Genomic DNA, 113,181 nt, shown 5'->3' with positions numbered 1-113,181 from the left:
GGGCGCGATGGCAAGGCTTTCGGCCCGCACCGCATTCCTGTCCACATCACATCATGATCCGCACCATCACCCTGCATACCCCACACGGCCCGCTGCATGCCCAGCTCGACCGTCCCGACAGCCCGCGCGGTCTTGTCCTGCTCGCCCGCGCCCATCACGCAGCGGTCGACAGCTTCATCACGGCCAATCTTGCGGCGCGCGGCTACGCCATCCTGAGTGTCGAACTGCTCTCGACGCAGGAGGCGCATTTCAGTGACGCAACGCAAAACGTGCCGCGCCTCGCGCAGCGCCTGATCGACTTCCTCGACCTGATCCGCCACGATGGCGATATGGAAGACCTGCCGCTCGCCGTCTTCGCCAGTGGCGACACGACACCGGCGGCGATCCGCGCCGCCGCCCAGCGCGACACGCAGATCAAGGTGCTCGCCTGCCACGGCGGCATTGCCGACCGCGCCGGCCTGCAATCGCTGCAACTGCTCAGCGCACCGCTGCTGATGCTGTTCGACGCCGACGACAGCCTGGGCCGCACCGCTTTCCAGCGCGCCGCCGCCCACCTCGGCTGCAGCCACGAGACGCATGTCCTCGGTACCGGCGAAGACCCGGTGCTGCGCGTCGCCGCCTGGCTGTCGGCCTACCTCGGACGCTGACACCAACTTGCTTTCCCGCATCCCGGATATGTGATTTCCCGTATGGGAGAGAAGACGCGAATCGAATAAGCTTCGCAAATTGCCATTCGTCCGCGAGGAAGTCCCATGCCGGTCATTGAAGTCCGTCACCCCCTGGTCAAACACAAGATCGGCCTGATGCGCGAAGGCGACATCAGCACCAAGAAATTCCGCGAGCTGGCGGCCGAACTGGCCCGCCTGCTGACTTACGAGGCCTGCGCCGATTTCGAGCTCGAAACGGTCAGCATCGAAGGCTGGGCCGGGCCGGTCGACATCGACCAGATCAAGGGCAAGAAGGTCACCGTGGTGCCCATCCTGCGCGCCGGCATCGGCATGCTGGACGGCGTGCTCGACCTGATCCCGAACGCCAAGGTCAGCGTCGTCGGCATCGCCCGCAACCACGAGACGCTGATGCCCGAACCCTATTTCGAACGCTTCGTCGGCCAGCTCGACGAGCGTCTGGCGCTGATCATCGACCCGATGCTGGCCACCGGCGGCTCGCTGATCGCCACCATCGACATGCTCAAACGCAAGGGCTGCCAGCACGTCAAGGCACTCGTCCTGGTCGCCGCGCCGGAAGGCATCGCGGCACTGCAGGCGGCGCATCCCGAGGTCCAGTGCTACACCGCCGCCGTCGACAGCCATCTCAACGAACTCGGCTACATCATTCCCGGCCTCGGTGATGCCGGCGACAAGATTTTCGGGACCAAGGAAGCATGAACCCACAACAAGACCCCACCTGGCGCACCGCCCTCGCCGGCGCGCAAATCCTCTTCGTCGCCTTCGGCGCCACCGTGCTGGTGCCGCTGCTCACCGGCCTCAATCCCAGCCTGGCGCTGCTCGGCGCCGGCATCGGCACGCTGATCTTCCAGGTCTGCACCAAGCGTCAGGTGCCAATCTATCTCGGCTCCAGCTTTGCCTTCATCGCGCCGGTCATCTACTCGGTACAGACCTGGGGCATGCCGGCGACGCTCGGCGCCCTCGCCTGCGCCAGCTTTTTCTACTACGTCGCGGCCGGCCTGGTGAAATGGCGCGGCGTCGGCTTCATCCACAAGCTGCTGCCGCCGGTCGTGATCGGCCCGGTGGTCATGGTGATCGGCCTCGGCCTGGCCCAGGTCGCGGTCGGCATGGCGACCGGCAAGGCCGGCAGCGCGCAGGTCGTGCCCTACGGCACAGCGATCGCGATCGCCGGCATTTCGCTGCTCGCGACGATGTTGACCGCCATCCGCGCACGCGGCCTGTTGAAGCTGGTGCCCATCCTGGTCGGCGTTGCCGTCGGCTATGTCGTTTCGCTGTTCGCCGGCATCGTCGATTTCGCCAAAGTCAGCGATGCCGCCTGGCTTGCCCTGCCCGAGTTCGGCCATCCGGAGTTCAACCCGGCGGCCATCCTGTTCATGATCCCGGTCGCGATTGCCCCCATCGTCGAGCACGTCGGCGGCATCCTCGCCATCGGCTCGGTGAGCGGCAAGGACTACACCGAAAATCCCGGCCTGCATCGCACGCTGCTCGGCGACGGCCTGGCGGTCAATGTCGTCGGCCTGTTCGGCGGCCCGCCGGTGACCACCTACGGCGAAGTGACCGGCGCCGTCATGCTGACCAGGAACTACAACCCGGTGGTGATGACCTGGGCGGCCGGCTTCGCCATCCTGATGGCCTTCGTCGGCAAGTTCGGCGCCCTGCTGCAGACCATCCCGCTGCCGGTCATGGGCGGCATCATGGTGCTGCTCTTCGGCTCGATCGCCGGCATCGGCCTGAAAACGCTGATGGATGCCAGGGTCAATCTGGCCAATGCGCGCAACCTGTGCATCGTCTCGGTGACGCTGGTCACCGGCATCGGCGGCCTCGCCGTGCAGATCGGCAGTTTCTCGCTGCAGGGCATCAGCCTGTGCGGCGTGCTTGCCGTGCTGCTCAACCTGCTCCTGCCGCAGGAGCCGGAAGGCAACTGAGTCACCCAGCCCCGGCCGCGACCGGGGCTTTTTTTTGCCACTCGATTGATGCGCCGGCGGGGCAAGCATTTTTACCCTTTTTTACCGGTCGACCGTGCCAACAATGGCAATTCGAGTCGCTTAAACATTCTTCACAACTACGTGCGTGACATATGGGCAATGCGGGTGTATTTTGCGCCCCGGTGACGTTTCCATAAAAAGCCGCAAAGGCAGCGCCAATGACGAACAACTCAGGGGATACCAGCACAATGCAGGAACAGCACAGCCCGTTGGGCGGACAGGACAAAAGAGCCGGTCGCGACCGGCGCAGCAGCAATGGCCACAGCGCCTACACCGGCCCGGAACGGCGTTGCATGGCCGATCGTCGCCAGACGCGCATTGCCGAGATCACCTATTTCGAATGGGCCTCGCATTTCGTCCGCTTCCACGAACTGAAGCAGCCGACCTGAAGCCTCACCGCCGCGCCCATGTCCCGGTTGTCCCGGGCGGGCTGCCGGCACCAGCCAAATCCATGTTCAAAAAATTCCGCATCCTGCTCCTGCTGCTCGTCCTGGCCACGGTCGGCCTCGGCGCCTGGCGCGCCAATGCCCGGCTGACCGCGTGGGAACACACCGTGCACGTCGCCATCTACCCGGTGGCGGCGGATGACTCGCCGACCACGGCACGTTTTGTCAGCGAACTCAATGCCGAACAATTCGCCGAAATTGCGCAGTGGCTGCAAAGCGAAAGCGACCGTTACGGCCGCAGCGTGCTGCAACCGGTCGGCCTCAACCTGGCGCCGGCCATTGCAGCCAAGCCGCCACTGCCGCCAAGCCACGGCAGCACGCTGGACATCATGTTGTGGAGCCTGAAATTGCGCTGGTGGGCGGCGCAGAATGACAAGATCAGCGGCCCGAAACCGCAGGTCCGGCTCTACGTGCTTTTCCACGACCCCGAGCGCGGCAATGTCCTGCCCCACTCGACCGGCCTGAGCAAGGGCCAGGTCGGCATCATCCACGCCTTCGCCCATCGCCTGCAGCGGCGCCAGAACAACGTGGTGATCGCGCACGAACTGCTGCACACCTTCGGCGCTACCGACAAGTACGACCTCGCCACGCAGCAACCGATCTATCCGCAGGGTTATGCCGAGCCGGAACGCCAGCCGCGCCTGCCGCAACAACTCACGGAAATCATGGGCGGCCGCCGCCCCATCGACGAAAACCATGCCGAGATTCCGGCCGGCCTCGCCGCAACGCTGATCGGCCCGGAAACCGCACAGGAAATCGGTCTGCAGCGGTCGACGCGCTAAAAAGGCCTTATTTCGGGCGCCGCGTCAGCAGCAACCCGCACTCCAGGTGATGGGTGTAGGGAAACTGGTCGAATACCGCAGCAGCGCTGATCGCATGCGTCGCCTGCAAGGCGGCGACATTTTCCTGCAGGGTCAGCGGATTGCAGGAAATGTAGAGAATATTGTCGAAGCCTGCAGCCAGTTCGAGCGTCTCCGGATCGAGGCCGCTGCGCGGCGGATCGACGAAGATGGTCGAGAACGCATACTGCGCCAGGTCGATGTCCTGCATGCGCTGAAAGACTTCGCGCCCGGCCAGCGCCGCGCTGATTTCGTCACTGGACATGCGTACCATGGCGACGTTTTCGATGCCATTGCCTTCGAGGTTGAACTGTGCGGCATGCACCGACGACTTGCTGACCTCGGTCGCCAGCACGCGCCCGAACAAGGGCGCCAGCGCCACCGTGAAATTGCCGTTGCCGCAATAGAGTTCGAGCAGGTCGCCGCCCAGCCCGGCCGATTGCGCACAGGCCCAGCCCAGCATCTTGCGATTGACGCCGCCGTTGGGCTGGCTGAAGCTGCCTTCGATTTGCTTGTAGCGCAGTTGGCGGCCGTTGAGTTCGAATTCCTCGAGCAGCCAGTCGCGGCCGAGCACGATCTTCTGGCCGCGACTGCGTCCGATCAGCTGGATGCCGAGTTCGTCGGCCAGCTCGCGCGCGGCAGCTTCCCAGGCTGCATCGAGCCGGCGGTGATAGATCAGCGTAACCAGCAGCTCGCCACTCAGGGTTGCCAGGAAATCCACCTGGAACAGCCGGTGGCGCAACGCCTCGCTGGCTTGCAGGCGTTCGCGCAGACGCGGCATGGCGTCGGCGATGGTCGGATCGGCAATCGGGAAAGCCTCGATGGTCACCGGCACCTTGGGATTGGCGGCATTGAACATCGCGTAGTCGAGTGCGTCATCCTGATGCCAGATGCGGAACTCGGCACGCATCCGATAGTTCAGCGGCGCCGAGGCAAACACCTCGGGCTCGGGCAGCCCGAACTGGGCGAAATCGAGCTTGAACTGGGCGAGCTTGTCGGCAAGCAGCGACGAATACTGGGCGGGATCGATACGGGATAGCGGCATGGTGTCAGCGACGTTCTGATCATTCCGGTACGGCACCGGAATGCATGATGGAAAAGCGGCGATTGGCCGAGGGCGGAATATACGCCTCCCGACCGGCCTCAAGATCACCGGCGGGCGAAAATTGGGGGTAAATTCGCGTCGACCGCTAAAACCTTTTCACGGATTGCGGATCTGAGCATTCAAGCTCAAGAAAACGAGATAACACATTAATATTTATTGCATTTGTTGTTTTTGACAAATAATATATGCCATAAACCTTATCAGGAAGTTGCATGGAAACTCGCCTGCGTTACTTGCCGATCACCGATGCTGCCGAAGGCATGACCCTCGGCGCTCCAGTCGTTCTCTCCAAACAGGGTATCAACAACTTCAAGCTGCCCGCTGGCCACACCCTGACCGAGACCAACATTCACCAGATGGCACTGCGCCACGCCGAATTCGTCTGCATCGAAGTACCCGACGAGCGCAGCCAGGAAGAGCGCGAAGCGGAATGGGCGGTCGAGGAAATGCGCATCAGCCATATTTTCCGCGCCGCCGATCTCGCCGACCCGATGATGGCCCGCCTGCACGCCGCCGTCCTCAACTTCCGGAGAAGCTGATGCCGATCCAGCTGAGCGAAACAGAAATTTCCAGCCGGGCAATCAGCCTGCCCGCCTTCCCGAAAATCGTAAATGAGATCATCCAGACGCTGGATGACGACAACGCCACGCTTGGCGCCCTGGCCCATCTGGTCGAAACCGACCCGGTCCTGACCGCCCGCATCGTCTCGATTGCCAATTCAGCCGCCATGGGCGGACGCAATGCCGGCGGCCTGCGCAATGTGCATGCCGCCATCTCGCTGATCGGTCTCGCCCGCGTACGCGAACTCGCGCTCGCGGTCAGCCTCGCCGAGTTCGCCAAGAAGAGCCAGATGTCGGCCTATTTCTGGGAACACAGCGTCGCGGTCGCGATCACCGCCCAGGAACTCGGCCGCTTCACGCACGTCGCATCCGACCATGCCCTGGTTGCCGGTCTGCTGCACGACATCGGCCAGCTCTGGATGGCCCGCTTCTACCCGCTCGAATTCCAGATGGTGCGCACCGCCCGCGACACTGGCAACGAGAACATCATCGATATCGAACGGCACCACTTCGGCCTCGATCACTGCCAGATTGGCGCCGTTCTCGCCCGCCAATGGTGGCTGCCGGAAAGCGTGATCGCTGCCATCGCCGGCCACCACGACCCCAGCCAGGCGATGCATGAGCGCCTGGTACCGCTGATCCACGTTGCCGAGATGTTTTCCAACGCGCTCGACCTGACCAGCCGCCAGGACAACCAGGTCGCCCGCCTGTCCGAAGCCGCCTGCGCGGCCATCGGCTTCGACTGGGAACAGGATCTCAACAGACTGTTCGGCAAGATCGAGGCACGTACCGAATACGCCTGCCGGGTTTTCCGCTGATACGATCGATGACGGCCGGCCTTTTGTCCAGCGGCAAAGCCGGCCGGTAAAAAAACGCCCCGGGACGAAGGGGCTATAATTCCGTCCCCACAACGCTGCACCTGTTGCCCCTCCGTGTCCGCCCCCAAAAAGCTGCTTGCCCTTCCCGCCCTGCCCAAGCCCGGCGCCCGCATCGATCTGCCCTTGCTCGCCGGCTCTGCCGACGCCCTGGCGCTGGCCGAACTGGCCGCCCAGGCCAAGGGCCGGCTGCTCGCCGTGATCACCGCCAGCGCGGCCGATGCGCAGCGCCTGCTGGAAGAAATCCCGTGGTTTGCGCCAGACCTCAAGGTGCGCCTGCTGCCGGACTGGGAAACCCTGCCCTACGATCACTTCTCGCCGCACCAGGACCTCGTTTCCGAACGTCTGGCGACCTTGTGGGCGGCCTTGCAGGGTGAAGTGGAAATCCTGCTCGTGCCGGCGTCGACCGCTGTGAACCGCCTGGCGCCGCCGGAATTCATGGCCGCCTACACCTTCGAGTTCAAGAAGGGCCAGAAACTCGACGCCGAGAAATTCCGCAGCCAGGTCACGCTGGCCGGCTACGCGCACGTCACGCAGGTTGTCACGCCCGGCGAATACTCGATCCGCGGCGGCCTGATCGACCTCTTCCCGATGGGCTCGCAACTGCCCTACCGGCTCGACCTGTTCGACGACGAGATCGAAAGCATCAAGACCTTCGACGTCGACACCCAGCGCACTGTCTATCCGGTGCCGGAAGTCCGCCTGCTGCCGGCGCGCGAATTCCCGATGGACGACAAGGGGCGCACGCATTTCCGCCAGAGCTTCCGTGAGCGCTTCGACGGCGATCCGGCCAAATCCGGCATCTACAAGGACATCTCGACCGGCATCGCCAGCGCCGGCATCGAGTACTACCTGCCGCTGTTCTTCGATGAAACAGCAAGCATCTTCGCCTACCTGCCCAAGGATGCGGTTTTCGTCACGCACGGCGATGCGCCGGCCGCGATTGCCGCCTTCTGGGCCGACACCAAGTCGCGCTACAACCTGTTGCAGGGCGACAAGGGACGGCCGCTGCTGGCGCCGGAAGAACTCTTCCTGACCGACGAAGCCTTCTTCACGGCGGCCAAGGCTTACGGTCGACTGGCGCTGGAAGGCAAAAATGCCGAGAACGGAAAACTGCCTGGCGTGGCCGTCGACCGGCGCAGCGACGAGCCGCTCGGTGCGCTGAAGAATCATCTCGCCACTTTCAAGGGGCGCGTCCTGCTTGTTGCCGAAACCGCCGGCCGGCGCGAAACGCTGGCCGCGATGTTCGCCGAGCACGATCTCAAGCCCGCCGCCAGCGCCGACCTCGCCGGTTTCCTGGCGAGCGACGCCAAATTGGCGCTGGGCATCGGCCCGCTGCAGGCCGGCTTCACGCTCGACAACGTCGCCTTCATCACCGAGACCGAGCTGTTCGCCGGCAGCCCGCGCCGCACCCGGCGCGAAGCGGCCAAGAAGGCGACCTTCGACAACTGGCTGAAGGACCTCACCGAACTCAAGGTCGGCGACCCGGTGGTGCATGAAAGCCACGGCATCGGCCGCTACCAGGGCCTGGTGCGCATGGATCTCGGCCTTGGCGAGCAGGAATTCCTCGAACTGCATTACGCCAACGATGCCAAGCTCTTCGTGCCGGTGTCGCAGTTGCAGGTCATCTCGCGCTACTCGGGCAGCGATCCGGAAAGCGCGCCGCTGCACACGCTCGGCTCCGGCCAGTGGGAAAAGGCAAAGCGCAAGGCGGCCGAGCAGGCGCACGACACCGCCGCCGAACTGCTCGCGCTGTACGCCGCACGCGCCGCGCGGCAGGGCCACGCCTTCGCCTTCAAGGAAACCGACTACGAGGCCTTCGCCGACGGCTTCGGCTTCGAAGAAACCAACGACCAGGCGCAGGCGATCGCTGCCGTCATCGAAGACATGCGCTCGGGCAAACCGATGGACCGCCTGGTCTGCGGCGACGTCGGCTTCGGCAAGACCGAAGTCGCGCTGCGCGCCGCCTTCTGCGCGGTGGCCGGCGGCAAGCAGGTAGCGGTACTGTGCCCGACCACGCTGCTCTGCGAACAGCATTACCAGACCTTCGCCGATCGCTTTGCCGACTGGCCGGTCAAGATCGCCGAAATCTCGCGCTTCAAGACCGCCAAGGAAACGACGCAGGCCCTGCAGGAACTGGCCGAAGGCAAGATCGACATCATCATCGGCACGCACAAGCTGATCGGCAAGGACGTCAAGTTCAAGCAGCTCGGCCTGGTCGTCATCGACGAGGAACACCGTTTCGGCGTGCGCCAGAAGGAAACCCTGAAGGCGATGCGGGCCGAGGTCGACGTGCTGACCCTGACCGCAACGCCGATCCCGCGCACGCTGGCGATGAGCATGGAAGGCCTGCGCGACTTCTCGGTGATCGCCACCGCGCCGCAGAAGCGCCTGGCGATCAAGACCTTCGTGTCCCGTTTCTCCGACGGCATCATCCGCGAGGCCGTCCTGCGCGAACTCAAGCGCGGCGGCCAGGTGTATTTCCTGCACAACGAAGTCGACACCATAGCGAACATGCAGGAAAAGCTGGCCAAGCTCGTGCCGGAAGCACGCATCGTGATCGGCCACGGCCAGATGAACGAGCGCGAACTGGAACGAGTCATGCGCGACTTCACCGGCCAGCGCGCCAACGTACTACTGTGCACGACCATCATCGAAACCGGCATCGACAACCCGCACGCCAACACCATCCTGATCAACCGTGCCGAGAAGTTCGGCCTTGCCCAGTTGCACCAGTTGCGCGGCCGGGTCGGCCGTTCGCACCACCAGGCCTACGCCTACCTGCTCGTGCAGGACGAGAAGGCACTGACCAAGCAGGCGAAGATGCGCCTCGAAGCCATCCAGGCCATGGAGGAACTCGGTTCCGGCTTCTTCCTCGCCATGCACGACCTGGAAATCCGCGGCGCCGGCGAAGTGCTCGGCGACAACCAGTCGGGCGAAATGCAGGAAGTCGGCTTCAACATGTACACCGACATGCTCAACCGCGCCGTCGCCGCGCTCAAGCAGGGCAAGCACCTGGCGGCGGTCGACCTGACGCAACCGCTCGGTATCGGCACCGAAATCAACCTGCGCACACCGGCCCTGCTCCCCGACGGCTACTGCCCGGACGTGCATGAGCGCCTGACGCTGTACAAGCGCCTGGCCAACTGCGAGACCGCAGAAGACATCGATGCCCTGCAGGAAGAACTGATCGACCGCTTCGGCGAACTGCCGATCCAGGGCCAGTCGCTGCTCGCGACGCACCGCCTGCGCCTGCTCGTCAAACCGCTGCTGATCCAGAAGCTGGACGCCACCAACGACCAGGTCACCATCCAGTTCAGCCCGGAATTCTCGAAGAGTCCGCCTATCGAGCCGATCAAGATCATCAATTTGATCCAGAAGAACCGCAGCTATAAGCTGGCGGGACAGGATAAAATTTCCCTTTTGCGCCACTGCCCGACGCTCAACGACAAGGTCGCCGCAGTGAAAGACATGATTCGACAGCTAATAAACTAATTATGACGACCCCAGACATCGACAACGTAAACGTGACCGCCTTCGACACCATGCCGACGCCGGCCGAGATCCAGGCCCGCCGGCCGCTCACCGCCAAGGCCGCAAAGACCGTCACGCACGGCCGCAACCTGCTGCGCAAGATCATCGACCGCAAGGATCATCGCCTGTTCGTCGTGGTCGGCCCCTGCTCCATCCACGACCCGGTCGCCGGCATGGACTACGCGCGCCGCCTGAAGAAACTGGCCGACGACGTCGGCGACACGCTGCAGATCATCATGCGCGTCTATTTCGAGAAGCCGCGCACCACGGTCGGCTGGAAGGGCTACATCAACGATCCGTTCATGGACGACTCCTTCCAGGTCAATGTCGGCATGGAAAAGGCCCGCCAGTTCCTGCTCGACGTCAACGAACTCGGCCTGCCCGCCGGCACCGAGGCGCTCGACCCCTACGGCCCGCAATACTACGGCGACCTGATCACCTGGACCGCCATCGGCGCCCGTACCACCGAATCGCAGACGCACCGCGAGATGTCCTCCGGGCTGTCCACGCCGGTCGGCTTCAAGAACGCGACCAGTGGCGACCTGACGGTGGCGACCAACGCCATTCTCTCGGCCTCCAACCCGCACTCCTTCCTCGGTCTGAACAGCGAAGGCCGCGTCGCCATCGTGCGCACCAAGGGCAATGCCTACGGCCACGTGGTTTTGCGCGGCGGCGACGGCAAGCCGAACTACGACACCGTCTCGGTCGCGGTCGCCGAACAGGCCATGGCCAAGGCCAAGCTGCCGGCCAACATCGTCGTCGACTGCTCGCATGCCAACAGCTCGAAAAAACCGGAACTGCAACCGCTGGTCATGGCCGACATCGTCAACCAGATCCGCAATGGCAACAAATCACTGCTCGGCGTGATGATCGAATCCAACCTCGAAGCCGGCAACCAGTCCATCCCGAGCGATCTGTCGCAACTCAAGTACGGCTGTTCGGTGACCGATGGCTGCGTCGATTGGGAAGCCACCGAGAAGATGATCCGCGATGCGGCCGTGCTGCTGCGGGATATTTTGCCGGAACGCCTGGCCTGAGGAAATGCGACGATGCCGACCATCAGCCAGTTCTTCGGCATCGTCATCCAGATGTTCTGGCAGGAACATGCACCTCCGCACTTTCATGCGCTGTATGCGGAACATGAAGCCCTGATCGATATTCGAACGCTGGAAGTCATTCGCGGCAGCCTGCCCAGGCGAGCATTGAATCTGACGATAGAATGGGCCATCGAACACCGGCCAGAACTGATGGAGGATTGGGAACTATGCCAAGCCAGACAGAAACCCAGGAAAATTCAGCCGCTGGAGTAGTTCCAGCGGCGCCATGGCGCATTCAGGCCATTTCTGTATTGCCTGATTTTCGACTTGCCCTGACCTTCCGCGATGGCTTGACCGGCATTGCCGACTTCTCGGCGATCAAAACGACACCCAACCCCGGCATCTACGCCCCATTGGCCGACACCGATTTCTTCGCTCAGGTACAGATCGAACTTGGCGTACCCACCTGGCCGAATGGCGCGGACTTCGATCCGGCGTGGTTACATGAGAATTTATCTGCAGGAAAACTGTGGTCTGTCCCCTATTGACGGTCCCCTATTGACGGTCCCCTATTGATGCAGCTCGATTGATGCGGCTGACGACTTCAGGTTCTACGACAAACCCTGGGTCGTCGGCGAACCTTGCTCGACGACATTCATCACACCAACCCCGCCCCGAGATACCCGACTTGCTCTCTCCCTACCTCGCCCCCGGCAAACACGTCGACTTCGAGCATCCGCTCGTCGCCGCCAAGGCGGCCGAACTGGCCGCCGGTGCTGCCGATGAAGTCACCCTTGCCCGCCGCTGCTTCGAATTCGTGCGCGACGAGATCGAGCACAGTGTCGATTTTTGGCGCAACCCAGTGACCTGCAAGGCCTCCGACGTGCTGCGCCACGGCACCGGCTATTGCTATGCCAAGAGTCACCTGCTCGCCGCCCTGCTGCGCGCCAACGGCATTCCCGCCGCGCTCTGCTACCAGCGCCTGTCGGTCGGCGAGCGCGGCGCGCCCTATTGCCTGCACGGCCTGAATGCCGTGTTCCTCAAGGACTACGGCTGGTATCGCATCGACGCACGCGGCAACAAGCCGGGCGTCGCCGCCGACTTCTGCCCGCCGCGCGAGGTGCTCGCCTTCGCCATCAAGGCGGACGACGAGCTCGATCTCCCGGGTATTCATGCCGCACCGCTCGCCGTCGTTACCGACGTGCTGGAGCGCTATGCGGACGTCGGCGAAGTCTATGCCCATCTGCCCGATCTCGAACCATCCACTGCCCCCGAACAAGCATGAAGAGCCGCAAACCCCGCCGCATCCCGCCCGACAGCGACAAAGGCATGCCGCTTGATTCCTTCTGCGCAATGGATGGCGATACGCTGGTGCTCAACGTGCTCGGCACGCCAAGTGCCGGCTGCGATGCGATCGGCCAGCCCAAGGGCAAGCAGTTGCGGATCAGCGTCACGGCGACGCCGGTGGCCGGGCGGGCGACCGATCACATGGTGCGCTACCTGGCCGGCGAGTTCGGTGTCACGCCGGACGCCATCGAAGTGGTGTTCGGCCGGTACAATATCAACAAACAGCTGCGCATCCGCGCCCCGCAAGCATTGCCGGCGGTCATCGCAAGGCATCTGGCACAAGACAAACTGACACTCGATTTCTGAACCCGACACCATGAACCTGATCATCCAGGGCGGCGCACTGCCCACCTTCCTGCTCGAACGCATTTTGGCCGCTACCGGCACGTCGACCGTTGAGCCGCGCCCGCCGCAGGTCGTCTGCATCAGGAACGCTACGCGCACGGCCGAGTTCGATGCGCTGATCCCGCTGATCGAAGCGGAAAAGCTCGACTGGGCCTTCATCCCGGCCGGCAGGAAGCTCTCCGATTACAAGCTGATCTGTTTCGACATGGATTCGACGCTGATCACTATCGAGTGCATCGACGAACTGGCCGACTTTGCCGGCAAGAAGGACGAAGTGTCGGCAGTGACCGAGGCGGCCATGCGCGGCGAGATCGATTACCGCGAAAGCCTGCGCCGCCGCCTGGCACTGCTCGCCGGTCTCGATGCGCGCGTGCTGGCGCGCGTTTTCGGCGAACGCCTGCTGCTCTCGCCGGGCACCCGCGAACTGCTCGAAGCGGCACAGAACGCCGGCCTGCGTACCGCCATCCTGTCCGGCGGCTTCACCTATTTCACCGAGCGCCTGCGCATCGAACTGGGCTTCGACTTCGCGACCTCGAACGAGCTGGAAATCTCCGGCGGCAAGCTGACCGGCCGCGTCGTCGGCGATATCGTCGATGCCGCCGCCAAGGCGCATCACACGACCCGCCTGACCGACGAGCTGGGCTTGCGCAAGGAACAGGTCATCGCCGTCGGCGATGGCGCAAACGACCTGCTGATGATGGCCCAGGCCGGCCTGTCGGTCGCCTTCCGCGCCAAGCCGGCAACGCGCGCCAAGGCCGACGTGGCGATCAATTTCGGTGGCCTCGACGCGTTGCTCAAGCTGTTCGACTAAGCCGGAGCAGCAGAAAGAAGCAACGAAAGAGCGCGTCGGCGCTAGACTGCACCACCCCACTCCGCCGCCCCGGCAGAAAGCTTTCATGCAAGCCACACCTGCCAGCGCCGGCACCTGCCCTGCGTCCACCGTCCGTCCTGACGGACATCGCTCTTGAAGACCCCGGCCCGGATCGAGCCGCTGGTGGTCGATGGCCTGGTCGACTCGGTCGTCCGCCAGTTGATGAGCGGCAAGGAAGCCATGGTCTATGTCGTGCAGTGCGGCGACGAGTTCCGTTGCGCCAAGGTGTACAAGGAAGCCAACAAGCGCAGTTTCCGCCAGGCGGTCGACTACACCGAAGGCCGCAAAATCAAGAACAGCCGGCAGGCCCGCGCCATGCAGAAGGGGTCGCGCTACGGTCGCCAGGAGCAGGAAGCGGCCTGGCAGCATGCCGAGGTCGATGCACTGTACCGGCTGGCTGCCGCCGGCGTACGCGTGCCGACGCCGTACAACTTCCACGAAGGCGTGCTGCTCATGGAGCTGGTCGCCGACGAGGACGGCGAACCGGCGCCCCGCCTCAACGATGTCCAGTTGAGCCCCGAAATCGCCCGCGAATACCACGCCATGCTCGTCCGCCAGGTCGTGCGCATGCTCTGTGCCGGCATCGTGCATGGCGATCTTTCCGAATACAACGTGCTGGTCGACAGCGCCGGCCCGGTCATCATCGACCTGCCGCAGGCGATCGATGCGGCCGCCAACAACAACGCCAGCCGCATGCTGGAACGCGACGTGGACAACCTCGCCACCTATTTTGGCCAGTTTGCCCCGGAACTGCGCCAGACCAGCTACGGCAAGGAAATCTGGGCGCTTTATGAAAGCGGCAAGCTGCAGCCGGAAAGCGAGTTGACCGGCATCTTCACGCCGCCGGAAACCGTAGCTGACCTCGATGAAATCATGCAGGTCATCGACGCGGCCGCTGCGGCCGATGCCGACCGCCGGGCACGCAAGGCAGCGCTGGAGCAGGGCCTGGCCAGCCAGGATGAATTCTGAGGGCGGTTCAGCCGCATCCGAAGCACCGCGCGGCAACAGGCGGCGTCGTCATGTACCGTGCGTCGCCTCGCCGCGGCAGCAAGGCCCGGGGCACGGGCTATTTACATTTCCACCGACTGTGACTTAGGCTCTCGACGGCGTCCATCGCGAGCCCATTTCATCGACGGGCGCGCGTCATCGTCAGATTGTCATTGCCGCCCGGCCTGGCCGGGATTTACTTCGCTGGTTTAAGGAGCCGCTGTGTTGCGTAAAGCCCTGCTTTTGTTCATTGCCATGCATGTGTCGTTGGCGCATGCCGAAACATTCAAATGTTCCAAGGCCGGAGGCACCAGCTATTACTCGGACACCCCCTGCGGCACGGACAAGACGGTTCGCGTCGAACAAACCCTGGCAACATCGGCAAACGGCCAGATCAGTCAGAAACTGCTCGGGAAGATGCACGACCTGTGCAAGGATTCGGTCAAGGACTGGATTCCCTACAGTGATCCGAGAAATTTCACCTATCGCGATGGAAGCCGGCTGATCGGCAAGAATGTCGTGATGAAATCCCCAAAGGGTGGCTCGCAGCCGGCCGTCCGCTTCAATCTGGAAGCAAGCAGCAGATCATCTTCCAACCGCTACGGCGGCATGGAGACCTACTATTGCTACGTCACCCCCAGTGACATGCCCTCGGTGATCGGCATTTATACCCAGTTGATGGAATAGGAAATAGCGGCGACTTGCATTGCTCAATTGCATGCGAATTTAGTAGTATCCGGCGCTGCATTTCCAGAACAGTGGCGCGATGAAACACGAAACTTATTACGACTTGCTGGAGGTATCGCCGGACGCTGACCTGGCCGAGATAAGCCAGGCCTATTTGCGGATTTCAAAGCAGCAGGCCGCCGACAAAAGCTCCATGGAAGCCGCGCTGCGCAAAGAACTCGTCGACCGGGCCTACGAGACCCTTTCCAGTCCGACCCGACGCAACGATTACGATGCCGGACTGTCGCAGAATCAACTGATGCCCAATGCCGGCGAACGGCCGCTTTATATTGAAGTCGGACTCGAGCCGAACAAGGCAAGCCCGATCCGGCGCCTGCTCACGGTGATTGCCAGCGTGATGGTGATCGGCCTGGTCATCCAGGCGGTTGTGATCTTCATGTCCTACCAGCGCGCCAAGGTAATCATGGAAGAGAACGGTCCCTCACCGGCCGCGGAAAAGGTATACCTGCAGGAGTTCTACCAGACCTATGGCATCCGTGCCGCCAGTCGGGGAGAAGCGGAATTGCTGCTGGCCGACATGAAAAAGAAGGAACAGCAGACGCGCGACGAAGCCCAGAACAAGCAGCTCATGGAAAATGAAGCGCGCAAGCAAAAGCAGTTCGAGGAAGAGTCACGCCGCATTGGCGCCGAGGTGTCGGCGAATATCCAGCAAGCCGAACAGGAAGCCGCCCGCCAGAAGGAAGCCGAATTGCGCCAGAAGGAAGAACGGGAACGGGCCGAAAAAGCCGAAGAGCGCGCCCGCCTCGATAACGAGATGAATCGCCTGCGCGCGCGCCGATACTCGGAATAATCCGACAGGACGATGGCGAACCTCTTCTCGGGAAAACTCTTCAAAATTGCCGCCTTGCTCATCGCAGGCATGCTGATTTATTTGCTGATCGCCGGCAAGAAATTCAGCGAACGCGACTTCGTTGGCAAATGGCAATCTTCCCGGACATTCACCCCGCTCGTCATTGCCGCCAACGGCGAATGGGAAATCAGGACCGCTGAAGGCAGTGTCCTGCAATACGGTATCTGGCGTTTGGAGAACGACAAGATCATCTGGACCATCAAGCAGGGCGGCCGGATCACCGATGACGCCAACCCGGTGCTGTCAGCCAGCGCCAGGGAATTCCGGGTCCGCGAACAGGACGGCAGCACGACCGTCTTCAAGCGGATCGATTAAGCGCGCAACCAGCAAGGCAGCCTAAATTTCCGGGCACCAGACCTCGGCCGGCGCCAGCTTTGCGTAGGCGGCATTGGCCGAGAGGAAGACCTCACCGGTCAACGCATTCCAGAAGGCCGATTTCATCAGGCGGTCCTGCACCGGCCCCTTGACCTCGGCGAGGTGCAGCCTGATGCCGCGCGCCGCGAGGTCCTGGTTGAGTTCGGCAAAAACCTCGACCGCCGTGGTGTCCATCAGATTGACGCCACTCATCACCAGCACCAGGTCGTGCGGCGCTTCAATCAGCGCCAGTTCCTGCTCCAGACGTTGCTCGACCGCCCCGAGATTGCCGAAGAACAAACGCTCGTCGATGCGCACGAAGAGCACGCCGGGCAGCGTTTCGACTTCATAACGCGCCACGTTGCGGAAATGCTCGGTGCCCGGCACCCGGCCGACGACGGCGATGTGCGGCGTACTGACGCGCAGCAGCAGCGTCGCCATCGACAGCACGATGCCCAGACCGATCCCGGCCTCCAGCCCGAAGAGCAGCACGCCGCCGGCGGTGCACAGCAGCGCCAGCGCGTCGGCACGGTCGTAAGCCCAGGCCTGGCGCAGGGCGCGCAGATCGATCATCGACAAGGCGGCGACGATGATGCTCGCCGCCAGCACGGCGAGCGGCAGGCGCTCGAACCATTGCGCCGCACCGAGCACGACGCCGACCATGGCGAGCGCCGACAGGATGCTGGCGAGCGGCGTCTGCGCCCCGGCAGCGACATTGATCGCCGAACGCGAGGTACCGCCGCCGACCGGCATGCCGCCAGAGAAGGCGGCGACAACGTTGGCAGCGCCAAGACCGACCAGTTCGGCATTGGCGTCGATGCGTTCGCGCCGCTTGATGGCCAGCGCCTGCGCCATGGTGATGCCTTGCACCATGCCGATCAGCGCCATGACGAAAGCCGGACGCAGCAATTGCTGCACGGTATCAAGACCGGGCAGGAAAAAATTGAATTCGGGCAGGCCGGCGACCACGCCACCGACGACATCGACGCCGTTGAGACGGTCGAGATCGAAGGCGACTACCGCCCCCAAGCCGGCCAGCACGATCAGCAACGGCATCAGGCGCACGACGAAGGCGGCGCGGCCGGCGCTCAGGCCGGCACGCACCAACCAGCCAGCCAGCGCCGAACGAACAACGAGGAGCAGGACGAGCGCTGTCAGGCCGATCGCCAGCGTCGGCAGATGGCTCTCGCCGAGGCGGGTCAGCAGGTCGAGCAGCACGTCGCCGCTGCTCTCGCCCTGCGGCGCGATGCCGAGCAGGTACTTGAGCTGGCTGACCACGATCAGTACCGCCGAACCGGAAATAAAGCCGCTGATTACCGGTCGACTGAGCAATTGCGACAAAAATCCCAGACGCAACAGGCCGCAGGCGAGCAGCATCAGGCCGGAAAGCAGGGACAACGCCGCGGCCAGCATGATGTAGCCGGGGGTGGTCGGCGTCGCCAGCGGGCTGAGCACCGAGTAAGTCATGATCGCGGTGATCGCCACCGGCCCGACTGCCTGCACCATGCTGCTGCCGAGCAGCGCGTAGGCAATCACCGGCAGGATGCTGACGTAGAGCCCGAGCTGCGGCGGCAGGCCGGCGAGCAGTGCGTAGGCAAGGCTCTGCGGAATGACCAGGATGGTGACGATAAGGCCGGCCGCGACATCGGCCCCGAGTTTTTCCTTCGGGTAATGCTGCAGCCAGGCGGGGATCAGCCGGGACATCGCGCGTTCAGGTCTTTTTGACCAGTTGTTTGGCGAAGGCCGCATCGTTCTTGGTGACGCGCGGCACGACCTGCGGCCCGAGCGCATTGACCGCCTTGACGAAGTCATCGAGCGGCAAGGCGGCGACGCTTTCCTGGACGCCCTCGACGGTACGTTCGCGCAACACGAACAGGCCGTCGCCGGTCATCACCATCAGGAAATGCCGGCCGGCGCAGCGCTCGTTGAGACGGGCGACGGCGGCGGTGGCGCGGGTCGAGCGGCGGGCGGTCACTTGTATTTCTTGAAAACGGCCTTGGCGTCGAGATAGGCGCGATCCAGCGTGCAGATCGATTCATCGTCGTCGTGGCCGGAAAAGAAGTCGTCGGCCTGGGCACGCATCACCATGGCGATGGCGGCCTGGTCGGCGACGTCGTATTTCTCGGTGATCAGGGTGGTTACTTCGTCGAGGTGTTCTTCGTAGGTCATGGCGTTTCGTATTTCATGTCGAGGTAAAGCGCTTCCACCTTGGCCCGCGCCCAGGGCGTGCGGCGCAGGAACTTGAGGCTGGAGGCGATGCTGGGGTCGAGGATGAAGCAGCGGATTTCGATCTGGCGCCCCATTTCTTCCCAGCCGTAACGGTCGACCAGTTCCAGGAGCATTTTTTCCAGGGTGACCCCGTGCAGGGGATTGTTCGGCTGCTTGTTCGTGGTTGGGTCGGTCATGGCTTATCCGGCACAGGCGCCCGCCGGGCGCATGAAATAGAGTGTGCGCTGCTCGAGGCAATCGCGGTCGCCCATTTCGAAAGCACGGCAGATGTCGGGACGCAGTTCATAGATCGTGCAGCGCATCGTGTCGCGATCGAGCGCCGCACACCAGCCGTCGTCAAGGCGGCGCATCACCGCCCCGCCCCAGTCGTTTTCGTCGGTGAAGCGGGCCGGCACGCCGGCATCGCCGATCAGCATGACTTCAAGCTGGCAGCAGCAGGCCGCGCAATTGCTGCAGGCTACGGCCGGGCTGTCGTCAGGAAGGCTGGGGGCGGTCATGGCGCGCATTGTCCCATGCCGGCCGGGGCGAGGTCCATGCACCGCCGGCGGCGAGCGGTCGACTGTGTGAAAAAGGCCATTTTCCCAGCGTCGACCGCTACGGCACCAGTTGGGTGCAGGCGCCTTGCCGTGGTGCCGAAAAAGCCATGAAAAAGTGCCGAAATGGCGCCCGCAGAAGCTTTTTCACGGGCATGTCGCTTGCTTCTATGCAGACATCTGTCGGCAGCTGGAGATGGGCGTGGCGAAATACAAGGGAATCGAAGTCAGGGACAACGTGCGGCAACTGCTGCCCCACATGCCGCTGATCGAGGAATACCGCGAAATGCTGCAGTCGCTGCAGGCGGTCTGGGACAATCTCAACCTGCTCGGCCAGATGTCAGGCACCACCGCCGAGATCGGTCAGACCCGCGAAGCCTTCGCCAGCCTGACCGGCGAACTGCTCAACAACCTCGCCGAACAGACGCTGGCCAAGCGTGAACAGGAAATGAAGGCGCGCTCGCAGGTGGTGATCGACATCCTGATCCGCAACCTGTTCGAGCGCACCGCCGACATCGGCTTTCTGTCCACCGACGACGCGATCCGCCAGTTTGCTGCCAACCCCGGCGAGCCCTGGGCGCTGCAACAGCGCTTCCGGGAATATGTCCGCAAGTATTCGGTGTACGAAGATGTCGTGCTGCTCGACCGCAACGGCCGCATTCTAGCCCGCCTCAAACCGGACGAGCGGATCACCGGTATCCACGATGACTGGGTACGTGCCGCTGCAACAACCAGTGCGCCCTATGTCGAGGCCTACGGCCCTTCCGAACTCTTCCCCGGCCAGGCGCAATCGCTGATCTACGCCTACAAGATCACTTCCGGGCTGGGCGATACGCTGGCCGTGCTCGCCCTGTGCTTTCGCTTCGGCGACGAGATGACGCGCATCTTCCAGGGCCTGGCCCAGGCCGACGATGCCGGCGTGATGGCGCTGCTCGATGCCGGCGGCCAGGTCATCGCCAGCAGCGACCGCTGGCAGGTGCCGCTCGGCGCCGAACTGCAGGTCGCCTCGGGCAGCCTGCAGCGCCTGCGCTTCGCCGGCCGCAGCTATCTCGCCTTCGCCAGCGACACCAAGGGCTACCAGGGCTACATGGGGCCAGGCTGGCGTGGCCTGGTGCTGATGCCGGTCGATCACGCCTTCGAGATTCACGACGACCACCAGCTCGATGCCATCGAACCCGCCCTGCTCGCCTCGGTGATGGCGGGCGGACGCGCTTTTTCCGAGGCCCTGCGCGCCATTCCGCAGCAGGCCGAAGGCATCCAGCGCGACCTCAGCCGCGCCGTCTGGAACGGCACGGTACGCCAGGGCAGCTCGGCGGCAGCGGTCAACAGCGCTTTTTCGAAGATTTTGCTGCGCGAGATCAGCCGCATCGGCATGAGCATGCGCGAAGTCTTCTCGCGCTCGATCGGCAACCTGCAGGCGACGGTGCTCTCCTCGCTGCTCGCCGACAGCCAGTTCTTCGCGGCGCTGGCGATCGACATCATGGACCGCAATCTCTACGAGCGCGCCAACGACTGCCGCTGGTGGGCGCTCGACGGCAACATCCGCGCCCAGCTCGCCAACCCGGACAACAAGAACCGCCAGGCGGAGATGGAAAAGATCATCGCCTACATCAACAGCCTGTACACGGTCTACGACAACATCCTGCTCTTCGATGACGAAGGTTGCGTCCAAGCCGTTGCCAACCCGAACTACGCCAGCCTGGTCGGCAAGACGCTGGACGCGCCCTGGGTGGCCGACTGCCTGGCCCTGCCCGACAGCCAGTCCTACACGGTATCGGAGTTCGGACGCAGCCCGCTCTATGCCTCGCGCCCGACCTACATCTACCTGGCCGCGCTGCGCGCCCCGGACGACAGCCGGGTCACCGGCGGCATCGCCATCGTCTTCGACAGCGAACCGCAGTTCAGCGCCATGCTCAACGATTCCCTGCCGCGCGAAGCCTCCGGCGAGCCGGTCGCCGGCAGCTTTGCCGTCTTCGTCGATGACGCCGCGCGCATTATCGCCTCGACCGACAGCAACTACCGGATCGGCGAAACCCTGACCTTACCGGACGAGCTTCTCAAGCCGGCAGCGTCAGGCTGTTCCCGGCTGATTGCGCTGGACGGCCAGGTGATGGCGGTCGGCGCCCGGCCGTCCACCGGCTACCGCGAATACAAGGGCAAGGAAGACAGTTATCGCAATGCGCTCAGCGCGCTGGTCTTCATCCCGCTCGGCGCCTACGACGCCCAGGCCCGCCTCGGCAATGACAGCGGTGAAGTTGTTGCGCGCCGTGCCAGTCCGGCGGCCGACGTCGCCATCCGCGAAATCGCCACCTTCCATCTCGGCGGCCACTGGCTGGGCCTGCCGGTCAGTGCGGTGGTCGAGGCGATCGAGTTGAATGGCGCGGCCTGCCTGGCCAATGCACCGAAACAAGTCTACGGCGCGCTGATCTACCGCAATGAGGCCCTGCCCATCTACAACCTGCACGCCGCGCTCGGTCTCGACGAAAGTGACGAAGCCGGTGTCGGCCAGCAGGTGGTCGTGGTGCGCGGCGAAAATGGCAAGCTGTTCGGCATCCTGGTCGACCAGCTGGGCGAAGTCATGGAAACGCCGCTCAGCGATATCGAAGACCTGGCGAACATCTATGTCGGCATTGCCTCGGTGCTGGCTTCCGTCGTCAAGACCGCACCCGGCACCAATGCGCCGATGCTGGTCCTGCTGTCGGTGGCGAGCATGAGCGAACAATTGCGCGGCCGCAGCGAGGCGGCGACCCAGCCAGCCTGATCAGTGCAGGTCGACGGCGTGCTGCTTGAGCGCGGCCAGCGGCACGATTTCCAGTGCCGCCTGGTTGGTCGAATTGAGCGACACCTGCGGTGCCTTGCCGGCCCGGTAAGCCTGCAACCAGCGCGCGGCGCACAAGCACCAGCGCTGACCGGGCTGCAGGCCGGGAAAATCGAATTCCGGGCGCGGCGTGGACAGGTCGTTGCCGGCGGCTTTCGAGAATTCGAGGAATTCGGCGGTCAGCACGACGCAGATCGTGTGGCTGCCGAGATCATCCTCTGAGGTATTGCAGCATCCGTCGCGGAAGAAGCCGGTCATTGGCCGCTCGTTACAGGGCAGCAAGGGCCCGCCCAGCACATTGAGCTGATTGCCACGCCCGGGAAAATCGCGGGTTTTCACTGGCTGCTCAGGCGACTTCGTCGATCCAGGCCTGCTGGATGGCTTCGAGGATCTTTTCGCCGCAGCGGTTGGGATCGTCGTTGAAGTCCGGCAGGGCCATGACCCAATTGCGCAGATCGACGAAATTGATCTTCAGCGGATCGATGGCGGGATGGGCATCGCTCAGTTCAATGGCGATGTCGTTGATGTCGGTCCATTTCATTTGCGGTGTCCTTCCTTGGCCATGTTCAGGCTGTATTTCGGAATTTCGACGACCAGCGGCGTCTTGCCGACGATGGCCTGACAGCCCAGGCGCGAATTCGGCTCCAGGCCCCAGGCCTTGTCGAGCAGGTCTTCCTCTTCTTCCTCGGCCGGGGTCAGCGAGTTGAAGCCTTCACGCACGATGACGTGACAGGTCGTGCAAGCGCAGGACATTTCGCAGGCGTGGTCGAGTTCGACGCCGTTTTCGAGCAGGGTTTCGCAGATCGACTTGCCCTCTTCCGCCTCGATGACGGCGCCTTCCGGACAATTCTCGACGTGCGGCAGAACGATGATCTGGGTCATGCCGTTTCTCCTTCGTTGCCCACCTTGATGTCGTCGACATTGCGACCGGAGAGCACTTTCTTGATGCTTTGATCCATGCGGCGATGCGCGAATTCCTGCGTCTCGAAACCGAGATCGTCCATGGCGATGTTGATCAGGCGGCGGTTCTCGCCGGCCATGGTGTCGCGCAGCTTGGCGATGGTCGCGCTGATCTTGGCGGTTTCGGCCGCGTTGAGCAGGTGCGGATCTTCCTTCATCGCCGCCTCGGTTGCCTCGATCATGCGCTGCGCTTCGACCTGGGCTTCCTTGAGGGCGCGGCTCATCGCGTCGTCCTTGGCGTGCTCCATCGAATCCTTGAGCATGCCGGCAATCTCGTCGTCGGAGAGGCCGTAGGACGGCTTGACGGTGACGCTGGCTTCGACGCCGGTCGTCTGCTCACGCGCTGCTACCGACAGCAAACCGTCGGCATCGACCTGGAAGGTGACGCGGATGCGCGCCGCGCCGGCCACCATCGGCGGAATGCCGCGCAGCTCGAAACGGGCCAGCGAACGGCAGTCGGCAACCAACTCGCGTTCGCCCTGGACGACGTGGATGGCCATCGCCGTCTGGCCGTCCTTGAAAGTGGTGAATTCCTGGGCACGTGCCGTCGGGATCGTGGAATTGCGCGGAATGACCTTCTCGGTCAGGCCGCCCATGGTTTCCAGGCCGAGCGACAGCGGCGTGACGTCGAGCAGCAGCCAGTCGTCGGTGCCGGTCTTGTTGCCGACCAGCAGGTTGGCCTGGGTCGCGGCACCAAGCGCGACGACCTTGTCGGGATCGAGATTGGTCAGCGGTTCCTGGCGGAAAAAGTCGCCGACCGCCTTCTGCACCTGCGGCATGCGCGTCGAGCCGCCGACCATAACCACGCCCTTGACGTCTTCGGCACGCAGGCCGGCATCGCGCAGCGCCTTCTTGACCGGCTGCATGGTTTTCGAGATCAAGGTCTGGGCAATTTCAGCGAAGGTTGCGACATCGAGCTTGATGTCGACTACGTCGCCGCTGCTCAGGCGCACGGTGATTTGCGCTTCCGGATGGTTGGTCAGATATTCCTTGGCTTCGCGGCAGCGCATCATCAGCAGGCGCCCGTCTTCCGGCGACAGCGGCTGCAGCTTGGCCTGCTCGATGACCCAGCAGAAAATGCGATGGTCGAAATCGTCGCCGCCGAGCGCCGAATCGCCGCCGGTGGACATCACTTCGAAAACGCCCTTGGTCAGCTTCAGGATGGAGATGTCGAAAGTGCCGCCGCCCAGATCGTAGACCGCGTAGACGCCCTCCGCAGCGTTATCCAGCCCGTAGGCGATGGCGGCGGCGGTCGGCTCGTTCAGCAGGCGCAGGACGTTGAGACCGGCCAGCTTGGCCGCATCCTTGGTCGCCTGGCGCTGTGCGTCGTCGAAATAGGCCGGCACGGTGATCACGGCACCGACCAGTTCGCCGGCCAGCGCGCTTTCGGCGCGTTCCTTGAGGCTTTTCAGGATTTCGGCCGAAACCTCGACCGGGCTCTTGATGCCGGCGATGGTCCTGACCTTGACCATGCCCGGCGCCTCGATGAAGTCGTAGGGCATGGATTCGACATGAGCGATGTCCTTGAGGCCGCGCCCCATGAAACGCTTGACGGAAACGATGGTATTTCTCGGGTCGACCGCCTGGCGCTTCTGCGCGTCGTAGCCGACTTCCGTGCTGAGGTCGGCGTGATAGCGCACGACCGAGGGCAGCAAGGGGCGGCCCTGCTCGTCGTTGAGGCAGACGGCAATGCCGCTGCGCACGGTGGCGACCAGCGAATTGGTGGTACCGAGGTCGATGCCGATGGCGAGCTTGTGCTCGTGCGGGGCAGCCGACTCACCGGGCTCGGCGATTTGAAACAGGGCCATAGATTATTCTTCCAGCGACGCCAGCGCGTCGTCGATTTCGTAAAGGAGTTTTTCCAGGAACATCAGGCGCCGCACCAGCTCGGTGGCGGCGCTGTGATCGTCCTGATCGAACAGTTCGGCGAGCTCGTCATAGTGCGCGTTGATGTCGCCGCGCAGACGGTTGTGCAGGTGTTCCAGCTCGTGGTGATCGCCACCGCTGCGCGCATCCATGACCGCCTCGCGCCATTCCATCTGTTCCATCAGGAAGTCGACCGGCATCGCGGTATTGTTTTCCGCCTGGATGTCGTGCCCGGCCTGATGCAGCAGATACTTGGCGCGCTCGAGCGGCTTTTTCAGTGTCTGGTAAGCCTCGTTGGCATGCGTCGCCCACTGCATGGACAAGCGCCGCTCGGCATCGCCGGCACTGACGAAACGATCCGGATGCACCTGCGCCTGGATGTCGCGGTAACGCGAATCCAGCTCGGACAGGCTGATCCGGAAGTTTTTCGGCAGTTCGAACAGGGAAAAGAAATCGGCGGTCAGATCCACCACAAACCTCGCAATAGCCGCCTTTTACAGCCGCTCAAAATGAGACAAACCGCAAGGCGAAGGCAGGGCTAGGCGCCACGCACGCAGACAGTACGCTAGTACGGCAAGTGCGGGGTAACGACGCCCTGCCGAGCATTAGACGTTGAAGGATTCGCCGCAGCCGCATTGGTCCTTGACATTGGGGTTGTTAAATTTGAACCCCTCGTTCAGACCTTCGCGCGCAAAATCCAGCTCCATCCCTTCGAGATACGGCATGCTCCTGGCGTCAACAAACACCTTGACGCCATTGCTCTCAAAAACCATATCCTCGGGATCAACCTCGTCGACAAATTCCAGCTTGTAGGCCATGCCGGAACAGCCGCTGGTCCGCACGCCGAGGCGCAGGCCGACGCCCTTGCCCCGCTTGGTCAGGTAATTGGCGACATGTTTTGCCGCCTTGTCGGTCAAGGTCACAGCCATGCTTATTCTCCGTGCTTTTTCTTGTAATCCGCCACGGCTGCCTTGATGGCATCCTCGGCCAGGATCGAACAATGAATTTTAACCGGCGGCAGGGCCAGTTCTTCAGCAATTTCGGTGTTTTTGATGGCCAGGGCCTGGTCGACCGTCTTGCCCTTGACCCATTCAGTCACCAGCGAAGACGAGGCGATGGCCGAGCCGCAACCGTAGGTCTTGAACTTGGCATCTTCGATGACGCCGGACTTGTTGACCTTGATCTGCAGCTTCATGACGTCGCCGCAGGCCGGCGCGCCGACCATGCCGGTGCCGACGCCGTCGTCTTCCTTGCCGAAGGAACCGACGTTGCGGGGATTTTCGTAGTGATCGATGACTTTGACGCTATAGCTCATGTTGTTGCTCCTTATAGTCGCGCTGCTAGCTGTTAGGATCGAGTTGCCTAGGAAAACCGGCTCGATCCTGGATCCTAATAACTAACAACTAATTAGTGTGCGGCCCACTGAACGGTGCTCAGATCGATGCCTTCCTTGTACATATCCCACAGCGGCGACAGATCGCGCAGCTTGCCGACCTTGGTGTGCAGCAACTGGATGGCGTAGTCGATTTCCTCTTCGGTCGTGAAGCGGCCGATCGAGAAGCGGATCGAGCTGTGTGCCAGTTCGTCGTCGCGACCCAGGGCGCGCAGCACGTAGGACGGTTCCAGGCTGGCCGAGGTGCAGGCCGAACCGGACGAAACAGCCAGATCCTTGATCGCCATGATCATCGACTCGCCTTCGACATAGGCAAAGCTGATGTTCAGGTTGTGCGCCACGCGCTGCGTCAGGTCGCCGTTGACGAAGGTTGCCTCGATATCCTGCAGGCCCTTCAACAGCTTGTCGCGCAGCTTGCCGACGCGCAGGTTTTCTTCGGCCATTTCTTCCTTGGCCAGACGGAAACACTCGCCCATGCCGACGATCTGGTGCGTCGCCAGCGTGCCGGAGCGGAAACCACGCTCGTGACCGCCGCCGTGCATCTGGGCTTCGAGACGGACGCGCGGCTTGCGACGGACATAGAGTGCGCCGATACCTTTCGGGCCGTAGGTCTTGTGCGCCGAGAAGCTCATCAGGTCGACCTTGAGCTTGCTCAAGTCGATGTCGACCTTGCCGGTCGCTTGCGCGGCATCGACGTGGAAGATGACGCCTTTCTCGCGGCAGATTTCGCCGAGTTCGGCGATCGGCTGGATGACGCCGACTTCGTTATTGACGAACATCACCGAGGCCAGCACGGTGTCCGGGCGGATGGCGGCCTTGAAGACTTCCAGATCGAGCAGGCCGTCTTCCTTGACGTCGAGATAAGTGGCTTCGAAGCCCTGGCGTTCGAGTTCGCGCACGGTGTCGAGCACGGCCTTGTGCTCGGTCTTCACCGTGATGATGTGCTTGCCCTTGGTGCCGGCGTAAAAATTGGCGGCGCCCTTGATGGCGAGATTGTTAGATTCGGTGGCACCGGAGGTCCAGACGATTTCCTTGGGATCAGCCCCGACCAGCGCGGCGACCTGTTCGCGCGCTTCTTCGACGGCCGCATCGGCGACCCAGCCGAAGCTGTGCGAACGCGAGGCCGGATTGCCGAAGTGCTCGCACAGGTAAGGAATCATTTTTTCCGCGACGCGCGGGTCGACCGGCGTGGTGGCCGAGTAATCCAGGTAGATCGGAAGTTTCATCGTCATTCTCGCTATGTCGGATTGTTCAAACGGCAACTGCCGTCAGTCCCTGCAGGCGTCCGACTGTGACCTGCAAGGCGTTGATCAACTGGTCGATATCGACCTCTGTATTGTCTGCACCCAGGCTGACCCGCACTGCACCGCGGGCGATTTCCGGCGCCACGCCCATCGCCCGCAGCACATGCGAGGGTTCCGGGTTGGCGCTGGAACAAGCGGCACCACTGGCCACCGCAAAACCTTCGCGATCCAGCTTGCCGACCAGGGTTTCGCCATCGATATCGGCGAAGGCGAAGTAACTGGTATTGGGCAATCTGGGCGCGTCGACCGCAAAAACCGTGGCGCCAAGCGCCTGCAATCCTTTTTCCAGCCTGCCCTGCAACACTTTCATACGCATCGGCAGTTCGGCAACGCGTTGCGCCGCAAGTTCCGCCGCAATGCCAAATCCGACGATGGCCGGCACGTTTTCGGTGCCCGAACGCAGGCCGCGCTCGTGGCCGCCGCCGGCGATCAGGGGCTGCAACTCGACGCGCTTGTCGAGCACCAGCGCCGCCGCACCTTTCGGGCCGTTCGCCTTGTGCGCCGACAGGGTCAGTGCATGCACACCGGCCGCATTGAGCACCCGGAAATCGAGCGGCAGCTTGCCCAGCACCTGTACCGCATCGCTGTGGAACCAGGCGCCGCTGGCGCGGGCCGCCGTCGCCAGCGCCGCAACATCCTGCAGGACGCCGGTTTCATTGTTGGCGCTCATCACCGAAATCAGTTTCGGTTTACCTGCCAGCACCTCGGCGTAATCCGTCAAATCGACCCGTCCGGCGGCGTCGACCGCTATCTGTCGCACTGCCCAGCCCTGCCGCGCCAATTGAGCGGCCGGCTTGAGCACACAGGGGTGTTCAACGGCACTGACCGCGAGCAGGCCCGGCTTCAGGGAAGCGGCGGCGCCTTTCAGGAACAGGTTGTTGCTTTCGCTGCCACCACTGGTGAACACGACCTCGGTCGGGTGGGCATTGACTGCCGCCGCGACGCGCTGGCGCGCTTCATCGATCGCCTGGCGTGCCCGCCGCCCATATTCGTGCCGGCTTGAGGCATTGCCACACAGGCTTTCCAGCCAGGGCAGCATGCCCGCCAGCACGGCCGGAGCGAGCGGCGTCGTGGCGTTGTGATCGAGGTAGCGCGGTTGAAACATGGAACGCTCAGGCCGCTACAGCTGCCTTGTCGCGACTGGCGCGTACACGCGGCGCCGGGCGCTTGTCGGCCAGCACAACCGGCTTGCCGGCCAGTTTTTGGCGCTGGCGCTCGACCAGATCGGCGAGCGACACCGAGGCCAGGTATTCGTACATCTTGCTGTTGAGCGTGGACCACAGGTCATGCGTCATGCAGCGATGCTCGTCGTGGCAGTTCTCGTGGCCGCCACACTGCGTTGCGTCGAGTTGCTCATCGACAGCGCGGATGATGTCGGCGACCGCCACCTGATCAAGCGGCCGCGCAATGCAGTAGCCGCCGCCGGGGCCGCGCACGCTGTCCACCAGCTTGTGGCGACGCAGCTTGCCGAACAATTGCTCGAGATAGGACAGGGAAATCTTCTGGCGCTCGCTGACGCTGGCCAGCGCGACAGGACCGTCCTCGCCGCGCAGGGCAAGATCGATCATGGCCGTGACGGCAAAACGTCCTTTGGTGGTCAAACGCATTTCCGGTCTCCCGTTAATAACCTAGTGTTGCGGTCAACTATACATAAACCAGACAAAATCAGTCAACTATTTTGCCCAGGTATTTGGGATCGAAAGCGTCAGCCGCCTGCACTTCCGCATCGCACTTGACACCCTGGGCATCAAGCTCCTTGATCAGGGAGGCAAAGCGACGGTCGGTCTCGGCTGCATGGTCAAGCAAACCGTGAATGGCCTTGGCCAGCGGATCATCCTGATCGCGCCCGACCGCGTAAGCGGAGAAACCCATCTTCTCGGCCTGCGCTTCGCGCTGCTTGCTCTGTTCGGAACGATCAAGAATGCGCGCCGGATTGCCGACCGCCGTGGCACCGGCCGGCACCTCCTTGGTGACCACGGCATTCGAACCGACCCGCGCCCCGGCTGAAATGGTGATCGGCCCGAGCACCTTGGCGCCGGCACCAATGACCACGCCGTCCTCCAGCGTCGGATGGCGCTTGCCCTTGTTCCATGAGGTACCGCCCAGGGTAACGCCGTGGTAGAGCGTGACGTCGTTGCCGATCAGCGCGGTTTCACCGATCACGACACCCATGCCGTGGTCGATGAAGAAGCGGCGGCCGATGGTGGCACCGGGGTGAATTTCAATGCCGGTGAAAAAACGTGAAAGGTGCGCAGTGAACCGGGCCAGCCAGCGCAAACGGTGGCCCCACAACCAGTGTGCGAGGCGATGCAGGAACAGGGCGTGGATGCCGGGATAGCAGGTCAGCACCTCCCAGAACGAGCGGGCTGCCGGATCGCGGTCAAAAACCGCACGGATATCCTCACGCAAATGGCGAAACATGAAGCCAGATCTCCCTTTTCAGACAAGGGAGAATTTTAAAATACTCGACTGAATTTGTCAGCTATTTTGCCCGGGAATGCCGTAGGTATCTGATTTATAATCCCGCCCTGTTTTTACATTTCACTACAAGCTCCCCATGCGCAGCCCTCTGCTCCCCCTGGCCCTCAGCTTCACGCTCCTGCTTGGCGCCTGCGCCACGCCGGCGCCGGTGGTCAAGCAGCAGATACGCGGCGACTACCGCTTTACGGAAAAATACCTTTCCTGGCTGGTCGACCGTGAAATGTCGGACAACGACATTACCGGCCTGAGCATTGCGCTGGTCGACGACCAGCAGGTGATCTGGCAAAAGGGCTTCGGCCACGCCGATCTGGAAAACGGTGTTCCGGCCACACCGGAAACCATTTACCGTGCCGGCTCGATCGCCAAGATATTCACCGCCGCCGCCACCATGCAGCTGGCCGAACAGGGCAAGCTCGACATCGACCAGCCGCTGACCGCCGCCCTGCCCGAGTTCGCGATCAGGACACGCTTTCCGAAAGCCGCTCCGGTGACGCCGCGCAATGTCATGTCGCACCATTCCGGCCTGCCTTCGAACTTCCTGCGCGGCATGTATGTGCGCGATCCGGGGCGTTTCGAAAGCGTCGTCGACGGCCTGCACGACGAATACCTGACCTTCCCGCCCAATTACGTTTTTTCCTATTCCAACGTCGGCATGGCCCTGCTCGGTGCCACCGTGCAAAAAGTCAGCGGCGAGCCGTTCAACGACTACATGGAGCGCCACTTCTTCCAGCCGATGGGCATGACGCAGAGCAGCTTCGCCTCGCGCGCCGTCACCAAGGCTTACGACAAGAACAAGGAAATCGAGGTTTTTTCACTGCGCGACATGCCGGCCGCCAACCTGCTCAGCAACGTGGTCGACCTCAGCCAGTTCATGAAAATGCAGTTTGCCGACGGCAGGTCGGGCCAGAACCGGATTCTCTCCGCCGCCACGGCGCGTGAAATGGTGCGGGTGCAGAATGCCGACTTTCCGCTCACCTTCAACGCCTATGTCGGCCTGGGCTGGATGATGCACGGCATCGAGATCCCCGGCGGCGGCCAGGTCGCCAGTCACGGCGGTTCGCTGCCCGACTCGCACAGCATGATGGCCATTCTGCCCGAGCACAAACTGGGCGTCGTCGTCCTCTCCAATTCCGCCACCTCACACACCTCGGTAACCAAGATTGCCAGCGAAGCCCTGCGCCTGATGCTGGAAGCCAAGACCGGCATCCGCCAGGCAGCGGAGCCGGTGGTGCGCGCCAAGGAACGCGAACCGACCCGTGCCGAACTGCAGCAATTCGATGGCAATTTCGACACCTTGGTCGGGCTGGCCAAGGTCTCGACCAAGTCGGGCAAGATCGACGTCGAGGCGGTCGGCCAGCACTTCCGCCTGGTGCCGCACGAAGACGGCCTGCTCAGCGTCAAGTACAAGGTGCTCGGCCTGGTACCGGTGCATGTCGGCGCCTTCGACGACATCCGTCTCTCGATTGTCAGCGTCGACGGACGGCAGATCATCGTCGGGCGGATCGGCGGCGAATCGCTGATGTTCGGCGAAAAGCTCAAGCCGTCGAGCATTCCGGAGAAATTCCTCGAACGTATCGGGCAATACGAAATCATCGGCAAGATCGACGGCCCCTCGCCCGAGCACATCGCCCTCAGCGAAGACAACGGCATCCTGGTCGGTGAGGTACGCTTCGCCGAGAAGCCGGAGCTGCTTCTGCGCATCGGCTTCCAGGCAGTGTCCGACAACGAAGCCGTGACCGCCGGTCTGGGCAGCGGTCGCGGTGATACGCTACGCCTGTTTGAAGAAGACAATGAACAACGGCTGGGCTTTTCCGGCTACCAGCTCCGCAAGAAACTGAACTGAACCATGCAAACACTGCACCGCGAACTCAAGCAATTCATCATCGAGACGATGAATCTCGAAGACATCACGCCGGACGAAATCGGCGACGACACCCTGCTTTTTGCCGATGACGGCCTCGGCCTCGACTCGATCGACGCCCTCGAACTGGTGCTGGCACTGAAGAAAAAATACGGCATCGTGCTCGAAGCCAACGACGAAAAAAGTCGCGAACACCTGCGCTCGGTCGCCACGCTGGCGACGCTGGTCGAAAGCAACCGCCCGGCGTGAGCGGCACTTCACGGGGACAGCATCGATGACCCCGAACAGCCGGAAAATCCGCTTCCTGCGCCGGCACATTCCCGAATTTGCCTGCATTCCCGGCTGCCACGATTGCTGCGGCCCGATCACCGCGTCCAGCGAAGAAATGGCGCGCCTGCCGGAAATCGACGAAAACCAGCGGTCGACCGCCCTGGCGGCCTGGAATTGCCCGCAACTGGGCGCGCAGGGCTGCCAGGCCTACAGCGAACGACCGCTGATCTGCCGCCTGTTCGGCACCACCACCAGACTGCCCTGCCCGCACGGCCGCCGGCCGGAAAGCATGATCGAAGCGGACATCGAGCACCAAATCGAAGCCTGGTTCGCCAGTACGCCGCACCGCCTGCTCTGAGCTAATGAAAGTCGCGGCTGTGCGTTTCCAGGCGCCCCAGCCAGGGCGACAGATCGACCAGGCGCTTGGCGAGCAGATGAATGACCTCGCCTTCCTTCTGCAAAACCCCATAGACGCCGAGCAGCGTCGCGCCGAGCAGTTCGCGCCGCTGCTTTTCGACCAGTTGCGGCTGGACGACGACATTGGTCAGCCCGGTTTCATCCTCCAGCGTGACGAAGACGATGCCGGTCGCCGTGCCCGGCCGCTGCCGTCCGACAACGATGCCGGCGACGCGGATTGCGGCGCGATGACCAGACAATTTCAGGTCGCTGGCTGTGACGAAACGCCGCTCGGCCAGCGCCTGGCGCAACAGCGTCAAGGGATGCTGGCGCAGGCTCAAACCCAGGCTGCGGTAATCGGCGACCAGGTTTTCACCCGTGCCCGGCGCCGGCAAATCCGGCACCGCTTCGGCCAGCACCTGACCAGAAAAAAGGTCACCCTGCACGACTGCCGGCGCTTTTTCCACGCTGGCCGCCCAGGCCGCCTGGCGACGATGTCCGGCCAGCGAGGCGAGCGCATCGGCGGCGGCGAGCAGGTCGAGATCGCGGCGCTGCAGCCCGGCGCGGGCCGCCAGGTCGGCGACATCGGAAAACGGCTTTTCCTGGCGGTCGACCGCTGAAAAAGCGGCATTTTCCCGCGCCGCGGCAATCCGCTCGCCGACCGCCGGCGACAAACCGCCAATCTCGCGCAAACCGAGGCGTACCGCGCCGTTCTCGTCGATGCGGCTGTCCCGGTCGCTGGCCATGACATCCGGCGGCAAGACCTTGACGCCATGCCGGCGCGCATCCTGGATCAGCATCGATGGCGAGTAGAAACCCATCGGCTGGCTGTTGAGCAGGCCGCACAAAAACGCGGCCGGATGGTGGCGCTTCAGCCAGGCCGAGGCATAGACGAGCAGCGCGAAACTGGCCGCGTGCGACTCAGGAAAGCCGTATTCGCCGAAGCCGCGGATCTGCGCGATGATGCGCTCGGCGAAAGCTTCCGGCAGGCCGTTGGCAGCCATGCCGGCGCGCAGTTTCTGTTCGAAGGGCTCAAGCCCGCCCTTGCGCTTCCAGGCCGCCATTGCCCGGCGCAACTGGTCGGCCTCGCCGGGCGTGAAATTGGCGGCGACGACGGCCAGTTGCATGACCTGCTCCTGGAAGATCGGCACGCCGAAGGTCCGTGCCAGCACGGCATCGACGGCCGGCGAAATTTTTTCGATATCTTCCTTGCCCTGCCGCCGTTTCAGGTAGGGATGCACCATGTCGCCCTGGATCGGCCCGGGCCGGACCAGCGCCACCTCGACGACGAGATCGTAGAAACCGCGCGGCTTGAGACGCGGCAACATGGCCATCTGGGCCCGCGACTCGACCTGGAAGACGCCCATGCTGTCGGCCTTGCACAGCATGGCGTAGGTCGCCGCATCCTCGGCCGGAATATCCTGCATTTTGAGCGGTCGACCGCTCTGAAGCGAAACCGTCTGCAACATCCGGCGGATCGCCGAGAGCATGCCGAGGGCCAGGATATCGACCTTCATCAGGCCCATCGCGTCGAGATCGTCCTTGTCCCACTGGATGACGCTGCGCTCGGCCATCGCGGCATTCTCGACCGGCACCAGCCGGGCGAGCGGCCCGCGCGAAATCACGAAGCCGCCGACATGCTGCGTCAGATGGCGCGGAAAGCCGCGCAGCGCTTCGGCGATGGCCAGCCACTTTTCGACGCGCGGCGAGTCCGGGGCCAGGCCCAGCTCGGCGAAGCGCTCGGGCAATTGCTCGCGCTTGTCCCACCAGGCTAGCGAGGCAGTCAGCGCATTGATGCGGGCAACGTCGAAACCGAGCGCCCTGCCCGCATCGCGCAGCGCGCCCTTGGTCCGGTAGGTGATCACGGCGGCGGCCAGCGCCGCGCGCTCGCGCCCGTATTTCGTATAGATGTACTGGATGACCTCCTCGCGCCGCTCGTGCTCGAAATCGACGTCGATATCCGGCGGCTCGCCGCGCTCCTTCGAAACAAAGCGCTCGAAGAGCAAGGCCGAGCGCGCCGGATCGACCTCGGTCACGCCGAGCGCGTAGCACACCGCGGAATTGGCCGCCGAGCCGCGCCCCTGGCAGAGAATCTCCTGACTACGCGCGAAGCAGACGATGTCGTACACGGTCAAAAAATAGGCCTCGTAGGCCATCTCGGCGATCAGGGTCAGTTCATGCTCGACGCGCTGTCGGACGCTGGCCGGCACGCCGGCAGGATAACGGACTTGCAGGCCGCGCTCGGTTTCGGCGCGCAGCCACGACGCCGGCGTTTCACCGGCCGGGACGATTTCCTCGGGATATTCGTAGCGCAACTCGTCGAGCGAAAAGTCGCAGCGCGCCGCGATATTCAGCGTCTCGGCCAGCATCTGCGGCGGGTACAGGCGGCTCAAACGTAGGCGCGAACGCAGATGGCGCTCGCCGTTCGGAAACAGCGCATGTCCGGCCGCAAAGACCGAGGTTTTCAGGCGCAGCGCGGTCAGCACGTCCTGCAACGGCCGCCGGGCGCGCACATGCATATGCACGTCGCCGGCCGCCACCAGCGGCAAGCCGCAGGCGGCACCGAGCGCGACCAGCAGGTCGAGCCGCGCTTCGTCGTCGGGCCCGGCGTGCAGTTCGACGCCAATCCAGACCCGACCGGGAAAACGCGCCGCCAGCCAGCGCCCATCCTCGACGGTGGGCGCCTCACCCGGCACCCAGAGCACCAGACAGTCGGGCAGCGCACCGTTCGGCGAAATGGCTTCCAGATCGTTACGCCGCAGGCGATAACTACCCTTGTCTGCGCGCCGCCGGGCAAGCGTGATGAGCGCCGACAAATTGCCGTAGCCGTGCCGGTTGCAGGCCAAAAAGACCAGTTTCAGGCCGTCGACCGTTACGGGCGACGCCGCGTCCGGCGCGATGCGCATTTCGCTGCCGACGATGAATTTCAGTCCGGCCGCCTGTGCCGCCTTGTGCGCCCGCACGACGCCGGCCAGCGAGCATTCGTCGGTCAGCGCCAGCGCCGCGTAGCCCTGGGCCTGCGCCCGTTCGACCAGTTCCTCCGGGTGCGAGGCGCCGCGCAGGAAGCTGAAATTGGACAGGCAATGCAGCTCGGCGTAGCCGGCCGGCCCGGCTTCAGGCGAAGAGGCCATGCAGGAACCAGCCGTCGCGATCGCGGAAGATCCAGGCCCACTGACCCTGCGGGTTGCGGGCGACGAAATAGTCGCGGCGCAGGTCGCCTGCCGCGCCGGCCTCGCCTTCGTCCCACCAGCCGCTTTCCAGTCGCTCGGCACGCGATTGCAGACTGAGTGGCCCTTGCCAGAACGGCCGGCCGCGCTCCTCGCTCAGCGCCTGCGGCGCCGGCAACAGCCAGAGCGGCCGCGGCGGCGCCAGCCCAACGGTCGACGCCGCAGAAACCGGCAAATCCAGATCCGGCTCGCGCCAGCCCGTCGCGCATTCCGGCCGGTGATCGGCCTGCCCGGCGAGCCCCCGTACAGCACCGGCACCAAGCCGGGCCTGCAGGCGTTCCAGGCACAGGGCCAGGCCTTCGCCGGCCACCGCCTGTTCGAACAAGCCGGCGCTGGCACCGGGTCGGGCCGTGACTTCCTCGGCCTGCAGACAGAGCGCCTCGACCGGCGCGCGCAGTTGCAGACGGCCGAGATGCTCGCGCAACAGACGGGCAAAGCGCGCCTCGTCGGCGGCCGGCTCGGCAAAGCGCAGCGGCAGTTCGCTCGTCGAACGATCGTCGTGCGTCAGATGCAGGACACAGGAACGCACCAGCAACTGGCGCACCTGCAGCCAGCCGGTCAAGGCCGAAAACAGGCGCTGACCGGCAAAAGCCAGGGCTTCGGCATGTTCGACGCGGGCCGGCAACTCGATGGCCAGGCGAAAGCTTTCCGGAAAGACGAAGGCCAACTGCGGATGCGGAATTTCGCCCCAGGCCCGCGCCAGGTCATCGAGCGGCGCGTTGCCGATGCGCCGACGCAGACCGGCCGCCGGCTGCCGGCGCAAGTCACCGAGGCGGCGCAAGCCGAAAGCATCGAGCCGCTCGACAACATCCGCCGGCCAGTCTGGCAAGGTACAGGGCAAGTCGGCCAAAGCCGCCTGCATGGCATTCACCTCGGGATGAACCGCCGCCCGCCCGGCCCGCGCCAGCCACAGCGCGCCAAGCGGTGTCGGCGCCGCCGCCCAGGTCAGCGAGTAGGACTGCTCGCGGCAACCCGCTTCGACGGCGGCAACAATGGCTTCAGCGCCGCCGAACAAACGCAGGCAACCGCCGATTTCGAGCAGCAGCGCGTCCGGGGCAGCGAGACTGACGGTCGGCGTGAAACGCCCGGCCCAGCAGGCCAGGCTGGCAAGCGCCGCCGCTTCGCGCCCTGCGTCGCGTTCGAACACGGCCAGAGCGGGCGCCAGACCGAGCGCTGTCGACAGTTTCTGGCCACGCCCGACACCGGCCTCGGCCGCCGCCCGATCGACGCAGCACACCCGCCCGCGACTGACCAGCGCGCTAGGCGACTGCCGCAAGGGCAGCGCTTCGAGCGGCAACAACGGAAAGTGAAGGGCCAACCAGAGCACGCGACGATCTCCCGGGACGGGGAATGGACAGATGAAGCGGCCGTGCCGCCGGTCGGCCGCGCCGCTTGAGAATATGTACGGTCAGGCCGCTCGCCTCACCCGCCAGCACCAGGCGCAGGGGCGCCGGCGACGGCAGGCTGGCCACAGCAGTCGGCCGCCACAGGCAGGCCAGGGTCGGCCGACCTTCGACCGCGACCTGCAAGCGGCGCAGGGCCCTCGCATCGACACCCACTGCAGGCCAGGCCAGCACGCCGGCAAAACCGCCGCTCGCCAGCAATTGCTCACAGCACCAGGCCGCATCGCGCCCGGCGCGGATCACCAGCAAACGCTCCGGCACCACGCCGGCGGCGGCCCAGGCCGGTGCATGCGGCTGCCAGGGCGGATCGATCAGGGCCAGCCAGCCGCCGGCCTGCGACAAGCTGGCCAGCGCCGGCAGCAGCAGGCTCATTTCACCCTGGCCGCAGCGATCGACGAGGATTTCGCTGAGATTTCCGCGCGGCCAGCCGCCGCCCGGCAATTCGGCATCAAGTTCGGCATGACCGCTGGCAATGGCGTTTTCCGGCAGGCCGGGCAGCGCGTCGCCGCGCCAGATGTCACCTCTGGCCAGCACTTCCGCCAGGGGCAACGGCACGGCGCTCATGAGAAGCTGCTGACCGCCCCGCGAATCAGGCCGACGGCAATGCCTTCGATGGCAAAATCGATTTCGGCGGGATTGACGATGATGGGTTGAAAATCGGGATTCTCGGCAATCAGCTCGATGAAACCGCTGCGTCGTTGCAGGCGCTTGACGGTGACTTCCTCGTCGAGGCGGGCAACGACAATCTGGCCGTCGCGTGCCTGGTTGGTCTTGTGCACGGCGAGCAAATCGCCGTCGAAGATGCCGGCATCGATCATCGACAGGCCGCGCACCTTGAGCAGGTAGTCGGCACGCGGGCTGAACAACTGGGCATCGAGCGCATAGCGCCCCTGCACGTTTTCAACGGCGAGAATCGGCGAACCGGCGGCAACGCTACCGATCAGCGGCAGGCCGAGCTGTTCGATCAGGCGAATGCCGCGCGCCGAGCCGGCTTCGAGCACGATGGCACCCTTCTTGGCGAGCGCCTTGAGGTGGTCTTCGGCGGCATTGGGCGAGGCGAAACCAAAAGCATGCGCGATTTCCATGCGTGTCGGCGGCGCACCGAGCACTTCCAGGGTGTTACGGATGAAATCGAGAATTTCCTGCTGACGCGGCGTGAGTTTCATGGCCTGCTCCACTAAAAACCAATGACTGTATTTTTATACAGCATTTGTTTTTTGGCAAGCGGAGAACTGCTAAGATCGCGCCCGTTCCCAGGAAAAACCCACATGAAACTGCAAGACATCCCGCCCGGCGGCCGTTTCGAATACGACGGCAAGATTTTCACCAAGACCGGCCCGCTCACTGCCAGCAGCGATGAAGGCAAGGGCCAGACGATGATTCCGCGCTACGCCAACCTGCGCCCGCTCGACCTGCCGACCCAGGAAGATCGCCAGCCGGGCATGCAACGCCGGCTGGAAGCGGCCGCCGTCAAGAAGGCTATCGACGAGTTCTACCGCAGTGCCGCCGAACTACTCGACGAATCAGCCCTGCCCGCGCTGACCGAAGCCCGCCAGCGCTGCCTGGACAAGCTCAAGCTGCGCTGACCCGAATCAAGTCGGCAGGTCGAAGCCTTTGAGCTTGCGATACATGTCGACCGCGTAGGAGTCAGTCATCCCGGCCACGAAATCGGCGACGCGCAGCAGGCGGAGATAGGGATCGGCATCCGGCTCGCCGCCGTGCCCGAGAAACTGCACCGGCAGCAATTTGAGCAGCATGCGCTCGCGCGTCGTGAAGCGCGTTCCCGGCGCACCGGCCCGCGCCTCGACGGCATTGGTGAACAGACCAAGCAGCGCCCCGAGCACCTCGAAACCGGCAGTTTCGATTTCCAGCGCCGGGCGCGCCGTGTAGATGGTTTCCTTGGCCAGCTTGAGAATGGCCTGCAGCGGATGCGCAATCGGCGACTGCTCGAGCAGTTCGTCGTCAAACGAACCATCGAGGATGGCCTCCTCGTTTTCCAGAAAGACCGCCGCCGCACTTTCGAGCAGCCGACCGATCGCCTTGGCGCGCAGGTATTCCAGGCGCTCCTTCGGGTCATGCAGGCGATCCAGGCGACTGCCGTTGATCGTATTGCCGGCCAGGTCGGCAAGCAGGCATTCGGCGTCGCGATACGGCACGAAGCCAAGTTTGGCCGCATCTTCAAGATCGACGATCAGGTAGCAAGTGTCGTCAGCCACCTCGACCAGGAAAGCCAGCGGATGACGCCGCCAGGCGGTATCCGGAATTCGCTCGATCAGACCGGTCGACCGTGCGACATGGCGGAAGGCTTCGGCATCCTGCTGGAAGAAGCCGAATTTCTTGCCGCTGCGGCCATCCAGCTCGGTATCCAGATGCGACGGGCGCGGATACTTGGTAAAGGTCGCGAGCACCGCGCTGGTCAATTGCAGGCCGGGATTGGCTGGACTTTGCAGCCGGGTGACGATGCGAAAACCCTGGGCATTGCCCTCGTAGCGCTCAAAGTCGGCGCGCTGGGCGGGCGTGAACGGATGCCGGTCAAGCAAACCCGAATTGCGGAACCACTCGCGGATGGCATCCTCGCCGGCATGGCCGAACGGCGGATTGCCGATGTCGTGCGCCAGGCAGGCGGCAGCCACAATCGCGCCGAAATCGCCGGACTCGACATCGCGCAAACCATGCCGGGCGATGATCTCGCGGCCAACCACGGCCCCGAGCGAACGCCCGACACAGCTGACTTCCAGGCTGTGGGTCAGGCGGGTGCGTACGTAATCGCTCTTCGAGAGCGGAAAGACCTGCGTCTTGTCCTTCATGCGCCGGAAGGCGGAAGTGAACACGATGCGGTCGTAATCCTGCTGGAAGGCCGTCCGCTCGGGCGTCCCCGGCCCCTTGCCGGCGCCAAGGCGCTCGGCCGACAACAGCTTTTCCCAGATTTTGCGCTTGCCCATGGCTATTGAGTATCGTCGATGCAATGGGCTGCGAGTTTACTCCGCTTCGAGCGCTGCCCGAACATGATCCGGCAAGGGCACCGACTTTCCCGTCTGCGTATCCATCCACACCACCTTGGCCGCACCTTCGGCGTAGATGCGCTCGTCGCCTTCGATGCGCATCTCGACATAAGTCTGCACGCTGGAACGCCCCGGCACGCCAACATAGGTCCGCACCTCGACATTGCCCGGATAGGTCAGCGGAATAAGGAAGGTGCAACTGGCGTTGATGATGACCGGCCCGGCACCACCCGGCCGAACGACGACCTGCATGTCCTCGATCCATTCGACACGCGCCTGCTCCATATAGCGGAAATAGACCGTGTTATTGACGTGCCCGTAGGCGTCCATGTCACCCCAGCGAATGGGCATTTTCGTGACGTGAATCAGCTTCTTTTTATGTTCCATGACTTTGCGCTTTAGAAGGGATTGATCTATATCTTTCCATACTGTACCGTATTGCGAAGCAGTTCACAACAAACCAAAAATCGAGGAGACATCATGGAACGCGAAGCCATGGAATTCGACGTCGTCATCGTTGGCGGCGGCCCGGCCGGTCTGGCGGCGGCAATCCGGCTGAAACAGCAGGCGGCAGAGAAAGGCAGCGAAATCAATGTCTGCCTGATTGAAAAAGGTGCCGAAATCGGCGCCCATATTCTTTCCGGCGCGGTCATGGATCCGCGTGCCCTCGATGAACTGTTGCCCAACTGGCAAGCCGATGGCGCTCCGCTCAATGCACCGGTCTGCGAAGACCGCTTTCTGATCCTCAGCGAAAACGGTGCCATGAAGGTGCCCAACAGCCTGCTGCCGAAATGCTTTCACAACGAAGGCAATTACGTCATCTCGCTCGGCAATGTCTGCCGCTGGCTCGGCGAACAGGCCGAAGCGCTCGGCGTCGAGATCTATCCCGGTTTTGCCGGCGCCGAAGTGCTCTTCGACGAAAACGGTGCCGTCAAGGGCGTCGCCACCGGCGACATGGGGCGTCTGCGCGATGGCAGCGAAGGTCCGAACTTTCAGCCAGGCATGGAACTGCACGGCAAATACACCTTCTTCGCCGAAGGCTGCCGCGGCCATCTCGGCAAGCAACTGCAGGAACACTTCAATCTGAACGACGGCACCGATCCGCAAACCTACGGCATCGGCCTCAAGGAACTCTGGGAAATCACACCCGAACAACACCAGGCCGGCCTCGTCATCCACAGCGGCGGCTGGCCAATGCAGCCCGACACCTACGGCGGCGGCTTCCTCTATCACCTGGAAAACAACCAGGTCGCCGTCGGCTTCGTGGTTGGTCTCGGCTACAGCAATCCGCACCTGTCGCCCTTCGAGGAATTCCAGCGTTTCAAGACGCATCCGGAAATCCGCAAATTCCTGACTGGTGGCAAACGCATTTCCTATGGTGCGCGAGCGTTGACCGCTGGCGGCCTGCAATCCCTGCCCAAACTCGTATTCCCGGGCGGCGTTCTGGTCGGCGACGATGCCGGCTTCCTCAATGCGGCCCGCATCAAGGGCTCGCACTGCGCCATCAAGTCCGGCGCCCTGGCCGCCGAAGCCTGCTTCGCTGCACTGAGCGCCGATCGCCAGCACGACGAATTGGACAGTTACCCAGAAGCCTTCAAGCAAAGCTGGCTGCACCAGGAACTGCACCAGGCACGCAACTTCAAACCCTGGATGAACAAGGGGCTGAAACTTGGCTCCATCATGTTCGGCATCGACCAGATCGTTTTTGGCGGCAAGGCCCCGTGGACCCTGCACAACACCAAAGCCGACCACGCCAAGCTGAAACCCGCCGCAGAGTGCCCGGTCATTACCTACCCGAAGCCCGATGGCGTGATCACCTTCGACCGGCTTTCATCCGTCTTCCTCTCCAGCACCAATCACGAAGAAGACCAGCCTTGCCACCTGCATCTGAAGGACAACGGCGCGCCGATCGCCATCAATCTGGCGCAGTACGATGCGCCGGAACAGCGCTTCTGCCCGGCTGGCGTCTATGAAATCCTGCGCGACGAGAGCGGCAACAATCCTCGCCTGCAGATCAATGCGCAGAACTGCGTGCACTGCAAGACCTGCGACATCAAGGATCCGACTCAAAATATCAACTGGGTCGTGCCACAAGGCGGCGAAGGACCAACCTATCCGAACATGTGATGCTTTATAATCTCGGGGCTAAACCCCTTAGGGAGAACAACACATGGGCTTTCTCGCCGACAAGAAGATTCTGATTACCGGACTGCTGTCCAAGCATTCCATCGCCTATGGCATTGCCAAGGCCTGCCACCGTGAAGGCGCTCAACTCGCCTTCTCGTACCAGAACGAACGCTTTCTCGACCGCATCAACAAATTTGCGGCCGAATTCGACAGCACCCTCGTTTTCCCGCTCGATGTTGGCAGCGACGAACAGATCGACAATCTGTTCGTCGAACTGGGCAAACACTGGGATGGACTGGATGGCCTCGTGCACTCCATCGCCTATGCCCCGACCGAAGCGATCGAAGGCGACTTCCTGAACGGCATCACGCGTGACGCCTTCCGTATCGCCCACGAAATCTCGTCCTACAGCTATCCGGCACTGGTCAAGGCCGCGCGTCCGATGATGCAGGGCCGCAAGAGCGCCGCACTAGCCCTCTCCTACCTCGGCGCCGAGCGCACCATGCCGAACTACAACACCATGGGCCTGGCCAAGGCCAGCCTGGAAGCGGCTACCCGTTACCTGGCCTTCTGCCTCGGCCCTGAAGGCATCCGTGCCAACGCCATCTCGGCCGGCCCGATCAAGACCCTGGCCGCCTCCGGCATTGGCAACTTCGGCAAACTGCTCGCCTACAACTCGCACAATGCCCCGCTGCGTCGCAACGTGACCATCGAAGAAGTCGGCAACGCCGCCGCCTTCATGCTCTCCGACCTGGCCAGCGGCATTACCGGCGAAATCATGTATGTCGATGGCGGCATGAACACGGTAGCCCTGGGTAACGCAGAACCATTGCCTGCCTGAACCACAGTCCGCTCCAATCAAAAAGCCGCTCGGCAAACCTGAGCGGCTTTTTTACGTCTGGAGAAACAACAACCAGCAGACGCATGCCTTGCAATGGGCGAACGGGCTGAACCAGCCCTCTCCCTGAAAAACTCTTTAGCAGCACGAAAGTTTGCCGGTAAAAGCGTCGAGGTCTTTTCGCGCCCTCGTTTGATTCTCTCGATATTTTGAGTGTTGTAGACGCACAAAAGCCCCGCTAGCGAGAGCTAGAGGGGCTTTTGAAATGGGAGCCTGGCGGTGACCTACTTTCGCGAGCGAAATACTCACTATCATCGGCGCTTTGCTGTTTCACGGTCCTGTTCGGGAAGGGAAGGGGTGGGTCCAGCAGGCTATTGCCGCCAAGCGTAACTTGTGTGCCTGCCGCGGATTGCGTCAGGCCAAATTGGGATAGAAGGTTGATTGTTGTGACTGCTTTATGAGTATTGCTTGCAGTGTATTACAAGGTTATAGGATCAAGCCGTACGGGCAATTAGTATCAGTTAGCTTAACGCATTACTGCGCTTCCACACCTGACCTATCAACGTCGTGGTCTTCGACGACCCTTTAAGGAGTTCAAGACTCCGGGAAATCTCATCTTAAGGCGAGTTTCACGCTTAGATGCTTTCAGCGTTTATCTCTTCCGAACATAGCTACCCGGCGATACGACTGGCGTCATAACCGGTACACCAGAGGTTCGTCCACTCCGGTCCTCTCGTACTAGGAGCAGCCCCCTTCAAATTTCCAGCGCCCACGGCAGATAGGGACCAAACTGTCTCACGACGTTTTAAACCCAGCTCACGTACCTCTTTAAATGGCGAACAGCCATACCCTTGGGACCGGCTACAGCCCCAGGATGAGATGAGCCGACATCGAGGTGCCAAACACCGCCGTCGATATGAACTCTTGGGCGGTATCAGCCTGTTATCCCCAGAGTACCTTTTATCCGTTGAGCGATGGCCCTTCCATACAGAACCACCGGATCACTATGACCTGCTTTCGCACCTGCTCGACTTGTGGGTCTCGCAGTCAAGCACGCTTTTGCCATTGCACTTTATGGACGATGTCCGACCGTCCTAAGCGTACCTTCGTACTCCTCCGTTACCTTTTGGGAGGAGACCGCCCCAGTCAAACTGCCCACCATGCACGGTCCCCGATCCGGATTCACGGATCAAGGTTAGAACCTCAAATAAATCAGGGTGGTATTTCAAGGTTGGCTCCACCGAAACTAGCGTCCCGGTTTCACAGCCTCCCACCTATCCTACACAGACCGATTCAAAGTCCAATGCAAAGCTACAGTAAAGGTTCATGGGGTCTTTCCGTCTTGCCGCGGGGAGATTGCATCTTCACAAACATTTCAACTTCGCTGAGTCTCAGGAGGAGACAGTGTGGCCATCGTTACGCCATTCGTGCAGGTCGGAACTTACCCGACAAGGAATTTCGCTACCTTAGGACCGTTATAGTTACGGCCGCCGTTTACCGGGGCTTCGATCAAGAGCTTGCACCCCATCACTTAACCTTCCGGCACCGGGCAGGCGTCACACCCTATACGTCCACTTTCGTGTTTGCAGAGTGCTGTGTTTTTATTAAACAGTCGCAGCCACCATTTCACTGCAACCCCATCGGGCTTTCGTCGCGAGGACTTATACCCTACCGGGGCACACCTTCTCCCGAAGTTACGGTGTTAATTTGCCGAGTTCCTTCTCCTGAGTTCTCTCAAGCGCCTTAGAATTTTCATCCTGCCCACCTGTGTCGGTTTGCGGTACGGTCAATTCTAGACTGAAGCTTAGTGGCTTTTCCTGGAAGCTTGGTATCAATCACTTCAGCACCGTAGTGCCTCGTCGTCACGCCTCAGATAATTCCCCCGGATTTGCCTAAGGGACACTCCTACACGCTTAAACCACCTATTCCAACAGATGGCTGACCTAACCTTCTCCGTCCCCACATCGCATCTAGAATCGGTACAGGAATATTGACCTGTTTCCCATCGACTACGCATTTCTGCCTCGCCTTAGGGGCCGACTCACCCTACGCCGATGAACGTTGCGTAGGAAACCTTGGGCTTTCGGCGAGGGAGCTTTTCACTCCCTTTATCGCTACTCATGTCAGCATTCGCACTTCTGATATCTCCAGCAACCTTCTCAAGTCACCTTCACAGACCTACAGAACGCTCCCCTACCATATCTTTCGATATCCGCAGCTTCGGTGCACAGTTTGAGCCCCGTTACATCTTCCGCGCAGGACGACTCGACTAGTGAGCTATTACGCTTTCTTTAAAGGATGGCTGCTTCTAAGCCAACCTCCTAGCTGTCTATGCCTTCCCACTTCGTTTCCCACTTAACTGTGTCTTGGGGACCTTAGCTGGCGGTCTGGGTTGTTTCCCTCTTGACAATGGACGTTAGCACCCACTGTCTGTCTGCCACACTCGCACTCAACGGTATTCAGAGTTTGCCATGGTTTGGTAAGTCGCGATGACCCCCTAGCCATAACAGTGCTTTACCCCCGTTGGTGATATGTGACGCACTACCTAAATAGTTTTCGGGGAGAACCAGCTATTTCCGGATTTGTTTAGCCTTTCACCCCTATCCACAGCTCATCCCCTAATTTTTCAACATTAGTGGGTTCGGACCTCCAGTACCTGTTACGGCACCTTCATCCTGGCCATGGATAGATCATCCGGTTTCGGGTCTACGCCGTGCTACTAAACGCCCTTATCAGACTCGCTTTCGCTACGCCTCCCCTATTCGGTTAAGCTCGCAACACAACGTAAGTCGCTGACCCATTATACAAAAGGTACGCAGTCACCGAACAAGTCGGCTCCCACTGTTTGTATGCATGCGGTTTCAGGATCTATTTCACTCCCCTCCCGGGGTTCTTTTCGCCTTTCCCTCACGGTACTAGTTCACTATCGGTCGATCACGAGTATTTAGCCTTGGAGGATGGTCCCCCCATGTTCAGACAAGGTTTCACGTGCCCCGCCCTACTTTTCGCTAACTTAGTACCACGGATTGGTTTTCATGTACGGGGCTATCACCCACTACGGCCGGACTTTCCATTCCGTTCCATTAACCATTCCGCTATCACTAGCAGGCTGCTCCCCGTTCGCTCGCCACTACTTGGGGAATCTCGGTTGATTTATTTTCCTCCGGCTACTTAGATGTTTCAGTTCACCGGGTTCGCCTCCCTGACCTATGTATTCAGTCAGGGATACCTCATAAGAGGTGGGTTTCCCCATTCGGATATCGGGGGATCAAAGCTTCATTGCCAGCTCCCCCCCGCTTTTCGCAGGCTTGCACGTCCTTCATCGCCTGTGATCGCCAAGGCATCCACCACATGCACTTAGTCGCTTGATCCTATAACCTTGTACTCTCTTAGCGAGAGCGGCTACAGGCAAACTCATATTTGTGCTGTATCGTCCGAAGACGTTACAGATGCAATCACAACGCATCACCCATGCCTCATCAGCACGAGTGACACAACCTTCTTCCAATTTGTTAAAGAGCGTAGCAATTGATTCCTCAAAAGCTAAAGATAAACATCTCTGCTTATCTTTAGGTTCTGGTGGAGGATAACGGGATCGAACCGTTGACCCCCTGCTTGCAAAGCAGGTGCTCTCCCAGCTGAGCTAATCCCCCGTTAAGCTTCGCATTACGTCGTTGCTCAACATCTTGCATACAGGTGTATGCGGCGATGTCTCGCGCCTCGTACTGCTCGCTTACTTGATTTGACGTTGGTGGGTCTGGTTGGAATCGAACCAACGACCCCCGCCTTATCAAGACGGTGCTCTAACCGACTGAGCTACAGACCCTCGTCTGTTTGCTACTCATTGAACAACCGATAGGTTGTGGGTGCCAGTGATGCTTTCTCTAGAAAGGAGGTGATCCAGCCGCAGGTTCCCCTACGGCTACCTTGTTACGACTTCACCCCAGTCACGAACCCCGCCGTGGTAAGCGCCCCCCTTGCGGTTAGGCTACCTACTTCTGGCGGAACCCGCTCCCATGGTGTGACGGGCGGTGTGTACAAGACCCGGGAACGTATTCACCGTGACATGCTGATCCACGATTACTAGCGATTCCGACTTCACGCAGGCGAGTTGCAGCCTACGATCCGGACTACGATCGGCTTTCTGGGATTAGCTCCACCTCGCGGCTTGGCAACCCTTTGTACCGACCATTGTATGACGTGTGAAGCCCTACCCATAAGGGCCATGAGGACTTGACGTCATCCCCACCTTCCTCCGGTTTGTCACCGGCAGTCTCGTTAAAGTGCCCAACTAAATGATGGCAATTAACGACAAGGGTTGCGCTCGTTGCGGGACTTAACCCAACATCTCACGACACGAGCTGACGACAGCCATGCAGCACCTGTGTTCCAGTTCCCTTTCGGGCACTCCCAAATCTCTTCAGGATCCTGAACATGTCAAGGGTAGGTAAGGTTTTTCGCGTTGCATCGAATTAATCCACATCATCCACCGCTTGTGCGGGTCCCCGTCAATTCCTTTGAGTTTTAACCTTGCGGCCGTACTCCCCAGGCGGTCAACTTCACGCGTTAGCTCCGGTACTAAATGGTTTTACCCACCCAACACCTAGTTGACATCGTTTAGGGCGTGGACTACCAGGGTATCTAATCCTGTTTGCTCCCCACGCTTTCGTGCATGAGCGTCAGTATTGGCCCAGGGGGCTGCCTTCGCCATCGGTGTTCCTCCACATCTCTACGCATTTCACTGCTACACGTGGAATTCCACCCCCCTCTGCCATACTCTAGCCTTCCAGTCACAAGCGCAGTTCCCAGGTTGAGCCCGGGGATTTCACGCCTGTCTTAAAAAACCGCCTGCGCACGCTTTACGCCCAGTAATTCCGATTAACGCTCGCACCCTACGTATTACCGCGGCTGCTGGCACGTAGTTAGCCGGTGCTTCTTATTCCGGTACTGTCATCCACACCAGGTATTAACTGATGCGATTTCCTCCCGGCCGAAAGAGCTTTACAACCCGAAGGCCTTCTTCACTCACGCGGCATGGCTGGATCAGGGTTGCCCCCATTGTCCAAAATTCCCCACTGCTGCCTCCCGTAGGAGTCTGGACCGTGTCTCAGTTCCAGTGTGGCGGATCATCCTCTCAGACCCGCTACAGATCGTCGCCTTGGTGAGCCTTTACCTCACCAACTAGCTAATCTGATATCGGCCGCTCAAAGAGCACAAGGTCTTGCGATCCCCTGCTTTCCCCCTCAGGGTATATGCGGTATTAGCGTAACTTTCGCTACGTTATCCCCCACTCAATGGTACGTTCCGATACATTACTCACCCGTTCGCCACTCGCCACCAGGATTGCTCCCGTGCTGCCGTTCGACTTGCATGTGTAAGGCATGCCGCCAGCGTTCAATCTGAGCCAGGATCAAACTCTTCAGTTCAATCCAACATTACTACTCACAATTCACTGACGGTAGAATTTAACTTCTACCTCGATGGATCTCTCCATCCGTGTGATTGCCTTTAATACTTTTGTGTGACCTAAGTCACTAGCATCAAGGCACCCACACCTATCGGTTGTTCAAATTGTTAAAGATCATTTCCACCGCGCCGTCTCGTTAAATCCGTCAGCAGCAGAGAAGCGAGATTATGAAGAACTTCAGCTAAACCGTCAAGCAAAATTTGAAATCTTTTTTCGCTCAACCTGCCAAAACTCAAACCACCACTTCCTCCCCTCACCGCCCGTAGAACCAAGCGCTGCAAGGAGGGGCGCATTATATAGTTCTTCGAACAAAGGTCAACACCGATCGACAAAAAGATTCCATTGAGCGTTTTCGCCCTCTCAAAAAGGAAAAGCCGGCGGGGTAACCCAGCCGGCTTTTGGTTTCCTTTTAACTGAGAGGAAATCAGCGATCCTTCGACTCCAATGCAGCCTTGTTCACTTCGACCTTGTAGCGATTGCGCAAGGCAGCAAGATACAACTGCACATCTTCCTGGGATTGAAGCGAGCCGAGCTGACGAACCACCGCCTGACGCCGGGCATCATCAAGCTTGTCACCCGCCTCAACTTTGGCAACCTTATAGAGTGCGTAGCCGATCCCCGGGAGTTCAACACCGGCGTAAGCCGGAAGCTTGCTGACATCAGCCTTGAAGACGAGCGGCGCAGCCAGCGGATGGATCAGGCGCGCATCCATGCGGGAAACACTCTTGGCACCTCCCCAGGCCAGCTTGTCCTCGCCCTTTTTAAGGGCCGCCAGACGAGCCTCGCCTTCGTTCCTGGTCTGCGCCAGCGCCTCACGCTGCTTGAGCAGGGTTTCAATATTCGCGCGAACGCTGTCGAATGACTGCAACTCGGTCGGCTTGTATTCAACGATACGCGCAGCAACCAGCGTATTGGCGGCGACTTCGACCGCTTCGGTATTGCGCTTGTTCTTGACCGAGTCTTCCGAGAACAGGGCAGCCAGAAGCTTTTCATTGCCGAGCGGACCGTTGACCGGATTGGCCTGGCGCAACAGCCAGTCGGACTGCTTGACTGCAAGCTTGAACTTGTCGGCCGCCGGCTTCAGGCTATCGGGCTGTTCATAGACTGCATTGCTGAAAGCCTCGGCGGCTTCGGCAAATTTGCGCGACGCAGCTGTCTTCTTCAGTTCTGATTCGATTTCGGCCTTGACGTCAGCCAGCGGCTTTTCCTTGCCGGCATGAATACCCGTGACCTTGATGATGTGGAAACCAAAATCGGATTCCACCACACCGGAAATCTCGCCTTCCTTCTGGCTGAAAGCGGCATCGTCGAACGACTTGACCATCATGCCGCGACCGAAGAAGCCGAGATCCCCACCCTTGGCAGCGGAGCCCGGGTCATCCGAGTTCTTTTTGGCCAGTTCGGCAAAAGCAGACGGCGTCTTCTGGACTTCCTTGAGAAGTTCAGCAGCCTTTGCCCGCGCCTTGTCCTTGCCGATTTTTTCCGAGGCAACCAGGATATGGCTGGCGCGCCGCTCTTCCGACTGCTGGAACTTGTCCTTGTGACTGTCGTACCATGACTTGATCTCGGCATCGGTGACCGCCAACTGGGCTGCAATGCCGTCCATCGAAAGAACGACGTATTCGGCCTTGAGGCGCTCCGGCATTTCGAATTGCTTGCTGTTCTCGTCGTAGAACTTCTTCGCCGCGCCATCGGCCAGCTTGACCTTGGCCAGATACGCATCCAGACCGAGGCGATATTCCATGACTTCGCGCTTTTCACTTTGGATGGCCAGCACCCGGTCACTGACCGCATGCGCCATCAAACCGGATTGCCCGACCGCTCCCGCCAGTTGCTGCAGGGTCATGTCCTGACGCAGTTGCGCCTCGAAGCCGGCGGGCGTCATGCCCTGTGCCCGCAAGGCCGCTTCGTAGCGCTCGGACGAGAATTTGCCATCGACCTTGAAAGCCTCGACCGAACCGATGGTACGACGCACGGCATCATCGCTGGCAAACATGCCGCGCTTGCTGGCTTCAACCAGCAGCAAACGTTGGTTGATCAGATCATCGAGAATTGCACTGCGCGCTTCGACAGTATCCAGAATCTTGGGATCGAACTGGCCTCCCAACTGGGTCCGCAGCTTTTCCTGCTGTTCCTGCAGCGTCTGCCGGAATTGCTGCTGGGTAATCTTGATGTCGCCGACCTTGGCCACATCGTCGCCGGTGCCCACGCTGCGAACGTAGGACTCGACGCCGAAAAAGGCGAACGGCAGTGTAATCAGCGCCAGAAAAATCTGGACGATCTTCTTGTTGTTCCGGACTGCGTCAAACATGAGAGGAGAAACCCTTCGGATGCAATATAAGAAGCGGACCCGTGCCCGCCTTCATTGGGACTGATGGCCCGTACAGGCCAATGTGGAATGATACCGTAGTTTTTGCAGCCTCCATTTGGTGCAATTACGGGTTTTCAATCAAGGCACCGAGACGGCGCACGGCATCATCGATTTCCGGCGTATGCGGATTGCCGCAATTGAGACGCAGGCAATTGCGGTACATACCGCTGGCGGAAAAGAGTTCGCCGGGCACAAAGGAAAGATTTTCGGCTACCGCCCGCTCATGCAGGCGCGAAGCGTCGAACACCTCCGGCAACTCGACCCAAAGCACGAAGCCACCCTGCGGCCAGGCGATCCGGGTAGCTGCCGGAAAATAGCGGCTGACCGCCTGCCGCATGCTTTCAACCTGGCTTTCGTAGCTGCGCCGCAAACTGCGCAGATGCCGCTCGTAGGCGCCGGACGCCAGATATTCGGCGAGCACATGCTGGGTCAGCGGATTGGTGGCACCGCTGGTGATCGTCTTCTGCAGCGCGATCGCCGAACGGTGCCGCCCGGCGGCGACAAAACCGATGCGCAGCGACGGCGTCAGGCTTTTCGAGAAGGAGGAACAGAGCATGACATTACCGGAGGTATCGAAGGCCTTGATCGGCCACGGCCGCTGACTGCCGAAATGCAGGTCACCATAAATATCATCCTCGATTACCGCGACACCGCGGCTGGCGGTCAACGTCGCCAGAAGGCGCTTTTTCTCGTCAGGCATGACACTACCCAGCGGATTGCTGGCATTGGGCACCAGCAGACAGGCAGCAACCGCGCCATCGCGGGTCGCCAGATCGAGTGCCTCGACCGAGATGCCGGTCTGCGGATCGGTCGGAATTTCCAGCGCCTTCAGACCCAGCGTTTCGAGCAACTGCAGCATCAGATAATAGGCAGGTGACTCGACGGCCACCGTATCGCCGGGTTTGGTCACTGCCCGCAGGCAAAGCCCGAGCGCCTCGGTACAGGAATTGGTGATGACGAATTCCTCTGCCGCGAGCGGTCCGCCCCAGGCCAGCGAACGACGAACCAGCTGCCGGACCAGGGCCGGCTCGTCCATATTGATATGGCTACCGCCTTCGAGAAGTTTCGGTTGCCGCCGGGCGATACCCGCGTATAAACGGTGCAATGCCGCCAGAGGCAACAACCCAGGCGCCGGCAAGGCAGCGGCAAACGGCGCCATGCCCGGCTTGGCACCGGCCTGCAGGACACGCACCAGGCGCTGCGAGACGTCGACCGGCACCGGCTCGACCGGCGGCGGCCGAAGCACCGGCTGGGCCCGTGCCGGCTCGACCCGGCGCACGAAGTAACCCGATTGCGGCCGGGCCTCGACCAGCCCCCTGCCCTCCAGTTGATGCAAAGCCTGCACCACCGTGGACACCGACAAACGCCGCTCCACGGCCAGGCGCCGCACCGACGGCAGACGATCACCGTGGCAGAGGCTCCCACCACTGATCATGCCCTCCAGTTCGGCCGCCAGTTTTTCATAGCGCAAAAGTTCCGCACTCATCGATCACCCATACAGTTATCACCACGCAGGACCAGTACAGTTCAACAAACAAACAACTGTACTGATCACAATTTATGTTTATTGAGACTGTATCAGCACCCCTAGCAAACCTAAAATTTCCGCATCGGCAACAGCGGAGAGCGTCATGCAAAACACAGCGCAAGCGGGTGAAATATTCGTCCAGGAAAACAGGCCTCTGCAACTGCGCGGTGCCATGACGATCCGCTGCACGGGCGGCACGGTCTGGATCACCTCCGCGGGAGAAAAACGCGATATTTTCCTGTCGACCGGACAAAGCCATTACAGCCAGAACGATGGCCTGACGCTGATCGAAGGGATTGGTGACGGATGGATACGACTGGAAAAGAATGCGCCAGCGGCACGCTGGCAGCGAATCAGGACGGCCGCCAGATACCTCTGGCGAAAACTGCTCAGTCGAACAGGTCGGGTTGCATCGGGGCCAGGTTGGTTCGCTTGACGGTCAAGCGAACCGGCAACCCCTGCCGGCCGATCGCCTCGACCACCATGCAGCCGCCGGAGGCTTCGGCCAGTACCCGGACATTGCGCATCGAGCGCCGGCTGCGTCCGCGATAAGTCGCCAGCATGCCGGCCGGAGGCAACCAGGCTGAGTTTACGCGCGACATTCGGGGACCTTTCATCCTTCTTTGATGGCCCAAGCCTACCCCGGATAAAACTTTTTTCGAATACTGTACATCCATACAGCTTTCGGTTATTCTGCGCCTGAACGCCAAACACTGTTCATCCATACAGTTACCGATAAGGAGTTGCTCCCATGAAACGTCTTCAACACTGGTTCGACCTGATGGCCGGCATTGCCCACGACGAACAGGCCCGTCTCGAACGCGCCCATGCGATTTTCAGCACCCGCGGTCTCAACATCGAAGCCCTGCAAACGCCCGCCTGCTGGCGCCGGCGCGCCCGCATCTGCGCCGCCTGAGTCAGAAGCCGGCGTGAAGGAGTCCGGCTGGGCGGTTATCATGATGCGGAAAATTCTGCGCATCCACCATGACCGCCGCCACATACTCTTATTGTGATGACCGCATCCACCTGACTGTCGGTGACCTGACCGAACAAGCCGTCGACGTCATCATCAATGCCGCCAACAGCAGCCTGCTCGGTGGCGGTGGTGTCGATGGCGCCATCCACCGAGCAGGCGGACCGGCCATCCTCGAAGCCTGCCGTATCTTGCGGCAAAGCGACTGGCCCGACGGTCTGCCGACCGGTCAGGTTGCCATCACTACAGGTGGCAAACTGGCGGCACCTTACGTCATCCACACGGTGGGCCCGATTTACGGCCAGCACGCCAGCAACGAAGCGGTGCTACTCGCCGCCTGCTATCGCAACGCCATTGAACTGGCGGCTCGACTTGGTCTAAGACGCATCGCCTTTCCGGCCATTTCGACCGGCGTTTATGGCTACCCGCCGGAATTGGCCGCCGGCGTCGTCTCGCGCACGTTAAGCGAGGTTCTCGCCAGCGGTGTAGCGGTCGACGAGATCAGACTGGTGTTTTTCAACGAGCAGCAGATGGCGAGCTTCGTCACCCACCAGCAATTTCCTCGCTAAAAAACGCCAGCCCCCTTGCCCGGCGCCCGCCCTGCGGCATAATTCAGGCTTCGGCCAGAAGCGGCAACCGAGCCGCCCGCCATCACCTATCCGGAGACAGCCCATGCAGCGCATCGACATTGACAGCGCCATCCGCCTGCACACCCAGTGGCGGCGCCAGTTCATGAATGCCTTTGCCGGTGGCGACTACGCCGACATGCCGCTTTCCGAACATCGCAGCTGCACCCTGGCCAAAGCGCTCCAGGAAGCCGCAGGCAGCGCCGAACTCACCCAGCTGATCAGCATCCACGACCGCTTCCACATGTTGGCCAACGAAATCGTCGAACTCAGCAACAACGGCCTCGGCGACTCGGCCGACCTGCTCCTGCCGGAACTCAACGAAGCTTCGCACCAACTGGTCGGCGAACTCGACAAGCTGCGCGAATACCGCGAGCGCTGATCGAACATTGGCAAAACGGTAACCGATTAGCGGTCGACCGCACCAAAACCCAAGAACCAGCCCGCCATGAGCCTGCAATCCGTTCGCGACTTCTTCGCCGCCCGTCAGCTCGACATTCCCATCATTGAACTGGAAGTCAGTACCGCAACCGTGGCGTTGGCCGCCGAGGCGCACGGCGTCGAAGCCGGCCGTATCGCCAAGACGCTCGCTTTTCGCATCAATGGCGACCAGGCCATCCTGCTCGTCGCGCGCGGCGACGCGCGTATCGACAATCGCAAATTCAAGGACTGTTTCGGCAAGGGCAAGATGTTGCCGGCGGAAGAGGTTGTCGAACTGACCGGGCATCCAGTCGGCGGCGTCTGTCCCTTCGGCCTCGCCAGCGAACTGCCGATCTACCTCGACCAGTCGCTGCAGGCCTTCGATGAAGTCCTGCCCGCTGCCGGCGCCATCCACAGCGCGGTTCGGCTCAGCCCGGCATTGCTTGCGGAAATTACCGGCGGCCACTGGGTCGATGTCTGTCAGCCGATATAGGGAAAAAGCAGGCAAACTCAACTGACAATAAAAAAAAGGAACTCCGCGGAGTTCCTTTTTTTGTTGTCGCAAGCGAGCCGGCGAATCAACCCACCCAGCGCCGCGCGTTGCGGAACATGCGCAGCCACGGCGAATCCTCGCCCCAGTTTTCGGGGTGCCAGGACATCTGCACGCTGCGGAAGACGCGTTCCGGGTGCGGCATCATGATCGTGAAGCGGCCGTCAGCTGTGGTCACCGCCGTCAAACCGTTCGGCGAACCGTTCGGGTTGTACGGATAGACTTCGGTCGGTTCGCCCTTGTTGTCGACGTAGCGCACGGCCGACAGCACCTTGCTCTGATCATCGGCGTTATCGAAGACAGCGCGGCCTTCGCCGTGCGAGACGACGATCGGCACTTGCGAGCCTTCCATGCCGGCGAAGAAGATCGACGGCGAATCGAGGATTTCGGTCATCACGAAACGTGCCTCGAACTGCTCGACCTTGTTGCGACGGAAAGCCGGCCAGTGTTCCGCACCGGGGATGATCGACTTGAGCGCGCTCATCATCTGGCAACCGTTGCAGACGCCGAGAGCAAACGTATCTTTCCGGTTGAAGAAGGCGGCGAATTCGTCGCGGCAGCCGTCATGCATCAGGATGGTCCGCGCCCAGCCGAGGCCGGCGCCGAGTACGTCACCGTAGGAGAAGCCGCCGCAGGCGACCAGACCCTTGAAGTCCTTGAGGCTGACGCGGCCGGCGAGAATGTCACTCATATGCACGTCGACCGAGGCGAAACCGGCGCGGTCGAAGGCGGCAGCCATTTCGTAATGGCTGTTGACGCCCTGCTCGCGCAGGATGGCGACGCGCGGACGACCGCTGACGTCCTGATAAACCTTGGTGAAATCTTCCTGCGGATCGAAAGTCAGCTTCGGCGTCAGGCCGGGATCGGTGACGTCGAGAATGCGGTCGAACTCCTGCTGCGCGCAGCTCGGGTTGTCGCGCATGGCCTGCATCTGGTAACTGGTCTCCGACCAGGCACGCTGCAGGTCGACACGCTTTTCGCGCAGCACGCGCTTGGCGTTGCGGGTGACGCGGATTTCGTCCCACTCGTTCATGGTGCCAACGAAGTGGTACGGCACACCACAGGCGCGCAGAATCGGCGTGACCTTTTCGCGGTCGGCACGGCGGATCTGGATCAGGGCGCCGAGTTCTTCGTTGAACAGCGCGCGCACAATGTTTTCGAAATCGCGACCGGCCAGCAGGTTGGTCAGCTTCTCGGAACCATCGACGTCGCCGGCACCGGCGTCGTAGCAAATGCCGTCGAGATCGAGCGACACGCCGCGACGCGTCGCGAAGGCCATTTCGCAGGCAGCAACGAACAGGCCGCCGTCGGAACGGTCGTGGTAGGCCAGCAGCAAATCATCACGATTGAGTTTCTGCACGGCATCGAACAGGCCCTTGAGCTTGGCCGGTTCATCGACATCCGGCGCATCGCTGCCGGTGGCGTTGTAAACCTGCGCCAGGCAGGAGCCGCCGAGGCGGTTCTGGCCGAGGTCGAGCAGCAGCAGTTCGGTTTCACCCTGATCGACAGCCAGTTGCGGCGTTTTGGTCTTGCGCACGTCGTCGACCGCTGCGAAAGACGTCACCACCAGCGACAGCGGCGAGACGACTTGTTTCTTGACGCCCTGATCTTCCCAGGCGGTACGCATCGACAGCGAATCCTTGCCGACCGGGATCGACACACCGATCGCCTTGCACAGGTCGGAAACGGCTTCGACGGTGTCGAACAGGCGGGCATCTTCACCAGCGACGCCGCACGGCGCCATCCAGTTGGCCGAGAGTTTGACCTTGGCTAGTGCGCCAACATCGGCGGCAGCCAGGTTGGTCAGCGCTTCGCCGATCGCCATGCGGCCGGAAGCCGGCGCGTCGAAGACGGCGAGCGGCGTACGCTCGCCCATCGCGAAGGCTTCGCCGAGGTAACCCTGGTAACCCATGGTGGTGACGGCGACGTCAGCCACCGGCACCTGCCACGGACCGACCATCTGGTCGCGCGCCGTCATGCCGCCGACCGAGCGATCGCCGATCGAAATCAGGAAGGTCTTGTCGGCAATGGTCGGCAGACGCATCAGGCGATAGGCGGCGTCCTTGAGTTCGATGGACGCGGCGTCGAAGGAAACGAAGGTTTCCGGCTGGTGCGTCACGTCGCGCGTCATGCGCGGCGGCTTGCCCAAAAGGGCTTCCATTTCCATGTCGACCGGATTGACGCCGAAATGGTCGTCGGTCACGGTCAGGTGGCCGTCGCCGGTGGCTTCGCCGACCACGGCAAACGGGCAGCGCTCGCGCTCGCACATGGCCTGGAATTCGGCGATACGGTTCGGCGGAATGGCCAGCACGTAGCGTTCCTGCGATTCGTTGGACCAGATTTCGGCCGGCGACATGCCCGGCTCTTCGGTCGGCACCTTGCGCAGATCGAAAATGGCGCCGACGCCGCCCGAATGGGCGAGTTCCGGCAGGGCGTTGGAAACGCCACCGGCACCGACGTCATGCACCGACAAAATCGGATTGTTCTTGCCCATCTGCCAGCAGCGGTCGATCACCTCTTGGGCGCGGCGCTGGATTTCCGGGTTGCCGCGCTGAACGGAGGCGAAATCGAGGTCTTCGGCGTTCGAGCCGGCCGTCATCGACGAGGCGGCACCGCCACCGAGGCCGATCAGCATGCCGGGGCCACCGAGCTGGATGAACTTGGTGCCGACCGGGAAGGTTTCTTCCTTGAACGACTGCTCGGCCTGAATGGAACCCAGACCGCCGGCGATCATGATCGGCTTGTGGTAGCCGCGCACCGTGCCGGCGACGTCCTGCTCATAGGTACGGAAATAGCCGGTCAGGTTCGGACGGCCGAATTCGTTATTGAAGGCAGCAGCACCGATCGGGCCTTCGAGCATGATGTCGAGCGCCGAGGCGATGCGCGACGGGCGGCCGTAGGCATGTTCCCAGGGCTGCGGGGCATCCGGCAGATTCAGGTTGGAGACCGAGAAGCCGCAGAGGCCGGCCTTCGGCTTGGACCCCTTGCCGGTGGCACCTTCGTCGCGGATTTCACCACCGCTACCGGTCGACGCGCCCGGGAAGGGCGAAATGGCGGTCGGGTGGTTGTGCGTCTCGACCTTGGTCAGGATGTGGGTCAGCTCTTCCTTGTAGCTGTAGCCGCGATCGGCATCCGGGTAGAAACGCTGGATGGTCGCGCCTTCGATGATCGAGGCGTTGTCGGCGTAGGCCATGATCGTGCCTTGCGGCGCGGCGGCATGCGTTTCGCGGATCATGCCGAACAGCGTCTTGTCCTTCTTCTCGCCGTCGATCACCCACGACGCGTTGAAAATTTTGTGGCGGCAGTGTTCGGAATTGGCCTGCGCGAACATCATCAGCTCGACGTCGGTCGGGTTGCGGCCGGCCTTGGTGAACACGTCGAGCAGGTAATCGATTTCGTCGTCGGACAGCGCCAGGCCGAGCGAGCCATTGGCGGCGACCAGCGCGGTTTTGCCGCCCTGGAGCACGTCGACCGTATTGAGCGGCTTCGGCTCGAAATGGCGGAACAGTTCGCCAGCGGCTTCAAAGCCGGGCAACACGGAATCGGTCATGCGGTCGTGCAGCAGGCCGGCGACAGTCTTCTTTTCGTCGGCGCTCAGGGCGCGATTGTTTTTCACCACCACATGGAAGGCGATGACGCGTTCGATACGCTCGATGGCATCGAGGTCGCAATTCCAGGCGATGTCGGTCGCCTTGGAAGACCACGGCGAAATGGTGCCGATGCGCGGTGCAACCAGGAACAGCTCGCCGGCATCGGAACCGGCGGCCTTCTCTTCCAGCAGCGTCGCCAGCTTGGCGCGCTCGTCGGCATTCAGGGCACGTTTCTGCGCCACGACATGCCAGTAATCGGCAAGCACCGATTCGATATCCGACACGGCCGCCACCAGGCGGGCTTGCAGGCGTTGCAGACGGAAGGCGGAAAAGGCGGCGTCGCCCTTGAGGCAAAGAATGTCGGCCATGGAAGTGGGGTCTGGTTAGGCGGAGAGGCCGGCATTATACCTGAGGCAGCGAAACGGCCGGCGACCGCGACAGTGAATCGCCCGATGACCAGCTCTGTAGCGATCAATCCACCGGGTCAGGACGGGCAAACCCCGCTACCTGACCATCAAGCCGAGTCAGGCAACAACACCCTTGGGACGAAGTTCCTTGGTGTGCTTTTCGAAACTCAGCACCTGGTTTTCAGCCTCTTCGGGGGTCACCGCGTAGAGCGCCTCAACCTGGCTGACCAGCACTTCGCGCCGGCCATTGATCAGTTCCAGCACGACGTTGTTGATCTTGCCCCAGCGCGACTTGATCTTGACCCCGACCAGCTTCCAGGCTTCCGCATCAATTTCCCAGCTCATATCCAGCTCCTTGTGCTTTGGCGAAGCAGCGAAATTGCCGGTCGCCCGCCCCGTCGCCAAGCGGCGGAAACGGCTTTCGAACCGTCTGTTGGGCGATCCGGAATGCAAACCCAGACTAGCGGCCGAGACCGGGGCCGTCTGTGCGGTTTCGCGCTTAGCGCAAAATGAGCGGAGCGGGCCGATCGGCAGCGCCGGCCAAAGTCATGCACAATGGCGGCCTGTCACGCGCCGGGGCAAGAACCCGGGGCTACGCTCCTTACCGAAAACCATGCAAACCATCACCAGAAACCAGGCCGTCCGCGACTGCACCGGCTATGCCTGCATCGGCCTCGACAACCCGAAGGGCCCGGAAAACGTCGGCGCCATCATGCGCGCCGCCGGCTGCTACGGCGTCAATTCGGTCTTCTACACCGGCAAGCGCTACGAACGCGCCGCCGAGTTCCGCACCGACACCAAGCAGGTGCATCTGCAATTGCCGCTGATCGGCGTCGACGACCTGCAACTGGTGATTCCTTTCGGCTGCACGCCGGTCGCCATCGAAATTCACCCCGATGCCAAGCCGCTCACCGAATATCGCCACCCGGAACGCGCCTTCTACATCTTCGGGCCGGAAGACGGCAGCCTGAAAAAGAAGGTGACGTCCTGGTGCAAGGACATCATCTACATCCCGACGCACGGCTGCATGAATCTCGCCGCCACCGTCAATGTCGTGCTCTACGACCGCATGCTCAAGGCCGGCGGCTGGCGCCCCGGCGCCGACTGAGCGGACAAGGCCGGCACCCGGACAGGCGCACCGGCCGTACTTCCTAGACCGCGACGCGCCGCGTGTAATCGGCCAGCGCCGCCACCGAGACGATGACCAGGCCGTGCCGTTCGGCGTAGTCGCGCACCTGCTGGCCGCGCAACATCGTGCCGTCGTCGTTCATCAATTCACAAAGAATTGCCGCCGGGCGCAGACCGGCCAGCTCGGCGATCAGCACCGAGCCCTCGGTATGACCGCGCCGGCCATGCACGCGCTGATCGTGGGCACGTAGCGGGAAGATGTGGCCGGGCCGGGCGAATTCCTCGGCCCGCGCATTCTCGGCCGCAGCGAGCAGCACCGTCACCGTGCGATCGGCCGCCGAAACGCCGGTCGTCACGCCGTGCCGCGCTTCCAGCGACACCGTGAACGGCGTGCCGTGGCGGCTGGTGTTGGCGGCCACCATGGGCGGCAGTTCGAGGCGGTCGGCGATGCGGTTGTCGAGGCAGAGGCAGACAATGCCGCTGCAGTCGCGGATGAAGCGGGCCATCCACGGCACCGTGACGTGCTGCGCGGCCATCACCAGGTCGGCTTCGTCCTCGCGATCGTCATCGTCGAGCATGATCACCGGCTGGCCGGCGCGAATGGCCGCGATGGCCTGTTCGACGGTGTTTTCGCCAGATTTGGCGACGGACTCGGAAGAGTCGTTGAGGCTGTTTTGATACATGAAACGCTCCTGAAAAAAGACGTGAAAGAGGCGTTCCAGGGATGCAGAAAAACCCACGGCTCTCCCTGCGGAGACCATGGGGTATCGCTGCCTTCTCTCATCCGGACTATGACCGTCGGCTTCGGCATTGGACCGAATCTGCTGACCCGCAATCATCCGGAGACGACTGCGGCGCTCGCGGGCTCGCGGCCATTTGCATGCCCGCCTACCGCCGGTGGGGAGTTCCACCCCGCCCTGAAGACCCGGCAAGGATACGCGCCGGAACGGCAACGGTCGAGCCGACAGCGCCGGTTCGGAACGGTCGACGGGAAAAAACGGGGCTTTTTACCGGTCGACCGCCCGGCACGCGCATTTTTCCGGTGTCCGTTGCAACAGGAAGGCTGATGCAACACGCCGCGAAAACCCGGACTTTTTACCGGTCGACCGTAAAAATTGCCGCATTTTCCGCCGCCGGGTAAAACCGGCGCGACGCCGAAAAACCCTTGCCGACGCAGGCCCAGCGCCGAAATCCGGATTTTTTGGCGGCATGGCACCGATATTGCCTTTGCATTTCGCCAGGAACCGAACATTTCACGGAAGGACAACAATGAGCATCACCGCCATCGCATCTTTTTACGCCGCCGGCGCCACCAGCGCCGTGCGCAGCGCGGCAGCCAGCCAGGGCACGACCAGCACGACCGAGACGAGCGGCACGCCGGACAGCGCCAGCACGACAGTGAACATCTCAAAGGAAGCCCGCCAGGCAGCCGCAGGCGGCATCGCCGTCCCGGAATCCATCCGCCAGGACGCGCTGGCCGAACTCAACCGGGTTTTCCCGCAGGACATCCTCGACGAAGCGCAGGCCCGACTCGACGCCAACCAGGGCATCAGCGGCAGCAGCAGCGCCACGCCCGGCCTCGGCAACCTACCCCTGCTGCCGGAAAACGAAGCGCTGATCGCGCAGATCAAGAGCGAAATGCACGCCGCGCACGCCGCCAACAAGGACGGCATGACCAACCTGACGCCCTACGTCCGCCTGATCAACGCAGTCCAGAAGGAAGGCTGGAAAGTGCCGATGAGCATGGAAGACGCGCAGCGCGAAGTCGACATCTCGCTGGCCATGTCCAAGCTGACGCCGGCCGCGAGCGAAGAACCGCTCAGCGCCGCCGAACAGTTGCAAAAGGACAAGACGGCGATGGCGCAATTCGAAAAGGAACTGGCCGGGGAAGTCCCCGACAAATTGAAACAGCGCTGGCAGGAAGCCGGCCTGAGCATGCCGGAATCCGCCACCACGACCTTCCCGCAATCGATCTGGCTCGGCCTGGCCAAGGCCGCCGGGATCGGCGAAGACGAGTTCCTCGGCAAGGCGCGCGAGCTGGCCGGCAACTACACGGGCAACCGCTTCCTGCAGGAAATCGAGAAATTCGTCAGCGAGCGCTACACCGCCAGTTCGGGCACAACGCAGAGCAGTTGAGTGGGCGCCTGTTGCCGTTTACCGGCCCCGGCGGAGCGGCGCGCCGGCACTTACGGCGTACTGCAAGCCGTACGGGGCGAATCCGCAAAATTCCGGGCATCCGCCGCAATCCCTTCCGCGAGCAGCGTTATTGCGTGCTGCTGGGCACTGACCAGCTGGGGATAGCTGCCGGGTGCCGCGACGTCGAATTGGGCGCGGCAAGTCAGCGGGCTATTTGTGGTGTCGCCGGCAAAACTCAGCGTCCAATCCGCTTCGAGCTGAACCTGTTGACCAAGCCAGGCATCCAGACGACGCACCTGGAGTTTCACGCGCAAAACGCGCCCGCCCTTGGCACGGGGTAGCCCCGCAAGATCCTGCGTCGCCAGCTTGCGGGCCAGATTGCTCGACAATGCGTCGCGAAGTTCATCACTGAAAGGCGCCGTCCAGCGTTCGCTATCGAGTATGGCGACACCGTTCTCTCCCTGCCGGACGACCAGGGCTTGCCGATCGATCAAGACGGGCATGCCGACCGGCAAAACCTCGAGCCGGAAGGCAACCGGCGGCTTGTTCGGGGCGCTGCTCGCCGAAGCGGGCGCCATCAGCGTGTAATAATGCACCGGCGAGGATGCGCAACCCGCCAGACCCAGCCCGCACGCGGTCAGCAGTCCCCAGGAAAGAAAGCGGTTCATGGCGAAGACTCCTGGGTATTGGCCGGGAGACGAGCCCCGGCCGGGGCGGGTTTAGGGTCATCCGGCCGGCCGCGCAGCAAGGACTCCGGATGGCGCCCCAACAAGTCGGTCAGTTCCCGCACCGACTGCGCGGCGCGCCGAACTTCCAGCAAGGTCTGGTTCAGGTTCTGTTGTAACGGCGCATCGTCGGCAAGCATGCCTTGCGCGCTGCCCAGGCTCTGTTGTGCTTGTTGCAGTGTGCGGGTCGCTTCGGGCAAGACTTGCGCATTGGTTTGCTTCAAGGTCTGATCCAGGCTGACCAGGCTGGCATCGAGATGACGACCGATCGAGTCCAGGGGAATCTTGTCGACCTTGGCGACGATGTTCGCCACTTGCTCCTGCAACTGATCGAAATCACCGTTGATGGTCGGCAAGATGAGCGGGCGCGCCGTGATGTCGAAAGCCACCTTCGGCGCATTCGAAACGAAGTCGATCGCGATATAGAGTTGCCCCGTCAGCAGGTTCGCAGAGCGGGCCTGGGCACGCAAACCGTGCTCCACCATACGCCGCATGAACAATGCCGGATCGGTTCCCTCCCTGGTTTTGGGCAGTTTATCCAGGGCCCGGCCGAGGCGCAGCGGATAGAGTTCGATGCCAACCACCGAGGGAAAGCGCTGTTTGACCGGGTCGTAGTCGAGATTGATCGAGACGACGCGCCCGAGCTCCTGGCCGGCGAACTGAACCGGGGCGCCAATCGACAAGCCCGGCAACGAACGTTCGAAATGCAGTTCGATGTACTGCGCCGGGCCGTCGGGAGGTGCCATCGCCGCCTGCTGATCCTTCGCCAGTTCATACACGGTTTGTGCCGCGCCCGATTTTTCCGCTGCGGCAAAGGCCGGAGTAGCAAAAGCAATGCCGCCGGCCAGCAAGGTCGTCAGCGATTGCGTATTGAGCTTCAGGCCATTGGCGCCGAGTGCGACATCAATCCCGCTCGCATTCCAGAAGCGCGTCTGGGCGCCAACGAAACTGTCGTAAGGCGCATCGATGAAAATCTGCAAGCTGACCCCGCGCCCGTCCGGGTCGAGTTGATACGATGCAAGACGCCCGACCTGGATACGCCGGTAGTAAATCGGCGAGCCGATATCCAGTGAGCCGAGGTCATCGGCATGCAGCACGAAACTCTTGCCGGGCGCCCCGTTGATAATCGTCGGCGGCGTTTCCAGACCGATGAAATTCTTGCCAGACGCTTCGGACTGCCCCGCATCGATGCCAATGTAAGCGCCAGAGAACAAGGTATCGATTCCCGATACGCCAGCCAGACCGATGCGCGGACGCACGATCCAGAAGCGCGAGTCGGCGCGCACCAGGTTTTCCGCACTCTTGTCCATGGACACCGCCACGAGTACGTGCGAGCCGTCTTCACTCAAGCTGATTCTGGAGACCAGTCCAACCGTCACATCCTTGTATTTCACCGGCGTTTTGCCGGCATCCAGACCGGTCGCCGCCTGAAAAGCGATCGTGATCTCCGGCCCGGCCGAAAGCCAGGCATGAACGAGCATGGAGAGGCCGATCAGCGCGGCAACGAGCGGCACCAGCCAAATCAGCGAGGGAAATCGACGCCGTTCAAGAATGCCGGGCTTGCCGGGTTGGGGCGGCGTTTCAAGAGCTTCACTCATGTGTCCTCACTATCCCAGATCAAGCGTGGGTCAAATTGCATCGCGGCAAGCATGGTCAGGATAACAACCATGCCGAAAAACAGGATACCGGTGCGCGGCTCGATATCGCTCAGCGACTGGAACTTGACCAGCGCGGCGACAATTGCCACCACCAGCACATCGAGCATCGACCAGTAACCGATGATTTCGACCAGGCGATAGAGCCGCGCCCGCTCCCGCATGGCCCAGGTGCTGCGGCGCTGCACCGTCATCAGCAGCATGCCGAGAATCAGGAACTTGCTGCAAGGCACGACAACGCTGGCGATGAAGATCACCAGGGCAATGCCATAGGAACCGCCATGCCAGAATTCGACCACGCCTTGCAGGATGGTGTTGTCGCTGCCGCTGCCCAGCATGTTCGTATACATCACCGGCAGCAGGTTGGCCGGAATATAGAAAAGCATGCCGGCGATCAACAAGGCCCAGGCGCGGGCAATACTGTTGGGACGCCGCCGGTGAAGGGTCGTGCCGCAGCGCGGACAGCGCCCATGACCGGGATGCCCGGGCGCATCTTCGAGCACCATCCCGCACGTGTGACAGGCGATGACATGCAACTGAGCGGCACGCGGAGGAGCACTCACGTCCGACTCTCCGAATGCGTTGGCCTGGCCTCGACCATGTCCCATAACCAATGAACATCGCGATTGGCGATGATCGTGATCAGAACCATCAGCACCGCCGTAGCCCAGATGCCGGGGCCCGGCACGACTTCCAGAAAGCTGGAAAGCTTGATGATCGCCACCAGGATGCCCAGCATGCAAACCTCGACCATGCTCCATGGCCGCAAGACGACAAGCATCCGCATGGCCGTGGCAAAGCCCGGGGCACGCCTTTTCCGGCGCGCAAAAACGAGAATCCAGCCGAGTAAGGCAATCTGCAGAAAAGGCACGACGATGATCGACAGCGCGGTCGGCACGGCAATCAGCGCCGCCGGGCCATGCGCCAGCGCAGCGGCGGATTGCCACAGGGTCGCTTCGTTGTGTAAGCCCTGCAGGCTGATGCGGACCAGTGGGCACAAATTGGCGATCACGAACATGATGGCTGCGGCGACGGTAAGCGCCAGCCAGCGCTCCGCATCCAGGCTGCTGGCGCGATAGAGCGGGGCGAAGCAGCGCTCGCAGCGCGCAACTTGACCATTCGCCAAGGCAACACGCTGATACACGCTATCGCAATGTTCGCAGACCACCCATTCGGGAAAGGTTTTCAATTCGCCGCCACTCATCCATCTCTTCTCCGGGTTCCGGCCACCTCGCACAGTTTCTGCCAGATTATCGCCATAACCAGACTCAATTATCCAGTTATGACCCATTCAATCAAAAAGAAGCTTTCGTCTGCTCAAGATAACGCAAACAACGACAAAGGATGAAAGCAGGCGCGAGCAACGGCCAATGGCGTTTAAACTTCATCTTTTCACCTTTCGCAGCCCGGCATGCGCATCCTCCACACCTCCGACTGGCACCTCGGCCAGCACTTCATGGGCAAGAGCCGGCAGGCCGAGCATCAGGCGCTGATCGCCTGGCTACTCGAGCAGGTGGATGCACATCAGGTCGACGCGGTAATCATCGCCGGCGACATTTTCGACACCGGCACGCCGCCCAGCTACGCCCGCGAGCTGTACAACCAGCTGATCGGCCGCTTGTTCAAGGCCGGCGTGCCGCTGCTGGTGCTCGGCGGCAACCACGATTCGCCGGCAACGCTCGGCGAAAGCCGCGACCTGCTCGCCCACCTCGGCACCACGGTGATCGCCGCGACGCACGCCGATCCGGCAACGCAGGTCATCGTCCTGCCGCAACGCAACGGCGAGCCCGGCTGCATCGTCTGCGCCATTCCCTTCGTGCGGCCGCGCGACGTGCTGACCAGCCAGGCCGGGCAAAGTGCCGAAGACAAGCAGCGCTCGCTGCAAACCGCCATCCAGGAACACTACGCAGCGGTCCACGCCGCGGCACAGGCCAAAATGGCTGAGTTGGCCAACGCTCGCCCCGGCAAACTGCCCATCGTCGCCACCGGCCACCTGACCACGGTCGGTGCCAATACCAGCGAATCTGTGCGCGAAATCTACGTCGGCGCGCTCGAAGCCTTTCCGACCGCAGCCTTCCCGCCGGCCGACTACATCGCGCTCGGCCACATCCACCGGCCGCAGAAAGTCGGCGGGCTGGAACACATCCGCTACTGCGGCTCGCCGATCCCGCTCGGCTTCGACGAAGCGAAGCAGCAGAAGGAAATGCTGCTCGTCGAACTGGCCGGCGACGGCCTGAAAAGCGTTACGCCGCTCGCCGTGCCGCGTTTCCAGGGCCTGGTCGCAGTCAGCGGCAATCTTGAAACGCTGGCCGGTGCCATTGGCGCCGCAGCCGCCGAAGGCACGCGCGACTGCCCGGCCTGGCTGGAAGTCACCGTCGCCGAAGACGATTACCTGGCCGACCTGCCGGCGCGCATCGAAGCACTGACCGAAGGCTGGCCGGTCGAAGTCCTGCGCATCCGCCGCCAGCGCGGCAACGCCGTCGTCAGCCTGGCGGCGGAAGCGCGCGAAACCCTCGACGAACTCAGCCCGCACGACGTCTTCGCCCGCCGCCTGCAACAGGAAGCACTCAGCGACGAGATGCAGGCAGCGCTCAACGAACGTTACCGCGCCATCGTCGCCGGCCTGCAGGGAGAGGAAGCATGAAAATCCTGACCCTGCGCCTGAAGAACCTCAATTCGCTGAAAGGCGAATGGTTCGTCGATTTCACCAAGCCGCCCTTCACCGACAACTGCCTGTTCGCCATCACCGGCCCGACCGGCGCCGGCAAGTCGACGCTGCTCGACGCCATCTGCCTCGCCCTTTACCACCAGACGCCGCGCCTGAAGACCATCTCGGCCTCCGACAACGACATCATGACGCGGCACACCGCCGACTGCCTGGCCGAGGTCGAATTCGAGGTCAAGGGTGCCGTCTACCGCGCCTTCTGGAGCCAGCGCCGCTCGCGTGACAAGATCGACGGCGCGCTGCAGGCGCCCAAGGTCGAACTCGCAGCCGTCGATAAAAACGGCGCCGGCACCATCCTCAGCACGCAGACCAACGACAAATTGAAGCGCATCGCCGAAATCACCGGCCTCGATTTCCCGCGCTTCACCAAGTCCATGCTGCTCGCCCAGGGCGGCTTCGCGGCCTTCCTCAACGCCAGCGCCAACGAGCGCGCCGAACTGCTCGAAGAACTGACCGGCACCGAGATTTACGGCGAGATTTCGCGCAAGGTGTTCGAACAGGCGCGCGAAGCGAAAAGCCAGCTCGACCAGCTCAAAGCCCGCGCCGACGGCATGGAACTGCTCGGCGAAGAGCAACGCGCCGCCATGCAATTGGAAGCCACCCGCCTCGACACGCAACTCGCCGACGTCCAGCAGCGCCACGCGCAAACCCAGGCCCAGCGCCAGTGGCGCCTCGATCTGGCGCAAGGCGAGCAGGAAGTCAAAGCCGCCGAAAGCAAGGTACAGGAAGCCGACGCCGCGCTAACCTCCGCCGCGCCCGAACTGGCCAGGCTCGCCGCCAGCGAACCGGCCGAAGCACTCAAGCCCCTGCACCTGCACTGGCAACAAACCGGCGCGGCTTGCCAGCACAGCGAAAACGAACTCAAAGCCCTGCACGCCGCGCGCGAAAAGCTGCAAGCCGAGCAGTTTGCCCAGCACGCCGCTGCCCAACACTACAGCGCCGCAGTCGCCGCGCAGGCGCAGCAGGCCCTGCAACTCAGCCAGCGCGAAGCCAAACAAATCGACGACTTCTGCGCCGCCCAGCCGCAACGCGCCCAACTCGGCGAACATCTGGGCGTCTGGCGCCAGCAGTTCGAGCAAAAGGCCAAGCTGGGCCACGACCTCGCCGCGCAGCAGCAAGCGCAGCAAAAGCTCGGCGACGAACTCGCCGCCACTGCCCGCCAACTGACCACGCAAGCCGCCGCGGTCGACCTCGCAGAAAAGGCCAAAACCGCCGCCGACACCGCACTGGAAAAAATCCAGGCCGAACAGAACCAACGCCTGGCCGGCAAGACACTGGCCGAACTGCGCCAGCACTGGCAACGCGAACAGGCCGGCCTGAATCGCTGGCAACAACTCGAAGCCCTCGCCCAACGCCGGCGCGAACTCGCCGCGCAACAAACCGCGCAGGCGACGCAGTTGCAGCAGGCGCAGGCAAAGATCGAAGCGCAGGAGAAAAAGCTGCTCGCCCTGCGCGAACAGCACAAGGAACTCGCCGCCCAGGTCGCCGACAAGAAAAAACTGCTCGAACAGGAACAGCGCATCCGCAGTCTGGAAGAGCATCGCCGCCAGCTGCAGCCGGGCGACTCCTGCCCGCTGTGCGGCGCGCACGAACACCCGGCGATTGCCGACTACGCGGCGCTCGACGTTTCCGCGACCGAAAGCGCGCTCAAGGAAAAGCAGGTGGCGCTCGAGACGCTCGTCGAAACCGGCCAGCAAGCCCGCAACGACCTGACCGCGCTGGAAACGACGCACAAGGCGCAGCTCGAACAGCAGGGCAAAACCGCCGCCGATGCCGACCGCCTGCACAAGGAATGGGGCGAACTACTCGCCGGCAACACAACGCTAGCGGTCGACGCCTGGCAGGACGCCAAAATACTCGCCGCCAGCCGCGCTGCCGCCGAACAGGCGCAGTCCCAGCTCACCCAACGCCTGCAAGCCGCCGACCAGGGCGAACAGGCGCTCAACGCCGCGCGCAAGACCGCCGCCGATGCCGCGCAAACGCAGCTCAACGCCGGCAACCAGCAGAAACTGCTGCAACAAACGGCGCAAACCGGCCAGCAACGCCAGGCCGAACTCGCCAAAGCCGCGCAAGCCATCAACCAGGAACAGGCTGACCTCGACACCAAGCTCGGCGCCACGCTGAGCGCCGCCGGTTACGACCTCCCCACCGAACCCGCCGCCTGGCTGCAGGAGCGCGATGGCGAATGGCAGCACTGGCAGCAGATGCGGAAACGCCGCCAGGAACTCGGCGAAATCCTCGTCAAGCAGCAAGACCGCTTTGAGGCCGCGCAAACCCAGGCCGCGCACTGGCTGGAACGCTGGAAAATCGTCGCCGCCGAACGGTCGACCGCTCAGGAAGGGCAAAAACCGGCGGAAGTCAGCGCCGACCCGGCCGCCACCCTCGCCCGCTGCGCCGAAGCCATCGCCGACCTGACGCAGCAACTCGCCGCCCAGCAAGGCCGGCAGACGCAACTCGCCGCCAATCTGGCAGAGCAGAAAAAGGCCCTCGCCGACGCGTCGACCGCCTGGCAGACAGCGCTGGCCGCCAGCCCCTTCGCCGACCTCGCCGCTTACGAGGCGGCGCTGTTGCCGGCCGAAGAACGCCTTCGCCTGCTGCAACTGAAGGAAGCCCGGCAACTCGCCCGGCAACAGGCCGCCGCCGTGCTCAACAGCGCACGCGAAAAACTGGCGCGCCTGCAAAACGCACCTCCAAGCACGCTCCCTCCCCTTTATGTCCCGCAGGAACGGTATCCCTTGGGACAAGGGGAGGGTCGGGGTGGGGATGGGTCACCACCGCCGCTGCCCGAACTCGACGCCGCCCTCGCTCAACTCGACACCACGCGCCGCGAACTCAGCGAACAACTCGGCGCCCAACGCGCCCTGCTCAGCCGCGACGAACAGGCGCGCCAGAACCAGCAGACGCTGTTCGCCCAGATCGCCGCGCAGACCGCCGAAAGCGACCTCTGGCAACGCCTCGACAGCCTGATCGGCTCGGCGAAAGGCGACAAATTCCGCAAATTCGCCCAGGGCCTGACCCTCGACCACCTGCTGCACCTCGCCAACAGCCACCTCGCCCGCCTGCACGGCCGCTACCTGCTGCGCCGCAAGAGCAGCGGCGAACTCGAACTCGACATCGTCGACAGCTGGCAAGGCGAAGTCGCCCGCGACACGCGCACGCTATCCGGCGGCGAAAGCTTCCTGGTCAGCCTGGCGCTGGCGCTCGCCCTCTCCGATCTGGTCAGCCACAAGACCAGCATCGACTCGCTGTTCCTCGACGAAGGCTTTGGCACGCTCGACGCCGACACCCTGGAAATCGCGCTGAATGCCCTCGACACTCTGAACGCCAGCGGCAAGATGATCGGCGTGATCAGCCACGTCGAAGGCATGAAGGAAAGGATTCCGGCGCAGATACGGGTGGAAAAAGGCGGTGGGGTTGGCTATTCGCGGTTGCGGATTTAGACGGGGTACGGTTGCTGCGGTCGATTGACAAATCGACTATTTTCCACATCAGCAAAGATCCAATGCATGAGAGTCGAGGAAATCGATTTATCGTTCCGAGAAGCTGTTTGCGATCTTTTATTTGTCATTCAAACCCCTGACGAAACTACTAAGCAACCGGCTAAGCCGCCAAACTACGGCGGCTTAGCCTCTGCTTATCCCCAGCCCTCCCCTTGCCCCCCAAGGGGACTTCCTGCTGGGCGTCAGGGGAGGGAGTCTATCCGAGCGCGATTTGGGGTGCTCCTCCCCTGTCAAGGGGAGGTTGGGAGGGGTTTTACAGACGTATCAATTAATACCGCTGCCTGTTTCATGATTTTCAGAAGATCGTGAACAGGTTCTCAGGCACTCACTCCCCATCATCCGCCACATAAAACCGCACGGCATTTCGCCCGGCTGCCTTTGCTTGGTACATGGCCTTGTCGGCGCAGATCAGGATGTCGTCCGGGCTGGCTTCGTGGTCGAGGAAGACGACCACACCGATGCTGGCCGAGCAGTGGTGTTCGACATTGCTGGCCGCCCTGTCTTCATGCTCGACTTTCAAGCAATAGGCGCCGGATAACCGGGTGCGGATCTTTTCGGCGACGACTTCGGCCAGGGCGATGGATGCTGCGTGATCGACATCGAGCTCGCCAAGCATCACGACAAATTCGTCGCCGCCAAAGCGCGCCACCGTGTCCATCTCGCGCACGCAGCCTTTCAAGCGATTGGCTACTTCAAGCAGCAGCAGGTCGCCGACGAAATGCCCGTATTTGTCATTGAGCGGCTTGAAGTTGTCGAGATCGACGAACATCAGGGCGCCATGCCGCCCGCTGCGTTTGCTGGCGGCCAGCGTCTGGCACAAGCGGTCGTTGAGCAGGCGCCGGTTGGGCAGCCGGGTCAAGGTGTCGTAGAAGGCCAGTTCCTTAACCTGATCCTGCATCTGTTTGCGCTTGGTGATTTCCCGGGTAATGCCGTGATAGCCGGTAATCGTTCCGTGTTCGTCGCGCACGGCCGTGGAGAACACCTCGCCCCAAATGGTGCGGCCGTCCTTGCAACGATGTGGCGCCTCAAAACTGATAAAGCCCTGATCGCCCCCATCCTGTCCGGCTTGCTGTCGTTTGCGCATGGCTTCCGTGACGACGGCGATCCCTTCGTCCGCGAACAGATCCAGGGCATGGCGGCCGACCACCTCTTCCGCCTTGAAACCGCGCAAACGCTCATCCGACGGGCTGATATAGGTAATGAGGAAATTGCTGTCAGTGCGCCAGATGACATCGAGCGTATCTTCGGTGAGCAGCCGGTAGAAGGCCTCTCTTTCGTTCAGCTCACGCGTGCGCTCTTCGACCAGGGCTTCGAGTACCTGGTTGCGCTCCTGCAAACGCGGGAGGGGATAGACCTCGCCCTCCTGCACCAGCTGGTAGGGAATCGAGATGCCGCTGTGCACGATTTTCCAGTCTTCGCCCTCAAGGCGAAAGATCAGGACCAGTCGCGCCACCTCGCGCGACAGCACATGTTCGGGCAGCGGCAGGTGAATGTTGAAGAAGGCGGTGACAACGACGACCTCCTCGCTCAGGTCCTGCAGCGCGATATCGCGCATCTCGATGCGGATCCGCCCCGGCACTTCGGCAAAATCCTGGCGGGTGATCCGTACCCACTCGTCGCGATCGGTGACCAGCTCATTGCCGCCCCCCGTGTAGCCGCTGAAGTTTTCGCTGAACAGCGTTGTCAGCCGGTCATCGCGCGCGGCGTAGCGCTCGATGTACTCATCAAACAGCGCGCGAATCTTGCGATGGCGGTCCGGATGAAGGAGGATGGATGTCATGGCAGAAATACTCGTTTCTCAACAAAAATCACACTTGCCTGAAGCACATATACCATATTGAACGCCGGGCGCCGGACCGCCTTACGCAAACATTGCTCTGCGCCCCCTGCGCACCGCACTGGGCCAGCCACTCCAGCAGACCAAGGAAGCGGCCCGCAGCTTCATGGGCAGCGAGCGGGAGTGAGCGCCGCCCATCCCCGCTCTTCATAACACCGAGAATATTCCCGAATGTTTTTTGTCATCATCTTTCTCTGCCTGGCCAGCCTGGCCAGCTACTTCTTCCCGGAGTGGTCCTCGGCGACGATTCTGCTGAGCGCACTGGCCTGCGTCGTTGCACTTCGTCTGGCGCTGTTTTTCACGGACAGCTCGAGAAATCCTTCCGCCAGGGAGCCGCCCCACTAGCGGAAGCCAATTGTCTTCCGACACCAGCGCAATCGCTTCTCACAGAGATCAAGCAAAAGCCTGGGCTGATATCCGGGAACCGATTGCCAACACGGTAGCAGGCCATCCATCCGTGCAAATCGGGCATCGCGATGCCTCCGTGCCGAGAATGACCGCTTTCATGGATGAGCTCTTGTGCAATCAGAGCGGACCGGCATATTCGCCGCGCGCCGGATAGTCGTGGGCAATCGCGAAATCGATGGCGGCGAGCAGATCCTGGAACGCCGGCCGGGCGAAGGGCATGCTCTGCACCGCGCCGTAGTAAAGCGTGCCGTCGGGGCGCACCAGGAAGACGCCGGGCTCGCTGAACAGCGCCGGTTCCTCGATGCCGAGCGAAGTCTTGCCGCGCGAGGCGCTGATATACAGCCCCCACTGCCGGGCGCTGGCAAGACTCAGACCGTAGCCGATCGGCAAGGCCGCGGCCTTGATCTTCACAGCCATCGCCGCGGCACGTTCGGCATCGTCGCTGCTGACGGCGACGATACTGACGCCGCGCCGGGCAAATTCGGGCGCCAGACGTTCCAGTTCGAGCAGGTATTTGGCGCAGATCGGGCAATGCAGGCCGCGGTAAAAAACGACCAGATCAAAGCGCTCGCCGGGGGCGGCGCCGAGTACGAAACGTCCGCCAGCGGTCAACGCGACATTGAGGGCAGAAACCGGCTGCCGCGGCATCAGGGCTGTAATGCTCATGGTGAATCCTTTCATGGATTGAAGGCCGCGGTCAGCAGGACTTTCCGGGCCGATTGCCGGCTTGCTTGACCGGGACGAGGTCATTGTGCTGAACTATAAGCAAACATCAGTGCAACATTGTTTGCAATTCGTACAAATGACCTCAGCCCCGCACCTCGACCGACTCTCCGCCCTGCTCGCCGGCCTCGCGCCGCGCGTGCGCGTCGCGCGTCCCCCGCCTGCGGCGGCGCGTCTTGACGTTGCCGCCGATGCGGCGCCCGGCCTGCATCTCTACCTGCTGGCCGAGGGCAAAATGGCACTTGAATTGACGTCGACCGCCAGCCGCGAGTTGCAGGCGCCCTGCATCGTCGTCTGCCGTGCCGATACGCCGCATGCGCTGATCGCAGCAGCAGCCGACTGGTCGCAACTGATCTGCGCCCGTGCCTGGCTGGACGGCCCGGTCGCCGCGCTGCTCCTGGGCGAATTTGCCGAACCGCAGGTGCTGGCGCTGGCCGGGGCCGAATCTTCGCTGCAGCATGTCGTCAAGCTGATTGCCGCCGAACTGCAGGCGCCGCGCTGCGGCCAGCCGGCCCTGCTCGACCGGGCCGGCGACATCCTGTTCATCGGCCTGTTGCGTCACCTGATCGCCCATCCGGACAAGCGCGGCGGACTGCTCAACGGGCTGGCCGAGCCGCGCATCGCGCGCGCCCTGGTCGCCATCCACGCCCGGCCGCAGTTGCACTGGACGCTGGAAACGCTGGCCGCGGAAGCCGGCATGTCGCGCACCGCCTTTGCCAACACCTTCCGCGATGTGATGTGGCAGACGCCGGGCAAATACCTGGCCGCCATCCGCCTCGCCATCGCCCGCCGCGCCGTGCAGGCGGGCAAGGGGCTCAAAAGCGCGGCACGCGATGCCGGCTATGCGAACACCTCGGCCCTGTCGCGCGCGCTGGCGCGGCCGGCCGCGCTTCAGTAAACCTGCAGACCTTCCGCCCGGAACAACTCGCGCACCTTGGCCAGCGCTTCTGCGGTTGGCGCCTCGACGCCGGCCAGCGGATAGTCGAGGCCCTGCGCCCGCCATTTGTCGCCGCCGTGTTGATTGAATGGCACGACCTCGACCCGCTCGATGTTACCGAGGCCGGCCGCAAAACCAGCGAGCGCGGCGATGTCGGCGTAGTCGTCGGTCAAACCCGGCACCAGCACGAAACGCAGCCACACCGCCTTGTTGAGCGCCGCCAGCACATTGGCGAAGCGCAGCGTGGGAGCGAGTTCGACGCCGGTCAGCGCACGATGGCGCGCCTCGGAAAATGACTTGATGTCGAGCAGCACAAGATCGACACAGTCGAGCAGGGCATCATCGGCAAAATCGCCGTAATAGCCCGTGGTTTCCAGCGCGGTGTGCAAGCCCATCGCCTTGCAGCCTTCAAGAATGGCGCGGCAGAACTTGTGTTGCAGCAACGGCTCGCCGCCGCCCAGCGTGACACCGCCGCGCCCGCGCAATTGCGTCTTGCGCCGGGAAATATCGGCCAGCACATCGGTCACCAGGGCCGGCGCGCTGGCGTGCCGCTCCCAGGTGTCCGGCGCATCGCAATAGCCGCAGCGCAGCGGACAGCCGGACAGCGTCAGCACATAGCGCAGGCCGGGGCCATCGGTGCTGCTGTAGTTTTCAGTCGCGTGCACCCAGCCTTCGAGATCACCGGACTCGGTCCAGTACGGAGGGGGCGGCACGCCGGGAGTGTTCTTCAGTTCAGACATGTTTGTTTGGGGACCGGATACGGCCAAAAGGTTCCGCCATACCGCTGCGCAACGGACGGCATGGCCAACCTGCTGTTTGCATCGGCCGGGCGTTGGCAAGAGTGCGAGGACGCCGAGTTTCTCCCGGCACAGCCTCGCCTTCAATTGGGACTATCCACTAGTTGCGGCGTAAACGGCACCCGCCTGAACGCGCCGAAGCAGACTGCTGCGGCCCCGGCGCGGGCCGGAGATCAGGCAGCAGATTGGCGGCTTTTCCGGAAAAAAAGCCTTTTTTCACGGTCGACCGCTACGGGCCGGCTATCGGAAACCCGAATGCCGAATGCTGGCCAATATCGACATTCCGTCACTCGCTCGAAGGCCGCGCCAAAAAACCATGTGAAATCAGGCAACTAAAAAACAGCTTTCGGCAAAAACAGCTGGCACGCCCGGTGCTAATGAAAGCCTGCGAAACCAACGTCCGGTTTCATCAATGCACAAGGAGATCCAATGAACCGCTTTCTCGTCCGCTGCGCCCTGATCGTCGCAGCCTTCTGCCAGGCCCTGCCCGCCTTCGCCGACAAACCCAGTGTCGTCATCCTCGCCACCGGCGGCACGATTGCCGGCGCCGGCGCCGATGTCGCCAAGAGCGCCACCTACCAGGCCGCCAAGGTACCGGTCGACAAGCTGATCGCCGGCATTCCCACCCTCGCCGATGTCGCCCGCGTGCGCGGCGAACAGGTTTTCCAGATCGCTTCCGAAAGCTTCACCAACGAGCACCTGATCACCCTCGGCAAGCGCGTCGCCGCACTCGCCAAACAAGCCGACGTGGACGGCATCGTCGTCACGCACGGCACCGACACCCTCGAAGAAACCGCCTACTTCCTGAACCTCGTCGTGCATACCGACAAGCCCATCGTCGTCGTTGGCTCGATGCGTCCGGGCACCGCCATGTCGGCCGACGGCATGCTCAACCTGTCGAACGCAGTGAGCGTCGCCGCCAGCCAGGATGCGCGCGGCAAGGGCGTGCTGGTGACGATGAACGACGAGCTGAACAGCGGTCGCGACGTCTCCAAGATGATCAACATCAAGACCGAAGCCTTCAAGAGCCCGTGGGGCGCGCTCGGCATGGTGGTCGAAGGCAAGAACTACTGGTTCCGCCTGCCGGCCAAGCGCCATACGGTCAACTCCGAATTCGACATCGACAAGATCGATGCCCTGGCCCCGGTTGAAATCGCCTACGGCTACGGCAACGTCAACGACACCGCCGCCAAGGCACTGGCCGACAAGGGCGCCAAGGCGATCATCCTGGCCGGCACCGGCAACGGTTCGGTCGCCGCCCGCGTCGTCCCCGGCCTGCGCGATCTGCGCGCCAAGGGCGTGCAGATCATTCGTTCCTCGCACGTCAACGCCGGCGGTTTCGTCATCCGCAACGCCGAGCAGCCGGACGACCAGTACGACTGGGTCGTCGCACACGACCTGAACCCGCAGAAGGCCCGCATCCTGGCCGCCGTTGCCATGACCAAAACCAGCGACAGCAAGGAACTGCAGCGCATTTTCTGGGAATACTAAGCCAGCGCAGTTTGACTGCCTGAACCTCCGGCGGGCCGCGTAGCCCGCCCGGCTCCCCCAATTAAGACAAGACACCGATGCCGCATCGCCGATGCCGGCAGGGACCCACTTTCTCTCGAATCAAGGATCGCACCATGAAAAAACTCGTACTCGCCATGACCGCCGCCGGCCTCTGCTCGGCCTTCGCGCCCGGTTTCGCCCAGGCCGGCGAACTGGATGACATGAAGGCCGCCATGCAAAAAATGCAGGAGCGCATCGCCCAGCTCGAAGCCCAGGCCAAGGAAGCGCCGCGCGCTGCACCAAGCACGATTGCGCCGGTACTCTCGGCCTCGTCGCTGGGCGCCAACGCCAGCGTCACCGCCTACGGCAAGCTCGACCTGTTCACCGAGTACAACACCGGTGGCGGCAAGGGCGACCGCCAGGCCATCGAATCCGGCGGCCTGAACGGCAGCCGCCTGGGCGTCAAGGGCGGCGCCGACATCAACGAAGGGCTGCGCGCCGTCTTCCAGCTCGAAGCCGGCATCTTCGCCAACAAGGGCACGCTGGCCCAGGGCGGCCGCCTGTTCGGACGTCAGGCCTACGCCGGCGTCGAAGGCAAATACGGCCGCGTCACCGTCGGCCGCCAGTATTCGCCGCTCTATAACGCGATCATCAGCTATGACGCCTTCGAACAGGGATACGGCTCGCCGACCACCGACGGCAATGTCAGCACCGGCGAGCCCCGTTTCGACAGCTCGCTGGTCTATGCCAGCCCGAAATACAAGGGCCTGAGTGTCAATGCCATGCTCGCCATGGGCGGCGAAACCGGGCGCAATTCGGATGCCGTCGCGGTTGCCGTCAATTACGAAAACGGCCCCTTCGACATCAGCGTCGCCTACCAGAACGACGACCACGCCAGCAGCGCAACGACCCTGGCCGAAAACAGCTTCGTCGGCATCGGCTACCAGATCATGAAGACCAAGCTGCTCGCCGGTTACGGCCACGCCGTGACCACGCCGGACGGCGGCCTCAAGACGACGCGCAACGAATGGATGGTCGGCAGCCGCACCGCCGTCACCAGCACCGGCCAGTTACTGCTCTCCTACGGCGAAGGCCGCACCGAGGACAGCAGTCCGAGCATCAAGGGCAGCGTCGCCACCATCGGCTGGCTCGAAACCATCGGCGCCCAGTCGCGCGTCTATGCCATCCTCTCCGCCCACGACAACAGCGCCGGCTCCGCCCTGGTCCCGATGGGCACCAACTCGGCCGCCAAATACACCGTCAATCCGGGCGACTCCGCCTACGGCCTGGCGCTGGGTTATCAGTACTGGTTCTAAGCAGTCCCCCCGGAGCGGCGCCAGCCGTTCCGGGGAATTGTTTCATCCCGGACAGGGAGCGCAGCGGAAATCCGTTTCCGGAGGCGGCGCCTGCCCCCAATCCCTACCCGGTCTGCTCCACGACATTCTGGAATGCGATCTCGTTGCGTAGCGTGTTGTAACCCGCACCGCCCGCATAACAACATTCGGCAGCGCCCTGATCGACACCTCCGAGCAAGGGGCAGGCGCCGAACAATTCGGCCACCCAATCGACGAAAGCGCGCACCTTGGGCGACAGGTGGCGGTTCTGCATGTAGGCCACCGACATCGGCATCGGCGATGGCGAAAACTGCGGCAAGACCTCAACCAGTTTTCCCGACTCGAGCAGCGGCAGCACCGTGAACCGGGCCGGCTGGATCATGCCGAAACCCTGCAAGGCGCAGGCGATGTAGGCATCCATGTCGTTGACCGAAACGCTGCCGTTCATCTTGAAGGGCAGTGCCTGGCCATCGACGACGAAATCCCAATCAAAATTGCGGCCGGTGCGCGGCGAAAAATACTGGACTGCCACATGCCGCTCGAGGTCGTCCAGGCTATCCGGCACGCCGTAACGCGCAAGATAATCCGGCGTGGCGCAGGTGATCAGCTTGAGCGTACCGATCCGCCGGGCGACCAGCGTCGAATCCTGCAAGTCGCCGACCCGGATGACGCAATCGACGGCCTCGCGCACCAGGTCGACCATGCGGTCGCCCATGCCGATGACCAGTTCGACCTCCGGGTAGCGTGCCCGGAACTCGCACAGCCGCGGGATCAGCACCAGGCGGCCGATCGGCGAGGGAACATCGATCCGTAACCGTCCCTTGGGACCGCGCGCCACCTCGCGGAAGGACGATTCGGTTTCCTCGACTTCGCCGAGGATACGCGCGCAATGCTCGTAGTAGGCGGCACCGTCCGGCGTCAGACTGAGCCGCCGCGTCGTCCGGTTGAGCAGACGGACGCCGAGCAGGGCTTCGAGACTCTGGATGATGGTCGTCACCGTCGCCCGCGGCAGCCCCAGCATCTCGGCGGCACGGGTAAAACTGTTGGCATCCACGACCCGCGTGAATACCTGCATGGCTTGAAAACGGTCCATCCTGCGATCTCCGGGTGACTCTGATTGTTCGCTGTTGCTGAATAGTATTATCCAAATCAGCGTATTTATCCAAACACAAACAACACAGAGAATTGCTCCATCCCAATTTTCGGCACTTCCCCTGCCCCGGATGCGATGCACCCCCCCCCCCCGATCACCGCCGAAGACCTGAGCATTCCCGGCCCGGCCGGTCCGCTTGCCTTACGGCTCTACCGGCCGAGCATGGCCCAGGTGGCGCTGCCGGTCGTCCTCTATTTCCATGGCGGCGGCTTCGTCGGCGGCAGCCTGAACGATGCCGATGCAAGCGCCACCTTCATCGCCGAACAGACTCCGGCCCTGGTCGTCGCCGTCGATTACGCCCTGGCCCCGGCCCGTCCCTTCCCGGCGGCGCCGGAAGATGCCCACGCCGCAGCGCAGTGGACCGTCGAACACGCCGCCGGACTGGGTGGCGACCCGGCCCGCCTGGCGGTGGCCGGCGACGATGCCGGCGGCAACCTGGCCGCCGCCCTGACGCTCATCGCCCGCGACCGCAACGGCCCGGCCATCCTCGCCCAGGCACTGGTCGGGCCGATGCTCGATCCGAGCATGACGCGGCTCGGTGACGGCGCCCGCCTCAACTCCGACCTCAGCGCCGCGACTTGCGCCGACTGCTACCGCCAGTACCTGCCGCAAACCCGCCAGCGCCTCCACCCCTACGCCTCGCCGCTGATCTCGGTACGGCAGGCCGGCCTGCCGCCGGCCCTGATCGTCACCGCCGAATGCGACGTGCTGCACAAGGAGGCCGAGCACTACGCCGAGGCCCTGATCGCTGCCGGCGTGCCGACCCAGGTGGTGCGCTTCGCCGGCGTCAACCACGCCACGCTGGCCAGCCACCGCCCGGCGCTGGCCGAAATCGCCCACTTCCTGCGGCGCCGCCTGTGGGATGCCGAGGTGCCGGCGCATCCGCTCAATCTGTAGGAACAGGCAAGGATTGGCGACGATCGGGCGGCCGCTCCCGACGCCGCGCCAGCCGCCCTGCTCACCACACAACCATAACTTCGTCTTGCAAAACCTCCAGAGGAATCATCATGCCCCAACGTCAAAAACGTCTCCTTCTCGCCGCCGCTCTGGCCGGCCTGTTCAGTCTCGGCGGCGGTCTCGCCGTTTATCACGGCCAGGCCGATGCCGCGCCGGCGGCTGCTGCCCCGACCGCTACGGTCGATGTCGCCGCAGTCGCCAGCCGCGCCGTGACCGAATGGCAGCAATACTCCGGCCGCCTCGAAGCGGTCGAACGCGTCGAGATCCACCCGCAGGTCTCCGGCATCCTGACCGCCGTGCATTTCAAGGATGGCAGCCTGGTCAGGAAGGGTGACCTGCTGTTCACCATCGACCCGCGCCCCTTCGCAGCCGAAGTCGCCCGTGCCGAAGCCCAGCTCGCCGCCATGGACGCCCGCGTCGCCTACACCGCCAGCGACCTGGCGCGCAGCGAGCGGCTGCTCGCCGAAAACGCCATCGCCCGCCGCGATTTCGACGAGAAACAGAATGCCGCCCGCGAGGCCAAGGCCAACCTGCAGGCAGCCGAAGCGGCACTCAAGCTTGCCCGTCTCAATCTCGAATACACCCGGATCACGGCGCCGATCGCCGGCCGCGTCTCGCGCGCCGAAATCACCGTCGGCAACCTGGTCGCGCCAGGCAATGGCCCGGCCCTGACCTCACTGGTCTCGGCCGACCGCATCTACGCCGCCTTCGATGTCGACGAGCAGAGCTACCTCAAGGTGGTCAACGGCAGCCAGGGCAAGGCCCTGCCCATCCACCTCGGGCTGGCCGACGACGAGGGCTACTCGCTGGAAGGCAAGTTGAGTTCGGTGGACAACCGCCTCGACAGCAGTTCCGGCACCATCCGCCTGCGCGCCCTGGTCGACAACCCGGACGGCAAGCTGCTGCCCGGCCTCTATGCCCGCATCCGGCTTGGCGCCGCCAGCCAGCGCGAGGTGCTGCTGATCGACGAAAAAGCAGTCGGCACCGACCAGGCCAGGCGCTTCGTGCTGGTCGTCGGCGAAGGCAACCAGACCGCCTACCGCGAAGTGCAACTGGGCAGCATCCAGGACGGCCTGCGCGTCGTCGAAAGCGGACTCAAGGCCGGCGAGCGCATCGTGGTCAATGGCCTGCAGCGGGTGCGCCCGGGCGATCCGGTGACCCCCAACGTCGTGCCGATGGGCGGCGCCGCGCCGGCCGCGGCCAAGGGCTGAGGACTTCCCGCCATGAACATTTCAAAATTCTTCATCGACCGGCCGATCTTCGCCGGCGTGCTCTCCATCCTGCTGCTGCTCGCCGGCGTGCTGGCGCTGTTCCAGCTGCCGATCTCGGAATATCCGGAAGTCGTGCCGCCCTCGGTGGTGGTACGCGCCCAGTACCCCGGTGCCAATCCCAAGGTGATCGCCGAAACCGTCGCCTCGCCGCTCGAAGAGTCGATCAACGGCGTCGAGAACATGCTTTACATGCAGTCGCAGGCCAACAGCGACGGCAACCTGACGGTGACGGTCAATTTCAAGCTCGGTGTCGATCCCGACAAGGCGCAGCAACTGGTCCAGAACCGCGTTTCGCAGGCCCTGCCGCGCCTGCCCGAGGACGTCCAGCGCCTCGGCGTGACGACGGTGAAAAGCTCGCCGACGCTGACCCTGGTGGTGCACCTGATCTCGCCGGACGACAAGTACGACGCGACCTACCTGCGCAATTACGCGGTGCTCAACATCAAGGACCGCCTGGCCCGCATTTCCGGGGTCGGCGAAGTCTCGGTCTGGGGTGCCGGCAATTACGCCATGCGCGTCTGGCTCGACCCGCAAAAGGTCGCCCAGCGCGGGTTGACCGCCGGTGAGGTGGTGCGTGCCATTCGCGAACAGAACGTCCAGGTCGCTGCCGGCGTCATCGGCGCCTCGCCCAGCCAGCCCGACACGCCACTGCAGTTTTCGGTCAATGCCCAGGGCCGCCTGCAAAGCGAGGAAGAGTTCCGCGACATCGTCCTCAAGTCTTCGCCCGACGGCAGCGTCACGCGGCTGGCCGACGTTGCCCGTGTCCAGCTCGATGCCGCCGAATACGGTCTGCGCTCGCTGCTCAACAACAAGCCGGCAATCGGCATGGGCATCATGCAGTCGCCGGGCGCCAACGCGCTCGACGTATCCTCACAGGTGCGCGCCACCATGGCCGATCTGGCCAAGGATTTCCCGGCCTCGGTCGAATACCGCATCGAGTACGACCCGACGCAATTCGTTCGGGCCAGCATCAAGGCCGTCATCCATACCCTGCTCGAAGCCATCGCGCTGGTCGTGCTGGTCGTGATCGTCTTCCTGCAGACCTGGCGCGCCTCGATCATCCCGCTGCTCGCCGTGCCGGTGTCCATCGTCGGCACCTTCTCGCTGATGCTCGGCTTCGGCTATTCGATCAACGCCCTGTCGCTGTTCGGCATGGTGCTGGCGATCGGCATCGTCGTCGATGACGCCATCGTCGTCGTCGAAAACGTCGAGCGCAACATCGAGGCCGGCCTGACGCCGCGCGAAGCGACCTACCGGGCGATGCGCGAAGTCAGCGGGCCGATCATCGCGATCGCCCTGACCCTGGTCGCCGTCTTCGTGCCGCTCGCCTTCATGACCGGCCTGACCGGCCAGTTCTACAAGCAGTTCGCGATGACCATCGCCATCTCGACGGTGATCTCGGCCTTCAACTCGCTGACCCTGTCGCCGGCGCTGGCCGCCATGCTGCTCAAGGGCCACGGCGAAAAGCCGGACTGGCTGACCCGCCAGATGAACCGCTACTTCGGCCGTTTCTTCGCCGCCTTCAACCGCTTCTTCGGCCGTGCTTCCGAGAATTATGGCCGCGGCGTGACCGGCGTCATCGGCCGCAAGGCGTCGGCGATGGGCATTTATGCCGTTTTACTGGGGTTGACCGTTGGCATCTCCTATCTGGTGCCCGGCGGCTTCGTGCCGGCCCAGGACAAGCAGTACCTGATCAGCTTCACGCAATTGCCGAACGGCGCCTCGCTCGACCGCACCGAGGCGGTGATCCGCAAGATGGGCGAAATCGCGCAGGCCCAGCCCGGCGTCGAAAGCACCATCGCCTTCCCCGGCCTGTCGATCAATGGCTTCACCAACAGTTCCAGCGCCGGCATCGTCTTTGTCACGCTCAAGCCCTTCGACGAACGGAAGAGCCCGGAACTCTCGGCGGGCGCCATTGCTGGCGCGCTGAACCAGAAGTATTCGGCCATCCAGGAAGCCTTCATCGCCGTCTTCCCGCCGCCGCCGGTGATGGGCCTCGGCACGGTCGGCGGCTTCAAGCTGCAGATCGAGGATCGCGGTGCCATCGGCTACAGCGAGCTCGACGCTGCTGCCAAGGCCTTCATGACCGCAGCCGCCAAGGCGCCGGAACTGGGGCCGATGTTTTCCAGCTATCAGATCAATGTGCCCCAGCTCGACGTTGATCTCGACCGCGTCAAGGCTAAGCAGCAGGGGGTTTCGGTGACCGAAGTGTTCGACACCATGCAGATCTACCTCGGCTCGCTCTACGTGAACGATTTCAACCGCTTCGGCCGCACCTATCAGGTCCGCGCCCAGGCCGATGCACCGTTCCGCGCCCACCCGGAAGACATCCTGCAACTCAAGACGCGCAACAACCAGGGCGAGATGGTGCCGCTCTCCTCGCTGGTCAAGGTGCGCTCCACCTTCGGTCCGGAAATGGTCGTCCGCTATAACGGCTACACCGCCGCCGACATCAACGGCGGCCCGGCGCCCGGCTACTCCTCGGCTCAGGCCGAGGCGGCCGTCGAGCGCATCGCCGCCGAAACCCTGCCGCGCGGCGCACGTTTCGAATGGACCGACCTGACCTACCAGAAGATCCTGGCCGGCAACGCCGGCATCTGGGTCTTCCCGATCAGCCTGCTGCTCGTCTTCCTGGTCCTCGCCGCGCAGTACGAAAGCCTGACCCTGCCGCTGGCGGTGATCATGATCGTGCCGATGAGCATCCTGGCGGCGCTGACTGGCGTGTACCTGACCGGTGGCGACAACAATATCTTCACCCAGATCGGGCTGATGGTGCTGGTCGGACTGGCCTGCAAGAACGCCATCCTGATCGTCGAGTTCGCCCGCGAACTGGAAATCCAGGGCGCGACGCCGCTGCAGGCCGCGATCGACGCCAGCCGGCTGCGTCTGCGGCCGATCCTGATGACCTCGATCGCCTTCGTCATGGGCGTCATCCCGCTCGTCACCTCGACCGGCGCCGGTTCCGAAATGCGCCACGCGATGGGTATTGCCGTCTTCTTCGGCATGCTCGGCGTGACCTTCTTCGGGCTCTTCCTGACCCCGGTCTTCTACGTGCTGCTGCGCACGCTCGACAAGCGCCACAAGCTGCACACCGCCGCCCCGCACGAGGCCCCCATCGCGCCGCCGCACACGGCCGTCGAGCCCGCCTGAAATTTCGGAGAATGAACATGGACTATCTGCTTCCCTACACGCCCGGCGCCGAACGCGCGCCGGACAAGACCCGCACCGCAGGCCAAAGCGCAACGGCGCCCGGCCGCCCGGCCCGCCTTTTCCCGCTGCTCGCCGCCCTGCTCACCCTGGCCGGCTGCTCGCTGGCCCCGCCCTACCGGCCGCCGGTGGTCGATAGCCCGGCCGCCTTCAAGGAGGCTCCGGCAGAAGGCCAATGGAAAACCGCCGAACCGGCCGAAAACATCCCGCGCGGCGAATGGTGGCAGGCCTTTGCCGATCCGACGCTGAACGATCTGGAAACCCGCGCTGCTGCTGCCAACCAGGACCTCAAGGCCGGCGCCGCCCGCCTCGCCCAGGCGCGGGCGCTGCAGCAGAACGCCCGTTCGGCGCTCTTCCCGCAGATCGGCATCGGCGCCGGCCCGACCCGCCAACGTTCCTCGCCGGCTTCGCAAGGCCTCGCCGCCGACGCTGACACCAGCGCCGCGACGCTGTGGCGGGCACAAGGCACGGTCGCCTACGAGGCCGATCTATTCGGCCGCGTCAGCAGCGGCATCGATGCCGCCAAGGCAAGCAGCGAACAGCGCGAAGCCCTGTTCCATTCGCTGCAACTGGCGATCCAGGCCGACGTCGCGCAGGCCTATTTCTCGCTGCGCGAACTCGATGCCCTGGCTGCGCTCTATGCTGACACGGTGAATCTGCGCGAACAGAGCACCACGCTGTTCCAGCGCCGCTTCGACGAGGGCGACATCAGCGAACTGGAACTCGCCACTGCCCGTACCGAACTCGCCTCGGCCCGTTCGGAGGCGATCGGCATCGCCCGCCAGCGCGCCGTTGCCGAGCACAGCCTGGCCATCCTGCTCGGCCAGGCGCCGGCCGCCTTCGCGCTGCCGGCGCAGCCGCTCGGCCGGATTGCGCTGCAGGTGCCGGCCGGCCTGCCTTCGACACTGCTCGAACGCCGCCCCGACATCGCCGCCGCCGAACGCGCCATGGCCGCCGCCAATGCCCGCATCGGCACGGCACGCGCCGCCTTCTTCCCGCGCCTGTCGCTGACCGGAGCCTTCGGTTACGAGTCGAACGAGCTGGGCGACCTGTTCAAGTGGAGCAGCCGCAGCTTTGTCATGGGGCCGCTGGTCGGTACCCTGCTCTCGCTGCCGGTCTTCGACGGCGGCGCGCGCCAGGCCGGTGTCGACCAGGCGCATGCGGCCTATGCCGAAGAAGCCGCCAATTACCAGCAGACGGTGCTCAGGGCCTTCAAGGAAGTCGAAGACAATCTCGCCCACCTGCGCCTGCTCGGCGACCAGACGCAAGCCCAGGACGAGGCGGTCAGCTCGGCCCGACGCGCCGCGCGGCTGTCGCAGATCCAGTATCGCGAAGGTTCGGTCAGCCATCTCAAGGTCATCGATGCCGACCGCAGCGTGCTGCAACAGCAGCGCGTTGCAGTCCAGCTTGCAGCGGAACAGGCGCGGGCGACCGTCAACCTGATCCGCGCCATCGGTGGTGGCTGGAATACGCCGCCAGTTAATTGATCGACTGTTGTTAGGGGGGAATTCTCTGTAACGCCCGGGGCTTATCGCCTTTCAGTCGCCCCCCGTGCCCCTTCCTCGCAAATTCTGCCGGGAGCGGTGGCTATGGGGCGCATTGATTCACGCTCAGCAAGCGAGGCCCTTGCCTCCAGGTGTCGCTTTCATTTTCAACATCGATAACTGCGGCACTTGCTGTTGCATTCAGTAATCAGCAACCCCGAAGGATGCTCACCATGCTTGATCATGTCTTTCTATCGGTCAGCGACACCAAGCGCTCGATAGCCTTTTACGGACGACACTCCAAATTAACGTGGCTGACTGAACCTCCGGAATTGATACCGTCAGCAATTGACCACTCTCCGCCCTACAGGCCGCGTGCCCAGGCCGGCCGTAGCTGCGCCTGCTCCGGTGTGGCAATCGCCTGACGCACTTGTGCCAGCAGGCGTTCCTTGTCGGCACCGAGGGTGCCTTTGAGGACTAGCCAGTTCGAGGCGTGATCGCTGCGAAAGACGGTGCGGCGCAGTTCGAGGCCGGACAGGAAGCGTTCGGTTTCGACGAAGAGTTCGTGCTGGTCGAGCGGCTCCCAGCCGGGAAAACCGGCTCGCAGGCGCTGTTCACCGTGCGGGAAGCTGACTACCAGCGTCGCCAGGTATTCCGGTTGCGTGGCGTTGAGCAGGCGCGCCGAGTGGTCGGCGTGCTGCGCGCTCAGCGCCTTGCCACCGAGGCCGTTGAGGATCATCACCGAGCGGGTGATGCCGGCATTCCCCAGCTTGTCGAGCGCCTCGCGCGTGGTTTCGTAGGTTTCGCCCTTGTCGACCGCTGCGAGCACGGCATCGTCACCCGATTCGGCACCGACGTAGACCATCTTCAGGCCGGCCGCGGCGAGCTGGTTGATTTCTTCCTGGCTCTTCTTGCGCAGGTTGCGCGGCAGGCAATAGCTGGAAATCCGCCGCACCGCCGGCATGTGCGTCTGGATCGCTGCGAGGATGTTGAGCAGGCGCCGCGTTGGCAGGACCAGCGCATCACCGTCGGCAAGGAAGACGCGGCGCACCTGGTCGCCGTAACGCAGGCCGGTCAGGCGAATGCTTTCCAGCACCTCTTCCTCGCTACGCGCCTTGAACTGCTTCTGCGGTGCGGTATACATCTCGCAGTAGGTGCATTTGTTCCACGAACAGCCGTCGGTGACCGGCAGGATCAGCGACTCGGCTTCGCTCGGCGGACGGAAGACCGGCTCAACGTAGCGGATCGGAATCATCGCTCAGACCGTGACCTTGGCGATGAAGGCAGCCGGCGCTGCGGTCGGCTTGCGGATGGCGTAGTCGAAGAAGACGATGCCGTGCTTGCCGCGCGCCACTTCGCGCCCAGTTGCCTTGTCGCTGAGGCGCCAGACCAGGTCGCAGCCGAACTTGTTGAAATCGTTGGCGCCCATTTCGATGATCAGGGTCTCGCCGTGGAAGGCTTCCGACTTGTATTGCGCGGCAACGTCGGCGACGACGATGCCGACACCCTCGATATCGAGTTCCGTGTAGCCCAACGCCTTGAAGAAGCGGACGCGCGCCTCGGCGACCAGCGAGATCAGCGCGGCGTTGTCGAGATGGTGGCCGTAGTTGATGTAGCTGATGTAGATGGGGACTTCGGTCGAGAAGCTGAAACGTTCGGGCAGATCGATCTTGATGCGCGGCATGATGGTCGGGAGAAAATGAATGAATCCGGATTCTAAGGGCAGCACCGGCGCGCGACCAGCACAGAGCGTTTAAACTAGCGCCTTCGGCGACTGGCCAGCCAGCGCCCCAGCACATTGCCAGGACCCGCCAGTGAGCCTTTCTTCGACCATCGTCAAGTTTCTGACCCTGCCCCTCACCACGGCCAATTACCGTGAGCAACCACGGCGAACGCTCCTTGCCGCCGGGGTCGATGCCTTCCTGCTGGGTTTTCTGGTGATCGCGATCATGTTGCTGAGCGTGCTGCCCGGCCTGCCACCGCTTGATGTCGTGACCGACTATCAGCCGAAGATCCCGCTCCGGGTTTATAGCGCCGATGGCGCGCTGCTCGCCGAGTTCGGCGAAGAGCATCGCGACTTCGTGCCGATCCAGGACATCCCGCAGGTGATGAAGGACGCCCTGCTGGCGATCGAGGATTCGCGCTTCTACGAGCATGGCGGCGTCGATTACCGCGGCGTGACGCGGGCGCTGGTCGCCGACCTGACCGGCGGCTTCCATCAGGGTGCCTCGACGATCACCATGCAGGTCGCGCGCAACTTCTTCCTGACGCGGGAAAAGACCGTGACGCGCAAGTTGACCGAAGCGCTGCTCGCCTATCGCATCGAATCGGCGCTGAGCAAGGACCAGATCCTCGAGCTGTACATGAACCAGATCTACCTCGGCCAGCGCACGCACGGCTTCGCCAGCGCCGCGCGCACCTATTTCAACAAGCGCCTGCCCGAACTGAGCATCGCCGAAGCGGCCATGCTGGCGGGCATTCCGCAGAACCCGGCGAAGCGCAACCCGGCAGTCAATCCGGTACGTGCCAAGGCCCGCCAGATGCTGGTCCTGAAGCGCATGCTGCAGATCGGCAAGATCAGCGAGGCGCAGTACGACGAAGCCGTCGCCCAGGCCCTCAAGGTCAATGACCGCCAGCTGTTTGCCGTGCACGCCGACTACGCCGCCGAACTGGTGCGCCAGGAGCTGTACACGCAATACAAGGGCGACACCTACACGCGCGGCTTCAATGTTTACACCACGCTCAATGCGGCCGAGCAGAACGCCGCCTACAACTCGCTGCGCAGCAACGTGCTCGCCTACGACCAGCGCCACGGCTACCGCGGCGCCGAAGACTTCATCGAGCTGCCGGACGACGAGGACGAGCGCGACGACGCCATCGATCGCATCCTGGCCAAGCACCCGAACAGCGACAACCTGATCGCCGCCGTGGTCACCGAGGTTTCCGCCAAGCGGATACGGGCGGAGCCAGCCTCTGGCGACACCATCGAAATCAACGGCGACGGCCTGCGTTTTGCTGCCCGTGCCCTGCAGACCAACGCCAGACCGGATCAGCGCATTCGCGTCGGCTCGGTGATCCGCGCCAGCCGCGACGGCAAGGGACGCTGGATGATCGGCCAGATGCCGGACGTCGAGGCGGCCTTTGTCGCACTCAATGCCGAGGATGGCTCCTACCGCGCCCTGGTCGGCGGTTTCGATTTCGCACGCAAGCAGTTCAACCACGTCACCAGCGCCTGGCGCCAGCCGGGATCGAGCATCAAGCCCTTTGTCTATTCGGCGGCGCTGGAAAAGGGGTTTTCGCCGGCGACGCAGGTCAATGACGCCCCCATCTCGCTGCCCGGCGGCGAAAACGGCCAGGCCTGGGAGCCACAGAACGACGACGGTTACGACGGCCCGATCAGCCTGCGCCGCGCCCTCGCCCGCTCCAAGAACATCGTCGCCGTACGCCTGTTGCGCGCCATCTCGCCGCAGTATGGCCGCGACTATCTGCAACGCTTCGGCTTCGATCCGGCCAAACACCCGGCCAACCTGACCATGACGCTGGGCAGCGGCTCGGTCACGCCGCTGCAGATGGCCGGCGCCTACGCCATCTTCGCCAACGGCGGCTACAAGGTCGCGCCGCACCTGATCCAGAAGGTCACCGACGCGCGCGGCAACGTGCTGCGCGAAACCCCGCCGCCGCCCGTCCGCCAGGACGAGCAACGGGTCATCGACAGCCGCAACGCCTTCATCATGGACAGCATGCTGCGCGAAGTCGCGCACAGCGGCACCGGCGCCCTCGCCGGCGCCCGCCTCGGCCGCCCCGACGTCGCCGGCAAGACCGGCACGACCAGCGATGCCTTCGACGGCTGGTTCGCCGGTTATGCCGGCAATGTCGTCGCCGTCGCCTGGATGGGCTTCGACCAGCCGAAATCGCTGGGCGGCCGCGAATTCGGCGCGACGCTGGCGCTGCCGATCTGGATCGATTACATGCGCCAGGCCCTGGCCGGCAAGCCGCTCAGCGAAAGAGCACCGCCGGCCGGTGTTTCCTTCGTGGACGGTGACTGGATGTACGACGAATTCAACAGCGAAAGCGGGATAAAGACGCTGGACTTCGATGCCCCGCTCGCGCCGACCATCGACAAGATCATGCAGCCGCTGTCAGGCGGCTGATTGCGCATGCCGGCCGCCAGCCCCCGGGTGGTATGCTGGCGGCCCCAACCCAACGAGTAATAAGCTTGGCAACTTATCTGGCCTTCCTGGTTCTGGCACTGCTGATCGGTGTCTTTTATTTCATTTACCGGCGGTCGATCGCTACGGCAGAAGCAGCCGATGACGAAGACCTGCAGCGCTTCATGATCGCCAACCGCGAACTCCACCTGGAGCGCATCGACCCCGCCACCTGGGATATCGCGATCCAGCTCGCGCATGGCGATGAAGGGGTTGCCCGCGCCCGTTACATCGAACTGCGGGTACGCCAGATGAAGGAAAAGGCGGCGGCCGAACAGGGCTGAGCTTTCGTGCCCCACCTGCAGACGGCCTGAGCTGCACAATTCCAATTTCCGACAAATCACGCATGACCAATCATCGACTCCCTGGCCATGCCAGCGGCAGCCGCCGCTGGCAGACCCTGATCGCCTGTCTCTTCCTGCTTTTCTCGGTCGACGTCATGGCCATGCAGCTTTTCGTCAAGACTTTGACCGGCAAGACCATCACACTTGATGTCGAAGCAAGCGACAGCATCGATAGCATCAAACAGAAGATTCAGGACAAGGAAGGCATTCCGCCCGACCAGCAAAGGTTGATCTTTGCCGGCAAGCAACTGGAAGACGGCAAAACCCTTTCCGACTACAACATCCAGAAGGAGTCCACCCTGCACCTGGTGTTGCGCCTGAGTGCGGCAACCCAGCCCGATCAGCGGCCGGCCATGCGCGCCGCATCGGGCATGATGATCCGCGCCAGCAGCCGCGCCTGGATGCGGGGCATTGATGCCCTGGCGCCAGGCATTACGCCCTTGAGCGTCACGCAATTTGTCGAGCGTCCGGGCAGTGAACGCCTGACTTCGCCCTCCTCGCTGGGCGGCGAATTCGAACGCAGCAGCGGCGGTTCGGCCGGTCAGGCTTACGATGCAACGATCAGGAACATCGTGGTCGGCCGCAAGCTGGGCCAGGATGGCGACCTGCGCTGGGGCGTGCTGGGGCTTTACGGCAATGGCGACCTGGATACCGGCTACGGTCTTGCACAACACATCGACCAGCTCGGCGGCGCCGGCTATGTGCAGTACCGCCTTGCCCCGAAATGGCGAAGCACGGCCCTGCTCGGGATCGTCCGGACACGTTACGACGAACACTTGAGCACTGGCGGCAGCATCACCAGCGATACCGCCTGGGGCTGGCGGGCCGATGCCCTGCTGATGCTCGATTATCAGGCCGAAACCTGGTTGAACTGGCGCTCGGCATTAGCGGCGGCCAATGAAAGAATCGGTCAGTCGGCGGTTTATGGCAACAAACGCTCGATTAGCCAGGTGGAATGGCTGAACATGCTGAAAGTCAGCCTGCTGCCGCCAGAGTCGCTGATTCGCCCCTATGTTGAAATCGGCACCTCGCTCCTTTCCGCCCCCGAACTGCTTTCACCCGGCGCCAGCGGGCACCTGATGACTGAGCTGGCACTCGGCATCGATGCACGTCTGCGCGCCGACAGCGATAACCGCCTTTTTGCCCGCCTTCTCTACTCCGAAGGACTCTCGAACTTCCGTTCGATCAGCTTGAGCGGTGGCCTTGCAATGTCCTTCTGAACCGCAAACCTTTCACGGAATAGAGCCGCCATGCTCCAGCGCAAAAACACCCTCTACGCACTGTTGACCGCTGCCCTGCTCTCTGGCGCCGCCCAGGCGGATGCACCGCCGGTCCGGAGCGTCACGCAGATCGACCTGAACCGCTATGTCGGCAAGTGGTACGAAATAGCCGCCTTTCCGATGTATTTCCAGCGTAACTGCATCGCCGACACGACGGCCGAATACACGTTGCGTCCGGATGGCGAGCTGACGGTCGACAACCGCTGCCGCACCGAAAGCGGCGTCGACCAGGCAATTGGCCGCGCCTGGGCGGTCGACGCCGCCGGCGCGGGACAATTGAAGGTCTCCTTCTTCTGGCCCTTCCGCTCCGATTACTGGGTGATCGGGCTTGATCCGGATTACCGCTGGGCCGTGGTCGGCAATCCGAATCGCAAGTATTTGTGGATTCTCTCGCGCACGCCGCAACTGCCGGCCGCCGAACTCGAGCGCGCCCGCCAGGCGGCGAGTGCCCAGGGTTATGATCTCGACCTGCTCAAAACCACCCGCCAGACGGAGACCGCACCATGAGTTCGATTGATCACCAACGCCTCGACAAGATCGTCGCCGACGCCCGCAAGGCAGCCGACCAGCGCGCCGAGGGTTACCGCGAACGCGCCCTGAAAATCTATCCGTGGATCTGCGGCCGCTGCGCGCGCGAGTTCACCACGACCAACCTGCGTGAACTGACCGTGCATCACCGCGATCACAATCACGACAACAACCCGAACGACGGCAGCAACTGGGAGCTGCTCTGCCTCTATTGCCACGACAACGAACACCAGAAGCAGATCGAGGCCGACCGCGGCTACACCGACAGCAGCACGCGCGGCGGCGGTGCCACGCACAACCCGTTTGCGGCGTTGCAAGGCCTGCTCAAGGACAAGAAGTAATGGCAGAGCAGCATCACCTCGCCTTCAACACGCATGGCCGCGGCGCTGTCGAGATTACCGACGACATCGCTGCCATCGTGCGCAGCGCAACGGTCGACGTCGGAATTGCCCATGTTTTCGTGCGCCACACCAGTTGCGGCCTGGCGATTACCGAGAACGCCGACGCCAGCGTGCGGCGCGATCTCGAGATGCTCATGCAGCGCTGGGCGCCGGACGGAGATGCCGAATACCGGCACGACCTGGAAGGCGACGACGACATGGCGGCGCACGCCCGTTCGCTGCTCACCGGCACCTCGGTCAGCGTGCCCTTCGCCGACGGCAAACTGCAAATCGGTACCTGGCAGGGCATCTACCTGTTCGAACACCGCACGCACGGGCATCGCCGCGAAATCGTCGTCACCCTGCTCGGGTAAACGAAAAACCGGCCGACCTGAACGGTCGACCGGTAAAAAACCACCTTTTTGCCGCCGGCTTACTTGGCCGCTTCGGCTTCCTTCTTCTCTGTTGGCGGGTGGAATTCGGCCGGTGTCGCGCCTTCGACATTGGCTTCGCCGATCGACTGATTGACCTCGGGCAGCTTGTGGGCGATGCCCTTGTGGCAGTCGATGCAGGTCTTGCCTTCGTTGAGGCCGGTCTGGTGCATGTTGGAAGAACGCCGACCCTGCACGCCGTAATCGAAATACTCGAAGTTGTGGCAGTTGCGGCACTCGCGCGAATCGGTCTTCTTCATCCGCTCCCACTCATGCTTGGCCAGTTCGAGACGCTTGGCGTTGAATTTCTCCGGCGTGTCGATGGTGCCGAGGATCTTGTGCAGCACCTCGTTGGAAGCCTGGATCTTGCGGATCATCTTCGGGCCCCACTCCTTGGGCACGTGGCAATCCGGACAGGTGGCGCGGACCCCCGAGCGGTTCGAATAATGCACCGTGTTCTGGTATTCGACATAGACGTTCTCCTGCATCTCGTGACAGCCGATGCAGAAGGCTTCGCGATTGGTGTATTCCATCGCGGTGTTGAACGCCCCCCAGAACAGCACGCCGGCCAGGAACAGCCCGACGATCAGGAAGGGCCCCGTCTTTTTCACCCAGGCCAGCAGGCGCCCGGTGAAGGTGGCAGGCTTTTGCTTATTGTTTTCCATTATTTTTCTCCGCTCGGATTGGGATCAGTGCATGCCTTCGGCGGCTTTGAACTTGTTGCCGACCAGGGGCTTGGCATCGGCTTGCGGCACATGGCAGGCGACGCAGAAATAGCGGCGCGGCGAAATGTTCGACAGCTCCTGCCCTTCGCGCGTCTTGAAGTGGGTCAGCGAGACCTTGGTCGCGCCGGTTTCCTTGTAACGGTTCCAGGCGTGGCAATCCATGCACTTGTTGTACTTCATGGTGATGTTGTAGCCATCGATCTTGTGCGGAATGATCGGCGGCTGCTGCAGGTAATTGCGCTCGATCGGCGCGGAGTCCTTGGTGCCCTTGAAGGGATCGGCGGACTCCGTATCGGGGGCCTGGATTTCTGCGCCACGCAGGGATTTCAGCCCGCTGTCGGCGGCACTGACGGCCGGGGTGACAAACAGGGATGAGGCCAGAAACACTGCAAGCAGGGTGGCAGGGAACAGGCGGCTCGGGTTTTTCATGAATCGCTCCTTTGGTCGAACCGATGGGTAAAGTGAAAGACATTCCGGCCGCAGACGTCGATGCAGCGGCCACAATTGGTGCAATCCCGGTCGAGGATCAGCGGGCTGTCCTGACCGGCTTTTTTCAAGGCAGGACGGATCACCTGCGGCTCCGGACAGACCGTGAAACAGTCCATGCAGTCGTCGCAGGCGCCGCGCTGGTCGGCCGTGATGCGTAACAGGGATTTCTGCCCGAGCAGGCCGTAGAAGGCGCCCATCGGACAGAGATGACCGCACCAGCCGCGCGAGGCGACCAGCAGGTCATAGGCAAAGATGGCAAAGACCACGGCGAGGCTGCCACCGAGGCCGAAGATCAGGCTGCGCTGCACGATCGTGACCGGATTGACCGCTTCCCAGACCAGCGACGACGTCGCCGCAGCGGCGAGCAGCGAGCCGGCCAGCACCCAGTAACGGGTGTTCGCATCCGGCACGCGCCCCGACTTGAGGCCGAGGCGGCGGCGCAGCCAGGCGGCGGCATCGGTCACCGCATTGACCGGGCAAACCCAGGCGCAATACAGGCGACCACCGAACAAGACATAGAAGGCGACAACGATGGCAGCACCGATCAGCGCCGTGGCGGCCGGCATGAAACCGGCGGCCAGGCTCTGCACAAAAAGATAGGGATCGGTCAGCGGCAGCACGCCCAGGGTCAGCGAGGACACCAGGTTGCCCTTGGCGATCCAGACGCCGAACCACGGCCCGGACAAAAACAGCGCCAGCACGGTCAACTGCGAAATACGGCGCAAAACCAGCCAGCGGTGCGCGCCGAACCAGCCCTTGATGCGTACGGCCTCGGCACCCGGTCTCATGGTTTCCATCCCGAATTGAGGCCGCCGGCCTGGCCGTCCACGCGGCTGTCGCCGTAGGCCTTGCCTTCCATACCGCGTACCGGCATTTCGACCTGATCGCCGATCAGCGAACCGCCATGCTTGGCCTTTTCTTCCCAGCCCTTGCGGTAATGCGCCGGCAGCTTGCCCTTGGCCAGGGCGATCGGCATCACCTTGATCGCCGGCTCGGGCAGGACGCAGGCCTTCTCGCACTTGCCGCAGCCGGTGCAGTGATCAGAATGCACCGTCGGCAGCAACATCGCATGCCGGTCGGAGCGCTGGTTATGCACGTTCTCCAGCGTGATGGCCTGGTCGATCACCGGGCAGACCCGGTAACAGACGTCGCAACGCAGGCCGAGGAAGTTGAGGCAGGTTTCGTGGTCAGAGAGCACCGCCAGCCCCATCTTCGCTTCGTGGATGTCATTGAGCTTGGGCGTCAACGCCCCGGTCGGGCAAGCCTTGACGCAGGGAATGTCATCGCACATCTCGCAGGCCACCTGGCGCGCCGTGAAATACGGCGTGCCGTTGGCAACTGCGCCGCCAAACGGCGCCAGCTTGAGCGTGTCGTACGGACAGTCACGCACGCACAAACCGCAACGCACACAGGCCGCGAGGAAATCCTCCTCGGCCAGCGCCCCCGGCGGGCGCAAGGCCTGGGCCGGATTGGCCGCCGCCGGGCGCCCCGCCACCAACGCGCCCAGCGTCAGCAGGCAGCCGGTGCCGGCTGCTGCTGCGATGCTGTTGAGGAATTTCCGGCGCGCCACCGAAGTCGGTGAAGCGCCGGGTTTTCCTTGCAGCTTGGCGGTGGGATCGGTTTGCACGGTCGACTCGTTCAATCAGCTGTTTTTCAGGCGCGGGAGATCTTGACGGCGCACTTCTTGTAGTCCGTTTCTTTCGAGATCGGGCAGGTGGCGTCCAGCGTCAGCTTGTTCACCAGCTTGCCTTCGTCGAAGAAGGGAATGAAGACGAGACCGACCGGCGGCTTGTTGCGACCCTTGGTTTCGACACGGATCATGATTTCGCCGCGGCGCGATGCCACCTTGACCTTCATGCCGCGTTGCAGGCCGCGCTTCTTGGCATCGTCCGGATGCATGAAGACGACGGCTTCCGGCACGGCGCGGTGCAGTTCCGGCACACGCCGGGTCATCGAACCGGTGTGCCAGTGTTCGAGCACGCGGCCGGTACACAACCAGAGGTCGAAATCGGCATCCGGCTTTTCCGGAGGATCCTGGTAGGGCAGCGCAAAAATCACTGCCTTGCCATCCTTGTGACCGTAGAAACGCACGCCCTCGCCCTTCGGCACATACGGGTCGAAGCCTTCGCGGAAGCGCCACAGCGTTTCCTTACCATCGACCACCGGCCAGCGCAGGCCGCGTGCCTTGTGATAGACGTCGAAATCGGCGAGATCGTGGCCGTGACCGCGCCCGAACATCGCGTATTCCTCGAACAGGCCTTTTTGCAGGTAGAAGCCGAGTTCCTTCGACTCCTCGTTGCTGTAGCCCTTGATCGCGTGCGCGTTGGTCTTTTCCAGATCAGCCAGCGGGAACTTGTTCACCTGGCCGTTCTTGTAAAGGATGTCGAACAGCGTCTTGCCCTTGTATTCCGGCTTCTTGGCGATCAGCTCGGCCGGCCAGACTTCCTCGACCTTGAAGCGCTTCGAGAACTCGATGTACTGCCACAGGTCCGACTTGGCTTCGCCCGGTGCCTTGACCTGCTGCCGCCAGAACTGGGTACGCCGTTCGGCATTGCCGTAGGCGCCTTCCTTCTCGGTCCACATTGCCGAGGGCAGCACGAGGTCGGCGGCCATCGCCGACACCGTCGGGTAGCAATCGGAAACCACCACAAACGCCGCCGGATTGCGCCAGCCCGGATAGATTTCCTGGTTGATGTTCGGCCCGGCCTGCATGTTGTTGGTCGTGCTCGTCCAGTAGCACTTGAGCTTGCCGTCCTTCAGGGCGCGGCTCTGCGCCACGGCGTGCAGGCCGATCTTGTCGGGAATGGTGCCTTCCGGCAGCTTCCAGATTTCCTCGGTGTGCTTGCGGTGATCCGGGTTGGTCACCACCATGTCGGCCGGCAGGCGATGGGCAAAGGTGCCCACTTCGCGCGCCGTGCCGCAGGCAGATGGCTGGCCGGTCAGCGAGAACGGGCCGCAGCCCGGCGTCGAGATCTTGCCGGTCAGCAGATGCACGTTGTAGATCATGTTATTGACCCAGGTGCCGCGCGTATGCTGGTTGAAACCCATGGTCCAGAAGCTGATCACCTTGCGCTTCGGATCGGCATAGAGCTCGGCCATCTTCTTCAGGCGCTCGGGCTGCACGCCGGAGATCTTGGCGGCCTTTTCCAGGGTGTATTCGGAGACGAATTTCTTGAACTCGTCGAAGGTGATCGGGTGTGCGTCGTTCGGATTGTTCTTCGGCTTGCCGTCGGCGCCGGGATAACCGTTGAACTTGGCATCCTTTTCCAGCGCATGCGCCGGACGCAGGCCGAAGCCGATGTCGGTCTCGCCCATCTTGAAATTGACGTGCTTCTTGACGAACTCCTGATCGACCTTGCCGCTCTGGATGATGTAGTTGCAGATGTAATTGAGGATGGCGAGGTCGGTCTGCGGCGTGAAGATCATGCCGTTGTCGGCCAGCTCGAAGCTGCGATGCTCGAAGGTGGACAGCACATGCACTTCGGCATTCGGATGGGTCAGGCGGCGATCGGTAATGCGCGACCACAGGATCGGGTGCATCTCGGCCATGTTGGAACCCCAGAGCACGAAGGCGTCACCGTTCTCGATGTCGTCGTAGCAGCCCATCGGCTCGTCGATGCCGAAGGTGCGCATGAAGCCGGTCACGGCCGAGGCCATGCAGTGGCGGGCATTGGGATCGAGGTTGTTGGTGCGGAAGCCGGCCTTCATCAGCTTGGATGCGGCATAGCCTTCCCAGATCGTCCATTGGCCGGAGCCGAACATCGCGGTCGAGTTGGCACCTTCGGCCTTGATCGCCGTCTTCCACTTTTCTTCCATGATGTCGAAGGCCTGTTTCCAGGTGATCGGCTGGAAGTCGCCGTTCTTGTCGTACTTGCCGTCCTTCATGCGCAGCAGCGGCTTGGTCAGGCGGTCTTCGCCATACATGATCTTCGACAGGAAGTAGCCCTTGATGCAATTCAGGCCGCGATTGACCGGGGCATCCGGATCGCCCTGGGTGGCCACGATGCGGCCTTGTTGCACGCCGACCAGCACCGAGCAGCCGGTGCCGCAAAAACGGCAGGCCGCCTTGTCCCAGCGGATGTCGGTTCCGCCGGCCGGGGCGGCAACCGGCTTGGCGGCCTCGGCCGCCAGCGGAATCCCCGCCGTGGCGGCAGCGGCCGCAATGGCCTGGGTTTTCAGAAAATCACGTCGGTTCATGGTCATGGTCAAACCTCCTCAAGAGCAAGCGCTTCGTCGCTGTATTCGTAAGCCAAAGTCACCGACATGATGTCGGCCACCTGATGGACCTGGATAATCGAGTCGGAGACGGCGTAACCCTCGCCATCCTCGACGACAACAATCATTCGTCCCGCACCGTCGTCATGCGCGACGGCGGCGCCGGCAACGGCTTCCACCCCCGCCTTGACCTGTTCGGCGCGAGCCGGGAAATATTTCAGAACCAGACTGATAATCTTCATGCGGCACCTTGCGTGGCAATGGAACGAGAGGAATCGGGGAGCATGGCGATCGCCTGCGTCGGGCAATCGGCCAGGCAGGCGCCGCAGCCGGTGCAGGCGGCAACATCGAGTTGCGGCAGGGAGACGCCGCCGAGACGCGGCGGAAAGCTGATCGCCCGCGCTTCGCAGGCTTCGCCGCAGGTGCGGCAGACGACATTGAGGACGGCCAGACAGGTTTTGGCGAAAACCGGCAGCAAGGACCAGGCGGCCTGCCCGTCGATTTTTTTCAGGGCACCATCGCGGCAGGCGCTCAGGCAGTCGCCGCAGAAGGTGCAACCGGCAGGAGCACGCCCCGGCGTGAAATCGGCTTCGGGGAAACCGCCGCTGCCCTTGAGCAACAGGTGGGTCGGACAGGCATCGATACAGGCGTCGCAACGCGTGCAGTTTTCCAGGAAAGCCGCCTCGGCCAGCGCCCAAGGCGGGCGCATGACATCGCCACTGCCGTTGTGGCGAACCCCGAGAAATGCGCGGCGGGAAACTTGCACCTTGACTGCCCCTTGAATGATCTGAGCTGCATCATAGGGAGGCATTTCCTTGAAAAACAGGGGGTAATAAGCGTCGACCGCTACGCGCCCTACCTCCAAAGCGGTAGATGATTCGCCCCGCTGGCACAGGCCTTTCCACGTAAAATCAAGGCCATGTAAAAACACGCCGCGCCGGGTGCCGCCTTTGGGCAATACCCACAACGCCAGCCGGGGTAAGCCGCAATACACACCATGACGACCTTCTTCAAATCCATCTCCCATGCCCTGCGCGATTCGGTGCTGGCCCGGCTCGGCATCGCGATGGGTACGCTCGCCCTGCTCTCCTTCATTTCCATCGTGATGTCCACGGCGATTGCCGACAACATCAGCGGCAAGGCCAACGCGATCAATCTCTCCGGTTCGCTGCGCATGCTGAGCTTCCGCACCCTGAGCGAGGTACAGCAGCCGGACAAGCGGCGCCAGGCGCTCGATACCGTCGACCTGTTCGAACGTCGCCTGAACAGCCTGGACCGCTTCATCAAGGCCAAGTCGGCCGACAACCTGGCGCTCGATGCCGCGATTGGCGTGGTCATCGCGCACTGGCAGGCCAGCATTCGGCCGCTGGCACGCGCCGCCACCGAAGGCAACGCCGATGCGCTCAACGAAATGGCGCAGGACGTGCCGGTCTTCGTCGGCCAGATCGACCTGGTGGTGCAACTGATCGAGGAAGATCTCGAGCGCAAGGTCAATTTCCTGCGCGCCACGCAATTCGTGCTGCTCGCGATCATCGTCCTGCTCAGCCTGGTCACCACCTGGATGCTGCGCCGGCAGCTGGTACTGCCCCTCGCCGAACTGCTCAAGGCGGCGAAAACCGTGTCGCAGGGCGCGTTTACCGTGCGCGTCCAGCATGTCACCAGCGATGAATTGGGCCAGATGGGGCGCGCCTTCAACACCATGATCGGCGAAATCGCCAACATGTACGCCCACCTCGAAGACAAGGTCGAGGAAAAGACGGAGGAGCTGACCCGCAGCAACCGCTCGCTGGAACTGCTGTACCGGACCAGCCAGCAGCTATCGGCCAGCGACCTCAAGCTGGACATGATCCAGGCCATCCTGCAGGAAGTCGAAAGTGCCCTCGAACTCGGCCACAGCATGGTTTGCATCAGCGAGAACGGCCAGTTGCCGGCGCACCCGGTACTCGGCGATCTGACGCCGGACGAATTGCAGGCGCTATGCGGTCAACACGATTGCGGGCAGTGTTTTGAACGCGCCCAGCAACCGCTCGCCGAACAGGCCGCGGCAGCCGACCCGACGACGCAACAGATCCTCTTCCTGCCGATCGGCGACAGCGAGAAACTGCGCGGCACCATGCCCATCTTCCTCAAGCCCGGCGCCGCGCTGCCGCGCGACAAGGCGCGCATCATCGAAACGGTCGGCCACCATGTCTCGAACGCCCTCTCCAACATGCGCCGCGCCGAGGAAAAACACCGTCTCGCCGTGCTTGAGGAGCGTTCGGCCATCGCCCGCGAACTGCACGACTCGATCGCCCAGTCACTGAGTTACCTGAAAATCCAGGTCACCCGCCTGGAAAAGAACATCGACCCGGCCACCGACGCCTACGCCATCGCCCAGGAACTGAAGAACGGCCTCAGCTCGGCCTACCGCGAACTGCGCGAACTGATCACCACTTTCCGCCTGCGCATCGACGAGCGCGGCTTCAACGCGGCACTGCAGGAAACCATCGCCGAATTCTCGGACAAACTCGGCTTTGCCATCCGTCTCGACAATGCGCTGTCCGGCATCGTGCTGACCGGCAACGAGGAAATGCACGTCATCCGGGTCATCCGCGAAGCGCTCAGCAACATCGAACGCCATGCCGGCGCGAAGATGGCCAGTGTGGACATCCGCGTCGACGACGAACATGCGGTCAGCGTTCGCATTGCCGACAACGGCCGCGGCTTCGACCCGGAACGCATCCCCGCCAACCATTTCGGCACCAGCATCATGCGCGACCGCGCCTTGATCCTCGGCGGCGAACTGTCGATCAACACCGGCTTCGGCCAGGGCACCGCGATCACGCTCAGTTTCCGCCCGCAAAGCTACCGCCAGCCTACTCTCTGAGGAACCCCATGCCCGATATCACCCGCGTCCTGGTCATCGACGACCATCCCCTGTTCCGCCGCGGCGTCTGCCAGTTGCTCGAACTCGAAAGCGGCTACGCGGTGGTCGGCGAAGCGGCGAGCGGCCAGGAAGGCATCGCCCGCGCCCGCGAACTCGACCCCGACCTGATCCTGCTCGATCTCAACATGAAGGGCATGAACGGCCTGGAAACCCTGCGCACCATGCGCGACCACGAGATCGACGCACGCATCATCATCCTCACCGTCTCGAACGCCCCGGAAGACCTGATCGCCGCCATCCGCGCCGGCTCCGACGGCTACATCCTGAAAGACAACGACCCGGCCGACATGCTCAGCCTGATCGGCAACGTGATGAAAGGCCAGAACGCGATCAGCCCGGAGCTGACCAGCCTGCTCGCCACCGCGCTGCGTCAGGAAAGCGTCGTCGACAGCCGCAACGCCGCCAACCTGACCGAACGCGAAACCGCCATCCTGAAATGCCTGGCCGTCGGCAAATCAAACAAACTGATCGCCCGCGAACTCGACATCATGGAAAGCACGGTCAAGGTACACATCCGCAACCTGCTTAAGAAACTCAAGTTCCGCTCGCGCGTCGAAGCGGCGGTTTGGGCGGTGGCGAACCAGATTCATTGAGGCTTGCTTGAGAGGATCAGGGCTGGAGCCAGTTACTGACCTTCCTCCCTTGGCCTGCTGCAAGGCAGGTAAGAAAACTCAGCGCTCGCTCCCGACCAAAAACAGGCCTGCCTTTTGGCCAGTCAGTGCTCTCGATAGCAAGCTTGGCAAGGTAACCAGCCTGGCGAAGTGAATCGGCTCAGCCAATACCGACCTGACCGGTCAAATCATCGCTCAGCTTTCATCCGGCATAACCGTGCGTATCGGACGCGTCCCGATCTTCGCCCCGGTCACTGCATCCACGGCCACCGCTTTGATCTCCGTTCCATTTTCAGCATCGAAAAAGCGAACCAGATTGCCGCCGCCCCGGTATTGACGCCCCCATTCCCCAATCATGAACAGCACAGGCAGAAAATCGCGACCGGCCACGGTCAGCAGATATTCCTCACGCGGCGGGTGCTCCGAGTAGCGCCGTTTCTCGAGTAAGCCCTCCTCCGTCAAAGTCGCCAGCCGCCGGGTCAGCATCGTCGGGGCGATGCCCAGGCTTTTCCGGAACTGGTCGAAGCGCGCCAGGCCGGCATGGGCATCGCGCAGGATCAAGAGACTCCATGCGTCGCCGGCGAAAGCCACGCTGCGCGCGATCGGACAGGGCTCATTGGAAACTTTATCGTCGTTCATATCGTTTTGGTAGTGACTTGATATCAAATTGATAGTATTGTTCGTTTCAAATTGATAGTAACACTTTGGCGACCGCCGATCCAGCGATCTGGCGCCTTGAATGATGAATGATTTCCCAGCCGACTTTGAGGAGCGAAAAATGAGTAGCGTGAAGTGGAAAGATGTACCGACCCGCCGCATCGACGTGAATGGCGTGCCTTTCGTCTATCGGGAACTCGGCCCGACTTCCGGCGTGCCGGTAGTCTTTCTGCATCATTTGATGGCCGTACTCGACGATTGGGATCCGCGGGTCATCGACGGCATCGCCGCACAACGTCGGGTGATCGCTTTCGACAATCGCGGCGTCGGCGGCTCGGGCGGTTCGGTGCCGCGCACAATCGAAGAGATGGGGCGCGACGCCATCGCCTTCATTAGGGCATTGGGCTACCAGCAGGTCGACCTTCTCGGTTTTTCGCTGGGCGGCGGTGTGGCGCAAATGGTGGCTTTGCAGGCCCCCGACCTCGTCCGGCGGATGGTCCTTGCCGGCACGGGGCCAAAGGGTGGCGGCGGGATTGAGGAGATCAACAAGGTTGCTGCCCTTGCTTATCTCAAGTCGGCATTGACCTGGAGCGATGCGCGGAATTTCCTGTTCTTCCCCCGCACGCTGGCAGGCAAGCATGCCGCACGAGCTTACTTCGCCGCGCTCAAGGAGCGGACCAAGGACCGCGACCGGCCAATTTCGCTGCAGGCCAGGCGCGCCCAGCTCGAAGCCATCAAAACCGCCGGCCTGGGCGAACCCGACGATTTCTCCCGCATCACCCAACCGGTTCTCGTCGCCAACGGCGACCACGACTTGATGGTCGCCAGCAGCCTATCGGCGGACATGGCGCGCCGTCTGCCCAACGCCCGCCTGACAATCTATCCGGATTCGGGACACGGCGGCGTCTTTCAGCATCACCAGGCCTTTGTGTCAGAGGTTCTGGATTTCCTTGCCAACTGATCGAACAACAACGAAAGCCCCGAGATGAAAAGCCAAATCATGAAAGCCCTCACCTTCAAACGCTACGGCAAGTCGCCCGACATCGGGTTCGACAACATTCCCCGCCCAGTACCAAAGGCCAACGAACTGCTTGTACAAGTCCACGCGGCCAGCGTTAACCCGGTCGACAACATGATCATGACGGGGATGTTCAAACCGGTCCTGCACTTCCAGCTTCCGGCCACGCTGGGCAGCGATCTGGCCGGCGTGGTCATCGAGGTAGGCCGTGACGTGACCCGCTTCAAGGCTGGCGACGCCATCTTCGCCAACATCTTCGATCTGGGCACGGGCGCGATCGCCGAGTTCGCTGTGGTGCCTGAGAGCGCTGCCGCGCCAAAGCCAGCCAATCTGGATTTCGTGCAGGCCGCCTCGATCCCCATGGTCGGGCTTACCTCTTGGCAGGCGCTGAAGGAACGAGCCAATCTTCGAACTGGCCAGAAGGTATTCATCCCGGCAGGGTCTGGCGGCATCGGTACCTTTGCGATCCAGCTGGCAAAGCACCTGGGCGCCAAGGTGGGAACGACCACCAGCACGGGCAACGTGGAACTGGTACGGCGCCTGGGCGCCGACGAGGTCATCGACTACAAGAAGCAGGCATTCGAGCAGGTGCTGCGCGGCTACGATGCACTGCTCGGCACGCTCAAGGGCGACATCATTGAAAAATCCATTGGCATTCTCAAGCCAGGGGGGAAGATCGTCTCGCTCGTCGGCCCACTGGATGCTGCGTTCGCTCGCGCCAGGCGGCTGAATTTCTTCCTGACTTTCGTCTTCGGCTTGATGAGCCGCAAGATCATGCGCCTGGCGAAAAATCGGGACATCACCTATTCATTTCTCTTCGCCCATCCCGATGGCGCTCAACTCACCGAAATCGGCAAGCTTCTCGAAGCGGAGCGCATCCGCCCCGTGATCGACAAGGTGTTTCCTTTCGAGCAGGCCAAGGAAGCCCTCGACTACCTGGCCCAGGGCCGCGCCAAGGGCAAGGTAGTCGTCAGGATGAATCAACCGTCCCTCCATGTTTGACCCCCAGCAGCCCCAACCAAGGAAAACAACCATGCCCCCCCTTCCCACCGTCCTCATCACCGGCGCCTCCAGCGGCATCGGTGCCACCTACGCCAAACGCTTCGCCCGCCGCGGCCACGACCTCGTCCTCGTGGCGCGCGACAAGGCGCGCCTGGAAGCCCTGGCCGCCCGCCTGCGCGCGGAATGCAAGGTGGCCGTCGACGTGCTGCCAGCCGACCTGACCAAGTCCGACGACCTGTCTGTGATCGAAAGCCATCTGCGCGACGACGCCCGGATCGGCATCCTGATCAACAACGCCGGCGTGCCCCAATCCAAGGGCTTTCTCGAGCAGACCGCCGAGAGCATCGAAAGCCTGATCGCGCTAAACACCACCGCGCTGACGCGGCTCGCGGCAGCGGTCGCGCCGCGCTTCGTGCGGTCCGGCACTGGTGCGATCGTCAACATAGGCTCGGTGGTCAGTTTTGCGCCCGAGTTCGGCATGTCGATCTACGGCGCCAGCAAGGCCTTCGTGCTCTTCCTGTCGCAGGGCCTCAATGTCGAACTGGCGCCCAAGGGCGTTTACGTGCAGGCCGTGCTGCCGGCGGCGACCCGTACCGAGATCTGGAAAAAGGGCGGCATGGACGTCAACACCCTGCCCGAGGTGATGGAAGTGGAGGAACTTGTCGATGCGGCGCTGGTCGGCTTCGACCGCCGCGAACTGGTCACCATCCCGCCGCTGCATGTCGCCGAGCGCTGGGACGCGCTGGATGACGCCCGCCAGGGGCTGATGTCGGACCTCAGGCAGGCCCACGCCGCCGAGCGCTATCAGCGACAAACCTGAGTTTGGGCTACAAGCTGTCTTTCCCGGCAGCTTTCCGGGTGCGGCGTCTGTTCAAGCGATAGCTATCTGACGAGCAGGAACTTCCCCTGGACAACGTCAGCCCGACCGCATCGCCCTTCAGGAAACCAATCGCTGCGGAATCAGCCGCCGCATCCAGCCCCCCACCACTGCCCGGAAACGCGGGCTGTGCAGGCAGGCGCCGCCGGCGATGCCGACCAGGCAGCCGAGCACGGTGTCGATCAGGCGGGCGAGCACGGTGGCTTCGGGCGAACCGTGGCCGAGCTGGACGGCTTCGGCGAGCAGGATGGTGAGCGGTGTGATGAAGATCACCGCCAGGCCGTAATGACGCACGACCAGGGTTTCGATGACGAAGGCGAGCAGCATCATCATCAGCGAAACGCTCCACGGATTGAGCGGCAGTTGCAGCAGCGCCCAGGCGAGCAGCAGGCCGAATACCGTGCCGGCCATGCGGTGCACCTGGCGCGTCCAGACGGCGCGCATGTTCATGCCCTGGATGACCGCCAGACAGCTGACCGGCACCCAGTAAGGGCGCGGCAATTGCAGCAGATGCGCGAGCAGCAGCGATATGCCGACGAAGGTGCCGATCACCACCGAGTCGAAAACGACAAAATCGAAGCTGGCCGGCGGCAACGGCTCAACCGGCTGGGGCGGCAGGTAGCGCAGCGTGTGAATGCTGTAGAAAAAGGCGATCATGCAGGCGAGCAAGGCGCCCATGGTCAGCAAACCGACCTGCAGCGGCACCAGGAGAATATCGACCGGCGTATAGGCGCCGATCGAGGCCGCCATGATGAAGAACAGGCTGCCCGGCGGGTTCAGGCGATAGTAGCGGCAGATCATGCTGACCAGGATGGCGATGCCGCTGAGCACCAGCACGATCAGTGGCGGGAAGAAATGGCTGAGCACCCCGAAGGTATAGCAGGCGATCATGCCGAAGGCGCTGGCCATCAGTTGCACCATGCGATGCCCGAGCGGCGTGTTCGGCGTATAGAGGAAGACCAGCCCGCCCAGCGACGAGATCAGCCCGTAATCGAGATGCCCGAACCAGGCGCCGACCAGCAGCGGCAACCCCGAGGCCAGCGCGGCATAAAGCGGTAGTTGCCAGCGCCGGTCGGACGACTGGATGGTCGTCAAATGCTGCAGATCTGCCTTGATCAGCGCCAGTAATCTGCGCCCTGCTTGCCGGTACATGCGGTTCCGTCTCGAAATGAAGTTGCTGCGACAAGGCAGGCAGATCGGCTTTTGCCGCCTGCCCACCGGAGTTTTATTCGGCGGCCCGCGCTGCGGCACCGCAAGCGTGGCAGAAGCGCGCAAAGGCGCTCTTGCGCTGCTCGCACTTGCCACAATGATCGAACAGGCAGATGCCGCAATGCGGGCAATAGTCGATCGCCGTGTTGGCCAGATCGACCGGGCGTTCGCAGCCGGGGCAGACCTTCTTGGCGAGGCGAGCCAGCGCCGTGTCGTAGGACAGCTCCTTGCGCCGTTCGACATCGGGCATGGACTCGGCCTGCTTCTGGCGCTCCAGGTAGCGGTTCAGCGCGATGATCGCCGAGCGCCCGACCAGCACGGTGATGACGATGCCGACCACGTAGCGCACATAGCCGCCGTAGCTCGGCAGGTAAGGCACCAGCTCGACGAAGAAGGCGAACAGCGCGAAGTAGATGAAGCCCCAGACGAACGGCCAGTAAGTGCTCTGCCGCTTTTTGGCGAACAGCCAGCCGGCGATGCCGAGCAGGGGCAGCGTCAGCAGCAGGCGATAGCCGAAGACGCGCAATTCCTGGCTGCGCAATTCGGTCGTCAGCTGCTCGCCAGCCACCCGTTCCAGCTCGCGCAAGTCGCGCTGGGCGTGCGCTTCGGCCTGCTGCGCATCGAGCAGGATCTGCTGCTGCGCTTCGACGCCGTTCAGTGCCTGCCGCTCGGCTGCCTTGAGGCCATCAAGCTGGCGCGTGCGGGCGAGCAGTTCCGGGTCCTGCTCCGGGCGCTGCGTGACGTGGCGCGTCGCCAGCCAGTTGTTGAAGGTGTCGCGCGCCGTCGCCGCATCGGCGCGGGCGGTGTTGAGGCGCAGTTGCGCCTGCGCCATTTTCTCGTCGGCATTTTGCCGTGTTTCCTGCGTCGACCGGATGGCGGCGCGCGCCGCATCGGCGGCCGGCCGGTCGATGAAATCTTCCAGCGTGTAGTGATGCTCGACCTGCGGCAGGTTTTCCACGACCGTGCCGCCGAGGCCGATCAGGAAGCTGGCGAAGACGAAGGCGACCAGCCAGAGGCCGAAACGGAACCATTTTTCCGACAGACGCAGTGCCTTGCTCATGCTTTTTGCCCCTTGAAAAGACCACCCAGCTTGCCGGCCAGGCTAACCACGGCAAGCGCCAGCGCCCCGCCGGCAACGCCGACCAGCGCATTCAACAAGGCAGCGACGACGCCACCGAACAGGCCGACCACTTCGCCGACGTGCTCGATGAAGTGATGCAGCGGCTCGACGCCATGCGCCAGGATGCCGCCGCCGACCAGGAACATCGCGGCGGTACCGATCACGGTCAGCGCCTTCATGAGTTTCGGCGCAGTCAGCAGCAGGCCCTTGCCGATGGTCTGGCGCAGGCTGCCCGGCTTGGTCAGCAGGTGCATGCCGAGATCGTCCATCTTGACGATGCCGGCGACAAAACCATAGACGCCGACCGTCATGATCAGCGCGATGCCGACCAGCACCGCCAGTTGCGCCGCAAAGGGCTGACCGGCGACGGTGCCGAGCGCGATGACGATGATTTCGGCAGAAAGCACGAAGTCGGTGCGGATCGCGCCCTTGATCTTGTCCGCCTCGAAGGCGGCGAGGTCGATGTTTTCGTCGGCCACCGCGGCCAGTTCCTCGGCATGGTGCGCCTGATCCTCGGCCGGGCTGTGCAGCCATTTGTGGGCGAGTTTCTCGACGCCTTCGAGGCACAGGTAGAAACCGCCGACCATCAGCAGCGGCATGACCGCCCACGGGATGAAGCTGCTGATCGCCAGCGCCGCCGGCACCAGGATCGCCTTGTTCTTCAGCGAACCGACCGCCACCGCCCAGACCACGGGCAGCTCGCGCTCGGCGCGCACGCCGGACACCTGCTCTGCATTGAGTGCCAGATCGTCGCCAAGCACGCCGGCGGTTTTCTGGGCAGCGACCTTGGTCATCACCGCGACATCGTCGAGGATGGTGGCAATGTCGTCTAACAGGGCAAGCAGGCTGGCTCCGGCCATGGGGGGCATTCGGTTGATGGCGAAGCCGCCATTCTAAAGAAAAATGCCGTTCGCCAGACGTCGACCGCCGGGCGGGCCGGCATCTGTTATCCTGCCGCCGCCCGGATAGCCATCCGCCCACGCCTGCCACGGAGTCCGCAACGTCATGAAATTCCTCCCGCTGCGCCCTGCCGGCGCTCTTGCCTTGCTCCTCGCCGCCACCGGTGTTCAGGCCGCGCCGCCCCTGCCCAGCCTGGGCGCCAACGTCGCCGGCGTCACCGTGTCCGGCATTTCCTCCGGCGGCTACATGGCCGTGCAATTCGAAGTCGCCTATTCCAGCCTGGTGCGCGGCGCCGGCGTGCTCGCGGCCGGCCCCTATTACTGTGCCGAAGGCGCCGTTGGCCGGGCGCTCGCCAACTGCATGGAGCCGACCGGCAAGGATGCCCCGCCCGCACCGGTCGACACCCTGAAAACCATCGAAAAGCTCGCAACCGCCGGCAAGATCGACCCGGTGAAGAACCTGCGCGATGACCGCGTCTGGCTGTTCTCGGGCAGCGCCGATAAGACCGTCGCCCCGGCCGTGGTCGATACGCTCGCCGCCTTCTATCGCGAAGTGCTGCCGGAAGGCGCGCTGCGCTACGTCAAGCTGGCCGACGCCGGCCACGCCATGCCGTCGGTGGCCGATACGCTGCCGAATGCCTGCAACACCTCGAATCCGCCCTTCATCAACCGCTGCCAGGATTTCGACGCGGCCGGCCAGTTGCTGACCCACCTGCTCGGCCCCTTGCAGCCGTCGACCACGGCCAGCGACGGCGAGCTGGTCGCCTTCGACCAGCGCCCCTTTATCGACGGCAGCGCCGCCGATGCCAGCCTGGCCGAGGAAGGCTATGCCTTCGTGCCGAAAACCTGCCAGGCCGGCGGTTGCCGCGTGCACGTCGCCTTCCACGGCTGCCGCCAGAATGTCGGCGAAGTCGGCCGCCGCTTCATCGAGGGCGCCGGCTACAACCACTGGGCGGCGAGCAATCGCCTGATCGTGCTCTACCCGCAAACGGCAACGCGCAACGGTTTCGCCTTCGGCTCCAGCAAGTGGGTGCTCAATCCGAAAGGCTGCTGGGACTGGTGGGGCTACACCGGCGCCGACTATCACACGCGCGACGGCGTGCAGCCGCGTGCCGTCAAGGCGATGATCGACGCACTCGGCAAGGCCGCAAAACGGTAAAATCCGCCCCCGAATCCGGTCGACCGCTGCGCCAGGCGGTCGACACCCAAAATTGCCTGTTTTTGAAAACCGATGACTGAATACTCCGCCTCTTCCATCCGCGTCCTGAAAGATCTCGAGCCCGTCAAGGAACGCCCCGGCATGTACACCAGGACGACCTGCCCGACGCACATCGTCCAGGAAGTCATCGACAACTCGGCCGACGAGGCGCTGGCCGGCTACGCCAAGAAGATTTCGGTGCGCATCGGCGCCGACGGCGTCATCGAGGTTTCCGACAACGGCCGCGGCATTCCGGTCGAAATCCACCCGGAAGAAGGCCGCCCGGCCGTCGAACTGGTTTTCTGCAAGCTGCACGCCGGCGGCAAGTTCAACAAGACCGAATCGGGCAACGCCTACCGCTTCTCGGGCGGCCTGCACGGCGTCGGCGTTTCCGTGACCAATGCGCTGTCGACCCGGCTGGAAGTTGAAATCAAGCGCGGCGGCGGCGTGCACCGCATCGTCTTCGCCGACGGTTTTGTCGTCGAGCCGCTCGCCCGCATCGGTGAGGTCGGCCAGCGCAATACCGGCACCACCGTGCGCATTGCGCCTAACCCGAAGTATTTCGATTCGCCCAAGGTCAATCTGGCGCAACTCGAGCATCTGCTGCGCTCCAAGGCCGTGCTGATGCCCAACGTCACCGTCGAGCTGGAAATCGAAGGCCAGGAAAAGAAGGTCTGGTGCTACCAGAACGGCATGGCCGACTACCTCAACGAAATGATGGTCGGCACGCCGGTGGCGCCGATTTTCGTCGGCGAGAAATATGTCGAGACGGCCAACGGTTTCGCGGTCGGCGAAGGCGCCACCTGGGCGCTGGCCTGGTTCGAGGAAGGCGGCGGCAAGCCGGAAAGCTACGTCAATCTGATCCCGACCCTGGACGGCGGCACGCACGAAGCCGGCCTCAAAGCCGGCGTCTTCGAGGCGGTCAAGACCTTCGCCGAACACCACGCCATCCTGCCTGCCAAGGTCAAACTGGCGCAGGAAGACGTCTGCGGCCGCATGACCTACCTGCTCTCGGCCAAGGTGCTCGATCCGCAATTCCAGGGCCAGACCAAGGAAAAGCTGACTTCGCGCGACGCCTACAAACTGGTCACCCAGATGGTGCGCGACCCGTTCGAGCTGTGGCTGAACAGCCACGCCGATTTCGGCAAGAAGATCGCCGAGCTGGCGGTCAAGGCGGCGCAGAACCGCATGAAATCGACGCAGAAGGTCGAGAAGAAGAAATCCTCCGGCATCGCCACCCTGCCCGGCAAGCTGACCGATTGCGAATCCGACGACATCGCGCGCAACGAGGTTTTCCTGGTCGAGGGCGACTCGGCCGGCGGCTCCGCCAAGCAGGGCCGCGACAAGGAAACCCAGGCGGTTTTGCCCTTGCGCGGCAAGGTGCTCAACACCTGGGAAGTCGAGCGCGACCAGCTATTCAAGAACAACGAAGTGCATGATATTTCCGTAGCGGTCGGCGTTGATCCGCACGGCATCGAGCAGATCGACACGGTCGACGTTTCCGGCCTGCGCTACGGCCGCATCATCGTCATGTCCGACGCCGACGTCGATGGCTCGCACATCCAGGTGCTGCTGTTCACGCTCTTCCTCAAGCACTTCCCGGCGCTGGTCGAACGCGGCCACATCCACGTCGCGCAGCCGCCGCTGTTCCGCGTCGATGTCGAGGCGCGCGGCCACACGCGCAAGGTCTATTGCCTGGACGAAGCGGAAAAGCTGCAAACCCTGCAAAAGCTGCGCGACGAAGGCGTTTCGGAAAACAAGATCACCGTCTCGCGCTTCAAGGGCCTCGGCGAAATGAACCCGGACCAGCTCTGGGAAACCACGCTCTGCCCGGATACCCGCCGCTTGGTGCCCTTCCAGGCCAGCCGCGAAACGATCAAGGAAATGACTGCCACCTTCACGCTGCTGATGGGCAAGGGCGAAGCCGCCGGCCGTCGCGCCTGGATGGAAAAGGACGGCGGCCTGGTCGAAGCGGACGTCTAAACGTCGAAACAGCTCGCACCAAAAGCCAAATGCATATTGCATTTGGCTAATTGCCTTGCTACCGTCACGGCGGGCCGGATGCCATTCGGCCGCAACAGCATATCGCTCCCCACCCAACTGAGGATTTGTGATGCAACCGACCGTACTCGCCCGAACGCTAGCCTGTTTTTCCGCCACCCTGCTTGCTGCCAATCTGGCCTGGGCCGAACCGGCCGCCCAGTCCGACCAGGTATCGATTGGCGAACATGCCGACAAGGTCCTTGTTACCTTCAATCAACTGCCGGCCAGCGGCGATTTCGAGGTCATCGGGCCGATCAGCGTATACAAGCGCTGGTTCGGCGGCACGGGAGCAGCAATGCAATTGCTCGGACAAAAGGCGCGCGAGATCGGTGCCAATGCGGTTGT

General features: G+C 62.9%; 107 protein-coding genes, 2 tRNA genes, 3 rRNA genes and 1 riboswitch (2 of these 113 only partly in view). Of the genes, 57 read left to right on the top strand and 55 right to left on the bottom strand.

The window, feature by feature from the left end:
- The 6 genes from amrS to KIG99_RS18430 all read left to right on the top strand — a co-directional run.
- Window positions 1–57, top strand: partial view of an AmmeMemoRadiSam system radical SAM enzyme gene (gene amrS, locus KIG99_RS18455; protein WP_226461493.1) — the 3' portion only. It extends 1,023 nt beyond the left edge of the window; 57 of the gene's 1,080 nt are visible here — the last part of the coding sequence; the start codon falls outside the window, past its left edge; the stop codon is at window positions 55–57.
- Window positions 54–647: a dienelactone hydrolase family protein gene (locus tag KIG99_RS18450; protein WP_226461492.1), complete on the top strand. Its 594-nt coding sequence runs from the start codon at window positions 54–56 to the stop codon at window positions 645–647. Before amrS ends, KIG99_RS18450 begins: the two co-directional genes overlap by 4 nt.
- Window positions 648–752: 105 nt before the next feature.
- The gene (gene upp, locus KIG99_RS18445) at window positions 753–1,385 is read left to right on the top strand and encodes a uracil phosphoribosyltransferase (protein ID WP_226461491.1); all 633 of its coding nucleotides are present in this window, start codon (window positions 753–755) and stop codon (window positions 1,383–1,385) included.
- Window positions 1,382–2,611 (top strand): uracil-xanthine permease family protein, encoded by a 1,230-nt coding sequence (locus KIG99_RS18440; RefSeq protein ID WP_226461490.1) that lies wholly within the window; start codon window positions 1,382–1,384, stop codon window positions 2,609–2,611. Before upp ends, KIG99_RS18440 begins: the two co-directional genes overlap by 4 nt.
- Window positions 2,612–2,829: 218 nt before the next feature.
- Complete coding sequence (locus KIG99_RS18435; protein ID WP_226461489.1) at window positions 2,830–3,060, top strand: hypothetical protein; 231 nt, start codon at window positions 2,830–2,832, stop codon at window positions 3,058–3,060.
- Between the two features lie 62 nt (window positions 3,061–3,122).
- Window positions 3,123–3,899: a hypothetical protein gene (locus KIG99_RS18430; RefSeq protein ID WP_226461488.1), complete on the top strand. Its 777-nt coding sequence runs from the start codon at window positions 3,123–3,125 to the stop codon at window positions 3,897–3,899.
- Window positions 3,900–3,906: 7 nt separating this feature from the next.
- Here the strand turns inward: KIG99_RS18430 and trmA are convergent, their stop codons facing one another.
- Window positions 3,907–5,001, bottom strand: a complete 1,095-nt coding sequence (gene trmA / locus KIG99_RS18425) for a tRNA (uridine(54)-C5)-methyltransferase TrmA (protein WP_226461487.1) — start codon at window positions 4,999–5,001, stop codon at window positions 3,907–3,909.
- Window positions 5,002–5,273: 272 nt separating this feature from the next.
- On the opposite strand from trmA, the gene KIG99_RS18420 reads away from it, so the two are divergent.
- From KIG99_RS18420 to KIG99_RS18360, 13 genes are all read left to right on the top strand, one after another.
- Window positions 5,274–5,600 (top strand): hypothetical protein, encoded by a 327-nt coding sequence (locus tag KIG99_RS18420; protein ID WP_226461486.1) that lies wholly within the window; start codon window positions 5,274–5,276, stop codon window positions 5,598–5,600.
- Window positions 5,600–6,439: an HDOD domain-containing protein gene (locus KIG99_RS18415; RefSeq protein WP_226461485.1), complete on the top strand. Its 840-nt coding sequence runs from the start codon at window positions 5,600–5,602 to the stop codon at window positions 6,437–6,439. The genes KIG99_RS18420 and KIG99_RS18415 overlap by 1 nt, the downstream gene beginning before the upstream one ends.
- A 114-nt stretch (window positions 6,440–6,553) precedes the next feature.
- Window positions 6,554–9,991 carry a transcription-repair coupling factor gene (gene mfd, locus KIG99_RS18410; protein WP_226461484.1) on the top strand — a complete coding sequence of 1,146 codons (3,438 nt, stop codon included), beginning with the start codon at window positions 6,554–6,556 and terminating at the stop codon, window positions 9,989–9,991.
- Between the two features lie 2 nt (window positions 9,992–9,993).
- Window positions 9,994–11,067 (top strand): 3-deoxy-7-phosphoheptulonate synthase, encoded by a 1,074-nt coding sequence (locus KIG99_RS18405; RefSeq protein ID WP_226461483.1) that lies wholly within the window; start codon window positions 9,994–9,996, stop codon window positions 11,065–11,067.
- Window positions 11,068–11,079: 12 nt separating this feature from the next.
- Window positions 11,080–11,340 (top strand): DUF4160 domain-containing protein, encoded by a 261-nt coding sequence (locus KIG99_RS18400; RefSeq protein WP_226461482.1) that lies wholly within the window; start codon window positions 11,080–11,082, stop codon window positions 11,338–11,340.
- Window positions 11,295–11,615, top strand: a complete 321-nt coding sequence (locus KIG99_RS18395; RefSeq protein ID WP_226461481.1) for a DUF2442 domain-containing protein — start codon at window positions 11,295–11,297, stop codon at window positions 11,613–11,615. The genes KIG99_RS18400 and KIG99_RS18395 overlap by 46 nt, the downstream gene beginning before the upstream one ends.
- Before the next feature lie 140 nt (window positions 11,616–11,755).
- Complete coding sequence (locus KIG99_RS18390) at window positions 11,756–12,352, top strand: transglutaminase-like domain-containing protein (RefSeq protein ID WP_226461480.1); 597 nt, start codon at window positions 11,756–11,758, stop codon at window positions 12,350–12,352.
- A complete protein-coding gene (locus KIG99_RS18385) occupies window positions 12,349–12,720 on the top strand; it encodes a DUF167 domain-containing protein (protein WP_226461479.1) in 372 nt (123 codons plus the stop codon). The genes KIG99_RS18390 and KIG99_RS18385 overlap by 4 nt, the downstream gene beginning before the upstream one ends.
- A gap of 10 nt (window positions 12,721–12,730) precedes the next feature.
- Entirely contained in the window at window positions 12,731–13,570 is an 840-nt protein-coding gene (serB, locus tag KIG99_RS18380) for a phosphoserine phosphatase SerB (RefSeq protein WP_226461478.1), read from the top strand.
- Between the two features lie 153 nt (window positions 13,571–13,723).
- Window positions 13,724–14,599, top strand: coding sequence for a PA4780 family RIO1-like protein kinase (locus KIG99_RS18375; protein ID WP_226461477.1), 876 nt, complete (start codon window positions 13,724–13,726; stop codon window positions 14,597–14,599).
- 243 nt (window positions 14,600–14,842) lie between these two features.
- Window positions 14,843–15,304 (top strand): DUF4124 domain-containing protein, encoded by a 462-nt coding sequence (locus tag KIG99_RS18370; RefSeq protein ID WP_226461476.1) that lies wholly within the window; start codon window positions 14,843–14,845, stop codon window positions 15,302–15,304.
- 79 nt (window positions 15,305–15,383) lie between these two features.
- A complete protein-coding gene (locus tag KIG99_RS18365; protein ID WP_226461475.1) occupies window positions 15,384–16,154 on the top strand; it encodes a J domain-containing protein in 771 nt (256 codons plus the stop codon).
- 12 nt (window positions 16,155–16,166) lie between these two features.
- Window positions 16,167–16,529: a hypothetical protein gene (locus KIG99_RS18360; RefSeq protein ID WP_226461474.1), complete on the top strand. Its 363-nt coding sequence runs from the start codon at window positions 16,167–16,169 to the stop codon at window positions 16,527–16,529.
- 21 nt (window positions 16,530–16,550) lie between these two features.
- Here KIG99_RS18360 and KIG99_RS18355 read toward each other — a convergent pair whose 3' ends face one another.
- The 5 genes from KIG99_RS18355 to KIG99_RS18335 are packed head-to-tail and all read right to left on the bottom strand — an operon-like array spanning window position 16,551 to window position 19,294.
- Window positions 16,551–18,272, bottom strand: a complete 1,722-nt coding sequence (locus KIG99_RS18355) for a SulP family inorganic anion transporter (protein WP_226461473.1) — start codon at window positions 18,270–18,272, stop codon at window positions 16,551–16,553.
- A gap of 7 nt (window positions 18,273–18,279) precedes the next feature.
- Window positions 18,280–18,543 carry a hypothetical protein gene (locus KIG99_RS18350; RefSeq protein ID WP_226461472.1) on the bottom strand — a complete coding sequence of 88 codons (264 nt, stop codon included), beginning with the start codon at window positions 18,541–18,543 and terminating at the stop codon, window positions 18,280–18,282.
- Complete coding sequence (locus KIG99_RS18345) at window positions 18,540–18,737, bottom strand: hypothetical protein (protein WP_226461471.1); 198 nt, start codon at window positions 18,735–18,737, stop codon at window positions 18,540–18,542. Before KIG99_RS18345 ends, KIG99_RS18350 begins: the two co-directional genes overlap by 4 nt.
- Window positions 18,734–18,973, bottom strand: coding sequence for a VF530 family protein (locus tag KIG99_RS18340; protein WP_226461470.1), 240 nt, complete (start codon window positions 18,971–18,973; stop codon window positions 18,734–18,736). The genes KIG99_RS18345 and KIG99_RS18340 overlap by 4 nt, the downstream gene beginning before the upstream one ends.
- A 3-nt stretch (window positions 18,974–18,976) precedes the next feature.
- Complete coding sequence (locus KIG99_RS18335) at window positions 18,977–19,294, bottom strand: YkgJ family cysteine cluster protein (RefSeq protein WP_226461469.1); 318 nt, start codon at window positions 19,292–19,294, stop codon at window positions 18,977–18,979.
- A 238-nt stretch (window positions 19,295–19,532) separates the two neighbouring features.
- Between KIG99_RS18335 and KIG99_RS20810 the strand changes: the two genes are divergently transcribed.
- Entirely contained in the window at window positions 19,533–22,091 is a 2,559-nt protein-coding gene (locus KIG99_RS20810) for a chemotaxis protein CheW (protein WP_226461468.1), read from the top strand.
- On the opposite strand, the gene KIG99_RS18325 is transcribed toward KIG99_RS20810, so the two are convergent.
- The 11 genes from KIG99_RS18325 to cysE form a co-directional block, all read right to left on the bottom strand.
- Window positions 22,092–22,487, bottom strand: coding sequence for a DUF2237 family protein (locus KIG99_RS18325; RefSeq protein ID WP_226461467.1), 396 nt, complete (start codon window positions 22,485–22,487; stop codon window positions 22,092–22,094).
- A 7-nt stretch (window positions 22,488–22,494) separates the two neighbouring features.
- Window positions 22,495–22,689 carry a Fe-S cluster assembly protein IscX gene (gene iscX, locus KIG99_RS18320; RefSeq protein ID WP_226443575.1) on the bottom strand — a complete coding sequence of 65 codons (195 nt, stop codon included), beginning with the start codon at window positions 22,687–22,689 and terminating at the stop codon, window positions 22,495–22,497.
- Entirely contained in the window at window positions 22,686–23,030 is a 345-nt protein-coding gene (gene fdx, locus KIG99_RS18315; RefSeq protein ID WP_226443573.1) for an ISC system 2Fe-2S type ferredoxin, read from the bottom strand. Before fdx ends, iscX begins: the two co-directional genes overlap by 4 nt.
- On the bottom strand, window positions 23,027–24,916 hold the full coding sequence (gene hscA / locus KIG99_RS18310; RefSeq protein WP_226461466.1) for a Fe-S protein assembly chaperone HscA: 1,890 nt from the start codon (window positions 24,914–24,916) through the stop codon (window positions 23,027–23,029). Before hscA ends, fdx begins: the two co-directional genes overlap by 4 nt.
- 3 nt (window positions 24,917–24,919) lie before the next feature.
- Window positions 24,920–25,444, bottom strand: a complete 525-nt coding sequence (hscB, locus tag KIG99_RS18305; RefSeq protein ID WP_226461465.1) for a Fe-S protein assembly co-chaperone HscB — start codon at window positions 25,442–25,444, stop codon at window positions 24,920–24,922.
- Between the two features lie 135 nt (window positions 25,445–25,579).
- On the bottom strand, window positions 25,580–25,903 hold the full coding sequence (iscA, locus tag KIG99_RS18300) for an iron-sulfur cluster assembly protein IscA (protein WP_226461464.1): 324 nt from the start codon (window positions 25,901–25,903) through the stop codon (window positions 25,580–25,582).
- 2 nt (window positions 25,904–25,905) lie between these two features.
- Window positions 25,906–26,289 (bottom strand): Fe-S cluster assembly scaffold IscU, encoded by a 384-nt coding sequence (gene iscU / locus KIG99_RS18295; RefSeq protein ID WP_153149973.1) that lies wholly within the window; start codon window positions 26,287–26,289, stop codon window positions 25,906–25,908.
- A 92-nt stretch (window positions 26,290–26,381) separates the two neighbouring features.
- Complete coding sequence (locus KIG99_RS18290; protein WP_226461463.1) at window positions 26,382–27,593, bottom strand: IscS subfamily cysteine desulfurase; 1,212 nt, start codon at window positions 27,591–27,593, stop codon at window positions 26,382–26,384.
- Window positions 27,594–27,618: 25 nt separating this feature from the next.
- Window positions 27,619–28,776, bottom strand: a complete 1,158-nt coding sequence (locus tag KIG99_RS18285) for a cysteine desulfurase family protein (protein ID WP_226461462.1) — start codon at window positions 28,774–28,776, stop codon at window positions 27,619–27,621.
- 7 nt (window positions 28,777–28,783) lie between these two features.
- Complete coding sequence (gene iscR, locus KIG99_RS18280) at window positions 28,784–29,278, bottom strand: Fe-S cluster assembly transcriptional regulator IscR (RefSeq protein WP_226461461.1); 495 nt, start codon at window positions 29,276–29,278, stop codon at window positions 28,784–28,786.
- Between the two features lie 58 nt (window positions 29,279–29,336).
- On the bottom strand, window positions 29,337–30,092 hold the full coding sequence (gene cysE, locus KIG99_RS18275) for a serine O-acetyltransferase (RefSeq protein WP_226461460.1): 756 nt from the start codon (window positions 30,090–30,092) through the stop codon (window positions 29,337–29,339).
- A 136-nt stretch (window positions 30,093–30,228) separates the two neighbouring features.
- On the opposite strand from cysE, the gene KIG99_RS18270 reads away from it, so the two are divergent.
- From KIG99_RS18270 to KIG99_RS18260, 3 genes are read left to right on the top strand one after another with little or no spacing between them, the layout of a single operon-like run.
- Window positions 30,229–31,995, top strand: a complete 1,767-nt coding sequence (locus KIG99_RS18270; protein WP_226461459.1) for a serine hydrolase domain-containing protein — start codon at window positions 30,229–30,231, stop codon at window positions 31,993–31,995.
- A 3-nt stretch (window positions 31,996–31,998) separates the two neighbouring features.
- Window positions 31,999–32,262 carry a phosphopantetheine-binding protein gene (locus KIG99_RS18265; protein WP_226461458.1) on the top strand — a complete coding sequence of 88 codons (264 nt, stop codon included), beginning with the start codon at window positions 31,999–32,001 and terminating at the stop codon, window positions 32,260–32,262.
- A gap of 25 nt (window positions 32,263–32,287) precedes the next feature.
- Window positions 32,288–32,641 carry a YkgJ family cysteine cluster protein gene (locus KIG99_RS18260; RefSeq protein WP_226461457.1) on the top strand — a complete coding sequence of 118 codons (354 nt, stop codon included), beginning with the start codon at window positions 32,288–32,290 and terminating at the stop codon, window positions 32,639–32,641.
- A gap of 1 nt (window position 32,642) precedes the next feature.
- Here the strand turns inward: KIG99_RS18260 and KIG99_RS18255 are convergent, their stop codons facing one another.
- From KIG99_RS18255 to lexA, 4 genes are read right to left on the bottom strand one after another with little or no spacing between them, the layout of a single operon-like run.
- The gene (locus KIG99_RS18255) at window positions 32,643–35,810 is read right to left on the bottom strand and encodes an error-prone DNA polymerase (protein WP_226461456.1); all 3,168 of its coding nucleotides are present in this window, start codon (window positions 35,808–35,810) and stop codon (window positions 32,643–32,645) included.
- A complete protein-coding gene (locus KIG99_RS18250) occupies window positions 35,794–37,233 on the bottom strand; it encodes a Y-family DNA polymerase (protein WP_226461455.1) in 1,440 nt (479 codons plus the stop codon). Before KIG99_RS18250 ends, KIG99_RS18255 begins: the two co-directional genes overlap by 17 nt.
- Window positions 37,166–37,873, bottom strand: coding sequence for a translesion DNA synthesis-associated protein ImuA (gene imuA / locus KIG99_RS18245; RefSeq protein WP_226461454.1), 708 nt, complete (start codon window positions 37,871–37,873; stop codon window positions 37,166–37,168). The genes KIG99_RS18250 and imuA overlap by 68 nt, the downstream gene beginning before the upstream one ends.
- Complete coding sequence (gene lexA / locus KIG99_RS18240) at window positions 37,870–38,475, bottom strand: transcriptional repressor LexA (RefSeq protein WP_226461453.1); 606 nt, start codon at window positions 38,473–38,475, stop codon at window positions 37,870–37,872. Before lexA ends, imuA begins: the two co-directional genes overlap by 4 nt.
- 102 nt (window positions 38,476–38,577) lie before the next feature.
- Here lexA and KIG99_RS18235 point away from each other — a divergent pair, with 102 nt between their 5' ends.
- Window positions 38,578–38,895, top strand: a complete 318-nt coding sequence (locus KIG99_RS18235; protein WP_226461452.1) for a hypothetical protein — start codon at window positions 38,578–38,580, stop codon at window positions 38,893–38,895.
- Window positions 38,896–38,901: 6 nt separating this feature from the next.
- Here the strand turns inward: KIG99_RS18235 and dgt are convergent, their stop codons facing one another.
- Window positions 38,902–40,251 (bottom strand): dGTP triphosphohydrolase, encoded by a 1,350-nt coding sequence (dgt, locus tag KIG99_RS18230; RefSeq protein WP_226461451.1) that lies wholly within the window; start codon window positions 40,249–40,251, stop codon window positions 38,902–38,904.
- Window positions 40,252–40,287: 36 nt separating this feature from the next.
- Window positions 40,288–40,698, bottom strand: coding sequence for an acyl-CoA thioesterase (locus KIG99_RS18225; RefSeq protein WP_226461450.1), 411 nt, complete (start codon window positions 40,696–40,698; stop codon window positions 40,288–40,290).
- A gap of 93 nt (window positions 40,699–40,791) precedes the next feature.
- Here KIG99_RS18225 and KIG99_RS18220 point away from each other — a divergent pair, with 93 nt between their 5' ends.
- Together KIG99_RS18220 and fabI are read left to right on the top strand one after the other, a co-directional pair.
- Window positions 40,792–42,438, top strand: a complete 1,647-nt coding sequence (locus KIG99_RS18220) for an electron transfer flavoprotein-ubiquinone oxidoreductase (RefSeq protein ID WP_226461449.1) — start codon at window positions 40,792–40,794, stop codon at window positions 42,436–42,438.
- Between the two features lie 43 nt (window positions 42,439–42,481).
- Window positions 42,482–43,279 carry an enoyl-ACP reductase FabI gene (gene fabI, locus KIG99_RS18215; RefSeq protein WP_226443455.1) on the top strand — a complete coding sequence of 266 codons (798 nt, stop codon included), beginning with the start codon at window positions 42,482–42,484 and terminating at the stop codon, window positions 43,277–43,279.
- A gap of 268 nt (window positions 43,280–43,547) precedes the next feature.
- On the opposite strand, the gene rrf is transcribed toward fabI, so the two are convergent.
- From rrf to KIG99_RS18180, 7 genes are all read right to left on the bottom strand, one after another.
- Window positions 43,548–43,661, bottom strand: a 5S ribosomal RNA gene (gene rrf, locus KIG99_RS18210).
- Window positions 43,662–43,766: 105 nt separating this feature from the next.
- Window positions 43,767–46,647, bottom strand: a 23S ribosomal RNA gene (locus KIG99_RS18205).
- A gap of 206 nt (window positions 46,648–46,853) precedes the next feature.
- Window positions 46,854–46,929 (bottom strand) — tRNA-Ala (locus KIG99_RS18200).
- A 96-nt stretch (window positions 46,930–47,025) separates the two neighbouring features.
- Window positions 47,026–47,102: transfer RNA gene (locus tag KIG99_RS18195), tRNA-Ile, on the bottom strand.
- Between the two features lie 62 nt (window positions 47,103–47,164).
- Window positions 47,165–48,702 (bottom strand): 16S ribosomal RNA (locus KIG99_RS18190).
- The 16S, 23S and 5S rRNA genes sit together here with 2 tRNA genes alongside, the layout of an rRNA operon.
- A 465-nt stretch (window positions 48,703–49,167) precedes the next feature.
- Window positions 49,168–51,054, bottom strand: a complete 1,887-nt coding sequence (locus KIG99_RS18185; protein WP_226461448.1) for a SurA N-terminal domain-containing protein — start codon at window positions 51,052–51,054, stop codon at window positions 49,168–49,170.
- Window positions 51,055–51,178: 124 nt separating this feature from the next.
- Window positions 51,179–52,600, bottom strand: coding sequence for an aminotransferase-like domain-containing protein (locus KIG99_RS18180; RefSeq protein ID WP_226461447.1), 1,422 nt, complete (start codon window positions 52,598–52,600; stop codon window positions 51,179–51,181).
- 145 nt (window positions 52,601–52,745) lie between these two features.
- Between KIG99_RS18180 and KIG99_RS18175 the strand changes: the two genes are divergently transcribed.
- The gene (locus KIG99_RS18175; RefSeq protein ID WP_226461446.1) at window positions 52,746–53,078 is read left to right on the top strand and encodes a DUF2917 domain-containing protein; all 333 of its coding nucleotides are present in this window, start codon (window positions 52,746–52,748) and stop codon (window positions 53,076–53,078) included.
- On the opposite strand, the gene KIG99_RS18170 is transcribed toward KIG99_RS18175, so the two are convergent.
- Window positions 53,032–53,244 carry a hypothetical protein gene (locus KIG99_RS18170; RefSeq protein ID WP_226443446.1) on the bottom strand — a complete coding sequence of 71 codons (213 nt, stop codon included), beginning with the start codon at window positions 53,242–53,244 and terminating at the stop codon, window positions 53,032–53,034. The two genes, KIG99_RS18175 and KIG99_RS18170, sit on opposite strands and share 47 nt — an antisense overlap.
- Window positions 53,245–53,393: 149 nt before the next feature.
- Here KIG99_RS18170 and KIG99_RS18165 point away from each other — a divergent pair, with 149 nt between their 5' ends.
- The 4 genes from KIG99_RS18165 to KIG99_RS18150 all read left to right on the top strand — a co-directional run bounded on the left by KIG99_RS18165 (window position 53,394) and on the right by KIG99_RS18150 (window position 55,154).
- Window positions 53,394–53,558 carry a hypothetical protein gene (locus KIG99_RS18165; RefSeq protein WP_226461445.1) on the top strand — a complete coding sequence of 55 codons (165 nt, stop codon included), beginning with the start codon at window positions 53,394–53,396 and terminating at the stop codon, window positions 53,556–53,558.
- Window positions 53,559–53,626: 68 nt separating this feature from the next.
- Window positions 53,627–54,184 carry an O-acetyl-ADP-ribose deacetylase gene (locus KIG99_RS18160; protein ID WP_226461444.1) on the top strand — a complete coding sequence of 186 codons (558 nt, stop codon included), beginning with the start codon at window positions 53,627–53,629 and terminating at the stop codon, window positions 54,182–54,184.
- A 103-nt stretch (window positions 54,185–54,287) separates the two neighbouring features.
- Window positions 54,288–54,623: a hypothetical protein gene (locus tag KIG99_RS18155; protein WP_226461443.1), complete on the top strand. Its 336-nt coding sequence runs from the start codon at window positions 54,288–54,290 to the stop codon at window positions 54,621–54,623.
- Between the two features lie 66 nt (window positions 54,624–54,689).
- Window positions 54,690–55,154, top strand: coding sequence for a YbaK/EbsC family protein (locus tag KIG99_RS18150; protein WP_226461442.1), 465 nt, complete (start codon window positions 54,690–54,692; stop codon window positions 55,152–55,154).
- A gap of 85 nt (window positions 55,155–55,239) precedes the next feature.
- On the opposite strand, the gene purL is transcribed toward KIG99_RS18150, so the two are convergent.
- Together purL and KIG99_RS18140 are read right to left on the bottom strand one after the other, a co-directional pair.
- Window positions 55,240–59,169 carry a phosphoribosylformylglycinamidine synthase gene (purL, locus tag KIG99_RS18145; RefSeq protein WP_226461441.1) on the bottom strand — a complete coding sequence of 1,310 codons (3,930 nt, stop codon included), beginning with the start codon at window positions 59,167–59,169 and terminating at the stop codon, window positions 55,240–55,242.
- Window positions 59,170–59,325: 156 nt separating this feature from the next.
- Entirely contained in the window at window positions 59,326–59,553 is a 228-nt protein-coding gene (locus tag KIG99_RS18140; protein WP_226461440.1) for a CsbD family protein, read from the bottom strand.
- Window positions 59,554–59,821: 268 nt separating this feature from the next.
- Here KIG99_RS18140 and KIG99_RS18135 point away from each other — a divergent pair, with 268 nt between their 5' ends.
- Window positions 59,822–60,316, top strand: coding sequence for an RNA methyltransferase (locus tag KIG99_RS18135; RefSeq protein ID WP_226461439.1), 495 nt, complete (start codon window positions 59,822–59,824; stop codon window positions 60,314–60,316).
- A gap of 43 nt (window positions 60,317–60,359) precedes the next feature.
- Here the strand turns inward: KIG99_RS18135 and ribB are convergent, their stop codons facing one another.
- Window positions 60,360–61,019 (bottom strand): 3,4-dihydroxy-2-butanone-4-phosphate synthase, encoded by a 660-nt coding sequence (gene ribB / locus KIG99_RS18130; RefSeq protein ID WP_226461438.1) that lies wholly within the window; start codon window positions 61,017–61,019, stop codon window positions 60,360–60,362.
- Between the two features lie 85 nt (window positions 61,020–61,104).
- A riboswitch (FMN riboswitch) is annotated at window positions 61,105–61,265 on the bottom strand.
- Window positions 61,266–61,605: 340 nt separating this feature from the next.
- Between ribB and KIG99_RS18125 the strand changes: the two genes are divergently transcribed.
- Window positions 61,606–62,472: a hypothetical protein gene (locus KIG99_RS18125; protein ID WP_226461437.1), complete on the top strand. Its 867-nt coding sequence runs from the start codon at window positions 61,606–61,608 to the stop codon at window positions 62,470–62,472.
- Between the two features lie 50 nt (window positions 62,473–62,522).
- Here KIG99_RS18125 and KIG99_RS18120 read toward each other — a convergent pair whose 3' ends face one another.
- Genes KIG99_RS18120 through KIG99_RS18105 form a run of 4 tightly spaced genes read right to left on the bottom strand, consistent with a single transcriptional unit; the run spans window position 62,523 to window position 66,056 of the window.
- Window positions 62,523–63,140: a PqiC family protein gene (locus KIG99_RS18120; protein WP_226461436.1), complete on the bottom strand. Its 618-nt coding sequence runs from the start codon at window positions 63,138–63,140 to the stop codon at window positions 62,523–62,525.
- Window positions 63,137–64,795, bottom strand: coding sequence for a PqiB family protein (locus KIG99_RS18115; protein ID WP_226461435.1), 1,659 nt, complete (start codon window positions 64,793–64,795; stop codon window positions 63,137–63,139). Before KIG99_RS18115 ends, KIG99_RS18120 begins: the two co-directional genes overlap by 4 nt.
- The gene (locus KIG99_RS18110; RefSeq protein ID WP_226461434.1) at window positions 64,792–65,415 is read right to left on the bottom strand and encodes a paraquat-inducible protein A; all 624 of its coding nucleotides are present in this window, start codon (window positions 65,413–65,415) and stop codon (window positions 64,792–64,794) included. Before KIG99_RS18110 ends, KIG99_RS18115 begins: the two co-directional genes overlap by 4 nt.
- Window positions 65,412–66,056, bottom strand: a complete 645-nt coding sequence (locus tag KIG99_RS18105; RefSeq protein WP_226461433.1) for a paraquat-inducible protein A — start codon at window positions 66,054–66,056, stop codon at window positions 65,412–65,414. The genes KIG99_RS18110 and KIG99_RS18105 overlap by 4 nt, the downstream gene beginning before the upstream one ends.
- Window positions 66,057–66,263: 207 nt before the next feature.
- Here KIG99_RS18105 and sbcD point away from each other — a divergent pair, with 207 nt between their 5' ends.
- Both sbcD and KIG99_RS18095 read left to right on the top strand, forming a co-directional pair.
- Window positions 66,264–67,496, top strand: coding sequence for an exonuclease subunit SbcD (sbcD, locus tag KIG99_RS18100; RefSeq protein WP_226461432.1), 1,233 nt, complete (start codon window positions 66,264–66,266; stop codon window positions 67,494–67,496).
- Window positions 67,493–71,017 (top strand): AAA family ATPase, encoded by a 3,525-nt coding sequence (locus KIG99_RS18095; protein WP_226461431.1) that lies wholly within the window; start codon window positions 67,493–67,495, stop codon window positions 71,015–71,017. The genes sbcD and KIG99_RS18095 overlap by 4 nt, the downstream gene beginning before the upstream one ends.
- Window positions 71,018–71,402: 385 nt before the next feature.
- Here KIG99_RS18095 and KIG99_RS18090 read toward each other — a convergent pair whose 3' ends face one another.
- Window positions 71,403–72,857, bottom strand: a complete 1,455-nt coding sequence (locus KIG99_RS18090; protein WP_226461430.1) for a diguanylate cyclase domain-containing protein — start codon at window positions 72,855–72,857, stop codon at window positions 71,403–71,405.
- 228 nt (window positions 72,858–73,085) lie between these two features.
- On the opposite strand from KIG99_RS18090, the gene KIG99_RS18085 reads away from it, so the two are divergent.
- Complete coding sequence (locus KIG99_RS18085; protein ID WP_226461429.1) at window positions 73,086–73,259, top strand: hypothetical protein; 174 nt, start codon at window positions 73,086–73,088, stop codon at window positions 73,257–73,259.
- A 180-nt stretch (window positions 73,260–73,439) separates the two neighbouring features.
- Here KIG99_RS18085 and KIG99_RS18080 read toward each other — a convergent pair whose 3' ends face one another.
- Complete coding sequence (locus tag KIG99_RS18080; RefSeq protein WP_226461428.1) at window positions 73,440–73,988, bottom strand: peroxiredoxin-like family protein; 549 nt, start codon at window positions 73,986–73,988, stop codon at window positions 73,440–73,442.
- A gap of 136 nt (window positions 73,989–74,124) precedes the next feature.
- Between KIG99_RS18080 and KIG99_RS18075 the strand changes: the two genes are divergently transcribed.
- A complete protein-coding gene (locus KIG99_RS18075) occupies window positions 74,125–74,943 on the top strand; it encodes an AraC family transcriptional regulator (protein ID WP_226461427.1) in 819 nt (272 codons plus the stop codon).
- Here KIG99_RS18075 and pflA read toward each other — a convergent pair.
- Window positions 74,937–75,722, bottom strand: coding sequence for a pyruvate formate-lyase-activating protein (gene pflA / locus KIG99_RS18070; RefSeq protein ID WP_226461426.1), 786 nt, complete (start codon window positions 75,720–75,722; stop codon window positions 74,937–74,939). The genes KIG99_RS18075 and pflA overlap by 7 nt on opposite strands.
- 486 nt (window positions 75,723–76,208) lie before the next feature.
- On the opposite strand from pflA, the gene KIG99_RS18065 reads away from it, so the two are divergent.
- A complete protein-coding gene (locus tag KIG99_RS18065; RefSeq protein ID WP_226461425.1) occupies window positions 76,209–77,270 on the top strand; it encodes an asparaginase in 1,062 nt (353 codons plus the stop codon).
- A gap of 134 nt (window positions 77,271–77,404) precedes the next feature.
- Window positions 77,405–78,586, top strand: coding sequence for a porin (locus KIG99_RS18060; protein WP_226461424.1), 1,182 nt, complete (start codon window positions 77,405–77,407; stop codon window positions 78,584–78,586).
- A gap of 103 nt (window positions 78,587–78,689) precedes the next feature.
- Here the strand turns inward: KIG99_RS18060 and KIG99_RS18055 are convergent, their stop codons facing one another.
- Entirely contained in the window at window positions 78,690–79,697 is a 1,008-nt protein-coding gene (locus KIG99_RS18055) for a LysR family transcriptional regulator (RefSeq protein WP_226461423.1), read from the bottom strand.
- A 135-nt stretch (window positions 79,698–79,832) separates the two neighbouring features.
- On the opposite strand from KIG99_RS18055, the gene KIG99_RS18050 reads away from it, so the two are divergent.
- From KIG99_RS18050 to KIG99_RS18035, 4 genes are all read left to right on the top strand, one after another.
- On the top strand, window positions 79,833–80,654 hold the full coding sequence (locus tag KIG99_RS18050; RefSeq protein ID WP_226461422.1) for an alpha/beta hydrolase: 822 nt from the start codon (window positions 79,833–79,835) through the stop codon (window positions 80,652–80,654).
- 110 nt (window positions 80,655–80,764) lie between these two features.
- Window positions 80,765–81,925: an efflux RND transporter periplasmic adaptor subunit gene (locus tag KIG99_RS18045; protein WP_226461421.1), complete on the top strand. Its 1,161-nt coding sequence runs from the start codon at window positions 80,765–80,767 to the stop codon at window positions 81,923–81,925.
- Between the two features lie 12 nt (window positions 81,926–81,937).
- Window positions 81,938–85,135, top strand: coding sequence for an efflux RND transporter permease subunit (locus KIG99_RS18040; RefSeq protein WP_226461420.1), 3,198 nt, complete (start codon window positions 81,938–81,940; stop codon window positions 85,133–85,135).
- Window positions 85,136–85,152: 17 nt separating this feature from the next.
- Window positions 85,153–86,679, top strand: a complete 1,527-nt coding sequence (locus tag KIG99_RS18035; protein WP_226461419.1) for an efflux transporter outer membrane subunit — start codon at window positions 85,153–85,155, stop codon at window positions 86,677–86,679.
- A gap of 361 nt (window positions 86,680–87,040) precedes the next feature.
- Here the strand turns inward: KIG99_RS18035 and KIG99_RS18030 are convergent, their stop codons facing one another.
- Together KIG99_RS18030 and KIG99_RS18025 are read right to left on the bottom strand one after the other, a co-directional pair.
- On the bottom strand, window positions 87,041–87,931 hold the full coding sequence (locus KIG99_RS18030; RefSeq protein ID WP_226461418.1) for a radical SAM protein: 891 nt from the start codon (window positions 87,929–87,931) through the stop codon (window positions 87,041–87,043).
- A 3-nt stretch (window positions 87,932–87,934) separates the two neighbouring features.
- Window positions 87,935–88,360: an acyl-CoA thioesterase gene (locus KIG99_RS18025; RefSeq protein ID WP_226461417.1), complete on the bottom strand. Its 426-nt coding sequence runs from the start codon at window positions 88,358–88,360 to the stop codon at window positions 87,935–87,937.
- Between the two features lie 130 nt (window positions 88,361–88,490).
- On the opposite strand from KIG99_RS18025, the gene KIG99_RS18020 reads away from it, so the two are divergent.
- The 6 genes from KIG99_RS18020 to KIG99_RS17995 all read left to right on the top strand — a co-directional run bounded on the left by KIG99_RS18020 (window position 88,491) and on the right by KIG99_RS17995 (window position 93,790).
- Window positions 88,491–90,827, top strand: a complete 2,337-nt coding sequence (locus KIG99_RS18020) for a penicillin-binding protein 1A (protein ID WP_226461416.1) — start codon at window positions 88,491–88,493, stop codon at window positions 90,825–90,827.
- Window positions 90,828–90,892: 65 nt separating this feature from the next.
- The gene (locus KIG99_RS18015; RefSeq protein ID WP_226461415.1) at window positions 90,893–91,168 is read left to right on the top strand and encodes a hypothetical protein; all 276 of its coding nucleotides are present in this window, start codon (window positions 90,893–90,895) and stop codon (window positions 91,166–91,168) included.
- Between the two features lie 62 nt (window positions 91,169–91,230).
- Window positions 91,231–92,448, top strand: coding sequence for a ubiquitin-like protein (locus KIG99_RS18010; protein WP_226461414.1), 1,218 nt, complete (start codon window positions 91,231–91,233; stop codon window positions 92,446–92,448).
- A gap of 30 nt (window positions 92,449–92,478) precedes the next feature.
- A complete protein-coding gene (locus KIG99_RS18005; RefSeq protein WP_226461413.1) occupies window positions 92,479–93,015 on the top strand; it encodes a lipocalin family protein in 537 nt (178 codons plus the stop codon).
- Complete coding sequence (locus KIG99_RS18000) at window positions 93,012–93,377, top strand: YajD family HNH nuclease (RefSeq protein WP_226461412.1); 366 nt, start codon at window positions 93,012–93,014, stop codon at window positions 93,375–93,377. The genes KIG99_RS18005 and KIG99_RS18000 overlap by 4 nt, the downstream gene beginning before the upstream one ends.
- Entirely contained in the window at window positions 93,377–93,790 is a 414-nt protein-coding gene (locus KIG99_RS17995; protein ID WP_226461411.1) for a secondary thiamine-phosphate synthase enzyme YjbQ, read from the top strand. The genes KIG99_RS18000 and KIG99_RS17995 overlap by 1 nt, the downstream gene beginning before the upstream one ends.
- Before the next feature lie 59 nt (window positions 93,791–93,849).
- On the opposite strand, the gene KIG99_RS17990 is transcribed toward KIG99_RS17995, so the two are convergent.
- Genes KIG99_RS17990 through napF form a run of 7 tightly spaced genes read right to left on the bottom strand, consistent with a single transcriptional unit; the run spans window position 93,850 to window position 99,985 of the window.
- Window positions 93,850–94,515 carry a NapC/NirT family cytochrome c gene (locus KIG99_RS17990; RefSeq protein ID WP_404817910.1) on the bottom strand — a complete coding sequence of 222 codons (666 nt, stop codon included), beginning with the start codon at window positions 94,513–94,515 and terminating at the stop codon, window positions 93,850–93,852.
- Between the two features lie 21 nt (window positions 94,516–94,536).
- Window positions 94,537–95,001 (bottom strand): nitrate reductase cytochrome c-type subunit, encoded by a 465-nt coding sequence (locus tag KIG99_RS17985; protein WP_226461409.1) that lies wholly within the window; start codon window positions 94,999–95,001, stop codon window positions 94,537–94,539.
- On the bottom strand, window positions 94,998–95,849 hold the full coding sequence (napH, locus tag KIG99_RS17980; protein WP_226461408.1) for a quinol dehydrogenase ferredoxin subunit NapH: 852 nt from the start codon (window positions 95,847–95,849) through the stop codon (window positions 94,998–95,000). The genes KIG99_RS17985 and napH overlap by 4 nt, the downstream gene beginning before the upstream one ends.
- Entirely contained in the window at window positions 95,846–96,688 is an 843-nt protein-coding gene (napG, locus tag KIG99_RS17975; protein ID WP_404817894.1) for a ferredoxin-type protein NapG, read from the bottom strand. Before napG ends, napH begins: the two co-directional genes overlap by 4 nt.
- Window positions 96,689–96,714: 26 nt before the next feature.
- The gene (gene napA / locus KIG99_RS17970) at window positions 96,715–99,264 is read right to left on the bottom strand and encodes a nitrate reductase catalytic subunit NapA (RefSeq protein WP_226461407.1); all 2,550 of its coding nucleotides are present in this window, start codon (window positions 99,262–99,264) and stop codon (window positions 96,715–96,717) included.
- Window positions 99,265–99,266: 2 nt separating this feature from the next.
- Window positions 99,267–99,518, bottom strand: a complete 252-nt coding sequence (locus KIG99_RS17965; RefSeq protein WP_226461406.1) for a chaperone NapD — start codon at window positions 99,516–99,518, stop codon at window positions 99,267–99,269.
- Window positions 99,515–99,985 carry a ferredoxin-type protein NapF gene (gene napF / locus KIG99_RS17960; protein ID WP_226461405.1) on the bottom strand — a complete coding sequence of 157 codons (471 nt, stop codon included), beginning with the start codon at window positions 99,983–99,985 and terminating at the stop codon, window positions 99,515–99,517. The genes KIG99_RS17965 and napF overlap by 4 nt, the downstream gene beginning before the upstream one ends.
- A 288-nt stretch (window positions 99,986–100,273) precedes the next feature.
- Here napF and KIG99_RS17955 point away from each other — a divergent pair, with 288 nt between their 5' ends.
- Window positions 100,274–102,142, top strand: coding sequence for a histidine kinase (locus tag KIG99_RS17955; protein WP_226461404.1), 1,869 nt, complete (start codon window positions 100,274–100,276; stop codon window positions 102,140–102,142).
- A gap of 8 nt (window positions 102,143–102,150) precedes the next feature.
- Window positions 102,151–102,795, top strand: coding sequence for a two-component system response regulator NarL (gene narL, locus KIG99_RS17950; RefSeq protein ID WP_226443323.1), 645 nt, complete (start codon window positions 102,151–102,153; stop codon window positions 102,793–102,795).
- A gap of 213 nt (window positions 102,796–103,008) precedes the next feature.
- Here the strand turns inward: narL and KIG99_RS17945 are convergent, their stop codons facing one another.
- Entirely contained in the window at window positions 103,009–103,452 is a 444-nt protein-coding gene (locus KIG99_RS17945; RefSeq protein ID WP_226461403.1) for a winged helix-turn-helix transcriptional regulator, read from the bottom strand.
- A gap of 100 nt (window positions 103,453–103,552) precedes the next feature.
- Between KIG99_RS17945 and KIG99_RS17940 the strand changes: the two genes are divergently transcribed.
- Genes KIG99_RS17940 through KIG99_RS17930 form a run of 3 tightly spaced genes read left to right on the top strand, consistent with a single transcriptional unit; the run spans window position 103,553 to window position 106,310 of the window.
- Window positions 103,553–104,431 (top strand): alpha/beta fold hydrolase, encoded by an 879-nt coding sequence (locus tag KIG99_RS17940; protein ID WP_226461402.1) that lies wholly within the window; start codon window positions 103,553–103,555, stop codon window positions 104,429–104,431.
- A 24-nt stretch (window positions 104,432–104,455) separates the two neighbouring features.
- Window positions 104,456–105,490, top strand: coding sequence for an NADP-dependent oxidoreductase (locus KIG99_RS17935; protein WP_226461401.1), 1,035 nt, complete (start codon window positions 104,456–104,458; stop codon window positions 105,488–105,490).
- Window positions 105,491–105,521: 31 nt separating this feature from the next.
- Window positions 105,522–106,310, top strand: coding sequence for an SDR family NAD(P)-dependent oxidoreductase (locus KIG99_RS17930; protein ID WP_226461400.1), 789 nt, complete (start codon window positions 105,522–105,524; stop codon window positions 106,308–106,310).
- Between the two features lie 117 nt (window positions 106,311–106,427).
- Here KIG99_RS17930 and KIG99_RS17925 read toward each other — a convergent pair whose 3' ends face one another.
- The 3 genes from KIG99_RS17925 to KIG99_RS17915 form a co-directional block, all read right to left on the bottom strand.
- Complete coding sequence (locus tag KIG99_RS17925) at window positions 106,428–107,519, bottom strand: FUSC family protein (protein ID WP_226461399.1); 1,092 nt, start codon at window positions 107,517–107,519, stop codon at window positions 106,428–106,430.
- A 73-nt stretch (window positions 107,520–107,592) separates the two neighbouring features.
- Entirely contained in the window at window positions 107,593–108,636 is a 1,044-nt protein-coding gene (locus KIG99_RS17920) for a serine endopeptidase (protein WP_226461398.1), read from the bottom strand.
- On the bottom strand, window positions 108,633–109,556 hold the full coding sequence (locus tag KIG99_RS17915; RefSeq protein ID WP_226461397.1) for a DUF808 domain-containing protein: 924 nt from the start codon (window positions 109,554–109,556) through the stop codon (window positions 108,633–108,635). The genes KIG99_RS17920 and KIG99_RS17915 overlap by 4 nt, the downstream gene beginning before the upstream one ends.
- Before the next feature lie 145 nt (window positions 109,557–109,701).
- Here KIG99_RS17915 and KIG99_RS17910 point away from each other — a divergent pair, with 145 nt between their 5' ends.
- The 3 genes from KIG99_RS17910 to KIG99_RS17900 all read left to right on the top strand — a co-directional run.
- Complete coding sequence (locus tag KIG99_RS17910) at window positions 109,702–110,754, top strand: extracellular catalytic domain type 2 short-chain-length polyhydroxyalkanoate depolymerase (protein WP_226461396.1); 1,053 nt, start codon at window positions 109,702–109,704, stop codon at window positions 110,752–110,754.
- Window positions 110,755–110,826: 72 nt separating this feature from the next.
- Entirely contained in the window at window positions 110,827–112,776 is a 1,950-nt protein-coding gene (gene parE, locus KIG99_RS17905; RefSeq protein WP_226461395.1) for a DNA topoisomerase IV subunit B, read from the top strand.
- 130 nt (window positions 112,777–112,906) lie between these two features.
- A protein-coding gene (locus tag KIG99_RS17900) for a hypothetical protein (protein WP_226461394.1) crosses the window boundary here: on the top strand, window positions 112,907–113,181 show its 5' portion. 130 nt of this gene lie beyond the right edge of the window; only the first 275 of its 405 coding nucleotides appear in the window; it begins with the start codon at window positions 112,907–112,909; its stop codon lies beyond the right edge, outside the window.

Origin of the sequence: Quatrionicoccus australiensis (assembly GCF_020510425.1) — a bacterium.
Taxonomy (GTDB): domain Bacteria; phylum Pseudomonadota; class Gammaproteobacteria; order Burkholderiales; family Rhodocyclaceae; genus Azonexus; species Azonexus australiensis_A.
The sequence above is the reverse complement of the archived record's forward strand: the minus strand, read 5'-3'. Positions and strand labels throughout refer to the sequence as shown.

Coding starts and splice junctions, on each gene's coding strand:
- KIG99_RS18450 (WP_226461492.1), top strand. CDS start 54: ATGATCCGCACCATCACCCTGCATACCCCACACGGCCCGCTGCATGCC.
- upp (WP_226461491.1), top strand. CDS start 753: ATGCCGGTCATTGAAGTCCGTCACCCCCTGGTCAAACACAAGATCGGC.
- KIG99_RS18440 (WP_226461490.1), top strand. CDS start 1,382: ATGAACCCACAACAAGACCCCACCTGGCGCACCGCCCTCGCCGGCGCG.
- KIG99_RS18435 (WP_226461489.1), top strand. CDS start 2,830: ATGACGAACAACTCAGGGGATACCAGCACAATGCAGGAACAGCACAGC.
- KIG99_RS18430 (WP_226461488.1), top strand. CDS start 3,123: ATGTTCAAAAAATTCCGCATCCTGCTCCTGCTGCTCGTCCTGGCCACG.
- trmA (WP_226461487.1), bottom strand. CDS start 5,001: ATGCCGCTATCCCGTATCGATCCCGCCCAGTATTCGTCGCTGCTTGCC.
- KIG99_RS18420 (WP_226461486.1), top strand. CDS start 5,274: ATGGAAACTCGCCTGCGTTACTTGCCGATCACCGATGCTGCCGAAGGC.
- KIG99_RS18415 (WP_226461485.1), top strand. CDS start 5,600: ATGCCGATCCAGCTGAGCGAAACAGAAATTTCCAGCCGGGCAATCAGC.
- KIG99_RS18405 (WP_226461483.1), top strand. CDS start 9,994: ATGACGACCCCAGACATCGACAACGTAAACGTGACCGCCTTCGACACC.
- KIG99_RS18400 (WP_226461482.1), top strand. CDS start 11,080: ATGCCGACCATCAGCCAGTTCTTCGGCATCGTCATCCAGATGTTCTGG.
- KIG99_RS18395 (WP_226461481.1), top strand. CDS start 11,295: ATGCCAAGCCAGACAGAAACCCAGGAAAATTCAGCCGCTGGAGTAGTT.
- KIG99_RS18385 (WP_226461479.1), top strand. CDS start 12,349: ATGAAGAGCCGCAAACCCCGCCGCATCCCGCCCGACAGCGACAAAGGC.
- serB (WP_226461478.1), top strand. CDS start 12,731: ATGAACCTGATCATCCAGGGCGGCGCACTGCCCACCTTCCTGCTCGAA.
- KIG99_RS18365 (WP_226461475.1), top strand. CDS start 15,384: ATGAAACACGAAACTTATTACGACTTGCTGGAGGTATCGCCGGACGCT.
- KIG99_RS18360 (WP_226461474.1), top strand. CDS start 16,167: ATGGCGAACCTCTTCTCGGGAAAACTCTTCAAAATTGCCGCCTTGCTC.
- KIG99_RS18355 (WP_226461473.1), bottom strand. CDS start 18,272: ATGTCCCGGCTGATCCCCGCCTGGCTGCAGCATTACCCGAAGGAAAAA.
- KIG99_RS18345 (WP_226461471.1), bottom strand. CDS start 18,737: ATGACCTACGAAGAACACCTCGACGAAGTAACCACCCTGATCACCGAG.
- KIG99_RS18340 (WP_226461470.1), bottom strand. CDS start 18,973: ATGACCGACCCAACCACGAACAAGCAGCCGAACAATCCCCTGCACGGG.
- KIG99_RS18335 (WP_226461469.1), bottom strand. CDS start 19,294: ATGACCGCCCCCAGCCTTCCTGACGACAGCCCGGCCGTAGCCTGCAGC.
- iscX (WP_226443575.1), bottom strand. CDS start 22,689: ATGAAATGGACCGACATCAACGACATCGCCATTGAACTGAGCGATGCC.
- fdx (WP_226443573.1), bottom strand. CDS start 23,030: ATGACCCAGATCATCGTTCTGCCGCACGTCGAGAATTGTCCGGAAGGC.
- hscA (WP_226461466.1), bottom strand. CDS start 24,916: ATGGCCCTGTTTCAAATCGCCGAGCCCGGTGAGTCGGCTGCCCCGCAC.
- iscA (WP_226461464.1), bottom strand. CDS start 25,903: ATGGCTGTGACCTTGACCGACAAGGCGGCAAAACATGTCGCCAATTAC.
- iscU (WP_153149973.1), bottom strand. CDS start 26,289: ATGAGCTATAGCGTCAAAGTCATCGATCACTACGAAAATCCCCGCAAC.
- KIG99_RS18290 (WP_226461463.1), bottom strand. CDS start 27,593: ATGAAACTTCCGATCTACCTGGATTACTCGGCCACCACGCCGGTCGAC.
- KIG99_RS18285 (WP_226461462.1), bottom strand. CDS start 28,776: ATGTTTCAACCGCGCTACCTCGATCACAACGCCACGACGCCGCTCGCT.
- iscR (WP_226461461.1), bottom strand. CDS start 29,278: ATGCGTTTGACCACCAAAGGACGTTTTGCCGTCACGGCCATGATCGAT.
- cysE (WP_226461460.1), bottom strand. CDS start 30,092: ATGTTTCGCCATTTGCGTGAGGATATCCGTGCGGTTTTTGACCGCGAT.
- KIG99_RS18270 (WP_226461459.1), top strand. CDS start 30,229: ATGCGCAGCCCTCTGCTCCCCCTGGCCCTCAGCTTCACGCTCCTGCTT.
- KIG99_RS18265 (WP_226461458.1), top strand. CDS start 31,999: ATGCAAACACTGCACCGCGAACTCAAGCAATTCATCATCGAGACGATG.
- KIG99_RS18260 (WP_226461457.1), top strand. CDS start 32,288: ATGACCCCGAACAGCCGGAAAATCCGCTTCCTGCGCCGGCACATTCCC.
- KIG99_RS18255 (WP_226461456.1), bottom strand. CDS start 35,810: ATGGCCTCTTCGCCTGAAGCCGGGCCGGCCGGCTACGCCGAGCTGCAT.
- imuA (WP_226461454.1), bottom strand. CDS start 37,873: ATGAGCGCCGTGCCGTTGCCCCTGGCGGAAGTGCTGGCCAGAGGTGAC.
- lexA (WP_226461453.1), bottom strand. CDS start 38,475: ATGAAACTCACGCCGCGTCAGCAGGAAATTCTCGATTTCATCCGTAAC.
- KIG99_RS18235 (WP_226461452.1), top strand. CDS start 38,578: ATGAAACTGCAAGACATCCCGCCCGGCGGCCGTTTCGAATACGACGGC.
- dgt (WP_226461451.1), bottom strand. CDS start 40,251: ATGGGCAAGCGCAAAATCTGGGAAAAGCTGTTGTCGGCCGAGCGCCTT.
- KIG99_RS18225 (WP_226461450.1), bottom strand. CDS start 40,698: ATGGAACATAAAAAGAAGCTGATTCACGTCACGAAAATGCCCATTCGC.
- KIG99_RS18220 (WP_226461449.1), top strand. CDS start 40,792: ATGGAACGCGAAGCCATGGAATTCGACGTCGTCATCGTTGGCGGCGGC.
- fabI (WP_226443455.1), top strand. CDS start 42,482: ATGGGCTTTCTCGCCGACAAGAAGATTCTGATTACCGGACTGCTGTCC.
- KIG99_RS18185 (WP_226461448.1), bottom strand. CDS start 51,054: ATGTTTGACGCAGTCCGGAACAACAAGAAGATCGTCCAGATTTTTCTG.
- KIG99_RS18180 (WP_226461447.1), bottom strand. CDS start 52,600: ATGAGTGCGGAACTTTTGCGCTATGAAAAACTGGCGGCCGAACTGGAG.
- KIG99_RS18175 (WP_226461446.1), top strand. CDS start 52,746: ATGCAAAACACAGCGCAAGCGGGTGAAATATTCGTCCAGGAAAACAGG.
- KIG99_RS18170 (WP_226443446.1), bottom strand. CDS start 53,244: ATGTCGCGCGTAAACTCAGCCTGGTTGCCTCCGGCCGGCATGCTGGCG.
- KIG99_RS18165 (WP_226461445.1), top strand. CDS start 53,394: ATGAAACGTCTTCAACACTGGTTCGACCTGATGGCCGGCATTGCCCAC.
- KIG99_RS18160 (WP_226461444.1), top strand. CDS start 53,627: ATGACCGCCGCCACATACTCTTATTGTGATGACCGCATCCACCTGACT.
- KIG99_RS18155 (WP_226461443.1), top strand. CDS start 54,288: ATGCAGCGCATCGACATTGACAGCGCCATCCGCCTGCACACCCAGTGG.
- KIG99_RS18150 (WP_226461442.1), top strand. CDS start 54,690: ATGAGCCTGCAATCCGTTCGCGACTTCTTCGCCGCCCGTCAGCTCGAC.
- purL (WP_226461441.1), bottom strand. CDS start 59,169: ATGGCCGACATTCTTTGCCTCAAGGGCGACGCCGCCTTTTCCGCCTTC.
- KIG99_RS18140 (WP_226461440.1), bottom strand. CDS start 59,553: ATGAGCTGGGAAATTGATGCGGAAGCCTGGAAGCTGGTCGGGGTCAAG.
- KIG99_RS18135 (WP_226461439.1), top strand. CDS start 59,822: ATGCAAACCATCACCAGAAACCAGGCCGTCCGCGACTGCACCGGCTAT.
- ribB (WP_226461438.1), bottom strand. CDS start 61,019: ATGTATCAAAACAGCCTCAACGACTCTTCCGAGTCCGTCGCCAAATCT.
- KIG99_RS18125 (WP_226461437.1), top strand. CDS start 61,606: ATGAGCATCACCGCCATCGCATCTTTTTACGCCGCCGGCGCCACCAGC.
- KIG99_RS18120 (WP_226461436.1), bottom strand. CDS start 63,140: ATGAACCGCTTTCTTTCCTGGGGACTGCTGACCGCGTGCGGGCTGGGT.
- KIG99_RS18115 (WP_226461435.1), bottom strand. CDS start 64,795: ATGAGTGAAGCTCTTGAAACGCCGCCCCAACCCGGCAAGCCCGGCATT.
- KIG99_RS18105 (WP_226461433.1), bottom strand. CDS start 66,056: ATGAGTGGCGGCGAATTGAAAACCTTTCCCGAATGGGTGGTCTGCGAA.
- sbcD (WP_226461432.1), top strand. CDS start 66,264: ATGCGCATCCTCCACACCTCCGACTGGCACCTCGGCCAGCACTTCATG.
- KIG99_RS18095 (WP_226461431.1), top strand. CDS start 67,493: ATGAAAATCCTGACCCTGCGCCTGAAGAACCTCAATTCGCTGAAAGGC.
- KIG99_RS18090 (WP_226461430.1), bottom strand. CDS start 72,857: ATGACATCCATCCTCCTTCATCCGGACCGCCATCGCAAGATTCGCGCG.
- KIG99_RS18085 (WP_226461429.1), top strand. CDS start 73,086: ATGTTTTTTGTCATCATCTTTCTCTGCCTGGCCAGCCTGGCCAGCTAC.
- KIG99_RS18080 (WP_226461428.1), bottom strand. CDS start 73,988: ATGAGCATTACAGCCCTGATGCCGCGGCAGCCGGTTTCTGCCCTCAAT.
- KIG99_RS18075 (WP_226461427.1), top strand. CDS start 74,125: ATGACCTCAGCCCCGCACCTCGACCGACTCTCCGCCCTGCTCGCCGGC.
- pflA (WP_226461426.1), bottom strand. CDS start 75,722: ATGTCTGAACTGAAGAACACTCCCGGCGTGCCGCCCCCTCCGTACTGG.
- KIG99_RS18065 (WP_226461425.1), top strand. CDS start 76,209: ATGAACCGCTTTCTCGTCCGCTGCGCCCTGATCGTCGCAGCCTTCTGC.
- KIG99_RS18060 (WP_226461424.1), top strand. CDS start 77,405: ATGAAAAAACTCGTACTCGCCATGACCGCCGCCGGCCTCTGCTCGGCC.
- KIG99_RS18055 (WP_226461423.1), bottom strand. CDS start 79,697: ATGGACCGTTTTCAAGCCATGCAGGTATTCACGCGGGTCGTGGATGCC.
- KIG99_RS18050 (WP_226461422.1), top strand. CDS start 79,833: ATGCACCCCCCCCCCCCGATCACCGCCGAAGACCTGAGCATTCCCGGC.
- KIG99_RS18045 (WP_226461421.1), top strand. CDS start 80,765: ATGCCCCAACGTCAAAAACGTCTCCTTCTCGCCGCCGCTCTGGCCGGC.
- KIG99_RS18040 (WP_226461420.1), top strand. CDS start 81,938: ATGAACATTTCAAAATTCTTCATCGACCGGCCGATCTTCGCCGGCGTG.
- KIG99_RS18035 (WP_226461419.1), top strand. CDS start 85,153: ATGGACTATCTGCTTCCCTACACGCCCGGCGCCGAACGCGCGCCGGAC.
- KIG99_RS18030 (WP_226461418.1), bottom strand. CDS start 87,931: ATGATTCCGATCCGCTACGTTGAGCCGGTCTTCCGTCCGCCGAGCGAA.
- KIG99_RS18025 (WP_226461417.1), bottom strand. CDS start 88,360: ATGCCGCGCATCAAGATCGATCTGCCCGAACGTTTCAGCTTCTCGACC.
- KIG99_RS18010 (WP_226461414.1), top strand. CDS start 91,231: ATGACCAATCATCGACTCCCTGGCCATGCCAGCGGCAGCCGCCGCTGG.
- KIG99_RS18005 (WP_226461413.1), top strand. CDS start 92,479: ATGCTCCAGCGCAAAAACACCCTCTACGCACTGTTGACCGCTGCCCTG.
- KIG99_RS18000 (WP_226461412.1), top strand. CDS start 93,012: ATGAGTTCGATTGATCACCAACGCCTCGACAAGATCGTCGCCGACGCC.
- KIG99_RS17995 (WP_226461411.1), top strand. CDS start 93,377: ATGGCAGAGCAGCATCACCTCGCCTTCAACACGCATGGCCGCGGCGCT.
- KIG99_RS17985 (WP_226461409.1), bottom strand. CDS start 95,001: ATGAAAAACCCGAGCCGCCTGTTCCCTGCCACCCTGCTTGCAGTGTTT.
- napH (WP_226461408.1), bottom strand. CDS start 95,849: ATGAGACCGGGTGCCGAGGCCGTACGCATCAAGGGCTGGTTCGGCGCG.
- napA (WP_226461407.1), bottom strand. CDS start 99,264: ATGACCATGAACCGACGTGATTTTCTGAAAACCCAGGCCATTGCGGCC.
- KIG99_RS17965 (WP_226461406.1), bottom strand. CDS start 99,518: ATGAAGATTATCAGTCTGGTTCTGAAATATTTCCCGGCTCGCGCCGAA.
- napF (WP_226461405.1), bottom strand. CDS start 99,985: ATGCGCCCGCCTTGGGCGCTGGCCGAGGCGGCTTTCCTGGAAAACTGC.
- KIG99_RS17955 (WP_226461404.1), top strand. CDS start 100,274: ATGACGACCTTCTTCAAATCCATCTCCCATGCCCTGCGCGATTCGGTG.
- narL (WP_226443323.1), top strand. CDS start 102,151: ATGCCCGATATCACCCGCGTCCTGGTCATCGACGACCATCCCCTGTTC.
- KIG99_RS17945 (WP_226461403.1), bottom strand. CDS start 103,452: ATGAACGACGATAAAGTTTCCAATGAGCCCTGTCCGATCGCGCGCAGC.
- KIG99_RS17940 (WP_226461402.1), top strand. CDS start 103,553: ATGATGAATGATTTCCCAGCCGACTTTGAGGAGCGAAAAATGAGTAGC.
- KIG99_RS17935 (WP_226461401.1), top strand. CDS start 104,456: ATGAAAAGCCAAATCATGAAAGCCCTCACCTTCAAACGCTACGGCAAG.
- KIG99_RS17930 (WP_226461400.1), top strand. CDS start 105,522: ATGCCCCCCCTTCCCACCGTCCTCATCACCGGCGCCTCCAGCGGCATC.
- KIG99_RS17925 (WP_226461399.1), bottom strand. CDS start 107,519: ATGTACCGGCAAGCAGGGCGCAGATTACTGGCGCTGATCAAGGCAGAT.
- KIG99_RS17920 (WP_226461398.1), bottom strand. CDS start 108,636: ATGAGCAAGGCACTGCGTCTGTCGGAAAAATGGTTCCGTTTCGGCCTC.
- KIG99_RS17915 (WP_226461397.1), bottom strand. CDS start 109,556: ATGGCCGGAGCCAGCCTGCTTGCCCTGTTAGACGACATTGCCACCATC.
- KIG99_RS17910 (WP_226461396.1), top strand. CDS start 109,702: ATGAAATTCCTCCCGCTGCGCCCTGCCGGCGCTCTTGCCTTGCTCCTC.
- parE (WP_226461395.1), top strand. CDS start 110,827: ATGACTGAATACTCCGCCTCTTCCATCCGCGTCCTGAAAGATCTCGAG.